Here is a 115,343-nt window from a genome sequence, read left to right as displayed (position 1 = left end):
GACGTCCCGGACCCGGGCTGTCAGACCGGGCAGTGCCACCTCGGCTTCATCGAAGTTCTCGTACGCCAGCATGACCTGGAACAGCGGGTGCTCGAGCTGGCCGGATTCCGTACCCTGCTGCCGCACGACCTGTTCGAAGGGCACGTCGGCGTGCGCGAAGGCCCCGAGGTCGGCTGTGCGCACCGTCTCGAGGAGGTCCGCGAGGCTCGCGGCGGGGTCGATCGGGGTGCGCAGCGCCAGGGTGCCGACGAACATGCCGACCAGGTCGTCGAGTGCCGGGTCCGCGCGACCACCCGTGGACGTGCCGACGGCGATGTCGTCGGTGCCGGTCAGGGCACTCAGCAGAACGGCGAGGGCTGCGTGCAGCACCATGAACGGGGTCACGTCGTGCTCGCGCGCCAACCGGATCAGTGCATGGTGCTGTTCGGCGCCGACGGCGAACGTTGTGTGTCCCAGCGTCAGCGCGCCGGCGGGCCGCGGCCGGTCCAGCGGCAACGGCAACACCGCCGGAAGTCCATCCAATGCCTCTGCCCAATACGCCAGTTGGCGGGCGGCGAGGCTGTCGGGGTCTTCCGCGTCTCCGAGTACTTCTCGCTGCCACAGCACGTAGCTCGAGTACTCCACGGGCAGCGGCGCCCAGTCGGGAACGCGGCCGGCGGTGCGCTCGGAGTAGGCGACGGCGAGGTCGCGCAGCAGCGGCCGCAGGGACAGTCCGTCGACGGCGATGTGGTGCAGCAGGATGGCAACGGTGTGCCGGTCGGGGGCACGCTGCGACAGCGTTACCCGAATCGGAACCTCACGTGTGAGGTCGATACCGCCGATGGCGGCGTCGTCCAGCACGCAGTCCTCCTCGTCGAGCACCATTTGCTCGTCCAGCGAGGGGAACACCGTGCGCAGCATCCGATGTCGGTGCAGCACATCCCGGACAGCGGCCCGCAGTGCCTCCACATCGAGGGTGCCGTCGAGGTCCACCTCGAAGCCCATGGCGTACGGATCGGTGGCGGGGTCGCGCTGGTTGACCAGCCACAGTCCCTGCTGCTGCGCCGACAGCGGCACCGGTCCCGACGTCTCGCGTGAGGCGAGCGCCGGGCGGTCGGCCGCCCCCGTCACGTGGGCGGCCAGTGCGGCCACGGTGGGGTGGTCGAAGATGTCGCGCACCGAGACCCTGCGTCCCAGCACCGACCCCACACGGGCGGCGAGGCGTGTCGCTCCCAGCGAGTTTCCGCCGAGGTCGAAGAAACTGTCGTCGAGACCGACGCCCGCGGTCCCGATTTCGGTCGCGAACGCGGCGGCCACCAGTTCCTGCGTCGCGGTGCGCGCTTCCCCGCCCGATGCCGCAGTTCGGATCGCGGGTTCGGGCAACGCCGCCCGGTCGACCTTCCCGCCGCGCGTCAACGGCAGGTGATCGAGGACGGTCACGGACGTGGGAATCAGGTGCCGGGGCACGTGCTGCGATACGAAGGCCAGTACGGCGTCGGTGTCCACGTCGGTTCCGTGGACGTAGGAGTGCAGGGCGCCGTCGCGCGCGATCGTCACCGCCGTGTCGACGCCGGGAGCCGCCCCCAGGACCGCATCGATCTCGCCGAGTTCCACTCGGAAACCGCGGATCTTCACCTGATCGTCTGCGCGTCCGACGAAGTCGAGGTGGTGCGAGGCGGTCCAGCGGACGAGGTCGCCGGTGCGGTACATGCGACCGTCGCCGTGCGGGTTGGCGACAAAGCGTTCCGCCGTCCACCCGGGTCTGCCGACGTATCCGCGGGCGAGGCCCAGTCCGGCGAGGTACAGCTCCCCCACTGTGCCGACGGGTACCGGGCGCAGTGCCGCGTCGAGCACCAGCGCCGACATGCCGTCGATGGGACTGCCGATGGTCACCGGGTCATCCGCGGACAGTGGTCCGGTGGCGGTGGCCCAGATGGTGGCCTCGGTAGGCCCGTACAGGTTGAGCAGGGTTCGGCCGGGCGCCCACCGCGACACCAGTTCCGGCGGGCACACGTCGCCGGCCACGGCGACGACACGCAGGCGGTCGAGTCCGTCGGGCTTGGTGAGAGCGAGGACGGCCGGTGTGGTGGTCCAGTGGGTGATGCGCTCCCTCTGCAGGAATTCCGTCAGTTCGTCGCCGCCGTAGACGTCGGTGGGCGCGAGGACCAGCGTCGCACCGCACGCCGACAGCAGTTCGTGGACGGAAGCGTCGACGCTCGGCGACGCGAACGCCAATATCCGCGACCCACTGTCGACGGCGAAGGACTTTCGGAGGGCCGCAGCGTGACTCGACAGGCCGCGATGAGTGACGACGACACCCTTGGGAGTTCCGGTCGATCCGGAGGTGTAGATGACGTACGCGGGATCGTCCACCCGCAGCGGGCGGACCCGGTCGTTGTCGGTGACCGGGGACGGGTTGTCGCCGAGGTGCTGCATGTCGCTGGCGGTGAGTACAGCGCGCGCCCCGGAGTCGGCGAGGATGTGCGCCACACGCGATTCGGGGTAGGTGGGATCGATAGGGACGAACGCCGCACCGGTGCGGGCGACCGCCCACAGTGCGGTCACCCACTCGACGGACCGCGGCAGTTGCACGGCCACCACGTCGCCGGGGCCGAGGCCGCGCTCGATCAGGTGGTGTGCCAGCCGGTTGGCCCGATCGTCGAGTTCCGCGGGGGTGAGCTCGACGGAACCGCTCACGACTGCGATGCCCGTATCCAGCAGCGCGGGCAGGGTGACGGCCGGTGCGGCGACGGGTCCGTGTTGCGGAACCAGCGCGGCCCGGTCGGCGGGGTCGAGCAGGTCCACCGTGCGCACCGGGGCGTCGGGGCGCGCCACCATGGCCTTCAGCACCCGTTCGAGCAGTCGAGTCCAGCGGTCCACGGTGGTGTCATCGAACAGTGCGCGGGAGTAAGTGACGGTGCCGAGCAGCCCGCCGGCAGAACCGTCCGGCGAATGCTGCTCGGCCAGTGCCAGTTCCAGATCGAAGCGTGCGACCGGAGCGGGGACGGCATACGGGCGCACGGTGAGACCGGGGAGGTTCAGTTCGGGTTCGGTGGCCGCGTTCTCGAATGCCAGCGCGACCTGGAACAGCGGATGATGCGGCGCCGACACCCCACCCGTCACGGCGTCGGCCACCTGGTCGAACGGTGTCTCGGAATGCGCGAAGGCGTCCAGGTCGGTGCGGCGAACGTCCGACAGCACGTCGGCAAAGGTCTGGTGCGCGGATACCCGGGTGCGGAGCACGACATTGCTCACGAACATGCCGACCAGCGCGTCGAGCGAGGGATGGGTGCGCCCCGATACCGCTGTCCCGATGGCGATGTCGTCGGTGCCCGCCAGCGCGCTCAAGGTGACGGCGAGCGCGGCGTGCACCACCATGAAGGGCGTCGAATCGTGTGTCCGCGCGAGTTCTTCCACCGACCGGTGCAGGTCGGCGTCGAACGCCAGCGGTACCGCCCCTGCCGGGTGCAACCCGGCCGCGGGACGGGGGCGGTCGGTGGGCAGTGGCAGCAACTCGGGCGCACCGTCGAGTTGGGTGGTCCAGTAGGCGATGTCGCCGGGGGCGGCGGCGTCCACGATGCCGCGGTGCCATCGGGTGTAGTCGGTGTACTGCACGTCGAGCTCGGGCCAGCTCGGTGCGGTGCCGGAGCGACGTGCCTCGTAGGCGGTGATCACGTCACGGGTGAGCGGCGCGAACGACAAGCCGTCCATCGCGATGTGATGCGCGATCACGACGAGGGCGTGGTGGGTGGGGGTCACGCGGTAGAGGTGGATGCGCACCGGCGTCTCGGTGGTGACGTCGAAGCCGCGGCTCGCGAGTTCGGCCACGGCGGCGTCGAGTGCGCTGGGTTCGAGCCCGACTGGTGTCAGGTCCACGACGGCTGGGGTGACCACCTGTACGGGACCGTTGTCGGTGTCGGGGTAGACGGTGCGCAGCACCGTGTGCCGGTCGAGGACGTCGTGCACCGCCGCAGCCAAACTTGGTGCATCCAGCTCACCGTCGAGTTCGACGACGAACGGCACGTTGTAGGCGGGCGATTCGGGCGCGGCCTGCGTCAAAAGCCACAGTCGCTGTTGCGCCGGCGCGAGTGGCGTCGCGCACCCGTCCACGCCGGCCGGGCGCAGCGGCGGTGTGGCCACCCGGGAACGCGAAGCGCCCATTCTGGCGGCCAGCAGTGCAACGGTGGGTGCTTCGAAGATGTCGCGCACCCCGACCGCGTGGTCGCGGGCCGAGAGCCGGGCAGCGACCTGCGTGGCGGAGAGCGAGTTTCCGCCGAGCGCGAAGAAGTCGGCGTCGGCTCCGACGGAGTGCAGGCCGAGGACGTCGGCGATCACCGCGGCCACGAGTTCTTCGACCTCGCCGTGCGGCGCGCGGGACGGCGACACGACCGGTTCGGGGAGGTGCGCGCGGTCGATCTTGCCGCTGGGGGTGAGTGGCATCTGCTCGAGCACGGTCACCGAGGCCGGCACCATGTAGTGCGGTAGGCGGGCGGCGGCGAAGTCGAGCACCGTCGTCGGGTCGGTCGCGCCGCTGACGTACGACACCACTGTGTCCGAGGACATTCCGGCACCGCGTACCACGGTGACGGCGTGGTCGACGCCGGGCACGGCGGTGAGGACGGAGTCGATCTCGCCGAGTTCCACCCGGAAGCCGCGGATCTTCACCTGGGTGTCGGTGCGGCCGACGAACTCGAGTTGGTGGTCGGGGGTCCACCGCACCCGGTCACCGGTGCGGTACATCCGCGACCCGGCGCCGTGCGGGTAGGCGACGAATCGCTCGGCTGTCAGTCGGGTTCGCCGGTGGTATCCCCGTGCGAGGCTCTCCCCTGCCAGATACAGCTCCCCGACCACGCCGACGGGGACCGGACGGAGTCGGGTATCGAGCACGATTGCGTCGGTGCCCGGGACGGGACGGCCGATCGTGATCGGCTCCTCCGGTATCAGCGTTGGGCTGAACAGGGTGGTGACGGTGGCCTCGGTGGGCCCGTAGCCGTTGACCATGATGCGGCCGGGTGCCCACGCCTCGACCAGTGCGCCGGTCAGTGCCTCGCCGCCGACGTCGAGGACGCGGAGGTCGGGTAGCTCCGTCGGCACCAGGGTGGCGACGACCGCGGGGGTGAGGATGGCGTGCGTCACGCGCTCGGTGCGCAGCAGCTCCGTCAGCGTCTCGCCGCCGAAGACGTCGGGCGGCACGATCACCAGTGTGGCTCCGGCGGTGAACGCGAGCAGCAGTTCGTCGAGGGAGATGTCGAACGACGGGGAGGCGAAGTGCGCGACGCGGGCGGAGTCGTCGACGTCGTAGAGTCCGTCACGCGCGTGGGCCAGGCCGGCCAAGCCCTGGTGCGTCACCGACACCCCCTTGGGTGTTCCGGTGGAGCCGGACGTGTAGAGCACGTACGCGGGGTGGTCGAGGCGCAGCGGGCGAACCCGATCGGAGTCGGCAACGGGTGACGAGTCGCCGGGCCGGTCGGCCAATGCCACCCAATCGATTCCGGTGGGCACCACCGAGGCGTCAGCGGCCAATGCCACCGTGGCCTCGGAGTCGGCGAGCATGAACGCGATCCGCTCAGCCGGGTAGCTGGGGTCGACGGGCAGGTATGCCGCGCCCGCACGGGCGACGGCCCACAGAGCCACCACCGATTCGGGTGAGCGCGGCAGCATCACGGCCACCACGTCCTCGGGACCGATACCGCGCTCGATCAACCGGCGGGCGAGACGGTTCGACCACGCGTCCAGCTGCCCGTAGGACAGGTCGACGCCCACATGCCGCAGCGCGATTGCGTCGGGTTCACGCAGTCCGGCGTCGAGCAGTTCAGGCAGCGTCGCCGGCGGAACGGCGGGCGGGCCGGAGCAGGGCACCAGTACCGATTGCTCGGTCTCGTCGAGGATCGGCAGTGCCCCGACCGGGGTGGTGTCCTCGGCGCTAACGAACGCCTTGAGGAAGTTCAGGAACCGGCGGTACTGAGTTCGGAGCTCGGACTCGTCGTAGAGGGTGGGGTTGGCTTCGAAGTCGATGCGTGTACCCCGCCCAGTTACCGATGGGTAAAGGTTGAGTGCGAGGTCGTCCACCGGACCGCTGGTGAGTGGATGGAAGACGCCGACGACGTCTCCGAGCACGATCTCCTGGTGGTAGATCATCAGGTTCACGGTGGGGCCGAAGCCGCCGCGCCGCGCACCGCCCTCGGGGAGATCGCGTCGCATGTCTTCGTAGCGGTAGCGCTGGTGCCGCAGCGCCCCGGTGAGCTCGAGCTGCACCCGTCGGACGAGCTCCGCACCGCTTACTTCGGCGTCCACCTGCACGCGCAGCGGGACGATGTTCGACACCATGCCGGCCGAGCGTCGTGTGGCCGCGGTGGTGCGGGCGGAGACGGGCAGGCTCAGCACGATGTCGGTGGTGCCGGTCATTCGTGCGAGGTAGGCGGCGAACGCGGCGACGACGACGGGGACGTCGGACGAATTCCAGCGTCGGGCAACGTCGCCGATGCCCTGGGAAATCCCGTCGGCGACGGTACCTCCGACAAGGAGTGACGGTGATACGGGTGAGGCGTCGCGGTCGGTGAGACGGGCGGGGTCGGGCAGGCCGGCGATGCGCTCGGCCCAATAGTTTCCGTCCGTCTCGAACCGGCTCGTGGATCGGTAGGCGTCTTCGGCGTCGTACAGCTCGCGCAGGCTCAGCGCCTTGGACGGCGGCGGCTCGGTGCCGTTCACGAGGTGGCTGTAGATCTCGGCCACACGGTTGGTGAGCACCATGCCGCCGTGACCGTCGATGACGATGTGGTGGACGCGGGAGAACCAGAAGTAGTGGTCCTCGCCGACATGCAGCAATGTGGCGACGATCAGTCGGTCTTTCAGCACGTCGAGCGGGCGGCTGTACTCGGCGGTCATCCAGCGGTGTGCCTCGGCGATTGCATTTTCGACGCCGCGTAGGTCGCGGTAGGAGATCGCATCGTCGATCTCGACATCCACAACCTGCAGAACCTCGTCGCCCTTGTCTACGAGGCTGACACAGGCCGACTGAAGCTCGCGGCATGCACGGTCGGTGGCGTCCACCAGGAACCCCACGTCGACATTTCCCCGAATTTCCACATACTGGGCGACGTTGAGGGGCACGCTCGGATCGAGCTGCTGGGCGAACCAGATTCCCTGTTGTGCTTTGGACAGAGGGAACTCACTCACAGTGGTTGTCCCCCGTCCATGTTTCCCGATCCGAACAGAAGTCGGGCCTGCACGCCGCTTCGTTACTGTGATTTGGCCCGCCTCTGTCCAGATGGGCCTGAACCTGGAGACTCCCGGTTCGCGAAATTCGCTACTCAGACAATAATGAGCAAGCGCGTAGCTCACCACGCGGGGGTCAAACTGCGACGCACGTCACAGCCCTCCACGCAACCACAATGACAGGAGCCACGATCCGTGAACGATCATTCCCGCGGTGATGCCGAGAAACCAGATGCGTCTGGCACTTCCGCGGGCGAGCCCTCGGTTCGTCGTATCCGCAAGCGCACCAATGTCCGTAGCAAGTCCTACAAGCGCAAGCGTGCCCTGATCACGGGCGGTTTTGGGGCCTTGCTGGTGCTGGTAGCACTGGGTCTGTGGCTCGGCTATTCAGCCAGGGAAGCACGCGCAAATCTGTACGAAGCGCGCAACCACGCGCAGCTCGCGAAAAACGCGTTACTGGACGGTAATACAGAAGACGCGGAGCGGTCATCCGCCGACGCCGACAAGTACGCGAACCAGGCGTACGACTACACCCACAACGTCCCATGGAGCATCGCTTCCGCCATTCCGTGGCTGGGCAGCCCGCTCGAGACATCGCAGCAGATCTCCGAAGTGGTGCGCGGCCTGACGTCGGACGTGCTCACACCGGCCGTGGCAGCCGGAACTTCACTGGCGCCAAACCAACTCATCGCCTCCGGCGGCAAGGTGAATCTGCAACCCCTCGAGGACGCAACACCCGTACTGGATCAGACCGCCGCCGCCGCGCAACGTTGGAATGATCGGGCACAGGCTATCGACGAGCCCACATACCTGGCGTCGGTTTCCGATGCCCGTACCCAGCTACAGGACCAGCTTTCGGAGCTGTCAAAGCTGTTGGGAAATACAGCAATTGCCGCGCAGCTGGCACCCGCAATGTTGGGCGCAGACGGCCCCCGCAACTACTTCATGGCCTTCCAGACCAACGCCGAAGCGCGCGGAACGGGCGGCCTGCTGGGTGGCTACGGGGTCATTCGTGCGAATGATGGTGTGGCACGGGTAGACACGCTAGGGCGAAACTCGGACCTTGTCGGTGCAGCAGCGCCGTTGGACCTGGGACCGGAATTCGCCGCCCAGTACGGGCAGAGCCGACCGACCACAGACATCCGTAACAGTAACTTGAGTTCACACTTTCCCTACGCGGCGCAGATCTGGAAATCGATGTGGGCCCAGGAATCAGGCGAGCAAGTGGACGGTGCGATTGCCACCGACCCGATCGCCCTCAGCTATGTGCTCGGCGCCATCGGCCCAGTCAAAATGCCGGACGGAGAGGTGATCAACGCCGACAACGTGGTGGAACTGACGGAGTCAACCGCCTACGTCCGGTTTGCGGACGATAACAACGCCCGTAAACAGTATCTTCAGACTGTGGCAGCCCGCGTGATCGACAAGATGACCGGAGAGATCAAATCCCCGCAGAAGCTTCTAGACGCCCTCGGCCGGGCGGCCGGTGAGCGCCGTATCGCGGTGTGGAGCTCACATCCTCAGGAACAGGAAATTCTGGCCGGGACCCTCCTTGGTCACACCGTTCCTGATGATGCGGCACCATTCGCCGGGGTAGTCATCAACAATCAGGCCGGCGGCAAGCTCGACTACCACACGACCCGGGAGATCGACTACACGGCTGAGAGTTGCTCCGGCGACACCCGCCGCTCGACCGTGACGGTGAAGCTGACGAACAACACACCGGCAGGCGACTTCCCCGACTACGTCGCGGGAACGTTCATCAACACCCTCGGCGTGCCTAAAGGCACCAACGTGTCGGCTGTGTCACTACTGGCGACACAGGGCGCCCAGCTACGGAACGTGACGGTGGACGGCAAGCCGGCCGTGTTCCTGACGGGCAAGGAAATGGGCCACCCACTGTTCGACGTGCTGGTTCCCGTGAGGCAGGGCCAGTCGACGGAAATTAAATACCAGCTGACAGAGCCCGCCACCCCCGGCGAGGCGCGAGTACCGGTGCAGCCGCTGGTGGATGATCCGATCATCACGGTGAACGTACCGAACTGCGGGTGATTCGACAGTGGTTTCACAACCCGGCCCACCCGCTGCCACAGCCCTGGCTGTGGCAGCGGGTGGCGCTGCCGGTGCAGCGCTTCGGTGTCAACTGTGGCGGTGGTGGCCTGACGACACCGCCGGATTTCCGATTACCACATTCGCGATCAATGTGGTGGGTTGCTTCTTTTTCGGAGTATGCATCGCACCGACACTGGTTGCGCAGAGCCGTTCAGCCGCGATCGCGCATCCATTCTTCGTGTTCGGTGTGCTCGGAGGATTCACAACATTCAGCTATTTTGTCGTACAAGGAGTGAGAGTCACGTCTCCGTGGCTCGGTTTGCTCTACTTGTCGTTCACACCTATTGCAGCAATCCTTGCAGCATTGGCGGGCCGGGCATCCGCCGTCACCGTCCTTCGCCGCACCCCCCTCGTTAAGAGACGTGCGCCGTGACTACACCAGTCGCATTCGAATACATGTGGTGGGTAACCGCCGGAGGTGCGTTCGGCGCCCTGCTCCACTACCTCGCCGCGGCTGAAATCTCCCCAACCTCGCGCAGGGTTTCGGGTTACGCCATGTTATGTGCGTGCGGACTGCTCGGGGTTGTAGCAGCATCTGGAAAAGCAGGGGATGGTTACGCTTTCGTTGGGCTAGGTGTCCTCAGCTCAGTTGCGCCTTTGACAGCACTAGCCGACAGTGCGCTCCGTCCAGCTCAGGGGTTAACCATAGCCCGGTCGCTCTGTCGCGCAGCGTGGATCGTCGGCGCCGGTATCTCTATGGCAATTCTTGGGTACATTCTCGGCGAACTCGGCACCACCGCATGGGCGAGGTTCGGCTGACGCCAGCTCTGCAGACCCATGTCCTAGCAGGGACCTTGAAAGAAGGCTTTTGCGAAGCCAGCAAGCTGGTAGAAATACGTGTACTCCCATTCAGCGAGGCTAAAATCGTAATCTCGTGGAACTGGTCTCATGACTGTGTTGCCACCGAAACACTGCGAGAAGACGTATCGAGCACGCGGCAGGTGGTAACGCCAACTAATCACTAGTACTGTGTCCCAACCGTTTCGCTCCGCAAGTTCTTGGGTGAACATCGCCTCCCCGCGTGTGGTAGGTGGTGATGGGCGAACACAGGTGACAGTGAAATTCTCGTCGACTGTCGCACAGGCCTTCAACATCGACTTACTCGGAGGATAATACGGGTTGGAGAGCACGACACTACTCGACAATCCTTTCCTCGCAAGATCGATCCCATAGGCTTCGCGACCGTCCTGGTCCCCCCCGAGTACAACAATCGCATCCACCTGTTGGAGAGGGTCAATCCGCGAATGGTTAAACAGAGGATAACCACATACACCAATCACGACGCTCAGAACCAACCACGAGATAGCGAGTCCCACCGAGAGTCCTCTAAGCCGCCGCATGGGGTCAGCGTAAGCGAAGACTACCCGTGCAAGTGATTTAGACCGGGCCAGGACATCGTAATGTGACGGGTTCCTAGCGAAATCCACCGCTGTCGGGCCCGCTCGAAGTCTCACCTATCTCACCTCGCAGATGAAGCAGCAGCTCACACCGGCACCCAGCGATGTAGGCGACCCGATACCGCACCAGGCTGCAGCCGGCACTCTCGACGGACGATTCCGACATAATCAACCCGCCAACCTGGCAGCGACACCTCAAGCACGGCCCGAAGCCAATTCCACGACTGACTCTACTCGAAATAAGGTACGTATCAACGTGTCGTAGGTGACGCGATACGTCAACGGACAACTGAATGAGTCACGCGGCCAACAGCAAACGCGTTCTTAGATCAGCAGTAGTCGTTTGCCGGGTGTTGACGAAACTCCGCGCGTTGCCCGACCGGAGTGGTTACTCAGTCAGGTCCTCGGCCTTCCGAATCGACTTCGTCCGATCCCTGAACACTCCACGAAGAAATGGTGGTGAATCATATAGATATGGAACGCGCGTGGCACAGTAAAATCCGATGCAGATCGCAGTAACCAGCGGCGTCAACAGTATCGGCACCACCACACCACCAACACTCGCTGCGCGACCAGAGACTTCTGGCAGGTCGGCGACGAGCAACGTATGAATCAGACGGTGCATCAGGTAGACCGGCAGCGTCGTGTGGCCAGTGTATAGAACGATCGCCGCACCACGCGCATCGTCAACCCATCAATATTCCATAACTATCCCCGATATCGGTTCGGAATACAGCTTGCAGGAGACATGGCGTATCCCCACTAATCAGGCAAGTCAGCCTTCTATGCTCAGGCTGTCCAGCACACGTTGCGCAATGGCTTCGTGTCCCGCGTCGTTTGGGTAAAAGACGTCGCCAATACCACCGCCAAGATACGCGGGGCGACCGGCTGGCCCGCGCGATCCTGCCCGCTCAAAGATGTCCGTCAATTGGACAAACTTATTCTGGTCAGTTGAGCAAGCATCATAAATGATTGCGTCAATGATAAAAGCATCCTGTTGATCCCGCCAGGCACCCAGGCATAGTAGTGGGGCGGCAGGGGCGGAAACTTTTACCCTCGCGATGAGATCACTGTACCGCTGACGAAATTCCTCCTCTTGCTGCTGGGTTTCGATTCGCTCGAGAGACCCGAGCTCGACGATAACGAGACTTGAGCGCTCAGGAATAGGCGCATCGCTGACGATCGCAGACAACGGTGCTTCGGGTGGTGCCGTTACAACTGGATCAATTCGCCCTCCGACTCTCAAGGCATCGACAACCTTCCGTCGAAACCCCTCTTCGAAGCTGCTGGCGCCGCGGCCAGCTGCCAGCGCATCCCCGACGATCGTAACGAACGTGGTGCCATTCTGCCGACGATGGACCGTGAGCGGTGCCGGGCCAAGTTGAACGCCAGCACGGCCACTAGTGGCGATATTTGGCGTCACCTTAGAGTCCTCTGAGGTGAATCCCAGGATGATGGCACCGAAGATCACCGCCCCTATCGTGGATAGGGCCAGTACTTTCCTGCTCACAGTCTGTCTCATACATTCCCGTCTCTCTGCCAAACATAAAGGGCATTTTGCGTGACGCCGAGGCCTCTACGGAGACACATGCATTATTTGCGCTCAGTGTTTGACTCAGGAAACACCCCGTTAGCCGCGGCCCCCCGGGCAACCTCTCAGGTGTGACTTCACCGACACGACCCATTCTCGCCACAACCGACCCGAGCGTTACGGCAGTCTACCCAATGCAGTGGCCTGCCTCGCGCTCAGCCAGATCGAATACCCGAAGAAAATTGACCTTGATAGTCAGTAGACCGACCCTGGACCCCCCCGCTCCATGCGCCCATTGCGGGCGGAACTTCTAAGGCCTTCCTAACCCACGATAGGTCCAACCGCAATTTCTCCACTGTTCGGGATCGAGACAGTTACGCCCATCGATCAACACCTTTGATCGAACTACACCGTCCAAATCTTCCGGCTGCAATTTCCGGAACTCCGGCCATTCGGTCAAAACGAGAACAACGTCCGCGCCAGCGCACGCTGCGAGCGCATTTTCCGCGTAACTCAGTGTAGGGAATATCGCCTGAGAATTTTCCATTGCTTTCGGGTCGTATACCGTGACCGCGGCGCCCTGCAGCTGAATCTGGCCAGCAACATTCAACGCTGGCGAGTCACGCACGTCATCGGAGTCCGGCTTGAAGGCAGCACCGAGGACCGCGACTCTTGCCCCTAACAGCGACCCGCACGCTTCACGCGCCAATTCAACCATACGAGTCCTGCGACGCATGTTTATGTTGTCGACCTCCCGCAAGAAGGTTAGTGCCTGGTCGGCACCGAGTTCGCCTGCCCGCGCCATGAAAGCCCGGATATCCTTCGGAAGACAGCCACCGCCAAAACCAATACCCGCATTGAGAAATCTGCGACCGATCCGAGCGTCGTGGCCGATTGCGTCAGCCAGAACAGTGACATCAGCTCCGGCAGCTTCACACACCTCCGAGATAGCATTTATGAATGAGATCTTGGTCGCCAAGAAAGCATTCGCCGAGGTCTTCACCAGTTCCGCGGTCGCCAAGTCAGTGACAAGGAATGGAATATCCTCCGCCAAGAGGGCCGCATATACTTCCCGTGCGACTACCTCTCCACGCCCCGGTCCGCACCGGTCAACGCCAACCACCAGACGATCAGGATGCAGTGTGTCCTGTACGGCGAACCCCTCCCGGAGGAATTCCGGATTCCATGCGAGTTCGAGTTCTTCACCCGCGGGTGAGATCGACCTGGCTCTCTCGCCCAGGCGCTGAGCAGTTCCTACAGGAACAGTCGACTTCCCGAAGATGACGGCAGGACCCGTAATCAAAGGCGCGAGCTGCTCTATAACCGCATCTACATACCTAAGATCGGCGGCGAACTCACCTTTCTTCTGAGGAGTCCCCACCCCGAGAAAATGAATATCGGCAAACGCCGCCGCCTCCTCATAGGAGGACGTGAACCGCAGCCGTCCTGCGGAGAGGTTTCGCTGCAGCACAGCTTCTAAACCTGGTTCGTAGAACGGGACCACCCCAGCTTCCAACTTTGCAAGCTTGGACGAGTCAACGTCAACTCCCAAGACATCGTGTCCCAGTTCCGCCATACAAGCAGCGTGGGTAGCCCCGAGATACCCGGTACCAAATACAGTCATACGCGCCATTGACTATCCCGTCCTTGTCGAGAAATCACGCTTACAATAAATTTCAGCTGAAGACAACTGCCGGTGGAAAGTTCTTGATGGAAGAATCTCTCAAATGGCCAATGACTGTGTCGTCGACCCTCTGGTCAAACAGACCATGTGAAATCAAATCACCACACCGTTCAACAAGTTCGTCCCCGAAGCCCGGAATTGGCATCACACACAGTTCCGGCTTTCCAAGAATTCGGTACAGACCCTCCACCTTGCCCTGAGTCGCCAAGGTAATCGGATACGTCCCTGCTAATAGAGAGAGTACCGCAAGGTGCATTCGCCCTGTAAGCACTAGATGCGAACAGGATACAAGCTCGTACACCTGATCGGGACTGAGCAGCTCATCTACGAGGTAGAAATCCGAGACGTTTACCGAGGAGGCCAATAACGATAGCGACTGGATATCGTCATTCCCCACCCGGGACACATGCGGGAGAAACACGATCGACCATCCGCTAGCATTCAAATAGGAGACAAACTTGGCATATTCTGGTGTCTGATCAAGTGAACCGGAAATTAACCCACTGACGTTAACTATTGCGATTCGCGCGCCCGCCCTCTGGCTTCGAACCCACTCGAGAACACCGTGCGGTTGCGCAGGCGCACCCTGCCGGGCAAACACTACATCGGCGCAGTCCTTGACGGGTTGCACACCAGACGCTCGAATTCGCTCAGCCGAAAGAGGGTCTCGGAGAAGGAGCTGAACGCTTCTCACCGCGATCTTCGCGCTCTGAATTGAAGATGGAACCGCCTCGCCGTTCCAGCTGAAACCGAGGACACGAGCTTCGGAGCCAGCCCTAGCCGCGGCAATCGCCGCCGAAAACCTGGCGATCGACGCCAGCGGGTTGTACGCCCCGTCCATAGTATCAGCGCCAACTACCCATGTTTGGCGAGATTTTGAAGCCAAACGCAGAAATGCCAGAAGGTCACGCACTCTAGCAAGCGGGTTACCATAGACGAGGTTTGGCAAAGATACGACGTCGGTCCGAGCACGGAACCTCTCAGGAATATGCGTCGAGCCGATTCGACGGACTACTACAACTACCCTTCCTGAACTGTTGTCCAAAGCCGACTCGAGGAGCGCCTGATCGCCAATATTACCCGCGCCTGGGGCCGCTAGAATACAGCTATTAAACACCCGGCTATTCGCACGGTTTGCTCGCTTCAGAAAGTACAACTCCGCTACAATTCGATCAGCAGCGATATAGGTATACGCAAACGCCGGTGTACGCACCGCCAATTTCAGGATATGCTTAAGTGATTTTCTCATCGACCAAAACCTTCCGCTGGTTGGCGTAATCCGTTAATGCGCGAGTCATAAGCATCCGCGAACCGGTAGCTCGCATGAGCGTCCCTGCCGCCAGTCCGGCTTGGGAACCTACGGCCTGGGAGGTCGTCGCGCCGAACCAGACCAAGACCAATGTGAGCGGAGCAGTCACAGCCTTGATCAGCATTGAGGCTCGCACCTTGCCAACCGCGCGCAGAGTAAGACCCGGTCCGACTGCGACTCCCATAATGCACATCGCAAATGCTGCATATGGAAACACCTCGAGACCGCCGTGCATTGATTCGCCCATCAATCCTTTCAGCACCACGTCGGGAAGAAGACTGACAAATACCACACAGAGAATGGATATCAACGCGACTGTCGATCCATACTGGAATGGCAAGCGCCGCAATCGCTTAAGGTCGCCAATAGCGGCAAGCCGAGATACCTGCGGCGCGAGTGCGAACGTCATACTGACGGTAAACATGTTCAATGGTGTCAGCAGCAGCTGGGCGGCACGCAGATCTCCTGCGGCTTGGAATCCTGCAGCAATTGCCACTACGAACGTGACCAACTGCGTTAGGCCTCCGCTAACGATAAAATCGGCGAGATAGTGAAACCCAACGCGATGAACCCTCCCCAACCAACTTACGGTCAGCCGCAGGGAAACTCTCGGCTTCAATACAATTATTCCAAAAACGACGCTGCTACTAGCACCTATCGCCCACGCGACGATAAGCCAGGACAACGAGTGCCGTTCCAGAACCAACAGCATTATGGGCAACTGCACAAGAATCCATATCGACTCCGCGAAGAAGGCGAGCTTTGCCCTAGCATTATCAACGAGGACGAATCTAACGGAGTCCTGCACAACTGCCATGACTGAAGCGGTGCCGAATACCGAACTGAGAACCGGATCTGCAGATACGGCATAACTAATAACGAAGACACCTAGACCAGAAATAACGCCAAGGCCAATCGAGGAACCCAGCACCGCAGCGGTCCGGTCTTTCCCAGTGAAAACCGCAACGGAAGACTCCTTAAAAATTGACGGCTCACTGCTAAACGCACGAACAATCCCAATCGCCAGACTGCTGGCGACCATTAACGTCGCGAACATACCAAGATAATGTGTGTCAACGGTACGGGCAACAAGCACCGTGAACACAAAATTCGAAGCGTTGGAGGCGATCTGAGCCGCCGCCGACCATCCTATAATGCGACTCGCGCTAGCCATCTTTGCAATTACGCGCAACGAAACCACCCGAGTCCCTGCTTAACACCAGCCATTTCAGCGAACCTCGCCCAATAGAGCACTAGTGCCAGAAGCCGGCCCGCGCGAAGCTACATATGATAGACCTACTAGCACGATTAGCAATTGGGACCCGCCAGCGTCGTTCATGTATGGATGGATGAGCATTAGGGGCATAAGTCCAACCGCAAATATGAAGGTTGCCGCCGCCACCGCCTTGATTGGATTCGCATTTATCCCAGCCATCGATTTCCATCTCCTTAGGGCCTGCCATGCGACAGCTCCGATGAGATAAATAAAGGCCATCAAGGCCGGAATGCCGGCTATTAGCAATAGATAAATATACATCGACTCCACGTACGTGAATACTCTTGCGTCAGGCCCGACGGGCCCGTGGCCGAACAACAGGTTTCCCTGAATAAGCGGGAAGTAGTCGCGCTTCCAGACACCGATCCTGAACGCGATCGTTTGCGGTAGGTATGAATACTCGCTCGCGGTTTCCTGCTGATCGATTCGACCCGAAATGTTGTTTGACGCCGGAGTGAATCGAAGAACGACGAAGACTACAACTAATGCGCCAAGAACATATATTTTCTTGCCATTGCGAATAGCAAAGAAAGAAAACCCGGCTGCACCCAAAATAATCATTCCGAAAGTGAGGCTCGATATGAGCCCGGCGCCAATACATGCAGCTATAATTAGCGAAGTCAACTTATGCCTAAAGAGTGGAACTGAGTATACGATACAGGCCGTCGCTAATAGCAGGCTGAGCGCCATAAAACTGGCGTACGCATGCCAGGCATGGAATACGCCGGTGCTTCTGGGAATCTTCCAGTTTATAGGATGAACCAGCCGTTCGTTTCCAGTCATGAACGATCCGAAAGTCCTTGACGATTGAATACCAAGAGTCTGCATCACGCCAAGGATGCCCATCGAGGCAGCCATCGTTAATAGGTACTTGATGGTCAGGGTCAGCACGCCCCGTACCTGGCTTACCGCGTACGAAACGACGTATATCACAGCGAGTGTCGCTGGGCCCAATCCGTAGTTTAGGAAGTCCGAAATGCCCAGATAGCTAGAGTTGCTCCAATGATACGCAGTTACAATCGAAATCAGGGATGCGTATACGAAGAGCGCCCATGTGACGACGCCACCAATCTTCATCTGACGATGAAACAGAAGTACGACGATCACTAGGAGCGCCAAAGAAACGGCCTCGGAAATGCGTAGACCTGGTACTAGTAGTCCTCGGCGGGTTCCCGCAAGCGTCGGAATCAGCGCCAGACAGAAAGCAAGTGCGTGAACAGCACCACCAACTCTCAATTCCTGCATATCCGAACCTGATGAGGTGCCTACTGGCACCCACGCTGGACTGGCGGTCATTCCACCAACTCCGTAGCCACACTCAACGGATCTCCAGCCGAATAGACTTGCCAAATGTCTCGCTTAGGCGATCGCGTGACCTTTGCTCCATCGGCCGCATATCCCACGGCAATCAGCATGATGACAATCTCATCGTCAGGAAGATCAAGATACCTGCGTAGTGCATCGTCCTCATTCTTCACCGTGCTCCAGTTCAGACAGCAGGAGTCGGTTCCGAGGTCGTGCAGCGCATAAACAAGCGTCATGGCGAACATTCCACCATCAATAAAGGCTTGGTTTCGTTCCCCGGGCGTAACAAACGCGTTCAGATCACTTGTTACTACCAGTACATGGCTGGCTGTGTCACCGAATCCGCGGTTACCATTCTGTAGCGCCAGTATTCCGCTTGCGAAACTCCCACGCTTAAATGAACGCACGCGACCGCTTTGACGATTGCACACACTGGGCGCAGTCTGGGCAGTTCTTATCGCGCGTAAGAGGATGTCGTCACCGACGATTTGAGGCCCGAAGTTTCGCACACTGCTACGCGAATTTGCGAGCGCGGAGAATTTCCACTCCTCTGTTAAGCGTAGCTTGGACAGCCGGTCAAAGGATGCTTCCACCCCGCCATAGTTCTCTCGGTCTGAGGACACGAGACGCTGCAGGTCAGCCACATTGTGGGAGATTGCGTTCCACCATTCGCATCGGCCGTCGTCAAACTGCTCTTGATAGGCCGTGAGCGCTCCGATAGCTGCTGCAGCAATCTTCGCGTCTGCTGTGGACCCGGCAATATAGAGCGAGCAGTTCCTCACTAACCGCTCGACGGTATCCCGTCCAAACCAAGGACGGGGCTCCGGAAGAGTTAGGCCCTTCTCGACCCTGTGGTAGTCCATAATTACGTGAGCCTCTAGAACCCTGGGCCGGTCAGCGGAGAAGGTCCCCGAACCATGCCGAAAGCGCTGTATGTCTGACCAATACGACATCACAAGAAGGACACCCGACCGCGCATCACGAAGTAGACGCAGCCGCTTCGCATACGCGCGAATGTGTTTAGTCATCGTTCTCACGATTGCATCCATCCTTTTGCTTATTGTCCACCCCGTAAGGCTGAGTCAGACAATTTCTTGTAATGACGAGAGTGTTCTTCCCTGCTCGCCAATCGCCGCTTCTAAAACCTTGAATGCCGAGTCAGAATAATGAACTGGGTCGGCTTTAATTTCTCGTATTGCGGCGGCAATCTGGGCGGCACTGTCGGGTACCGCATACAGCGCGGCCTCGCCAAGAAATTCCCTAAGAACAGGGAAGTCTGCCGTCACCTGCGGCTTTCCCGCCATTAGCGCCTCATAACCTGCCCGTTGCATCGTGAAATCTCGTGTCGTCATCGCAACAACCGCCAGCGAACTAGCCACGAGGTCGCGATATTCGCCCGCAGAAACATATCCACTAAAGCGCACATTGGCCGGCGCCGACATTTTTATCCGCTCAGAAGCCTTCCCTGTCAATATGAAGGTTAGCTCTGGGCACTCCGCCGCCGCCTGGAGAATACTGCTAACTGGTTCGTCGTTCGCGTAGCTGAGAGGACATAGGACTGGGCCGTCGCGCACCACATCACCGTCAGAACTCGACGTCGCTTCGAGTAGATCGTGCATAATGAGGGCGTCCACCCCAGCCGCTGCACAACGCTCACGTAGCGCCTCGTTCGTGACCAGGACGGTGGAGCCTCGGAGCATCCAAAGCCCTAACCGCGTGAACCACCTCCACTTTCGGTCGCTGAAAAAGCCTGTGTGTAGATCCGCGATAAGACGCGTCCCACGGCCCATGGACATCAAAACTGTCAACAACGCTGGCGCGGGTGGGAGCATAAGAATGATGACATTTGGTTGATTGGACAAAATTGCTGCGCGAGTTTCCTTCATCGCTTGCCAGTATCTTATTGGCAACACCCGATCTTTATGATCCGGAGACAGGAAGAACGTCTCCATTCCAAGTTTTCGGGCCAGCGCCTCGCTGCGGCCGTGGTGGTCTACCCAGCTTATGAACAAACCACATCACTCCTGTTGAAGAATTCGAAATTCGGTTGCGTTATAGATATCCTCGGCCGTCAGCGCGGGTGCTTCAACAGCCGTTGCTAAGCCTTCTCGGCTAACAAGCTCAGATATTTGCGCCTGGTGATCATCAACGTGCTCCCCACGGGACCGGCGACGGGGAATCACGATCGGACTCTTCCCAAGTTCAAGGATCCGCAGAATGGTTCCGACGCCGCTATGCGTTATGACGACGTCAGATTCCCTTATCATTGCCTCGAACTCGCCGTCGGAGACGGACTCCGCCACGTTCCCTGGAAGATCGTCCCGGTGAGTGCAACCAAGTTGCCAGTTCGTCTCGTGTGTGGCCAAACCAGTCTTCAAGACGGCGTCAATCATCGCGTCGAAGCGGTAGGGCCGGATCGTGCCCAACGTCACGAACAAGCGGGGACTTGTCGCCCTCGGTTGGTCTCGTTTGGCCGAGAAGCTATTCATTACACTTTCGCGATACGCCCATCGGCCGCCAGCCCAGCTGGAATGTTGGGTCTGCAGCTCGGTCAGCCGAGATGAATGAAGTAACTTACCGCTCAGCGACGGACCATGTGTCCTGGAGACGCTCTCAATGTAGCGTGCGTCGATCCCCACCACCCTGGCAGCGGGGAGTGCAGCCAACGCCAAAGCTGCTCCAGTGCTAACCGCTTCTTCGTATACTCCCGGACGACGCCGTAACTCTGCTCGGATTTGCGCGAATGCACGGACAATTCCCTTCCAATCGCGCGGAGCAATGTAGGGCACATACATGACATCCCGCCCCTCAAGGAGCGATCGGCTCTGAGCTGTATCGAAGGTGATCCACAGCGAATCATCTGAGGCTCCTAGCTGACTTGCGAGCTTATCGAGCTGCGCAAGATGACCACCAGTCGAAGCAGCAAGTACAAGACGCCGGTTTGAATTCTGCAATGCGTTGTCCCCTGAGAACGATAACGAGTCGAGTTTGCCCATCCGCCGCTGTCTGCCGCGTGCCCCTCTTGGATCAGTACGCTCCGTCACCAGCCACCACCGCCCTAACTGTCTTTCCGATAATGAGGACATCGCCCATCATGGACCAGTTCTCCACATACGAAAGGTCAAGGCGGACCGTCTCTTCCCACGACAGGTCGGACCGCCCACTCACCTGCCACAGACCAGTGATTCCAGGCTTCACGAGCATCCTGCGCGCCACAGTGCCGTCGTATGCCTCAACCTCGCGGCGCAGAGGAGGCCGGGGGCCGACCACACTCATTTCACGGCGTAGAACATTGATGAACTGAGGCAGCTCATCGAGGCTGTACTTGCGAAGGAACTTCCCCACCTTCGTCACTCGGGGATCTTCGCGCATCTTGAATAACACGCCGGCGCCCTCGTTCGCTTTCATCAACGACGTCACTTGCTTGTCCGCGTCCACGACCATGCTGCGGAACTTGAGCATCGGGAACGGCCTACCGTCCAATCCCATTCGCTCCGACTTGTAGAACACTGGGCCCCTGCTGGTCAGCTTGATCGCAAGCGCAGCCGCCATCATCACTGGGCTGACGAGAGTCAGCGCAAGGGCTGCAAACACGTAGTCGAAGGAAAGCTTCGAAAACTTCTGAGCGCCGTGGTACTGCGGCTTCTCCACATGGATCAAGGGCAACCCGGCCACCGGCCGCATCGATAACCTTGGCCCCGAGACATCCATCATGCCCGGCGCAACCACCAGATCCACATGATGTGGCTCGAGGTCCCACGCGAGGGAGCGCATACCCTCGTGCCCGAGGTGCTCTGTTGCTGTCACGGCAACGGTATCAGCGTGGCAGAATCCCAACGCGCGAATTACGTCACTCTCGTCGCCAAACACAGGGATATCACGCTCTCCGACAACGATCTTGTCGTTTCGGGCGCCAGTGTGCCCTGGGATGCACATGCCGACCACCTTGTAACCGTCGGCCGTGCCGCGCTCGAACGATTCGGCCAAACTGCGCACCGCGCGTTCACCTCCTACCACAAGCACAGAGGTCTGGAACTCACCGCGCGAGCGCTTGCGAGCGATCACCCGACGCCAAACCCAGCGGCTGACCAGAAGACCGACCAGCCCTACTGGGAAGGCAAGGGCGAGATACAAACGCGCAAGGTCGAGGCGGAACAGAAGCGACACGATGGCTATCAGGCCGAACAGCCTGACGGTGGAGACGAAGATGCGCCGGTACTCATCCGGGCCGCTACCAATCACGCGACTCGTGCGGGTCCGGAAGATGATGAGCGTGGCGAGCCACGACAACACGAGCAAGGCAGACACCAGCGCGTAGCTGAGTGTTTGAGGGAAGGATGAGGTATGCAGGACGCCGCTGTCGCCGAACCGGACCCACTGCGCGAGCGCTACTGCGGCAATAACGATCACCGTGTCCGAGACCCACAACCGCCGGATGTACGCGGCCTGCCAGGCACGCCTGCCGCTGAGTCTGCCGTCGAGACCCGATGGGGACGTGGTGCCCCCGGGGGTTGCGGAGTCGAGCGAGACACCGAACGACGTCACCATCTGAACCTTCCAACTAGGACCAAAGAGTTAGCGAGCGTCACTGTCTCGCGACCTGCGTGGCGGTAGAGGAAGTCCGCCCCCCGGGAGTTTTTGCTGCCAGCTAATAATCGCACTTGTGGTCGCCTCGTTACACTTGAGACGCCCCGGAGTGATGCGATTCACACTGCCGATTTTTCCTCAGCGAGAGGGACTTTCGACCCTGGTCAACCAGAGGATCTGCGCTTAGAGTGACGCACTCGGAGACTAGTCCGCGGGCAGACCTCAGCCCCGACTGCTGGCACCGTTTCCGATCTTCGAGTATTTTGCGCACACCGTACCGGGCAGTAACAATACGGTAACGTTGCTCTGACCAGGGGAAGGTCCGCCGAAACGGCAAGGGAACGAACGGAACAGCGCTAGCGTTTGACCCTCTGCTCCAGCCATGTCCGCAGGTCCGCCCCATACTCGGGGTGGCTGAGCGCCAAGTCGACCGACGCCCGGAGAAACCCGCCGGGATTGCCGAGGTCGTGCCGAGGACCCCGATGAACCACGACGTGTACGGGATGCCCTTCCGTGATGAGCAGCGCGATCGCGTCGGTCAACTGCAACTCTCCGCCCGCTCCCGGGCGGATTCGTCGGAGCGCATCAAAGATCGCCCTGTCCAAGAGGTAACGGCCGGCGGCCGCGAGAGTCGACGGTGCGTCCTGGAGTTTCGGCTTCTCCACCATGCCCTTCACCCTTAATACATTCGGATTCACGGCATCGGGGACCGTCTCGACGTCGAAGACTCCATATGCGCTCACCTCCTCTTTGGGGACGTCGATGGCACACAACACCGTTCCGCCACGCTTGGCTCGCACTCGCGACATGACATCGAGCACGCCGTTCGGCAGCACCAGGTCATCCGGCAGCAGCACCGCGATCGCGTCCTCGTCGTCGCCCAGCACCGCTTCAGCACAAGCAACCGCGTGGCCGAGCCCCAGCGGTTGTTGCTGGACTACCGACTCCACCGCGAGGAGGCCCGGCGCCTTGCGGACCTTCTCCAGCAGAGTGTGTTTTCCCCGGGCAGCAAGGTTGTTTTCCAACACCAAGTCTTCGACGAAGTGCGCCACCACGCCGTCCTTGCCCGGTGCCGTCACGATGATCAGCCGCTCTGCCCCGGACTCGGCAGCCTCGCCTGCCACCAGCTCGATCCCGGGCGTGTCCACCACAGGAAGTAGCTCCTTGGGGACCGTCTTTGTCGCCGGCAGAAATCGCGTTCCCATTCCCGCGGCGGGCACGACAGCCGTGCGAAATCCCGTCGAATCCGATTCCCCCATGGTTGTGCCTTTCTCGAAGAAGTTGAATGAGCAGCGGTGTCATGACTCCTACGCGTGGGCCGACCGTCACACTGGTCGGTTGTCCAGGTTTATCGATTGCAAGTGAGCGCAGACTCCTTGGCGGCGAGGAGAGTCCGCATCATCCGGAGCCGATCGTGGCGACGAAGACCTGGGCGTGCTGCAGTGCTGGTGCGAGAGTCACCGCCGGGTTCGATGCCGGCAACCACGCTGATTGGCCCGCACTCAGCTCAAGTGAGTCGCAGTGGGACGAGAGGACGGTCGATCCCGCCGTGCAGAGAACGATTCGTGGGCTTCCGGCGCCGAGTGTCGCTGTGGTTGCCGACGTACTACTCGTGCTCGTGTCGAGGTGCAGTCGGGTGAGCTCGAATTCTGTCTCCGGCGTGCGGTACAGACGTCTGTTGTCACGACCATCACCGTCCGCACGCACCACCGGCATGGACGCCGGCCGAAAGTCCAGGACTTTCAGCAGCTCGGGCACGTCAACGTGCTTGGGGGTCAGACCGCCACGCAGCACATTGTCCGAGTTGGCCATGATCTCGACGGCCGCGCCTCGAAGGTATGCATGCAGATTTCCGGCCGCGAGAAACAGGCCCTCCCCCGGTTCGAGCGTGATCCGATTGAGCAGCAGCGAGATCAAGACACCGGGGTCATTCGGATACTTGACCCCCAGGTCGAGCGCGGTCTGCGCCTCGGCCGCGAATTCCCCCTCCGCTCCGTCGCGCTCGGTCGAAAGGTATTGCCGGCAGGCCTCGACTACACCAGTGATCAGAGTCGCCGGGTGTTCGTCGCCCGTGATCCACTGCGTGAAAAGCGCGCGCACACCCGAGGAGCTTGTCTGAGCTTCCAATTGTTGCGCGCACCGGTCCAGCTCTTCAACATCCAGCGCTCGGAGCAACGCGACGGTTCGCCGCACGTCGCGGAACCCGGCGAGCGCCTCGAATTTCGTCAGCGCAACCACAAGTTCCGGTTTGTGGTGGTCGTCCTTGTAGTTGCGGGCTGGCGAGTCGAGCGGGACACCGTTTGCGTTTTCGCGTTCGAACCCTTCACGTGCCTGCGTGGAGTTTGGGTGCGCCTGCAACGACAGTGGGTCCTCCGCGGCGAGCACCTTGAGCAGAAACGGAAGGCGACCTCGGAACCGGGACGCGTTGGCCGCCCCCAGTTGCCCGAATGGGTCGGCCGAAATCACGTCAAGAAGTGAGATGTCGGATCCCGCGTCGTCCACGCGAGCCGGGTCTGCTGGATGCGCGCCGAGCCAGAGTTCGGCTTCAGGCCGATCGGACGGCGAGGGTCGTCCAGTGAGCTCCGCCAGCAGGGTGCGGGAGCCCCACTCATACGAGCGGATTGCTCCGTGAAGGCGTTTCATCGGTCAGACATTCGTGAGAATCGGACGCCACCACCCGGCAACGCCACATCGGGCCAGACACGGGCTCCGCGCAACAATTCGCATCGAGCGCCCACGTCGGCGCCGTCTCCCACCACCGAATCGCGCACAAGTGCATGCCGACCGATGCGGCAGTCGTGCCCGAGAATCGATCGTTCGATCACCGCGCCCGCTTCCACACGGGCACCGTCGAACACCACGGCTCCGTCTAGACGCGCACCGACGGTTACCCGTGCACCGAGCACCGTGCCGCCGATCAACACCGTGCCCGGGGCCACCGTGGCAGTCGGATGGACGATCGACTCGCCGCGCGTACCGCTCAGCGCGGGCGACGGCCCGATTCCGCGAACCAGATCCGCCGACCCGGCGACGAAATCGTCTACCGTCCCCATGTCTCGCCAGTAGGCGGAATCGACATGGCCAAATACCCGCGTCCCGCCGGACACCAATGCGGGAAACACCTCGCGTTCCACCGACACGGGGCGATCGGATGGGATCTTCTCGATCCACTCCCGCTGGAAGACGAAACATCCAGCGTTGATTTGGTCGGTCGGGGGATCCTGCGTCTTCTCAAGGAAAGCGGTGACCCGGCCATTGGAGTCCGTCTGCACGCAGCCGAACGGGCGCGGATCACCCGCCCGAACCAGGTGCAGCGTTACGTCGGCATCGGCCTCCGCGTGCGTCTGTAGAACAGCCCGCACATCGGTGCCGCGGATGTAAGCGGCCTGCGACTCGCGGCGACTGTACGGCCCACTGCCTTTCCTTGCGAGCGCCGCTGCGTTCTCCGGAGCCCGAGACGGGTCAGGTGAAACATCGAATGCAGTCACCGTTCGCCTTCCGAGCTCGATCCATCCTGACTGGCGAGCTCGTGTGTTCTCACGACATTGCGAAGACGACGATCGCCTGGTGTTTGCTGCCGCGTCGATGTTCGCACGCGGACCCCCGAGTTGAGACATCAAGTGATCAGCTTCACATCGTCCGCACAAAGGGGGTGATGAAGCCCCTCTATCGCAGGTCAGCGGATGTGTATATCGAGTGAATGACACTGCAGCGCGGGGCATCTGATACTAGAGGTCACACGAAACGCTGGCGAACCCGTGGGCGAGCATGTACGGTGCCCGCCGCATCTCGCTCATGGACGGGATCCTGGTGATCACCCGCCAGCATTCTCAGCGATCGACCTGGAAATTCTCAGCATTTCCGCAGGTACGAATCCCGGATACATTAGGCCTGATGCCCTCTCAGGTGCGGCATACTGATGTCGTGTGGTGGTGGACAATCTGGATCGTCATGGCGTGGGTGCTGTTGTCGATACCACTCGCAATACTGATCGGGAGAGCAGCCCGGCAGAAAGATCGGCGTGAAAAGTTTCCCCGCCGGCACTAGAGCCGGACTGGCGGGCCGCCCGACCAGACCGCCGCGTAGCCCCGGTCACGCAAGTAACCGCGGCCGCTCCGTCCGCCAATCGGGGCCCGTGCGGTGGATCGACCTTCCACGGATCTGGCGACACGTCGGATGACTGGGCTGGGCCGACACCGAATGTCAACGCATGAAAACTGGGGCACACAGTGTTCCCGTGTGCCCCAGTTTCAGATCGGTGGCGGACCTACACTCCGGTGGACCCACCCTCCGAGCCGAAGGTCAGGAACGAAGCAAAGAAGTTGATCAATTCCGTGATGCTGGCGAAATCTACAGACATATTTCACTCCTGCCGAGGCGATGGTGTCAGAATCTCGATCCGTACCCCTGCCGGGCACTCGTTCTTTCTACACGACTTGAAAGACTTTGCAACAGCGAAGGAGCCGCGGGCACGAAGTTTCTCTCGCGATCCGACCCCCTTCGTGATGCGGGCATGAGGGCTGATCACATTCGACTTGCCGTTTCAGCTATTTACATCAATCCCCAGGCAGGCGAGCACAGTACACGACACCAAAATCCATCCTGAACCCGGAAAGATGACCTCAAACCAGACCAATCGTAGCTTTAAGCATCGCACTTGCGCATGCCTACTCGTTTCGACACCTGTGAACATGTTTCTTAAGCAATTCCGACTTAAGGACTGAGTATTTACGGAAAAGCCAGGCCACGACCGCTCATTCGACGACTGAGAACGGTGCACCTCTGGCACGTACAGAAGGCAACTCGGACGTACCAGCGCGGCGGCGTGGTTCTCGGCCTGCGCCGCGGCGATCCTCGATCCAGGACAGCTTCGGAACCCGTTCCGCCCGCCCCCGCAACTCCGACGCTTCATCTATTCGCACGAGTCGGTGTACGTATGACAGGCGGGCCGAACGGGTGTAAGGATCCGAGTTCACTGCCCCCGCTGCTATATCGACGGCTCTGGTCATACGTCCGGATTCGATCCGGTGGTCCCGCCACGTCATGCCTTCGCTCCTGAACCTCGGGGGCCGGCCAATGGCTGACGCAAACAATCCTTTTATTTCAGGACTATTCTTCGGCCGAGTCCGTATTCCTGGAAGGTACAACGGGAGGCAGGCCTCGCTGGTGGCGGCTGCGACTCAACCTTTCTCACATCGATGTGAGAGTCGTTCCCACCGAAGTTTGACGTCCGATCACTGCACGGTTGCGCGATGACCTGCAACTCGCGGACTCGGCGAGGTTGTACACGACCTGCCACGCCCGGACCACGTCACCCTGGGACGGTTCACCCGTGGGGCGAAGATCCCACCGACAACCTCAACCGCTGGAGCCCTCCTCTCGCAGAACGCAGCTCGATGCATCGAACCTCAGTCAACATCGTTCGAGCCGATAGGCGGATCGACGACTTTGCGCGACAAGTTCAGCGGTTTTCAATGACGCCGTCTGCCAGATTCGGCCGACATCGAAGACTGGGATTGATCGCAGAGTTCCCACTGCACCGAGACCGAGGTCACTCAGCGGCATCCTCATTGAAGTGATGGCCCGGATTGCACAACGAAAGTGAAGACACATGCGAGCCCGGACAGGTTCATGGCAGTTCGATCACGCTTTCGCCGTGCAGTCGTAGAATCGCAACTCCTCAGGCGGGGGCAACCGGGGCCGTCCACCTATGTCATTCAGCCGAATGACCTAACCGAGAATTTTCTGGACCGCCAAGACGCGGACCATGCACGGGTGCGGCATGATGCACCGTGAGACTTCGTGCGTCGACGTTGTCGCCAGGGTGGTAAGCGAGACCTCGCGCCATATCTCTGCCGGAGCAGCGACTCGCATAGACCAGAAGGCACCGGAGACACAAGAGCACGGAGCCAGAACACAGGGGGACCACTGATGACTGACACTGACGTGCAGGACCGGCGAGGCGCTAAGCGCCGCGAGAAGCCTCGAGCCGGTTTTCGACCTGATCTTCAAGGCATGCGCGCAGTCGCCGTGCTCGCGGTCCTCTTCGACCACCTTTTCGGGTGGCCTTCAGGCGGCTTCGTCGGTGTCGACATCTTCTTCGTTCTAAGTGGGTTCTTCATCACCGGACTACTCCTTCGCGAGCGCGGGGAGACTGGCAGGCTCTCGTTCAGACGTTTCTATGTTCGACGGGTTCGCCGAATCATTCCGGCAGCTGTGCTCGTCCTTGCCGTTACTGTACTTTTCAGTTACATCATCTTTCCTGCAATACGTGCGAAAGAAACCCTCGTCGACGGCCTGTGGGCAGCTATCTTCCTGGCGAACTGGCGATTCGAGCAGTCAGGAACTGACTACTTTCAAGAGGGTCAGCCCCCATCTCCTCTTCAGCACTTCTGGTCACTCTCAATTGAGGAGCAGTTCTACTTCGTCTGGCCTGTATTGCTCCTCGGCCTGTTCTGGCTGACAAGAAAAGCGCACCGGCGAGGCCGGTCATCAGTCCGGCATTCGGCCTTAGCCGCTACCATGCTGACGGTCGTTGCCCTGTCATTCGGCTGGGCGATGGTTCAATCTGCGAGCGAACCCACAACCGCCTACTTCTCCACCTTCACCCGAGTTTGGGAACTGGGGGCTGGCGCGCTGGTCGCGATCGCGGGGCCTGCGTTGGCACGAATTCCACACACAATTGTCCGACCGATTCTCGCGTATGTCGGACTCGCGGGTGTGCTCTCTTCGCTCTTCGTCATCTCCGAGAGAACCCAGTTTCCTGGACCAGGCGCCGCACTGCCCGTTCTTTCGACCATGCTCGTAATAGCTGCCTTCCATGGATCCGAAGTTCGCGGAATGCAGCCACTCACTAATCCATTCGCTCTCTATTTTGGCAACGTCAGTTACTCCCTGTACCTGTGGCACTGGCCGGTCATCGTGCTCCTCGCGGCGTTGATGCCAGCGAACGTCACCTACTACATCTTGGCAGCCGTTCTCGCGCTGAGCCTTTCGCACATCTCATTCACGTTCTACGAAAATCCCATCCACAAGTCGAAGTGGCTTGAGGTGGACACAAAAGTACGAAAACGAGGTGGCGCCACCTTCGCAATCAGTCCGCAGTCTTGGTCGATGGCTGGATTCCTGTTGGTGTCGCTCCTCTGCGCGAGCCTCCTGGCGATGCAGATATCTGATAGAAATTCACGATTGAATGAGGCAAGCGAAACTCTCGCGGTAGCACAGGTTGTGGATTCTGCCGGACCCGCAATCGATCCATGTTTCGGCGCTGCCGCTCTCGCGATTCCGGACAATGGATGCGCCACCGACATCGAGGTCGCCTCTCTTGCTCCATCTGTCGACCGGTTCGCGAAGGACACTCAAGGTGCGTACTCATGCTGGCGCGGCGAGGGGCAATCAATGCCGCGGTGCAGCTTCGGGTCGACAAAGGACGATGCCCTCCGCGTCGCACTGATCGGTGACTCCCATGCCGCAATGTTACTGCCCGCCTTGGGCGAATTCATGGTCTCCGAAAACTGGCACGTGACGGCTTACGTGGGGTGGGCTTGCCAGTGGCGGGATGATGTTTCTGATGACTGCGAAGAAGCAATGAAGACGACCCAGAATGCTCTCCTTACCGAAGAACCCTACGACGTGATTTTGACTACGTCCTCGCGCAAATACGGAGGAGACGGGCCAGTTGCGATAGAAGCATATAAGGATGCATGGGCACCTGTGGCTGCACGGGGAACGAAGATCATTGCGGTAGCCGACAACCCGGCCGTTTCCGACGAGATGCTCTCTTGCGTTACGCGATTTGGCGCCTCATCCGGTGACCTCAAGCGTTGCGGCCAAAGTCGACAAGAAGCATTCTTCGATGAAGACCCGCTGATCGCCGCTGCGTCCGCAACTCCAGGGGCCGAAGTGCTTGATATGAATGATTTGTATTGCGCGGGTAATTGGTGCCCCAGCATCGTTGGTGGTGTCATTGCGTATCGGGATACCGGCGGACACCTGACTGCAACCTACGCGAAGACCCTTGCACCGTTCATGAAAGACCGGCTCGTAGCATTAATCGCGTGAGCATCGCTGCGCAGACTGCACGGCCAGGGAGGATGTCGGACATGAGAACGCCTGAGTACGAAGATAAGCCGATGTGGGGCATCCGCGAAGTCGGCAAGGTCCACCCAGCCTGGTATTGGGCCGTCGCGATATCGTGGACAATCGCCGCACTCGTCATCATTCTCGGCATTCGCTGGACCAATGAGCACGGTTCGTGGGACGAGCGCCATCGGCCCACCACCACGACCAGCGTCGTTGAGGGTGTGGGCGAGTGAGCATCCGATCCTGGCTGGCGAACGGGCCCGCTGCCTCCGCCCTCACCCACCCTCGCGTCCGCCGCGCACTCCTGAAGGCCGCCGGAGCCGACATCGGCAACGCCCGAATCATGCACGGCGGAACGTTCGGCGGTGACCTGTCGAAGCTGCGAATCGGCAACAACACGTTCATTAACACCGGGGTCTCGCTGCACCCCACGGGTGGGATTACGATCGGCGACGAGGTCGCCTTCGGGCCGCGTGTCGTGGTAATCACGGGCACCCATGAGGTCGGTCCGGCGTTTCGGCGGGCCACAAATCCAACGAAATTCTCACCGGTGTCAATCGGCAATGGTTGCTGGCTGGGAGCGAACATCACCATCCATCCTGGTGTGACAATCGGTTCCGGTTGCGTCATCGCGTCCGGGTCCGTCGTCACGTCGGACTGCGAGGCGAACGGGCTGTATGCCGGTGCGCCGGCGGTCAGAAAGAAGGACCTCGCACCTTGATCCTGAAGCGGCTGAGCAGGGTCCTCGGGATGGTCTTCGATGAGGATGAGCAGCAATGCCATTACGTTGATCCGGATCGGGGTCGCTGTGAGATCAACGTCCCGCCCAGTCAAGATGCGCGCTACGCGCTCGCTGCGTTCTGCTCCGAAGAGCACGCATGCCTTGACCAGCAACGCTTCTGGCCGTACCTCAGGGCCGACCACAGCTCCCATGCCGCGCCCCTCCAGGCCCGCGGTGTGCGCGGCGACCACTCGGTGCCCGTCCACACGTACACCGACGCCTCTGTGACGGCCTCCGGTGGTGGTTCGCCGGGGCTTACGTTGCCGGTTGCAAGCGCGTGGTCGTAGAACGCCACCACATCGGAGGGACGGTAGTGGTCCGCGGACAAGTGTGCGCCGGTAGCGGTCACCACGCACGACGCGGCGCGGTCGGCGAGCCCGAGCCCCACGAACAGGTCGGCGTGCTGGTCCTTCGGTGTGGTCGCGTCGTCCGGTGAAGCCCACATCTTGAAGTGCATCCCGACATCGTCAACGGCAGCGCCCGAGAACGCGCATACCCCGGAGGACAGCGCCGCGAACGTCGCCCCGTACACCGCCCACTAGCTACCCGAGTTCGATACCTACTGGAAGTTCAACGCTTGTGATACCGCGCGGCGACCGCTCGCACGTTCGGGATCATGTCCCCCATCGTTGCCGAGAAGACCACGCCGCCGCCCTGTGACTATCCGAGGAACATCACGTCGGTGGGTGACCTGCGGGTCCCGGACTGTGCCACCGAGAGCAGGGATTCCTGATCGGCGTCGTCGATCGCGGACACGGGTACGTGCAGGTGGTGCCATTGGTGACCGTGCTGTCGATGTACGGGCTCGCGGTCGGCTCTACGAGCTGCACACCGTCGGGATAGACACGGTATTTTGCGACCGCGCTGTCGTCAGTGGAGGCAGTTCAAGAGATCGTCACGGAGCCGTTGGGCCGGCGTCAGCGTGACGCTGCCGGGGTCTGATGGCTTCGCGTCGCCAGCGGTGAACGCGTCGAACCACACCATGCCGACAGTCGGGTATTCCGGTTCGGTATGGGAAACCACACGCGCACATAAGTGCGCATCCCGGAGTGTTGTTACCCGTTGTGGAACGGGGAGTGTTCTGGCCGATAGACCAAACAGTGAATTGCCGGGGACCACACAGACGTCCCTTCAGGGCAAAGCGCGTGTGGTGGGACCGATAGTTACTGCACCAACATGAACCCGGCACCGTAGCTACCTTTTGCATTGATATCCGCGAGAATCGGGGTAATTGCCCCATAGAACGTCGTCGGCTGGGTTCCGAAGTCCATGCCGATGTTGAGACCGACGAGCTTCTCCCCCACCACGATCGGTCCACCTGAATCGCCTTGCCACATCAAAGCCCAGTTCTGTAGGTGAATACCGTCTACCTTGCCGATGATCCCGCAATTTTTGCCGGTGGTTGCCCCATGGTTGCACCCCATGTCCGACAGCGAGGCATCGCCGGCAGTCGAGACGACGGCGTCAGTGGTGTCGCTGTACTTGCTCGGCACAACAACATCCGGGTTGAGCCGGATCACAGCGTAATCGAGCGCCGTGAATGTGCCGTCCGTGTTGCGCGAGTAGACGTCGGTCTCCCAGCCGATTGGCCCGTCGGCAGCGTCTCCAACCTTATAGACGGCCTTGCCCGCGCCCTGGTGGCAGTGACCGACAGTAAGCGCGACCAAGCGGCCCGCGTTGTCGGTGCCGACCGCGCCGATCGTGCAGTATCCCTCGGCGTCCGGGTACGGGGTGTAGGCGGTACCCGGCCCGACATGGATGGTCGGTCCCGCCTGCGCCGCCGGGGCGACACCGAGCATCACTGCGGGCGCGGCAATAATCGCGACCAAGATGATCTTCACACGTTTCTCCTGCTCCTCTTTGGGAAGCATTCTCCTATCCCGCCTACTACGGCGCGCGCCGCACGACGAAAGCTCACAGTGAGCCGGGCGAGCGGGGATTCTCGGCAATGCCCCATTCTCAAACAACGAGTGGGATACATCTACGGGAGGAACCTTCAGAATATTGGAAACCCAAAACACCTGGCCTGATTTCGCTGCAATCGTCCAGCAACTGTCGAACGCATTCAACACCAGCAACTTCTCCCGAAGACAACAAATACTCCCCTCACAGGGGTGGGCGTTGTCGTGCTCTGTCGGCGGTCAAGAAAAGCTGCCCATAGGCGGTCACGAAAGTGCCGGTAGTGGCCATGAAACTGCGCTGACGCCGCCAATGGCATCCCCGCGCATGGGGGTCTTATGGGAAGTTAGCTCCGGGACAACCGGGGTATGGCATTAGCCGCCGGAGCGGGAAATCGACTCGCCCCGCTTACACTCGGCGCCGCGCTCTGAGGTGAAGGACGGCGCCAAGTGCCCAAATGAGTCTCCAGCCGGGCCGAAAACATTAATCGCTGAACAGCGATCAGCGTCTCGGCTCATACTCACAGTATGGTTTGGTGGATTTCCACTGCGGCGGCCGTATGGATTGCAATGTCGGCCGGAGTAGGCATCGTGCTCGGACGAGTCTCTGACCTCGGCGACCAGGAAGAGCTGGGACCGCACTGAGCCGTTCTGTGGCGGCTCGGTGGTGCAGTTGACCTGCGCCACGTGCAGGGTCGGCACGAAGAGTTCGTGTTTCCTGCATCACAATCTCTAGACCAAGGTGTCACGAACCATAAAATAGCTGCGGCGTCGCCCTCCCCCGCATTCGAGCGGCGCCTGACCCCGCCAGCCCTACCCCCAGCGGCTGGCGGGGTCTTCCATGCCTCGGTGATCTGACCGACCCGACTCGGGCCCCCGATTGGGAACCCGTCGTCCGGCATCACGGATGGCGGGTTTCCCCGAGTCACCACCGGGGGCACAATTAGCAATTTTGGGCGGGGCTGGCATGGGGCATGATTCCAGCCATGTCGAATGAGAATGCGTTCCGTGTCGCGGTCGGCGAGCTGGCTCAGCAGTCCGCCGTCCTCGAGTCCGTCGTCGCAATCATCACCTGGGGAATAGTGGGGGTTACCGATACGGTCGGCCGTATCGCTTTGCCGAACTCGGTGGATAATTCAACGAGAATCATCCGAGATGTTGCCCCGCATCGGATCTCGGATGCGGGGCTCCTAAGCGAGCTGAACGACTGGCTGAGCGCTGTCACGCGTGCCTATCAGGACCGGAATACGATCCTGCACTCGGTCTGGATCGGACCAGCGGACGATTCTCCCCACTTCAAGGCAAGCACCAAGCCGCTGCCGCGAGACCCCGAGTCACGGAAAGCTGACGAGGTCCTGGCTGTCGCTGCGGAGTTGGAACTACTCGCAACAACGAAAGTCGCCGATATCATCCGTCGACTACCAACCGCTGCGCCTGGGCCCTGGGTGGTGTACTGATCGGTGCCGTCTGGCCAAGTGGCATAGAAGGCGATTCCGGGGGCCACGGGATGGATGCTCGGACGGTCCGCCGTCCGTGTCGACCGGAGTCAGGAACGTCTGCCACCCCGCCGCGTCGGTGATAGAAACCAGAACGTTCGCCACGTTGATCACGTTCAATGCTCCGGCGTCGGTTCGCTCACTGAGGTCCCGGCCAGCGACTTCCTCCTCCACTGCGGAGGCAACGGCCGCTCTCACGACGGCTCGGACGTGATCGACGCTTCAACGGCCGGGCGATCTGGTCAGGAGTGAAATACGTGGCTGCCGCTTCCGTCTTGTCGAGCTTCGTCGTAGCCAGTGAGGCCGATGCATAAGTGAGCATCCAGAGCCGACGCCGTTGGGGTGTTACCCGTCGCGGAATGGGGCGCGTTCTGGCCGATAGACCTAACAGTGAGCCGTCGGGGACCACACGGGCGTCCCTTCAACGCAAAGCGCGGCTACACGGGCCCACGCCAGGGTGTGTGGTGGGACCGGTAGTTATTGCACCAACGTAAACCCGGCGCCGTAGCTACCTTTGCATTGATATCCGCGAGAATCGGCGTGATTTTCACGTAGAACGTCGTCGGCTGGGTTCCGAATTCCATACCGATGTTGAGGCCGACGAGCGTCTCCCCCACCACGATCGGTCCACCTGACGGCGCGCGCCGCATGACGAAAGCTCACAGTGGGCAGATCTCGATCTCGCGGACCCTCGGTTCGGCGGCAGCGTGCTGCGGCTGAATGCTCACCTATGTGGCTCGATGATCACGCCTGGTGCGTGGCCGACCGCCATCGACCTCATGACGACGTGCCTCGGGGCGTCAGCGGGACGCGTCGATGCCTTTCTCACCGACCCTGAGCTTGAAGCACTCTCCGCAACCGCCGACCAGATACTCATCTGGGACGTTGAGACACCATAGACCCGTTGCCCGGAAGCCCATCATCAGGATTCTGACCTATAGCGTGGTGGGCAACCGATAAACCCGCATGTGGATTGACGACATCGATCAGTGACCGATCATCGATCCTCGACGCCCGATACAGGCCATGGAGATGGAAGAATCAATTCCATGGGGATGGAAGAATCAGTTCGCGCCCATCAAGTGGGCCAGGTCGGGCATTCCGGTGGACTCTGATAGTCACGCTGCCGTCTCCGGTGGCGACCAAACCGACGATCTCCTCACCAAGGCGGTGACCGAGGCACTCGCGGCGGGTATGTCGTGGGCGCAGATCGCCGCGCAGCTCGGCGTACCACCCCCAGTCGCCCGCGGCGACGCCGCCGTGACCGATCATGACTGGCAGGAAGCGATAGTCGCCCACGAGAATGCCCGGGCAGCACGGCTCAACGACCAGAGTGTGCCCCGGCAATCCGAGAGACCCTGACGACCCGAGAGCCTGCTAACGCCACGCGCTCGCCAGCCGATCCGCACGACGAACGGGTGAAACTTCGTTGTCCGCGGTCGTCGCGACGCGGCCGCCAGAGCTCTGCTGAGAGTTCCCGGCGACGGCCCCCACGACACCGTGAACAAGGGTCGTCAGGTCGTCCCTTTGTTGCGCTCTGCCCCGTTGGGGCGTGCAGGGATCAGCCGTGTCAGAGCTCGGCGAGGGACACCAGCCCGTCCTGCAGTGCCCGGATCAGCAAGCCGGACTTGTCGGCAACGGGGCGCCCGGCGGCGGCGTACTTCGCTCGGATCCGGATCAGGTGGGTGTTGATCGTGCCCAGACTGATTCCCAGGTCGGATGCGGCCACGTTCTTCGATTCACTACGCAGCCACAGGCGGAGGATCTCCAGCTCGCGCGGCGTCAGCGTGGGCCGTCGTTGCGGTCCCCCGACAGCGCCGGGTGTGGGGGCAGGAACAGAAGTCATACCGATCTCACCTTCTCGAGCCGCAGCGCTTGCCGCAGGACGCACACTGTGTGATTCGGTGCGGCACGCCACCCGGATGGGTCAAATACGCGGGCCCGCGACAACGGAGCAATTTCGGTTTTTGTCGGCTGTTCCCGCGGTGAACAAACCGTACCTGACGCCGGTTTTAATGACCTGCAGGTGATGTTCCAGGGGCGCGTCGCCGACGCGCCCTGGTGAAATTGGTTATCGTCGGAGGCCTGTAGAACCAAAGGGGGTGCGGCGACAGTGACATCTTCGACAGTCACCGACGTGTCGACGCTGCTGATGATCGACTCGGCGTTTGCGCGGGACCGGGACGACGCCTTCTCCGTCATCCCCCTCCCCGGTGGCCGCGGGTGGGCGGTGGAGGTTCATATTGCCGGTGTCGCCGACGTCGTGGAACTGGGGTCGGTCGCTGACGAGCAGGCGTTCCTGCGGGCGGAGACCCGGTATCTGCGCAGCCGCACCATTCCGATGCTCGGCGAGACGGCCGAGCAGGCGGCAACCCTGACCGCCGAAGCCGCGCGGACCAGTCTGCGGGTCACCGGCACCGTCACCACCGACGGCCGGCTGGTCGATGTTACCGTCGGCCGCGGGAAGATCCCGACGGGCCGGTGTGCGGCGGTCGATCACGCCGAGGTGCCCGGCGTCCTGACCGATCCGGAGCATCCGCTGCACCCCCAGCTGGCCGCGGCGGATGCGGCCGCACAGACCCTGCTGACCGCTCGCCGGGACGGCGGGGCCCTCGCGTTCTATGACCTCACCCGAGGATGGGCGGCCAATGAGGACGGGGCCATCGTGGCGATCGCCGCGGAACTGCGGACCGTCGCCTACGTCATCGTGCAGGAGTTGATGATCGCCACCAACGAGGCGGTCGCGCTGTGGTGTGTGGAGCGGGGGTTGCCGATCCTGTTCCGCAACCACCGCACCAACCCGGTGGCCGGCAGCACCGACGAGCTGATGCACGAGATCGCCGCCGCGGCCGGGGACCCGGACCTGTTCGCGAAACTTCGCGGACGACTGCTGTCGACGCTGCGGGCCGCGACCTACGATCCGACGGTACACGGCCACTACGGATTACGGCTCAGCGCCTACACCCACGTCACCTCACCGCTGCGCCGGGTGGCCGACCTGATCAACCAGCGGATCATCTTCGCCCACCTCGACCACTCCCCCACCCCCTACACCCCGGATCAGTTGGCCGCCCTCGGCGCCGATTTGAACCGGCGCACCCGCGCCGCCCGGGAGGCGAAGAAGAATCACTTCAAACACGTAGACCAACGCATCGTCGCCCAAGAGGCCGCACGCGATCTCACCATGCTCGATGCCCGCACCTTCCACAAGGTCCTCAAATCTGCAGCCGCCGTGCCGCTTCCGACCGAACTCGCCTCCGAGCTCGCCCGCCGTGTCGACGCCGACCTGCTGACCGCCCCGGACGTCGCGGTCCTGATCGACGCCGCCGACCCCACCTGGCTTCCGATCCAACTCCGCGTCCTGGACACCCTCGCCGACACCCATCCGGAGATGGGGCCCAGCGTGGCGTCGGTGTGGCGGCAATCCCATCCCGACCAACCGTCCACCGATCTCGAGATCCGGCGCAACGGCGCCGACCACAACCCGCTCTTCGCGGCCCGCGCCACCCACCTCGGCATCCGCGGAACCTGGGCCACTGCGGCCGCGAAGAAACCGGCCGAACAAGCCGCCCTCTGGGCGGCAGTGCGTGCGCAGCTGACCGGCACCGACCACCCCGACACGGAACCGGACTGGCCTGCCACCGCGCCATCCCCGCAGTCAACGACTCCCCGGCCGGAGCCCAAGGATTCCGGTCCCGCCCTCTCCGCGGAACCGCACCGGACGATCGCCCCGGCCGCCCTGAACCTGGACGGGGCGAAGAAGTCCAAGGCACTGTCCAACCCCATCGCCTGGCTGATGAGTCTCCCCCAGAACAACAATCAGGCCCCGCCCGAGTGGGAGTTCTGCACCGACGGGCCCGCGCACGCACCCCGATTCACGGCCACCGTGCGCCTCGCCGGCCACACCGCCACTGCCGATGCGACCACGAAGACGGCGGCGAAGACCGCATCGGCCACAGCGTTCGTGGAGGCGCTCTTCGTGCAGCGTTGAGACTTTGATGTCGGTTTGATCCGTCGTTTACCGCAGTTCTTTGCGCGCAGAATTTGGTGCGGCAGTTGCGGCCGATGGCGGTGGCACCATTGGTGGCGACATCACCGGACACACCTCGACATGCGGTGTCCCGCCGCGGGAAGACCGACTGCGGCGTCTCGGCGTCGTTCCCGATCGGTGCACTCGCTGTGCAGACTCGACAACCAGGTGCTGACGCTGCGCGGGCCTGGCGATAATGACGAATCCGGCCGCACTCGTCATTCCACCAGGGTGATGGGCACCCCGGGGCGTGATGTACAGGTGGTGTCGAGCGCCGCCGTGGGTGAGGGACATGGCCACTCCTGTGGTGTGTCCCTCGGCGAACCGGGCGAGCAGCTCGCGGGTGGCCTCGAATCTGGTGTGGCTGATGTCGTAGGTGACACCGCCCAAATATGAGGCTGGCCACCATACCCTCCTTCATCCGACGGTGGATCGTTGCCGAAAGTCTCGCTGACATCCCGTCCTCGGCGAGGACGGACACACCGTCGCGGCTCGGGGAGGTAGCGGCTGTGGGCGGGGCTACCAGTGGTAGACGATGCTCGGGTTCGGCTCGTCACTGCCTCGAATCGCGACCGGCGTCGCCGGCGTAATCAGGAGGCGCACCGTGGAATTCTGGCTGACGAAGCCGACGAATCCGCCGTTGCCGTTGTCTTCGAAGATGCCCCTGATGGCTTCCTCGAGGCCGTGGGCGGCGGCTGCATCGGCGAGCGGATAGCGGACCCCGTCGTAGATCGCTTCGTAACTCATGATCCCTCTCTCGCTGGTGTCGTGGTGTTCACAGCGTAAGAGCGCCGGGCCGACGGTTGTGGTGGTCGCCTCGATGGCCGTCGCGAGATCTGCCGCAATACATTCTGCCGGGTTGACCCGCGTCCGCGTGAGAGTCGGCCCGAGGTCGACGGCGCCACCGGGATACTAGGAATGCCTCGGCAGACCGAGCGCGGCGGGCGACGGGATGAAGGGGTGAAGGGGTTCCTCATGAAGCAGGAAGCAACCAGCACCTTGAGCTTCTTTCAGCGTTTTTAGTCTCTTGTAGCTTCTGTAGGGTTGGGTAGCGTTTCCGATCCCGCTCCGGCCCACCCGCGCGCGGTGAACTCGGCGTCCTCGACCATCGGCCCAGGTCCCCGGCACTATCGCGTGCATCACCTCGAACATGGCGCCATCCCCGACGGGGGGCGCGCAGCCGGCCGGTGGCGGCACTCGGATCCGAGAGCCCACGACGCCGAAGGGCGACCCGTCATCAGCCGGACGGTCAGGTCAAGTCACTCTCGATGCGCCGGCGGCGGGGAGTTTCGCCGCCCCTGCGACCGCGACAACGTCCTCGTTACCGCCGGGCCGGACGAGGCATGTCAGTGAGCGTCGCGGAAGGCTTGCACGATCTCCCCTGGGATGCGGCCGCGGGAGGCGAGCTCGTAGCCCTGCTCGATCGCCCAGGCGCGGATCTTCTTCATTTCACCCGGCTGCCGCTTCGCGCCCCCGGGGTTGACCGCCCGGTCCGAGCGGTGTTTGCGGCCGCCGACGCGAGTGGAGTGGGCGATGTAGTACTCGAGCGTCTCGCGGAACTCCTTGGCGTGCTCGTCTTTCAGATCGATCTGGTACTCGACTCCATCGAATGTGTAGCCGATGCTCTCGCCGTCCGCACCGAACTCGGTCCCGTCGATGTCGTCGACCAGCTCCACCACGACCTTGCGTGCCACAGATTCCACTCCTCGATGTTCTCGGTACAGACAGGGTACTGGTTTGCGCCCGGCACCCACCGCACCCACCGCACGCTCCGCGGCGACGCGGGCGCCCCAGAGCCCAGGTCTCGCCAGCAGGCTTGGCGACGGGGTGGTGCTGACGTCGGCACCGCGGTCCAGCGGGGTCGCCCGGCGCGGCCGGGTTGATGGTGTCCGCCACCCGATCGGATTTCCCGACTCGGCCCCACAGAGGAGCCCTAGTGACCCCTCTGCCACGCCCGGACCCACTCACGGATGGGTACCACCGCGACCGTGCATCCTCTGGTGACCAAACCGTCAACACATTCGGCGTGCATGCTGCCCGCGTCTCCAACCGGGCAAACGTCACTCTACTGAGCTGCTGCACAGCATCGGCCTCCGATCTGGAGCGGGCATCGGCCAGGGGTCAGGGGTCAGGGGTCAGGGACCATTGCCCACCCGGGCCGGGCGGGCGGTTACCGTCTGTCGGTATGGGGACCACCTTCCACGGGCCGAGCCCGTGGCCACACATCACCCGCGCCATCCGCACCCGAGGCGCCCGGTACGCCGCGATCGGCTACCTCGGACCCGGCGCACCCGAGCTGCTGCCGCTGCGCGCCGGGGACCTGTTGGTCGTCAACGCCTCCAAAGCCGCTATCCGGGCGCACGCCACCTCCCCCGTCGCCCTCGCGTACTACGTGAACAAGGGGGTACGGGTGCTGTCGTCGCCTACCCTGCACGCCAAGGTGATCGCCACCAACCGGCGAGCGGTGATCGGGTCGGCGAACGCGTCCGAAAACTCCACCCTCGCCGACGATGCGGTGGTCATCACCGACGACCCCGACATCATCGCCTCGGTGCGGGCATTCATCGACAGCCTCGACGAGATCACCGAGGTCGATGAGGTGTTCCTCGACGACGCACTCCGGAAAGCGCACAGGTTCGTGCGAACGTGTGCACGGTGACGCCTGAAATCTCACAGGTCCGCGAGCAGGGTGGGATCGACGCGGTCGGCGAAGTAGGCCAGGACGCCCTCTGGGCTCATGCCGTAGGTGGTGGCAATCAGATTGGGATCGTGGCTGTTGGCCAAGGCCAGCAGTCGGGAGGCGCGCAGCGTGGAGATCGTGGTGTCGGCGGGGTCGAGGAGGCGGCTGAGGTAGGGCCGGGACGCCGGTGTCGGCCCGGATCGGGTTCGGCTGGTGACGATGACGTGGGGATTATGGGTGCCGGATCTGCGGTGCTCGAGGCATCGGGTCAGTGCGGCCCAGGTCGCCGGGTCCAGCGGGATCGGATGTGGGCGGCGGCCGAGCCGAACCGTGTGGTGCTGGGGATCGATGTCGGCGAGCTGCAGGTGACGCAGTTCGTGCTGTGAGGCACCGTGGATCAACGCCATCAGGCCGACGAGGGCCTCGTTCGGCGCCACCTCGGTGGATGTGGACCAGCGCGTGAACAGTTCGCGCTGTCGCGAGCGCGGCAGGGTCCGTCCATGGAATCCGCGGGGCGTGCGCACGCGCAGCTCGGCGGTGGGATCGATCAGGATGAGCTTGCTGCGGCGGGCGAAGCGGAAGAAGTGGCGAAGTCCGCCCAGGGGGCCGCCGGCCGGCGAGACCTCGGCGAGGTAGTCCTCGATCACGGCCTTGTCGACCTGCGCCCAGTCCTCGATCCCGCGTCCGACGAGATGACATGACAGGTCACGGATCTGGGCCAATCGCTTGTCGATGGTGGAGTCGGCGCGGGGCCGGGTCCCGGCGCGGCGGGCGCGGTCTCGTTCGTCGAGCATTGCGCGTTCGAACGCGGCGACGGCGGGCCGCAACGGTTCGGGCACGGCCTGCACGCGTCGCGTCCGGCGGTCGGCCGCGAGCCGCTGCGACTGGTCGGTGGGCAGGGCGAGGCCTCGGGCGGTGAAGAAGTCCTCGAGCATATTCGCGAGCGACCCGATCGAGTGGCCGGGGATGCGGGCCCGGTCGAGTAAGGTCTGCGGCATTGCCCGTGGCTCGGTGCGCAGCAGTGCCCCGAGCTGACTCACCAGACGTGTCGCGTGCTCCGGAGAATACTGACTTGACACATGGATGGTGAAGTCCCACAGCCAATTCGGTGGATCATCGAGTTCGGCGAGGAGGTTTTCGGCGCGGGTGTAGGGGCGTTGGGGGCGGCGTTTCTGGCAGCGGTTGCACAGCCTCGCCCCGCCGCCGCCGATCACGCGCCCGCATTCGGTGCATGCGGCGGCCGGCTTCGGCGCCGGCCCGGGTTGTGAGCACGGTCCGCACCAACCGGTGTGTTCGCGTAAGTAGCCGTCGCGGCCGCAACGCGGACAGTGTCGGCGGGCGGCGGCGAGGTCGTGACGGCGGCGGCACCGCTTGCACCGGCTCTCGCCCTTGCCGCGCACGGCGGCACCGCAGTCGTGGCAGGTGCGCGAACACCACCGGCATCGCCCGGTGTCCGGACTCAAGACCCGCTCGATCCCGCAGCGGGGACACGGCGACTTCGCCGCAGCGGCGACCGCCTTGCGCCAGCACTGGTAGCACACATCGCGCCCGAGTCGGCCCCGCGGCCGACCGCAGCGGGTGCAGTCCCCGACCTTCTTCGTCACACCGGCGGCATCGACCGGCCGCCGACTCGCCGCGCCGCGGGCTCCAACGCTGTCGGCGCCGAGGGCTGGGCGGGGACCCGATCGGGCGTGGTGTCGAGGTCGAACAGGTCGTTCGGGGTGCAGTCGAGCGCAGTGCACAACGCCAGCAGCGTGCTGAGCTTGATCTGCGAGGGTTCCTTGGTGAACAACGCCGACACCGACGCCGACGACAACTCGAGTCCGCCGCGTTCAGCGAGCAGACGGCGCAGCTGGGTGCCGGTCCATACTTCCCGTTGCGCCGCGGCCATCCGCAGTTTCCATCTAATGTGCATCATCATCTCCCTGCAGAAACGCGACGGTGTCGGACACCGCGCTGCGGTAGGCGTCCTCGATGAACGTCTCCGACGGACGGACGTACCGCATCGTCGATCCCACCGTCCAGTGCCCTAACATCTGTTGTATCGCAACAAGATCGACTCCTCGTTCGTAGTTGTGGGTGGCGCATGCCCGGCGCAACGCGTGCGGGCTGAACCGGTCCGCCGGCGAGCAGTGCTCGAGATCCTGCAGATACCGCAGACGGTTGCGGATCGTGCCCCGGGCCATCGCACCACCACTCTGATCGCAGAACAACACCGCCGATTCCGGCAACTTCGGTCGTACATCCTCGAGATACCACCGCACCACCAGATCGAGGTGGTCGAGCATCGGAACCCACCGCGGCCGGGGCCCGGAGGTGCGGGCACCCTTGCCGAACCGCACATGCAACTTCCCGAACGGGCCCTGCCCGAAGTAGACGTCCGCGATCTCGAGTTTGGACGCCTCATCGGAGCGCAACCCGGCGTGATACAAGGTCCGGAACAGCGCATAATCCCGGGCCGCTGGCGCGTACTTGCGAGCCGAGCCGATCCGTTCCTTGAGGAAGTCGAAGAAGACGGCCACCCGACTCACACTCGGAGGTGGAAGCAGCCTCGGTGAATCGTCACCGACATGACGGCTCGCATTGAACTCGTCGATCGGGTTCGGACAGCGTCCCATGGGGTGGTGTACTTCGGATCGGTGAACCATCTGGTTCGTGATCAACGAGTCATTTTGTAGGTTATGCGGTTTCGAGTTCGGGTGTCAACGATTGCGGCGTCGTGTCGTCTGTCGAGGCGCGTTGTTTGGCGGCGATGATGACTTTGAGCTCGTCCATGCTGACGTCTGAGACGTAGCGGCGGGTGACCTGCCACTCGTCGTGCGCTTCGATCACCACCGCCGTCGCCAACCGGAGGAACGCTGCCGGGTTCGGGAAGATCTCGACGACATCGGCGCGGCGTTTGATCTCCTTGTTCAATCGTTCGATCGGGTTGTTCGACCAGATCTTCTGCCAGTGCGCTTTCGGGAACGCCCGGAACGCGAGCACGTCGTGCTTGGCGTCGCGCATCATCGACGCGACTTTCGGAAAGGACTTCGCCAACGTGTCCGCGACCTGATCCCATTGCGCGGCCACAGCCTCGGGATCGGTGTGAGCGAAGATCGTCTTGATCGCCGCCATCACCGGCGGCACCTGCTTCGACGTCACCGCAGACCCGACGTTGCGCATGAAATGCACCCGGCACCGCTGCCACGACGCTCCGGTGAACTGCTGCACCACAGCAGCTTTCAACCCGGAATGCGCATCGGAGATCACCAGATGCACCCCGACAACCCCCGTGCCTTCAACCCGACGAGGAACTCGCGCCAGAAATCGAACGACTCACTGTCGCCCACCGCGGTCCCCAACACTTCCCGGGTCCCGTCGATCGACACACCGGTCGCCACGACGAGGGCATGAGAGACCACATGAGCGCCGATCCGCACCTTGCAGTAGGTCGCGTCGAGGAAGATGTACGGAAAGGTCGTATGCGTCAATGTGCGGTCCCGGAACCGGGCGATCTCGGTGTCCAGTCCGGCGCAGATCCGTGAGACCTGCGACTTGGAGATTCCCGATTCGACTCCGAGTGCGGTGACGAGATCGTCGACGTTGCGGGTCGAGACGCCGTGGACGTAGGCCTCCATGATCACCGCGTACAACGCCTGATCGATCCGCCGGCGGCGTTCGAGCAGGCTGGGGAAGAACGAGCCGGACCGCAGTTTCGGGATCTGCACTTCGACGTCTCCGCTGGTGGTGGCGACGGTCTTGGATCGGGTGCCGTTGCGATAGTTGGTGCGCTCAGCGGTGCGCTCGTAGCGGCCGGCACCGAGGGCTTCGGTGGCTTCGGCGTCGATCAATGCTTGCAGTCCGGTTCGGATCAGTTCGGCGAACACGCTCGCCGGGTCGGCGCCCCTGAGTGCATCGAGCTGGGTGATCAGGGCAGAATGGTCGTGGGTCATCGCGTGGTCCTTTGGTCGAGTCACTTTGGTCGGTAACTCGTTCATCACTACGCGATGGCCCACCCACACACTCGGAGCGACACGCCCGAGCTGCGGCTACGCTTTCCCACCGAATTCACACCACGCCGTGGGACTTACCCCGGGTTCGTCAACCGCACCCCGAACAACGCCTCGATCTCCCCGGCGCGGCGGGTGATCAGGAACCGGTGAAAACTGCTCAGCGCCTGCACATATCTGCGTCGAGTCGACGCCAACAAGCCGTCCGCGGCCATCGCTCCGACCACTCGATCGACATCGTCGGCGGTGGCCTCCCACACCGGTTTGCCCAACGCCGCCAGCATCCGCTCGAGGTCACCCGTCTCATTCTCGATGGTCACCGCACTGAAGCCTCGGACCACCCGCGAGGTCACGAACGCCTCGACGCATTCGAGTTGAAAGGTCAGCGGATCGGTCGACGCGTGGGCGACCTCGACCGTCCTGCCCTGCACCACACGAAATGTGTGACTCATGCCACATAGGTTAAGGCCACCTTGCTCGTCAAGGTGGTACCGACACGAATGGAATCCCACCTCGAAAACTGTGGACTCCCCAAACCGGGTTGAATGACCAGCTCGCAGGCAATTTCCGAGAGAACGAACGTATGCCACTTCCAATAGAATGGGAGATCGGCCGCGCCGTCCCGCTGCCCGGGGTCACCGGCCGCGTCCGCATCGAGACAGACTTCCTGCCCGCACCGGTCACCCGGATGTTCGTCAAACACGCCGTCGACTACGAACCCACCCACACCGAACAACAGGTCCTCGACCACCAGCGGGGCCGGCACAGCGCTGCCGGTGGGCCGGCGGTGAAGTACCAGCTCGAATCGCTCCGCCTCGACAAACCCAGCACCGTTCGGCGCGGCGACGTGATCGTCTTCGTCTCCGTCGACGACGAGTGGATTTATCCGCCGGCCGTAGTGATCTCCGATCCGATGCGGATCCCGCGGTCGGGCGGAGCGGTGTTGTTCTTCCTGCGAACCCGCACCGACCTGCCACCCCTGCCGCTCACCGACGCCGAGAAGGCGCTCACCGACCTCGGGCACCCTGGTTCACGGCTACGGACCGACCACTACGTCCGCTCCCCCACCCTCCGGACCGCGCTGCTGGGACTATGGGACCTCTGACGGTCAGCGAGCCTGCGTCAGCGTGGGAGTCAGCTGCACAGAACCGACGAACCCGACAGTTCAAACGCTAGACAGCCCTAGATATCGCGACACAGTGCGCGCGACTCGAGTGCGGCCTGATCACCGCCGCCTCTGACACTGCCCGCATGCCCCGCCCGCTGGCGTGTGTGTTCCGGTGGTGGCGGGTGTCCCGTCCTGCGTTCGTCGTGCCTCGGTGAACCCCGAGCAGCCACAGCTCCCCTTCGACGACAGCACACTGCCGATGGGACCGGCACCCTGATCTCGGTTACCGGACTGTAGGTCTCGTACTCGAATCGTTCTCGCGGGGAGGGACTCTCAGGAGATTCACAGACACCGCGGGGCCAGGTGATGCGACGATGAAGCATGCGCCGCCATCGTTGGCCGGCCCTCGCGCCGCCCACCACCGGAGGGATCACCGTGCACGCGGGCATGCCGATCGTGGCCGAGAACGACCTCACCCTCGAACTATCCGCCGCGACCGCGTTCGCGTCCGGGCTTCTGCTGCGGTTCGCGCTGTCCGTCACCGGTGTCCGCGCCGACTTCGCGCGCTACGAAACCCGGCCCCTGACCGACCCCCACGACTGGTCGGCGCAGTGGTCCTATCTGGCGGTGCGCATCCTCGCCGACGACCTGGGCGGCCTCGCCGATCCGTTCCGCCCGATCCCCGACTCCGACCCGGAGGGGTCCGGGCCGTACCGAACCACGCCCCAGTACTGGATCGGCACCTACCCGACCACCGGATCGCTGACCGTCACCACCAGCTGGCCTCAGGTCGGACTCCACCCCACGTCAGTCACTCTCACGCTCGGTCCCAGCCCATTCCCCACCACCTTCGGGACCGATGCCCGTCGGTGACGGTGCCCGACTGCCTTGCCCAGCCGAATGGCCCAAGCCCCGTCGCCGATTCTTAGTGGTCGGAACTTACCGGTTCCCCGAACCGCACACAGGATGTCTGGCGCTCAACCGATTCGGGCAGTCGCGCACATCGGGCATCGGGTGGTCTCGCCGACGACCCACCCATTGATCCGTGCGAAGGCCACCGCCGCTGCCTGTCCGGCGACCGCGGCATCGAATCGGTGCTCACACAGATCGCACCGAACCGCCCACCCGTTGTGTCCACTGGATTGGATTACCTGCACAGTCATGTCACCCTCGCGACGAAAACCGAATCCGAACCTGGCACCAGCATCGCACAGCCCACCGACGAAGCAGAGCCCCCGAGTCCGGTCCTGACAACATTCAGGCACCCGAACAGCGGTCGGCACCGATCACGACAGAGCTCCGTCGGCGCCGCTTCGGTCCGTCACCGATCCCCGGACGTGCAATGCCGAGCAGCGGACGCCGTGGGGTTTGCGCGATCTCGCCGCGGATTCGCCCCACGGGGTGAGCGGCGTTCACGGTCCCGACCCTCCTCGAAGAGGTGGCGAAGGGTTTCGCGGAACTCGCTGCGGGCACTCGTCATTGAGGCCGATACCCGACCCCTCGACCGTGCACACTGTTGCTCGCGCCCGGATCACCGGACACGATCCCGTCGATGGCATCGACCAGTTGCACCACGGCCTCACTCCCACGCAGGCGGCTTTCGAGGTGGTCAGTACAACCGAATCATTGCTAGCTATGCTAGCTGCGCTCGCTAGGGTTGCGTCGCGCCGAGTTCCGACGAGCGGGTTCGCGCACAGCGCCCTGTTGCGGAGCCGCCGCCGGAATCCTTTGGGGAACCTCATCAATGGCGCTAACCGGCTTCTCCACACCCCTCGACACTTTCGTCACTGTGATGTATCTCAAGCGCCGGTCGCCGTACCACCCCTTCGGTCACCACGACCGACGTCCGCCTATGAAGCTGCGGAAGCACTATCGACCTACAAGGTGCGGCAGCAATGGAATCTGTCGAGTCGGATCCACGTAGGGCATGTACCCACCTGCGCCTGTGTCCCACCGCCACTCCCCCGACGCCGAGGCTCCACTGGCGTAGTGCGGTCCGGCCGTCAGGTGCATGCGGGCAAATTCCCGCGGAACGTCGAGACCGACAGCTCGGTACCGGTTTCCTCCTTGATCAGGTCGACGACCTGATCGGTGGTCAGTCGATGTGGGTTGGCCATCTGGTGAGAGTCCTTCCTGTTCATCGCCGTCGGCGAGGTCGGCGTGGTCCGGTAGATGATCGACCACAGGCCCCCGCTTCCGGCACGCAGGAGTTCACGAAGTCCCTCGTTGGCCGCGCATTTCCGCGGTTCCGAGGAGGCGGGTGAACGCCGGGCGCATCGACTCGGCTGTTGGTGAGGACCGGCTTTCCGCCATAATCTCGGTGAGGAGTTCTTCTTTGTTCTTGACGTGGTAGTGCTCCACTGCGAGCGAGACACCCGCGGCCTCGGCCAAGGGGCGGATGGTCAGCGCGGTGACACCCTATTGCGCGGCGAGCACGAGCGCGGCCTCGATGAGCTGTCCACGGCGCACATCCGCGGGAAGCCACTGCATCCGCGGGGTCGTAGGCGCTAGCGACCAGCAGAAGAATCGGACGACCCGGTGCCGTCAGCGGTCGCCGGAGAGGTTGCCGCGTACTCGCAGATTCGACCCATTCCGTCGTTTCACCTGCTGTTTATCGGGGCAATCCTGACATGTTCACAAGAACGGGTGCCCGAATCGGCGTCCAAAGCTGCTGTGGGGCTGTGTTCGCCACCCGTTCGCTGCAGGAGTCGGGGACTCTCAGAATGAGGTGAGCATCATGAAGAAAAAGATCGCGGTCCGCACCGCCATCGCGTCGGCGGTCATCGCGCCCGCGATGGTTTTCGCGGGCGGTACCGCCGCCGCGGTACCGGCGCTGAGCGCCGGGGCGTCCGGTGAAGTGGTGGTGACGGTACCCGCCGGAGAGAACTGGACCTGCTTCGGATTCGACTCGGGCTTCAACTTCAAGACCGGTGCGTTCGGACCGGGCCCTGCGGGAAAGCTCAGCGGTTTCGTGAAAGGAAACGCGACCGTCTTCTGCTTCGGCGGCACGGCTCCGTTCTTCTTCACCGGCAGCGTGGCGGTGAAGTAACCCAGTCCAGTCGGTCCCCGGGGGACCGTCCCCGGCTGGTTCCTCCACGCCAGGGTCGGTCTACCCGGCAGATCCTTGCGTGCTCGGGTCGGCGGTCAGGTCGTCGGTGTCGGCGAAGACCAGGCGCCCGTCGTCGAGGACGACAGCCCACCGGTGCACCGGCGCCCAGGCGTGCCCACGCTCCTCGGTGTCGGTCAGCTCGGCGTAATCCTCGACGATCCGACCGGTCTGCGCCGGTTCGGACGGCCGGCGCACCAGCACCCGCGCGCCCGCGCCGAGTGGACCGGGTTCGGGTCTCGGACTGTGATCCTTTTTCTCGGGCATCGGTCTGCGCCTTCCGCTCGGCACCCGTTTGGATCATAAGCACCTCGCCGACGGAAACCACCCGCTCGACGCTGCCGGGGGCTTAGCGGTCGACAACGATCCGACCGGACTCCGGTGATTGCGGCTCGACCCACGGCGGTTCGCATCGTGCGCTCGGCGGGTCGCCGGAGCATCCCGCGGCCGCGGCATGTTGCCGACGAGCACCAGCTCACCGCCATCCCCGCGGACTCGGCCGCACCGCCCGCGGCACCCGGACCCTGATCCACGACCTGCATCAGCGTGGCATCGGAATCCGATGCCGCCCCATGTTATTCGGGCGAATCTCCTCCCCGGTGCGAGCTGGGGTTGGGGCCGACGCACGTCACCAACGTCAGGTTGACCGACGCAGAACATGCGATGTGCATAGCCGCGGCCGCCAAGGCCGGTCAAACCCTCGACGCCTGGGTGCAAGACCGGATCCTCGACGCGGCAGGTACCGGCGACGCGAGTACCGAATAGGGCCTGCGCCTCGGGCCACTCCCGAGCGCCCGGACGCCATTGCGGGTTCTCGGCACCAGTCCCCTGCGGTGAGGCCGGCCGGTCGGGATCCGGGCCGGTGACGGCGTCACCGCAGCCCGTGCCGGCGTTACGATCGGAGCATGGGACTGGGCGCCGGGGTGCGAGCGCTGATACGGGCCGCCTACCGGCTCGTTCGTGTCCCGTTCCACCTGGTCGACGATGTGGTGCTGCCGGTGATCTTCGACGAACAGGCGCCGGTGCGGCGGGCGTACGGGCAGTTCCTCCTCGACTGCGACAGTGCCGCGGCGTACCTGCTCGCCGACGACACGGCGACGGTCCGTGCCACCCTCCGCCGTCGACGCAGCGCCGCCGTCCAGGACGCGATCGCCCGCCACCCAAGTAGCATCCACACCGAATCCGAAGTCGTGCTGGAACACCACCGGGCGCGCTTCCGCGAACGCCGCCGCGCTACCCACCCACCCGGCAACTCGACGACCCGCCCACCCCGGTAACAGCAGCCCCGGGACCGCGCATGTGACGGAAGTCGATCCTTATCCGACACAGCTCCGAACAGCAGATTTGCCAAGTAAACGAACCATCGGGTCGACGCCCTGCGTTGCGCCGCGGTGGCCGCCGAGAACATCCACGTCGACCACCCGGGCGGGGCCACAGCGTTCGCGCCCCCAACGCGATCTGGTGCTGCGGCGACTGCGCGAGGAGGATGTCCCGGTCATCACTTAGATGAACCGGCTCGGCCGGTCGATGCTGAACATGATCACACTCGGTGCCGATCTGCGTGAGCGTGGGATCGGCCTGAAAGTGCTCGAGCAGGGCATCGACACTGCCACCGCCGAGGGCCACGCCATGTTCGGGATGCTGCCGGTCCTGGCCGAGGTGCAGCGCAAGCTGATCGTGGCCAATACCCGCGACGGACTGGCCGCCGTCCGACCCCGCGACTCTATGACTACACACCGTCGCCCCGATCACCGACATGCCGGAAGTGCTGCGCACCAACGTTTATGGTCATCTGAACAAGCGACGCGTGGACATACCGGTCAAGATCACCCTGGTCGCCGAGCACCTGCACCCACGTCTCGGACGGGCCCCACGTGCGGACACGATCCCACCACTCACGCCGAGGCAGCACACCAACGCATGGACCTCACGGTGACCTGGCTCCATCCCGATCCCGATCACCGCGGAAAGGTCATCAGCCGACACCACTGCCGCCACAGCGAACCTGGCAGCGCCATGTCCGCCGAGTCGAACCGACCGAACGACCGATGCGGACCCAGAACTTACCGAGGCGCTACGTGACGGAGTTACCCGGCGCCGGGTGGGCGGGGTGGGCGGGGTCGATCCAGGGCACATGCTCGGGGTCGGGCACGCCCTCGATATTCAGGTTGACCACCACCGGTTCCTGGCCGCTGCGCGCCACTACACACTCCAACGGCTCGTCGTCGAGGGCGTTGATCTCCTGGTGCGGCACGTATGGGGGCACGAAGATGAACCCGCCGGGTCCGACCTCCGCGGTGTACTCCAGGCGCTCGCCCCACCGCATTGCGGCCCGACCGCGGACGACGTAGATCACGCTCTCCAGCTCGCCGTGGTGGTGGGCGCCAGTGCGGGCGCCGGGACGGATCGTGACCGTGCCCGCCCAGATCTTGTCGGCGCCGGCTCGGTCGTGGGTGATGGCAGCGGCCCGGTGCATGCCCGGAGTCTGCGGTGTGTTGGGGTCGAGCGAATCGGGCGGGATAACTCGTACCCCGTTGCTGCGCCAGTCGGGGGTCTCGCTGTTCATGGCTTTCGGTCCTCCTTCCGATCCTGCCGCGCCCCCGGCCCTGGAACAAGCCTTCACCCCATTCGAGGGCCAGCCGCAGCCCGAAGGGTTCCCCACCGGGTTCTCGCACCGGCGTGGGCGTACGTGGATCGCCGCAGACGAAGTCGGTGGCGGTGGTCCATCCGTGACCGTTCGGGAAGGGTGGGGCGAGCCCGTTGCGGACTATCCCGGTCATGGTGTCTTCGAGTGCGTGGATCTGTGTCTCATCGGCTCGGAGTCGATTCGCGCGCCACCGGAGGGCGAGGAATCCGTTCCATACCGCTCAGAGCGCGGTTGGTCGCCATCGTCGAGTCGATGTCGGCGGGGGCGGTTACCTCGGCGATACCGCGCCCATCGCCGGTGCCGCGTTCGGTGACAACGATCTGATCACCGCGATGCGCGAATAGCTCTATCCCAAGGTCCTCGCCTCCAGCAATCGAACCAGAAGTCGCCGCCGACCGGGCGGCCACCGGATTCGAGGATCGATCGGCGCGTATCATGGTTCCTCGGCGTTGGCAGCCGGTCTCGGCGCTTCGGGGGATCGTCAACCCACTCATCGACCGTCACACGAACGCAATACGCAACTGAAGACATGCTCGGCCGACTCGAAACCCGAGCCCGCGGTGAAACCGCCGCCGGAACACGATGACGCCTAGCGGCCCGACCTCGCCCGCACCCCGGCCACCGGGGCTGAGCGCACGATCTGCGCAGTGACACGCAATTCGTCTCGGGCGACGAGGTCCGGGTTGCGCGGAGGGCGTCGGTCACTCGGCGAGGGCGCTGATCTTGCTCAGGTTGTGCCGAGGGTGCGGTCTAGCTCGTCGATGACCCGTGTGGTGCGCGCCGATCACCGACGTGACCGTACTACCAACGGAAGAGGTCAATCGGTTTCCCCAATCGAGCCAGCCGCGGACTGATCAAGCACGGACCTCGGCCGCCCGCGTGACCACGCATCGACGGTTGCATGTGATGGTTCAGCCGGTTCCGAGGTCCTCTCGCGCCCGCACGATGAAGTCTCCTACGAACTCCCCGGACTCTGCCATCATCCGATCGATCTCGTCGACCAAGCCCGGGCCGTCGCGCAGTAGGCCGTCGGGGTCGGTCACGTCGCCGGAGCCTCCGAAGTTGTGAAGAATGAAGGGATTCAAGTGAACTCGGACGAAGGTGTCGTACGGGTGCATGAACTCGTCGAGTGTCGGCACGAGCTGCATACTCCCTACCAGGAAGACCATGTTGACGGTCTTGATTGCCGCCCCTCCCCTACGGGTGAGGTCATCGATGGCTGCCCGGACAGTCTCCCGATCCGGCGGATTCCTCGTCAGCGTTCCCTCCAGGAACCCGAGTCCTTCGACATACTCGGCCACTCCTGTCATGAGATCGGCGTAGACCCGCTGCCGGTTCTCTCGCACTTCCGCGGCTGCGGCGGCGCTCTCCTTTCGCGCCAGCTCGTTTCTGCTGACATAGACAGCGGATCCGGCCGAGACCACGCTGGACACGATCGCCGCGCACAAGGCGGTGGCCAGTGCGTATCGGCCGGTGCGGGTGGCGACGCGGACGTCGTGTTCCAGGCTCGCGGTCGCTGCCGGCGCCGATCCCGATGTGCCCGGGGTCGGCACCGGAGCGGCCGCTGGCCGAGCGTCCGGCTCGTTCTCGGACTCGGGGGTGCTGTCGGTATCCATCGCAGGCATCGATCCTCGTTCGCTTGAGTTCAGCTGCTGGTGCGTATGTTCAGTGTCTTCGAGCGACCGGCCCCGTTGCAGGGTATTGGGGTACTCGAACCGAGTCGTCCGCGTACATCCCTGGCTGCGTAGTTCGCCTTCTTGGGGGCGGAGCGTCGTGGACCCGTCAGAGGAACGCTTCGTCGCTGCTCACCGTCGAGTGCTGGCCGCGGGGACGGAGGATGACTCCTTCGGCGAGACTGCTGATGTCGACAGTCATGAACCGCGGGACCCGGCCCCGGCACGCGCGGAGGGGCACCCGCGATACGGCCATGCCCGAACTTCTTGTGCGGCCTCGTGGATCATCGTCGTGGCCGCCTGCACCGCGCTCGAGCCCGTGTCGACGACGATGCGGCAGGATCCGTCCAGGGTGGTGTATCCGTTAGTCGGGCCGGGGATCGGCTCGCAGGTCTATCCGAAGGTCCCGGTGCCATGTGTCCGTGGTCGTTAATCGAAATAGTCGAATACTCGCGCGGTCGGCGGTGTGCAACGTCATCATTGACAAAGGACGCTGCCGAGCGGCGCTAGCGAACCTTGCCGAACACCACGTGCATGGAGTAGAGATGCCCGATCCCAGCCCTACCTCGACCCCTCTCGCCCCGCCGAACGACGTCACCAACGCGCAACTCGTCCAGTGGGCTTTCGACCGCATCAACGCCCAGGACGTCGAGAGCCTGCGCAATTTCTTCTGGACCGCTGACTCCACCGTGCACTTCCCGACCGGGACATGTCACGGGAGCGCCGAGATCGCCGCCTACTTCGACCAGGTCTTCGCCGCGGTCACCGACTTCGCCTTCGAGATGGTTTCGATCGCCGAGTCCGGCACCGACGTCTTGGCCCACTGGCACCTGACCGGACGGCACGTCGGCACCTTTGTCGGCATCGCCGCCACCGGGCGGCGAATCGACTTCGAGGGATTCGACCACTTCGTCATCGAGGACGGGAAGGTCGTCACCAACACGGTGCGCTACGACCAGATGGAGTTCGCCCGCCAGATCAAGCTGCTCCCGCCCGACGGATCGATTGCGGATCGCGCGTTGAAGGCCGCCTTCAACACCAAAACGCGTGTAGTGGGCATGGTTCGCCGTCGTTAACCCGCCAATCACAGCGGATTACCCGGGTACAAAATTTCGACGTACGACAGACCACGGTTTCCGTTATCACTCAAACGATTTGCACGAATGAACCCGCAGCCTTTCCGGGTGTCGCGCCCTCCGGCAACCGCCCCTCCGGCAACCGCCCCTTCAGCAGCCAACCCGCTGCCGTCGCTGACCAGTCTCGTGCCGTCGTCGGAGCCGTACCTCATCACCACGGCCCGTGCGGACCAGCTCGAACACCGAGCTGCCGATCCACACTGCCCCCACGGTGTTCGATGTCGCGGCCGAGGAATGGGTGCCGACGGCATCAGGGTTCGCGGTCACCGTCCCCGTGCACAGCGTCGACACCGCAACGGGCCTGCCGCGGTATCTTCCGATCGCCGAATCTGCCGAGTGGGTGCGGGCGATCTTCTCCGACGTCGACGCCGCCCACGGGTATTGCCTCGGTGCCGTCGACCCCGGACACCGGTGAGCACCGGCACGGTCAGCTCGCCTACCGGCTCTATCTCGATACCGACCGGCAGGCGATCCGCGTGCCCCGGCAAGTGGTGGGGTGTCCGCACTACCTCCCGCGCACCGGCGACTCCGGTCCGGAGATCCGGATTGTCACCACCGCTCGACCCCATGTCGCATCTCAGGCGGATTTCCAGGGGTCGTCGCGACGCGCGGACAGAAATGCCGCCTCGCGGTCCTGGTCACTGGACGACTCGGCTGCCGCCGAACGCCCTGCCTCGTTGGGGAGCCGGTGGACTCAGTGCCGACTCGGCGATGCAGTGGCGGCATGCGGCATGGCGACCGCCGTCGCATATCCCGACATGGCCGTAGATGCCCGTGCGAATGAGCTCCGCACGCTCCATGTCGCTCCCGTATGCCAGGCATCTGACAGAAAGGCCAACTGTCGCCGACGCGGACCAGAAGAAAGTCCCCACAGTCCCAACACGCAAACGCGAACGCCACGACCTCCTCATACTCGTCCAGTCGCATCGAAATCGCTGGGCGCAAATGCATTCCACGATTCGAACCGTCGAATACACCACACCACCGGTTGCGCTGACACAGTGACACGGCCATCAACTCAGCGACGGATCGACCCGCTCCACCACCCGTATCAATTCACCTCGACACGGATGACCACGTACCCTGCCCGCTGGAGCAAGCACACAGGAGGAGAAACTGCATGGGGGTCGGATCGGTGCACGACACGCTTGTCGACGACGACGGCATGGACTGCGGCCGGGTGTCGGGCGCGCAGGTCACCATAGACGCGCGACAGGACTTCGGCATGCCGGCGGTGGTCACGCGATGAAGCCCCAGACCGTAGAGATCGCGGACGGCGTGTTCTTTGTGCACTCCGAGATGGTCAACTGGGTGCTGCTCACCGACGGTGACGCGGTGACCGTGATCGACACCGGGTACCCGGGGCAGCGTCGCGACGTCGAGGAATCGATCCGGGCGATCGGGCGGGACCCGCACGGTATCGAGGCCGTGCTCATCACCCACGCCCATGTCGACCACATCGGCAGCGCACAGTATCTCGCCCAAACCTACGGGGCGCCGGTACTGGTACACCCCGACGAGGCCGCGCACGCCCGCCGGGAATGCCACGAGGTCGCAACACCCTGGGACGTGCTCAGCAACATCTGGCGACCCGGGGTCCTGCCCTGGGCGATCAAGCTGATCCGCCTGGGCGGCACGGCCAAATACGGCATCGACTCCCCCATCCCGATGCCCGTACCCGGCGCCCTGACCTGCCCGGGTGCCCCGGTCCCGGTTCTCGCGCCCGGCCACACCTCCGGACACACCATCTACCACCTTCCCGAGCGCGGTGTGGTGATCTCCGGGGACGCCCTGATCACCGGGCACCTGACCTCACCGGTCTCCGGGCCCCAACTGCTGCCGCAGTGGTTCGACCACGACCGCGGCACGGCCGCCGAGTCGCTGCGCATCATCGGAGAGTTGGACGCCGACATTCTCCTGCCCGGGCACGGGCCGATCCATCGCGGCTCCGTCGCCGAAGCGGCCGCCACCGCACGAGAACGCGTCGGCGCGCGGTGAGAATCGGATCGCACTGACGCGAGAACTTTCGTTCCCACAGGGTCTTCGCGCACCACCTGGCCCGACGAACGGCTACACGTCGGGCCTGTCTGCCCTCATTGCACACAATGCAGACAATGCGTGCGATCGGAAGGGTTTGGGTGGGCGAGTTCTGAGCGTGTGGTCCTCATCAACCGAGGCGCATCAAAGCCTTCGGGCGGAAATCTCCACCCCTGCCCCGCGCAGCCTGTCGACGAGCACGTCACCGAGCGCGGTGGCCGGGGTGAGGACACCGGCCTCGTCGGGGAGCCGGTCGCGGTCGAGCACCAGGCTCAGCGCCGACTCCCCCCAGCAGGACCGCGGTGGCCCGGTAGCCGGGATCGCCCTGCGCCGCCACCCGGGACGCGTACCGGGCGCCGGTCGTGGTGGTGGTGTAGATGTCCATCGCGAAGTAGCCGGTGCGCTGAGTCTTCTCACTGGGGCCCTCGCCGGGGGCGGGGAGGATGCGGTCGAGGACGTACCGGGTCGGCGGAACGCTGAGACCGAGGACGAGGCCGCCGAGGATCGCCGCGACACCGGCCGCGTAGACGCGGGACAGGCGCGAGTCACCGACGCTCATCACCTCCCGGTACTTGAATGTCCGCCCGTACGCCCAGTTTTGGAGGGCGTTGCTGCGCCGCACGATGCGGGTGTTGTACGAGCCCATCACGAACGGGGCCTTCCATCCGCGGACCTGCGGGGCGATGTCCGCGCCGTCGACCATGGCGACGTCGGATTGTCGGCCGAGGTCGGGTTCCTTGGTCCGGTCGGGGCTCAGTGAGTACGGGGAGGCGGCGAGCCGGCGCAGTGCCGCATCGCCCCGGGAGAGGTCGATCTGGGTGCGCAGCGAGTCGATCGTCCCGCCGGAGACGCCGCCGCTCAGCGACGCGACCAGGGTGGTGTCGGTCAGTTCCCCGGCACCGTCCGCCCGGACTTTTCGGTGCAGGACGTGCACGCCCAGGTCGGACGGGATGGAGTCGTAGCCGCAGGAGTGCACGATCTTCACGCCGTTGGCGCGGGCCTTCTCGTGGTGGGCGTCGATGCTCCCGCGGACGAACAGCACCTCCCCGGTCAGGTCGACGTAGTCGGTGCCGGCCGCGACGGCGGCGGTGACGAGTTCGGTGCCGTACTTCGCGTACGGGCCCACCGTGGTCGCGACAGCCCGTGTGCGGGAGGCCAGCTCGGCGAGCGCGACAGGGTCGTCGGCATCGGCGATCACGATCGGCCAATCGGCGGCGCGGGGCCCGAGCGCCGCCCGGGTGGCCTCGAGTTTCGCCTGGGATCGTCCGCCGAGTCCGATCCGCACATCGCTGGGGGCGGTGCGGGCGAGATAGTCGGCGAGCAGCCGCCCGACGAACCCGGTGGCACCGTAGATGACGAGATCGAGTTCACGTCCGCTGTCAGTCATGCGCGGAAGCCTACAAGCGACGCCGGTCAGACAGAAGAGGTAGATATAACCCTGGGTAACCACATACCGACGGCGCGGCGGGCAGATCCTCTCGAACCCCAACCGAAGGGGGACGTGTCATATTCCCAGGCCAAGACCATTTTCCGTGTACCTATCGCCGGTGTACCCGAATCCGTGCCCGAATCGGGCGCGGTCCAGTTTCCCGGCGATAGCCCGCGGATCGGCGTTTGCTCCCGGGTCGAAACGCAGCGCGAGAAGATCGACCACCGGGTTCCCCGGTCGCCTCGACTCCGCCATGTCCAGTGGCCACCCGGGCATCGGTAGGTCTTCGCTTCGAACCGCGCCACGAGGGTGGGGTCGTCGAGCCAGGACCGCTGCAGCCGTTCGGGGACCCGGATCGGCTGCGGCTGGCCAATCGGGACGGTTGCTCGATCTCAGAGACCGCCGGGGAGCCGTAACAATGCCCGATCGAGGTGACCCGCACCCGCCGCGCACCGAGTCCGCGGCCCAGAGGGCTAGTCACCAGGAAACTCCGGGGAATAAACTAGTTGGGCGCTTAGCTATGGGGTCCTTGCGCCTCCTCCGCCTCGAGGGGAGGGACGCGCTTCCCTATTCCCCGTCGGTGCCGCTACAGGTATCGGCGTTTCTTGGGGGAATGTTGAGTAGGACCCATACGACCGGGGCGCCGGTCGACACATAGTCTGAGAGCACATCGGTGCGCAAGAACAACAAGAAGCGTCCGCACAAGAAGAGCGGCCGTCAGAGAAAAAGCGGGTCCAACCCGCCAAACCCGACCGTCACCATTCAGGTGATAGCCGCAGTAGTGGGACTTATTGTCTCGCTTCTGAAGTTGTATGAATACCTTCATCAACTGGGATTGATATCATAACGGTCAATCCGCCTGTGGGAGCGGCGTCCGGAGTCTCGGGCGCCGCTCCGTGTAGCCATAGGTCCGAAACCCACGGTCGGGGCCGTTCCGCTGCAGGCGACGGCCGCGCGGAAACTCCGGGATCACCAAGTGTCCCGGTAGGATGTTCGGCCCGCCAGCGGACTCCCTCCGCGGCTAAATGTCGGAGGGACGATCTACTGTGGGTTTCGCGACGAGCACCAGGTCGCCACTCATTGCTCAGACCGGTGATCCGTCACCGTCCTGATCTGCGGGGTTCCGTGGATTGGTGAGTGGCGGCCTGTTTCTCTTTTCTCGAGTCGGTGCCCATGCACGGTCGTACCGGGGTCGGCCGCCTGGTCGCAATGAGCGGGTTCCCGGGGCCGGACTCGATTGGGACACGATTGAGCCACGGGTTCGATGAGACTGGACCTTGTGGCGCACCAGGCAATCAGTCGGTCGTGTCGCCGGCCGGGATCTGGCTCGCTGCGGTTGCGATCTCCTCCGCGTAGCGGGGCTCGAAGGTCGGTGTCAGACCCGCTGCGGCCCAATAGTTCTTATCGGGGTGGGCGGAGCCGATGAGGCCGCCGGCGATGCAGGCGATGGAGTCCGAGTCGCCGTTGCTGGTGGATGCCCAGGCGAGCGCTTCGGGTCCGGTCAGGGCTGCGGTGCCGGCATTGTCGGAGGTGGTGGCGAGGTCGGCGACCAGCATGGCCAGGGCGACCGCGCTGGCCGACTCCCAGCCTTCGCCGATCCCGGCGCAGGGGTCGCCGAATTCGGTCGGCGACAGAGGGCGCAGCTGTTCGAGGCGGCCCGCGGCGGCGGTGAGGATGTCTGCGGTCCCGTCGTTCAGCCCGTCTACCAGGTATGACGGCACGTCCCCGGTGATCGGGGCGAGGACGTCCCGCAGGTACGGATCCGTGGTCCAGGCGCTGGTGCCGTTGTAGATCTGCGCAGCCACTGTCAGGGCGTGCTCGAGGAACCGGCCGCGGTACTCGGGCGCGTGGCGGATGGCGTCGGCGAGCAGCAATGCCGGCACCACGGCCCGCGGGTGCTTGTGGGTGATCACGGCCTGCAGTGCGGTCAAGCCCAACCAATACGGGTCGGGTGCGAATGCGGTGGGGACCAGGCGCATCACGGCCCCGCAGCCGGCGGATTCGACGGCGCCGTCGGTGTCGTACCAGCGGGCACCGGCACGGAGGTTGCGCAGCGACGTCATGCAGGTGCGGCCCGGCGCCCGGGTGTTGTCGGGGTCGACCTGCCACAGCAGGAACTGCCGGGTGACGGCGTCGGTGACGGCTTCGATGTCGTCGAAGTCGGGGACCTCGGCCAGAGCACGGTGAAGAGAGAGGGTCATCTGGGTGTCGTCGGACACGGTCCAGGTGCCGACTGGTGGGGCTACTGGGTAGGCGGGCATCTGGGCGTAGCTGGTGAATTCGACCTGGTATCCCCAGGCGTCGCCGGCGGCCAGTCCGGTCAGGGCGTTTCCGTAGCGGGCGAGCAGTGCGGTGTCGCTGCCGGCGGTGGGTGCGGTCATGGGGTCTCCCCACGGGAGAGGGCGACGGCCGCGGAGCGGATGGTGACGATGTCCATCAGGTCGAGGTCGGCGACGCGGCCGAGGTAGTCGGCGATGGCATCGGGGGTCATGCCTTCGTCGAGGTGCCGGCGGATCTCGTCGAGCTGCTCGTCGTTGAGTGCGGCCATGGTGGTGGTCCTTCCGTCTTCACCCCTGAAGGAGGGGACGTGTCATTTTACCTGGTAGAGAATGGGTTACGCGGCCTTGGTCACGCTACCGCCGGTGCCGCCGTCGGCTTCGGCGACGAGGTCCTCGGCGACCATGTACACCGTCGGCCGGCCGCTGATGCCGTGATGGTCGACCTTCACGCAGCGCAGGTGGGTGCCCATCGGGAGAACGACCTCGTCCTCGGAGGAGTAGCTCGAGATCGACTTGACCGGAAGCCCGTCCCGGGTGCGGACGACCATCATGTACGGCGGGTGGCCGGCGAAGTTGTGCGCCGTGCCGTGGTTCGTGGAGAAGCTGGTGACCTTGCCGATCTCCATCCGCGACCCGACGGTGAAGGCCGAGTCGATGTACTCCTCGGTGGTGCCCTTCCACCCGCTCGGGACCTGGGTGCCGCGAACCAGTGTCATCGGTTGTTTGTTCGGGTTGTGCCCGCGGAACTTGTCGAATGCTGAGTCCAGCTGGGACACCACGGTCTTGATGTGTCCGGACGGGTTCGCGTCGCGGCCGGTGATGGCGGCGTTGATCGAGCGGTAGCTGCCGCCGGTGTAGGTGGTCAGGGCGGTTCGTTCCTGGTAGGTGAGCATCTTCTGCACGAACTGCGCGTTCGAGGTGGTCAGCGCGCCGATGTTCGAGGTCTGCACATGCCCGCCGGGCCCGGTCGTAAATCCCCAGGCCTTCAGATCGCCGGCCCGCTGCGCGATCACCGGGTAGTCGTCAGCGGTTTCCTGGCCGTAGGCGCGGATTCCGCTGCGCCACAAACTGGCGTGCTTGTCGGAGCCGAGACTCTGCGGTGGGATGTCGTGGTCGAAGTGCGGGATGGTGCCCCCGCCGACCGTCTGGGTTCCCAGTACGCGCCGGTGTGCCTTAGCGTATGCCGCGTCCGCCTCGGCCTTGGCTGCGCCGACGGCCAGTGCCTTCGCCCGGGCCTGCTGCCCGGCCTCGACCGCGGCCTACTCCCGCAGTACGCGCCGGTGCCGCTTGATGCCGTCGTGGATGTCCGCACGGACGGGATCGCCGCCGACCGAGTCGGTCAGTGTGTCCCGCGCCTCGGCCATCTCCTCGTCGATCGTCGCCTGGTGAGCCGACGGTGTGGATGCGTAGCCGTCGACTGCTCGGCGGGCCACGACGAGGGCGACGTCACCCTTCATGGCGTGGGCGTGCTTCTGCATCTCTGTGGCGTTCGGGGGCAACGGATCGGGTCCGGTCATGACGGGGATGCGGTGGGCCTTGGTCAGGGCGTCGTTCTTGCCGTGTGCCTGGGCAACCGGGTGGTAGGCGTCGCCCTTGCGTTGCAAGATGACGAAAATCGAGGCTCCGCGCCGGTAGATGGCGGTCCCGCCGTCGAGGATGCGTCCCTCGACGTCGGTGACACCGGATCCGGTTTCCATCGCGAGGGCGCCCGCGGTGTAGACGCTCGTGTCCCGGGGAGTCGACGCCAAGCCGGGCTGTCCGCCCTCGGTGAGCGCCTGCTCCGCCACCAGGGCGGCGCGGCGGTTGAGCGCTCGGGTGATCGTGTCGACCTCGTCATCCGAGAGCGACGCGTAGTACGCGTCGCGTTCGGCGTCGGTGGTCATGTTGTCGTGCAGCCCGAACGTGGCGGCGGCGAGGTCTTCTCGGGCCTCGACCTGCCGGATTTTGGCGTCGAGATGCGCCTGTTTGGCGTCGTCGACGTCCTCTGCTTGCTGCGACGTCCAACTCTGTCCCGGTTCCTTCCGCGGCGGCCTTCTTCGCCTTCCGCAGCCGGGCGCGGAGCCGATTGACGGCCTTCCGGGCCTCGTCTGCCTCCGCATCGGCTGCAGTAACGCGCTGTTTAGCTTCCTCCAGCGCGGTCTGCGCCGGGGTGATCGTCGGGGCGGTGAGTGTTGCGCGTTCGGCTTCGGCGTGGGCGATCAGCAGTTTCGCCGACGGTGGGTGGGAATGGGTACTCGGCATCGGGGTGTCCCCCAGCACCGAGGGGTCGATTCCCAACGCGGCCATCAGCTCCGGTAGGACGCTCGGTGGTGCCGATTGCACCGCGGCCGCGGTCAGGGTCATTCCCTGCTCTTTCAGGTGGTCGACGACCTTTTTCCGGGCTTCACGTCCCAGCCGCCTGTTCGCGTTGGCTTTTGCGGCGGCCTTGTAGCTTCCGCAGCCGGGGCAGCGGCGGCCACTTCCGTGGGCTTTCGAGCGGCACATCGGGGCATCTTTCTGGGCAGACGGCACGTCCCCACACGCGGGTCGGCCGCCGATCACATGGCGGGCGAGGCGGTTACATCGCCGCCCTGCCGGGTGCACGGGCGCGATGAGTACGTTGTGGTGGGGCATGGCGTTCACACCCCCGCCCCGGTCCGTTTCGCGCCAGCCCGCCTCGGGCAGCAGTTGTCCGAGAATCATCTCGCCGCCCGCCAGACCCACACTTTACAAGTTCACGATTGTATGTTGCAAGCGGGATCCACTCGTGGGACTTGACTTCCGTCCAGGCGGCAACCCCACTTTTACCGGCGATGCCAGGGTGATGACCGGTGACCCCGAAGCAACCGAGGGCATCGGGCGCGAGGGCGAGCGGGGGTCGGAGCGTGGTGCTGTGGCGGCTCATTCTCGTCGGTCGCCTGCTGTTCGGACCGCTTGGTGTCGCAACAGGTGCCGATCGATCTGCCCGCTGGTCAGTGCGTCGGGGCGGTGCCCGATGTGGAACACCCCGGTGGTGTGCGGGCAGACGAACACGGCGAGTCCCTTCTCGCCGGGATGCCGTTTGCGGACCGCTTTGGCGTCCGCGCGGCTGTGATAGCCGCGGTGATGACACAGGTGGCAGAAGGTCCAGCGGGCGGCGGGGTTGTGGTGTAGGTTCTCCGAGCTGGTGGCATGTCTCGGCCGTTCTGACCAGGCGCGATCGACTCCTGTCTCACGACATGACCACTTCGCGTGTCTCCGGTCTGCGACACTTCTTACAGCGGCTCGGGTATGGGTACTGCGAGGTCTCGGGCTACGGCGAGTACTTCCGCTCCCAGTGGGGTGAGACTCATCGGATGGTGTCCATGAGCACGAACCAGGAGCTTGCCACCGAGTTCTCGTTCGAGCCTCATTATCTGGATTGTCAACGTGGACGGTGTGATTCCGATGGTGCGCGCTGCGGCGTCGATAGTCCGGTGTTCGGTTGCCGTGATGAAGCGTTGAAGTCGTTGACGTCCGTATGGGCGGACCAGTGCCGGCCGGATCAGGGTAGGAGTCGGCACTACTCCGGCGGCGGAACGGCAGCCGCGGTGGGTGGTAGTTCGGCAGGGGAGGTTGTGGACGGTGAGCCAGCGTTTGATGGTGCCGCGATTGACACCGGTCTCGTGGGAGATCTGGGTGAGCGTGCGTCCGCGGGTGACGTATTGGTCGTGGAGCCAGTCTCTGTCTATGACGATGCATGGTCGTGGTTGCGGTCGCCGTAGTTCGATTCTGTAGTCGCGGGCGAGGGCCGCAATGGTCGCTTTGCTGACGTCGAGGCTGCGTGCGATCTCGCGCAGGCTTCGGTTCTGGCGGTGGTAGAGCTCGATGAATGTGTTTTCGGGAAGTGCGGCGCGTACTCGCGCGGACGCGTGGCCCCTGATGCGGAGCTGGGCCGCCGATTCTGGGGCGGGATGGGTTTCGAGGAGGTGTCGAACGGTGTCGATGCTTGTGCCGAGCTGGTCGGCGGCCGCGGAGTAGGAACGTCGCTCGTATCGGATAAGTCGGTGCAGGGTGGTGATGTCGATTTCCTCCGGATCGATTGCGGGCAAGTCTAATCCAGAAATCAGGTCGAGGGGTGGGTGCCAGGTGATCGGTTCCTCCCCGAGGCCGTGGTGGGTGAGGAATTGCCGGGCCGTGTGATCGAGGTGTGCGGCGAGGTCGGGAGTCAGGTGCCGCGGCAGCGCGGCGAGCTTCGTGTGGAATGCGTAGTTACTGTTGGCACTGGGTGCGCGGTGGGCGGGCAGGCCGCTGAGGCGTTGGAACAGCCAGCGTCGGATGGCATCGGCCTTGGTCGCGTCCCCGGGCGGGGTCAGGGTGCGCCGACAGATGTCGGTCCACTGCTCGTCGGGGAGTAGGTCCTCGTAGTTCAGGGCGCGTCGGCGGGCGTAATCGATCGGCACCTCGGTGATGTCGAGGTAGTCGGCGAGGCGGAGGAGAGCGGCATTGGCGTCGGACCAGTGCTGTTGCGCGGCAAGCTGGCTGAGGATCCGTGAGACCGTCTGCGGTGTTGCCGCCGCGCCGAGCATGTCGGCGGCGGTGGTTCGGCTGAGTCGGGATCCGACGAGCAGGGTCGCGACGGCGAGTGCCACGCTGGTCTCGGTGTGACCGCACCCGGGCAGCGCGAATCGAAGGGACCATTGTGGCCAGAGCAGGGTGGGTAGGCGGCGGAGGATGCGGTCGACGCGACGCTCGTCCGATTCGGGGTGTTGTGGGTAGTCGGCGGTGGTGCGGTACCGCAGTTGGTGGACCGGCTGCAGCAGCGGGGTCAGCGCGCTCAGCTGCACGGCCGCCAGTGTTGCGCTTGTGTCGCGGCCCCACGAGCGGACGGTCTTGGGAGTGATGACCAGGCCGCTGTGGTGACCGCCGCGCATCAGCCACCGTAGCCGATCACCGGCGGAGGCGATGTCGGGTGCATCGAGCACCTGCAGAGCGACGGTGACGCCGGCCGCGGCCAGCGCAGCGTGTGTCGGCGCCCGGGATCCGGGTTTGTCCGGTGGGTTGGGCCAGTCGCGGGAGCCGTTGGTCACCTTCGCTTGTCGGTAGGCCGTGGCGAGTTCGGCGGGTAATCGGGCGGCGAGGTCCTCATGGCGTGCGTGCCACAGCGCACGTGCGGCGAGGGTGCGCACGTCGGCGAGGGTCTCTCGCGTCGACAGCGGCTGTTCGGCGTACACGCCGAACGATCCGGTGCCCGCGGCGATGGTGTCGCACACGATCTGCTGTGCGACCAGGACCGGGTGGCCGGCCGGGAAGCGGGCTACGTCGGTGCGGGTGAGATCAGCGCCGCAGCGCGGAGGCGCCGAGGCGCCGCCGTGCCGACGGGCCGGGCGCCCGCAGCGCCCGGGATCCGGGATGGTGTCGCCGGGGGTCGGCTGCCCGCGCTGGCGCCGGAAGCAGCGGGGACAGCTATCGGCGAGCAGGCATCGGTGAATGGTGCAGGCGAACGCCCAACCCAGCCGCCAGTGCAGCTGCCATCGCCCGCCGGTCTCGGCGAGGCAGTCGGGACAGTACCGCGCTCCGTGCGGCCGGCTCCAGGGGAACGTACAGACCACGCGGCGCCGAGCGCGGTCGATGTCCACCGCGGTGCCGTCGAAGCGGGCCAAGGTCATCGCCTCGACCTTCGTGGGATCGGCGCCGGTGGCGGCCGCGATCCCCGCCGCTTCGCCGCCGCTCAAGAACACGGCCCAATCGCTGTGCCGAAATCCCCCGGGCGTCGGCGGGGTGAGTGCGACCGCGGCGGTCAGGTCCGCCCACGCGGTGCGGGTGCGGTGCGCGATCGCCTCGAGCCACGAGTCGAGCGCCTCGCCCGGCAGCGGCGGGAACCGGATGGGCAGTGTGCGGTTCGCGTTCACACCGCTTCCCGCATCGGGGTTGTGCTGATGCGCCGGGCCGCGACGGCCGCCTGCAGTTCCTGACGCGCTTTCTCGGCGGCCGCGTCGCCCCGGACCCGATTGAACAGCTCGACGTCGAGCCGCTCCGCGCCGGTGCGGACAGCGCGTTGGCAGCCACGGTTGATCAGTGTCATCAGCGAACCGATGTGCCAGGTCGATCGGGCAAACAGGTAGTCCGACAGGTGGTCCGCGAGCATGCCGGGGTGTTTGTCGGCCAGCACGAGACGCTGTTCGAGGGCCAGCAGGATCTGTCGCCATTCGCGACGCCCGACCTCGGTGTCCACGACGAACGGACGCATGCCCAGCGGGGTCGTCCGACGCCCGCTCTGCCCGAGCACCGCCTCGGCGTAGGAGGAGCCTTCGGAGAACAGGCCACGCGCGGCAAGCCCCACGCCGATGAAGATCAAGGTGACCGGGAATTCGTTGGCGATGTACTTGAAGTGGTTGCTGATCTCGACCCCGCTCTGGGCCCGCATCCGCAGGAAGTGCAGGTCATCTACCACCAATAGCGTTGTTTCACAGGACAATACACAGTCAAGTGCGCGGTCGGCGAGTTGGGCGGCGGTGCCGCGCTCGGTGCCCGGGTGGGCGTAGAACTTCAGCATCGCCCGGTTGAATTCCTTCATCCCGGTGTTCCCGGTCAGCCCCACCCGGCACACTGGCCAGCTCGTGACCGGCTGCGGTTCGGGTACCGAAGTCGCCGACCTCGCGGCAGTGGAACTCCCTCGCGAACGCCAACACCGAGGTGGTCTTGCCCAGCCCCGGAAGCGCATCGATCCCGACCGCCCCCTTGGCCTTGTCCCCATCCTGGCAGTTGCTGTCGACGATGTCCCACAGGTCCTCATGCAACTCGGCCAGCTGCGGCGTCTTGAGCGGGCCGAGGTTGGCGTGCCAGATCCGCCGTGCCCTGTCGTACTCCGCCCGCGCGGCCTCACCCAACGCTGTGACCTGCTGTCGGGTCATCACCTCCGGCTGAGTCCGCGTCGGAGCGGTGGCGAACCGCTGCCATCCCTCCTTGCGGGCAAGGGTGAGATTGTCCAACCGCCGTTCGGCGTCGGTGATTTCGTCGGCATCGTCGCTCACACGTCCTCCAGCGCCTCGGCGTAGAAGTCGTCCTCATCGATCGGGCCGGCACCGGGATCGCCACCAGGCAGGTCCAGCTCGTCGTCGCTGTCGTCGTCGCCCACCTCTGCGGAAGGCACCGCGGCCGTCATCTCCAGGTCTGCGGGCTCGCGGGAGAGCCGCAACGCCACCCGCCTCTCCTGCATGCTCGACCCGAGCCCGAGGCTCCAGCGCTCGAGCAGGTCGGCGACCGCGATCCGATCGTCGGGATAGGTGTACTTCTCCTTCGCCAACCGGCGCGCAAACACCAATGCATCCTCGCTGAACGGCATCTGCAGTGACGGAGCGTGTTCCCATTCCAGCGTGTGCCACCGCCGCGAGTCGGGATCGCGGAAGTAGACGCGGGTGATGTCGTCGGAGTCGACCTGAATCGGCCACCGCCCGTGCGCCGCCCCGCCGTAACCGCTCGTGACGTTCCGGTACGGGTCGAGTCCGGGGCCGTTGTAGCGGCGCCCCGCGATCTCGACACCGTAGTGCTGGATGGTGCGCCAGTGCGTCCGAAGAAACTCGTACGCCAGATCCGGATCGCGCGGCACCTCGATGTACCCGGCGCGCGCCATGCCGTGCTCGAACATCATCGCCGGTGACAACTCCAAGGTCGGCAAATACGGATCCAGCAGACCCTCATGCGGGCGATGGTGATAGACCACCGCCACCCATTCCCGGATTATGTCCTCGAGCTCGTCGAGGTAGAAGAAGGCCTCCGACTCGGGCGCCAGACCCCGCGAATGCACATCCGGACCCTTGTACCCGGGCAGCGCCTGCAGCAGGTCCTCCCGGATAGTGCGGAAGAACCGCTCCACCGGCCCCTTATCGCGACCGGTCCGCAGCCGCGCCGGTTGAATCGAGATGCCCATCCGCTGACACACACTGGTCAAATGCTCCGACACGTAGATCTTGCCGTGATCGATCACGACCGTCTCGGGCACGATCGCCGGAGACGCCGCCCCGGCCATCGGCCCGTCGATCGCCTCGACATCGACCAGAAGCGACCGCGGAATGCCGTGCTCGGGCCAGACCGCATGCGCGGGCCAGTCCTTGCCCGCAGGTCGCGGCCGGAAGGCCTGATACAACGTCGCGGCCGCATCCACCGCCTTCGTCGACACCGGCGTGACCCTGATCCCGACGACACAGCGTGTGTACCAATCCATCCCAACCGTAAGTTCAGCCTGTACCCACCGCAATGTCACCGGATCGACCGCGAACACATCGAGCCGGGTCGTGTCCATCAGCAGGTACTCCCCCGGCCGGGTCGGCCGCAGCTTCCCGTACACCCCCGCCGGTCGAGCGGCGATATCACGGTTCCGTTTCGTACTCAGCCGGAACGTCGGTTGCCTCCGCTCCAGTTGCTCGAGAACCCGAAACGCCGTCGCCCGCGACGGCACCCGCACCACACCCTCACCGAACCGCGCCGCCACCCGCGCATTGGTCCGCGCGATCACCATCGTCCGCGACGGACGCGACTGGTCCACATGCTCGACCATCACCTCCAGCGCAATTTCAACCCACCGCTCGTCCGAGTTACCCACCACGCCCCTGCGCATCGACGGCTTGGGCGCGAGCCCAGCCTCGCCGTCTGCCCGGAACAGCGAAACCCACTGCTTGATGGTGCGGACTCCAACACCGAGTTCGGCGGCCTTGGCCTCATACCGTCTGGTCAACGGCAGGCAAGGATCGAATCCGGTCCGGGGTTCACCGGCCGCGGCCAATTCGACACTCCCAGCGCGGTATCCGGTCAACACCTCCCTGATATGCCCCGCACGCTCCAGCACCCTCGCCCGCTGAACTTCCGACAGCTCGGCAAGGATGATGCTCGCGGGTTCTCCGCGCTCATCCGCCGAGGTATCACCACAATCTGCGATGGGCCGGGCCCGGCCGGAGTCCAGCAGCTCACGTAAACCGAGTATCACCAGCCGCCGGCCCGCACCGATCCGGAGACCAACACTGACGCCATGGTCGTTCGCGGCGACTTCGACAACCTCGGCAGCCTCACCGTCGAGGACGAACCGGGTGCCGACACCCACCCGAACGCCAGCCCGCTGCATCACCCCTCCCTTCTCGTCAGGATCCGAGACGGGCGCAGCGGACGAGTCAGGTCGACCAACAACTGACGCCTCCAAAGAAGATGGAAGATGGCCGAACGAACCAGCGGTGCAGGGTGATCGGGAAATGCTCGACATGCATCCGCGATCGTTCGGCCGTGTAGATCGTGTGCCTGAAGCTCACCGATCAGGGTTGGATCGAATAACCAGTCTCGTCGGAAGCCCGACAGAAATCGCACGTTATCGAGCTGTACGGTGGGTGGCTCGCTGCCGACGTCAAACCGCCATCCCCGCCCTTCGACCAACGCGCGGGTCCATCCGAATGTGAATCGAACCTTGGGTTTGGACAGCCGATCTCGTGGCTTGACATCCAAAATTCTTAGGCCCGTATCGGTGATCAGCAGGTAGTCCGGAACATGCTTGCGCACCTGACCGTCCACCGTCATCGTGATCAGGAACGGCTGCGCAACAATATGATTGACCTCATCATCGAAATCCGCGAAAAGAAGATGCGCGAGCTCGAGCCGCGACTCGTAGATGACGTGGCCGCGCTCGGTTGCTGACCAATAGGCGCCCGAATAATGCTGCTGGTTGTCATGCCATCGGAAGGTTCTCCACGGCGCTGCCGACGACAATCGATCCCCGGTGACATCGTCCCAGGCCATCTCCTCGATCTGGCCGTCAAGCGCTCGACGAAACTTCACCACCGCGGACCCGGCCACCGTTGCACCAGCCATGGGCTGCCCTTCGCCGACTACCAACCCTTCGACATGCACGCTGCCACCGTCCCAACCATCGCCGTTGGAACCGAGTCGGCGTGTCTCACTCGAACTGCACAAGTGCATCAGAAGTGCGGTCCGTTTCGAGAATGGGCAGTCGATTTTGAGACCCTACAATTTCGGAAGGCGGGTTACGCGGCCCGGCTGATCTGAAGGTTGAGCCAATCGGTGAGCCATTGGATGGCGGTGCGTCCGGCGTTATCGACGACGAGGTGGTTGTAGTCGGTGTGGGCGCCGGAGGCGAAGAATGATGCGGCGTTCAACCCCTCGGAAACCAGGGCGGCGAGGTCATCGGCACCTTGGGAGGTGGCCATGGTGGTCAGCGATCCGGTCAGCCCGTTCAGGTCGAGGCTCTGTGCTTGATCGGGGACCGAGGGCGGAGCGGTGTGGGCTTGTCTGCCGAGGAGGGCCGGGTCGGTCTTGGTGGCCTTGCCTGAGAGCATGTTCACCGCGACCGAGGCGAGGTCGAGACCGACGGGCAGCAGTCCGGTCATGGCGGCTCCGGCGCCGAGTGGGTCGGGCGCCTGTCCGGGTGGTGGGAGGAGTCTCTCCACCGCGGCCCAGGCGATTTCCTGAATCTGACCGATCAGGTTGGCGAGCCGGATGACATCGACATTGGCAAGGATCGAGGTCACCAGTGCGGCGATCTGGGTGAACCCGGATGGGTCCGGGATGACCGCGAGGATCTGTGAGACCCATCGGAGGTCGACGCCCGCGGCGAGGGTGACCAACGGCGCGAACTGGTTATTCAACTCCCCCGCGATCTGGTGCGCCCCGTGTGCGTCGAGCGCGGCGACCTTCTGCGGGAGGACGGTTAGGTTCTGCAGGATTCCGGGGAGGTCGAGTGCGGTCACGCCTGTCACCACGTTGAGTACTTGGCCGACGACGATGCTCGGTTTGAGGACCGCCAGCACGCTCGATGCGGTCGTGAGTGCGTCGGCGGGTGTGACAGCCAGCGGCGCAACCTGTGCGCTCAGTGTTCCTGCTGGTGTGGACAGTGCGGTCGCCTCCGGCGACGTGGCCGACACGGTGGCGGTGCCGGCCTGGACCAACGTCGAGGCGGTGTCGGCGAGCTTGGTCGCGGTCGTCACCGCATTCGACAGGTCGGCCTGGGACGCGGCGGCCAGGAGCTGTCCGGCGGCGTGTTCAGCGGTTCCCGGTGCCGCGGTGGTCAGGTGGGTGGTCGCGGCGGAGTTCGCTGCGCCGGAGGCGATCAGGTCCGCGATCGGGGTGAGGGTGTGCATCAGCGATGTCGCGGAGTTTGCCACCTGGCCGACGTCGATGGTGTCCGCGGTGCCCTGCTGCGTCAGCGTGGTGGCGTGTGTTCCGAGTGCCGGCAGATCGGCTTGGGAGAAGTCCGAGGTCAATGCGTCAGCGAGACCGGCGCTTCCGTCGGGGGTGGGCGCCCCGGGTTCGGTGCTGGGAGCCTTGCTGAGGATGGAGCCGAGCGACCCGAGGAGCGGGCTCGCTCCCTTCTGGATCGAGCAGTACAGGTCCTTGCCGGTGTAGCAGATGGAGGCGACGCGCCCGGAGAGTTGGCCCATTCCCTGCGGACGGGGGTCGGCGATGCCGGTTCCTGCGGCGCTGGGGCCGACGACGGCTTCACCTTCGGTGCCCGAGCCGGGGTCCGCCAGCAGGCCGACCGCGAGTACCCGGTCGGGTGGGATGGGGCCCTTGCTGTTACCGATGTCGGAGGCGAGATCACCGGCCGCGTCGGCACCCTGGGAATATCCGGTGATCGTGAATTTCGTTCGCGGGCACTTGCTCGCGACGTCGGTCAGCACACTGGCCGCTTTCGTGCGTGCGTCGGACTTGCTGTCGGCGTAAGTCTTTCCGTTGTCGAATGCGCGGGCCATATACGGCAGGGTGTAGACCTCCGCGCGGTCGTCGTGGGTGGCTGTGATGGCGTCGGCGATCGGTTTCAGGATGCCGACCGGAACGGCGGGGTCGGCCTGCTCGGTGGTTTCCCAGGTTCCGGGGATGAAGAGGTTGAACGTCGATGCGCATCTGGCTGGGTCCGCGTGCGCCACCACCGGGACGGTCACCGCTGCGGTTGCGCTGGCGACCGTCGCGGTGACCAGCGCGGCAAGCACGCGGCGGGCGGTCGGACGTGTGGCGGGCATTAGCACCTCATCTACCAGGGCGGACTGGGGTGGATCACCGTTCGGTGAGCACAGCGGCCGCAGCCGGTTGCACTCGCGTCGAGGTGACTGCCCACTGTGGCCGATTCGTCCGGTGAGATCAACGTGATCTGTGGATAACTTCAAGATCTTCGTCGAGGTGATCATCGGTGTGTCGAGTGCGTCCCCGTCGATGTGGCTTCCGGTTCATGAGAATCCATGGGTGGCCCGGGACGATCGACAACGATCGTGTGCGGGCCTCGAGTTGTCGAGGTTGCCCCTCTGTCGGTGAAGTGCGCAATGGGGTTGACATCCGCAGTTGCGGCGAGGGTGGTGCATTCGGCGTGGGTGGGCAAACTCGGGTGTCGGTGTTCACGCGATCACGTCGATCAGCCAGCGTCCGTCGATGTGGGTGGTGGTAATTGTCTGGGTGAATTGCATGGCAGGTTCGCCGGGTCGCATCTCGGTCAGGACCACGGTGTAGTGATCGTTGATGGTTTCGATGGTGCGGAGGCAGTAGTTGGTGCCGATTGGGACGGTGTCGATGCCTGCTTGGATCTTGTCGGCGGTCGGGAGCGGTGAACCTGGTGCGGTGAGGGCGCGCGCGGCGTGGCCGGATCGGAGCACGTAGTAGGCGTGTTCGAACGCGGCGATGACCCCGGTTCCGGTCTTCTGGTCGCCACGGTCGCTGTGGCACTGGTTCGCGTCACCGTCAGGTGCGACTGAGAGGCCCTCTGCGGGATCCGAGTTCGCTGCCGTTGCGATTGTGCCCGTTTCGAGTTGTTGGGTTGCCTCTGGGGCGGCTGGAGTGGTGTTTTCGGGCTCGTGGACCCGCAGTGCGGTCCAGCCGACGGCGCCTACCGCAACGAGGACTGTCACGGCGCCGATGGTGCTCTTCGCGCCGAATCGGCGCTGCCCCGTCTTCTCTGATTTCTGCGGTGGGAGTTGGTCGGTCGGTGCGTTCGTGGCTGCGGGCCCGCCGGGCGACGCGGTGGTGGCGCGTCGGCCCGACGGGGTCGTGGCAGTGGGTGCTGGTCCGAGGGTGTCGATCACTGCCGGATGCCGGGTCGCTTGCCGCGATCGGCTGTTCGGCCTGTACTTCCTCACCTGCGGCCCCTTTCCGTGGTCAGCGTGCTGCGGTTTCGATGGTCGACACGAGTGCGCCGACCTCTGCGGGCATCGCGGCGCGGAGGTCTGCGCCGGCCTGGAGCAGTTGGTGACCACCGGGCTGTTCGGCCACCCATGCCGCAGTCCGTGCGCCGGCGTCGACCGCCTGATCGATCGATGGTTGCCCGACGGCTTCGGCCGCGGTCTGGGCGGTGTCGTCGGCCCAGTCGATCGCGGCGGAGCCGGTGGTTGTCGTGGTGGCAGCGTCGACGGCCTGCGCTGCCGCAGGGGTGACCTGCTCGACGAACTGGGCGGCGGGCTGGAGATCGACGACCGGCGCGGGTTGGAGAGCCGGCACGGGGGCAGGTTCGGGTGCCTCACCGACGTTCTCGCCCGCCCCGTAGGCGGCGCCCGCGAGTGCACCGCCGGCCGCGGAGAGCGCCCCCACGGTGACGGCTGCGGGTGCGCCCAGTGCGACGCCGCCGATGATCGCGCCGGTCCCGGCGCCCGGGCCGGCGAGGACGGGTCCGCCGATCGCGGTACCGGCGGCGAGGCCGATCAGTGCGCCGCCGGCGGCTCCGACGGCACCGGCAGTGACACCGGCTGCGGTCGCGCCGGCCACACCGGCGGTGACGGCACCTGCTGTGGCGGCGGCGGCCATGCGGTCCGAGCGGGTGGTGGGGACGCCGAGGGAGTTGAAGAATGTCGCGCCTTGAGCTTCGAGGATGGCGCTGGTGTTGTTGAGTTTGTCGGCCTCGGTCTTGGGCAGCCAGTCCGGGCGGGGTCCGGTGAGGTAGCCGAAGCGGTAGGTGTCTTTGGGGGCTTGGATCGGTGCGACCGGAACGCTGTGTCCCGGAGCGCTCTCGGGTGTCTGCTTGGGCTCGGGAACCTGCTGCTCCCCTGCCGGCGAGGGGGCGTCGTCGGTGTAGGTAGGTTCGGTGAACGTGGGGACGTGGCGGGTGGGCACGTTCTGGTACTCGGTTGGGATCGGAATGTAGGTGTCCCAGTCGGAGGTGGTGCCAGCGTCTTCGGCGCTCGCTGGCGGGGTCTCGGGTGGCTCCGGGGCGGGGGTGGTGACGCCGGCCTGGCCGCCTTCGCCGGTGATGCCAGCTTGGTTGTTGCTGTCGGTGATGCCGGCCTGTCCCGGTTCTGCTGCCGCGTTCGGGGCGAGGGTGATTCCTGCCGCGATGCACGCGGCCACGAGGGCCGCGGTGGTGCTCTGCCGGACGGCCTGGCGGTGGCGTCCGTGGTTGTGTGCACGGTTCGTGGTGTGGGTGTGTGGGGTGGCCATGGTGCTGCCTTTCGTGTGTGGGTGTGTGCGGTGTCGGTGGGCGAACGGTGGGGACTGCCTGAGGAACTCCCTGGTCATTCGGGTTTGGTGATCAGGTCGACGATGGTCGCTGCGATCACGGTCAAGGAGTCGGTGGTGGTGTGCCGCAGGTGGCTGGGGAGAATGCGTTCTCCTCCGGCGAACAGCGGCTCGTAGGGCATGCGGAGTACCTGCACTCCCAGGGCTATGAATGCGTCAACGGCGTCGGATTCGACCATCGGGGTGTCCCCGGGGCCGTCGGTGATGATGACCACGGTCCGGTCGAGGCGGCCGGGGTGTGTGGTGGCGAGGTCAAGGAGCATGCGGTGAGCTGCGGTGGCGGCATCGCGGCGCAGGGGCACGGGGACGACGAGGGCGTCGGCCTGCGAGACGGCCCACTGCCAGCTGCCGGCGAGGGGGTTGTTCCCGGTGTCGGCGACCAGGATCTCGCGGTGGCGGGCGAGGATCGTGGCCAGTGCCGCGGCATCGTCACCGCCTAGACCCGCGTGCTGTGCTGCAGTGAGGTCCTTGTGGCCGGCGATGATGTCCTCGCCGGAGGGTTGGCGTGTCAGATGCCGGCCGAGCACCGAGGGCCGCAGGTGCCCGGTGTCGGCCTGGGCGGCGGCGAGGAGCCCGAAGATGTTCTGCCCGTCTGTGGGTGGGACACAGACCCGGTCGGCGAGGCTGCCGCCGCTCTCGGCGAGATCTGCGCAGACCACGGTGGCGCCGCCGCGGTGCGTGGCCAGTGTCTGCGCGAGGCCCACGGCGATCGGGGTGTTGCCGACCCCGCCTTTGATGTTGGCCACCGTGATCGTGGAGAAGTCGGGGATGGGGCCGGTGATCGTCGCGGCCGCGGCGCGGAGCCGCATCTCGGCCGAGGATGGTTTCGGGGACAGGCCCAGGCCCAGGACGGCGTTGAGTCGTCCCCGCATGCCGGTGCGTGCCGGTTCCGTTGCTTCCGGGACGATTCCGGGTGCGGCCAGGACCGATACCTTCTGGCGCCGAGAGGGAGGTGCGGGGTGTGGCGCGCTTTCTGGGCCGGCGCCGTCGGCTGCTTGGTGGCGGGTGTAGCCGAGTGGATCGAGCGTGATGCTGACCGGTTCCGCCGCGACAGGGTCGGGGTTGGATGGGTCCTCACCCTGGTCGGCGGTGGTCGGGATGGGCCCGGTGGGGGCGGACCGGGACGCGGTTCCGTCGGGTGAGACGGTGACCTGGGTGCGGCGGCCGGCCCGGTGGACTGCGACCTCGACGGGTGCCCCGGCATCGACGGCACGTTGCTGGCTGTATTCGTAGATGCTGTCCTGGATCGTCTTGCCCGCGGTCGCGACCAGCTCGTCGCCGGTGCCGGTGACCCGCGCAGCGTTGTCGGAGACGATCTCGACGGTGAACTCGTGCATGCGGGTCACCCGCCGAGTGCGCTGACGGACGAGAGTTCCGTGTCCATGTCGGCAACTGTCTTTTCGGCCTTGGTGAGGGAGTCGAGTGCGTCGGTGCGTGCCTTGCCGTCGGGGAGGGCGTCGATGATCTGGCGTCGCATCGCTACGGCGGCCTTGATTTCCTCGAGCCGCCCGGAGGTAAGTTCCTGCTCCTCGGTGAGCTTCGCCAGCCATGTCGGGACGACCGCCTTGAGGACCCGGCGCAGTTCGGCGATGACGGGGTCGTTGGCGCCCTTGGCCGCGAACGGTTCGCGCAGCACCGTGACGTCGTCGGTGGTGGGGGTGATCGACTGGGAGATGCGGCGGCTCATGGGTCGGTGTCCTTTCGATGGGTTGGTGCGGCGATGTAAGGGGTCAAGGGGTGAAGGATGCCCGGGTTCCTTCTGCGGTCAGGGGTCGGGCACTCACGCGGTGGTGTGGACGGTGTCGGGTTCGGGCAGCATCACGACCTCGGTGGCGTCGAAGTGGACGGTGGTTTTCACCCGTCCGCCAGTGTTGATCGACAGGACGGTTTCGAGGACGTCGCCGGTGTCCTTGTCCCGCGCGATCGTGACCGTGTCGACGGTGACGGGTACTTGGTCGCCGTTGTCGTCGTCGAGCAGGATGACCATTCCCTCGGTGACCGCCGCGGCCGGGATGGCGTCGGCGAAATCGTCGACGCCCACCGTGTCGTGGTCGGTGGCGAAGTCGGTGAGGATGGACGGTTCCGGGGCGTCACCGTACTCGCGGGCTCGCCTGGCCAAGGCACGTTCGGATTCGACGAATTCCCGCAGCTCCGTGGAGAAGAACTCGAACGTGGGTGACTCGGTCGGAGTCAGGCCGTGCACGATCGCCTTCTCCTGCTTGGAGAGTTGGTTCCATTTGTTCGGGTGCGGATCGACATTCGGCGTCCACCACATCTGCGCATCCACCGGGGACCCGTCGAGGGCCGTGACCACCCCGCGGCCGGGGATGGAGGTGTCCACTTCGCGGCCGACGTGGGCATCGCCCCACATCATCAACGCGCCGTCCTGGGACAGGTTGCCGAGCGAGATCCGGGTGCCGAAGTTGTCGCGGGCATTGCCCGAGCTCGACCCGAACAAGGAGGCGTCCGGGCGTTGCACCCCGAGCAGCAAGCGGATGCCAGCCGAGCGGGCCAGGACCGCGAGGTCGGCCCACGCTCCCAGCGGGTCGAGTTGCTTGATCTGCGCGCGGATCTCTTCGTCCTCGTCCTTGGCCAGTCGCTGCCATTTGCCGGAGAGGATGAAGAACTCGTCGAGCACGGCGATCAGCAACGGCAGTTGCGAGGGTTCGATCTTCTTCACGTGCACGTAGTGGTTGCGGGCCATCATTTCCGCGTGCAGGGCGCGCACGAGCATCGCGGAACGAACGGCGTCGTAAACGATGGCCGCGCATCCGGGGTAGCCCTCGAGACCGTCGAGTTCGATCATCTTCGGGTCGACCCCGAGGAAGGGGATTCCGCGGCGTGAGGCCTCGGTGAGCAGGGTGCGGATGACTGAGGTCTTGCCGCCGCCGGTGGGGCCGACGATCAGGCAGTGCGGCTTGTTCGATTTGGTCGAGACATCCCAGTACAGGCTCAGGTTCGCTGCGCCGGTGGCGTAAGGCAGGTGGCGGAGGTTCTCGTCGACCAAGGCGAGGGGGTGGTCGACGCGGGTGGGCAACGGCGCCCGCAGGTACATCACCAGGTATCCCTCGGAGGGAGTCCACTCGGTGGCCCAGGTGCGGCCGGATTCGTGGTGGCCGGCGAGCGCGGCGAGGGCTTCGTCGACCTTGGTCTGGAAGCCGCGGGCGCCGCTGTTCAGCGAGGGGGTGAAGGTGATCTTGTAGCCGATCTCGATTCCGTCGTCGTCGCAGGAGTCGACGGTGACGGCGGGTTCTTTGAAGATGGTGCCGGCGGACAACGCGGTTTGTAGGGCCTTGTGGCGGGGTGATCGGGTGTCGGGTTCGATCGGTGTGCGGGTGATGAGGATCAGGTCGCGGTGCGCGTGGTGGCGGACGGTGTAGGTGTGCGTGCCGGTGCGGCCAGCTGCTCCTCGGACGGCGGTGGTGAATTCGTCCATCTCCTTGGGGCGGATGATCGCACCCCGCGGGAGTCGGATCTTTGCGCTGCGCAGTGCACCGATTCCTGGTGGGAACGGAACGGTCACCTTGATTGGCAGGAGCCGGGTCGTCTGCCGTAGCTGCGCTTCGAGCGCCAGGCTCTGTTGGTGGCCGCGCCATCGCAGAATGTCGACCGCGATCCACGCGGCGGCGAGGACGGCGAGCGGCCAGCGATAGCTGTGGAGTGTGGTGATGAGCTGGCCGGCCTGGTCGACCGCGTCCGTGAGCGCGGTGTCGGCGAGCTGGGGTGCGTAGAACGCGAGGGCTGCGGAGGCGACCGCGACCGGGGCGAGGGTTCGGTACGCGCCGACGGTGGGCTCGGGTGCCGACTGACTGCTAGGCCGATTGCGGGCGCCGGGGGCGGGGCCGAACAGTTCGATCAGGATGTCCTTGAGCGGATCCCGCTGCGCCATCGCTTCTCCCCTTTCCTGCGTGTTGATGCCCGCGTCGGATGCGGTCGTGTGTGATGGATGCGCACACTGGCAGATTCGGGTGATCTCACTCAACGTGATCTGTGGATAACTTCGCTCAGAGGCTGCTCACGACCTGTGCGTGCACTGCGCCGATGCGGCGCGGTGTCACGGCCGAATGGTGAATGTGCGCATGCTCATATCACCGGATCGCGTGTGTCAACGGTGCGGCGAGGGACTGCGCTTGGTCGACTTCCGCAACGAATAGCGACGTGGACGAGGCGGGCGCACAGTATCCTTCGTCAGCTTCGGCGATCTCAGTCCACATGCGATTGCGAGAGTCGCGTTCAGACGGCTGCGCGAGTCGGTAGTCGACCAACCTCAGAAAGGCTTCGCGGACGCTTGAGGGACGTACTGAGGCGCGCGTGCACGTGCGCGACAAAGCGACCCGACACCGGGTGATCCGACCGAAATCACACGCGATTTCACCCGCTCCTCGGGAGCGATCGGCGACCGCCCTCGGGCGTGTCACTGCGGCGCTGCACGGAGCGGTCCGGCCGGCGCTCTCCATAGCGCGTGAACAGCATGCTTTGAAATTGGTTGGCGCGGGTCATTTTTCCCAGGTACACTCCCCTAGGCCCGAAGGGCCGGGGAGTGACCCCGAAGGGCACGGCGTTTTCAGCCGCTTTTCGATGCGCGCCGACGCATCGCCGAAATCCGCCCTCTCCGAAGTCGCCCCGATGACGCGGGCGGTGGCACGATGTGAATGCTCTGCCGTCTCGGGCGAATCCTGACCCCTCTCTCGCGCCCGGTTCGCGATGCTCAACTGCGTTTGCTGTGCGACACGGTGAAGGGTCCGATGTTCGATCGGTCGTGGTGCCGTGCCCGAACACGGGCTGCCTGACACTCGTCCGGTCCCAGCCGACTCCCATCTGGATTGCAGGGTGATCCGTTGCTGTTGCGCCAGTTTCGGAGCGCGTGATGCGCGGACGTCATGTGCATGATTCCGAGCGGAGAGCAGCACCGGGCGACACACACGCAGCGGCCCAATCTCTTTCCGGTCACCGCCCTGCTCGTTTCGTGCCCTGCCATCGACTCACCCGGCACCGACCCGACACGCGTCTAATCGAAAAGTTATCCACAGGTCACGTTGATTCTCACGGTGCATCTCTTCTACGTTCCCGCACAACCACGTTCGCCCATGTCAGCTACGCACCTGTTGGAGAGGCACAATGTCCGCACTCGCTTCCACCGTCGTCGACCTCGCGAACGCGGCTTACCCCGCACCCGATGTCACGACCGTTGCCCAGCAAACGGAAGTCAGCACCGGAGGTCTCAGGACGTGGATCGAGGACAACATCGTCTTCACCATCCTGGTCGTCATTGCCTGCGTCATCCTGACCGGTGGCCTGCGCGGAAACCTGTCGAAAGTGTTCACCGTCGGCGGGCTGACCTTGGTAGGTCTTGCATACCTCGGCATCGCCACCTCCGAATCCGCAGCCAACGGCATCGGCAACTGGACTCTCGGTCTCTTCGGCATCTACGTCTGACCCCGTGACCGTCCCTGCGCGACCAAAGAGGAGCGCTACGTGATCAACAACGACGACCTCCTGTACCGGGTGGACCGGCACTATCTCGGCCCGACCGGATACACGTTCCCGGTGCGGATCCGCTACACCACACTGGCGGTCGGCGCCCTGGTCTTCATCGCGGTGTTCCTGATCGCCCGCGCCATCCTGCACCTGCCGCTCGGGTTCCGGCCGCTGATGCTGATGCTCCTGGTGACCGTGTTCATCACCCACCACATCGCCAAGTACGTCACCCCGGACCGACCCCTACGGTCGGTGCTCCGGGCGGCCTTCAACGATCTGAACGCCCCACGGCCTCCGAAGGCAGGGGAGACGGTGTTCGTCACCCTCCCCGACCGGCTGACCGCTGGCACCCGACCCGACACTGACCGCATCGACGGTGAGGACGCATGACCACGCACGACAACGACATCGCATCACTGTTCGACCCTCAGCTCGAAGATCCGGTACCGGTGATCCCACCGGGAGCGCTGCCGCCGTCATGGGCCGCGGGGCGGCAGAGCCTGGCCCCGCAGCCGGGGCCGCGGGCATGGTCGGAAGTGGAACTCCCCCCGCACCCGGTCACCGAGGCGCCCGAGGTCGACACCCGCGCCTCGGACCCCACCGCCCTCGCGGAAGACACCCGCACGCGGGAGCGGCAGCGTAGGACCTCCCAGCGCCGCGGGAAGTCGCTTGCCCCTCGCGAAAACTCGGCGGCGAAGAAACGCGCCGATCGTGCCCGGAAGTCGGTGCGGCTGCAGCTGACCGGAACCTCCGGACACATCACCCGCACCACCCGCACGTCGACGGCATGGTTCGTGCAGAAGCAGGGGCCGTGGAACTTCCGCACCACCGGCAAGCAACGCCGCTTCATCCGGGACGAGGCGATGGTGCTGACCAACCTGCAGCAGGCCGGTGTCCAGCGGCTGCACCGACGGTTGGTGCGCACGCCATTCCCGATCGAGCAGTGGGCCAGGGACCACGATCAGTGGGCCGCCCCGATCGACGACGTCCCCGGTGCCCTGTCGTGGGCAGAGTATCTGCGTGGCCAGCAGCACGCGATGCTGTGGTCGAACGCCACGATCAAGGGCCGCTACTGGGGAATCGAGCTGCCGCAGCGCTCGATGCTCGGGATCGGGCTCGACTACCTTGCCCACACCCTGGGCTACGTGGCGAGCTGGCCGCTCCTCGGCGCGCTCTCGTCGCTGATCACCGGGTGGGCCGACGACGCGTTCGCGCGCGAGGAGAAGGCGCTCGCCGAGCATCTCGCCGAACTCGAACGGATCATGGCCGGCCGCGGAGTCAACGCCGCACCCGCCGCGCCGGCGGCGATCGACTACCTGCTACGGCGATCGGCAACCATCGGTCTGCCGCTCGCAGCGGGGGGTGCAGTGGCCGGCGGCGGCGACTGGGGAGAGGGTGATGTCGCCGCCCTCGAAGACCTCACCGACCTGTCACTGACACCCGGGGATGGCTACACCACCGTCTCCGGCGTGGTCGAGGGCCGCCGCTACACCGGTGCCGTCATCATCCTGACGGTCGGGCGCATGGCTCCGCTGCCGATTCCGGAACGGATGCTGCCCTGGCAGGTCATCGGCGACCCCTCCGGGGAGCCGCTGGAATGGTCGGATCGGATCGAACTGCACGACAAGGCAAAAACCATCCGCACCATGCGCTCGCTGACGGGAAGGATCGAGCATCAGTTCGACCACTACACCGTCGAACACGATCAGTCACCGCCGAAAGAGCTGGCCGAGCAGCATGCCCGCGTCCAGGACGTCATCTCCGACGTCGGGGAAGACCACTCCGGTCTCTCCACGCGCACCTCCGGTTGGTACCGGGTCGCCGTCGTCGGCGCGACCCCGAACGAGGCCCGCAAGAAGGTGGCAGGCCTGCGGGAGATGTACAAGCCGCACATCGCCCTCGAGCAGGAGCACGGACAGTTCCAGCTGCTGCGCGAATTCATCCCCGGCCAGCCGCTCGCCAACATCGCCAACAAGCGGCACATGGACGTCGAAGCCCTCGCCGCTGGCATGGCCACCGCCGGCGACCGGATCGGTGACCGCCGCGGAGTGGTACTCGGGGAGACCTCGTCAATCGCACCGCGCCCCGTGATTTGGGACCTGTTCGCCGCGCATGAGATCAAGCACAAATCCGGTCTGACCCCCATCGTCGCGGTCCCCGGGTCGGGCAAGACATTCCTGGCTGGAATGATCGTCTACCAAGCGGTCCGCGCCGGAGCCTACGGAGTCGTTCTCGACCCCTCCGGACCGTTGAAGGAACTGGCGAATCTGCCCGAATTCCGGGACATCGCCCGGGTCTACGCACTCACCGGCCGCGACTCACGCCCCGGGGCGCTCAACCCGTACCGCGTGATCATCGACCCGCAGCGCGATGACCCTGAGTACGACACCGGCCACGCGGACTTCGCGCGGGCCTCGGACCCGTTCGCGGCGGCGCAGGCGAAGTACGACGCGGACATGCGGGCCGCGGCCGCCGAGCGGGTCGAGGTCGCGGTGTCGGTGCTGAAGATGATGCTCACCGAGCGACACCTGCATCTTGACCACACCGAATCGGTTCTGCACCTGGCTGCCAACCGGGTCGGCGGGGATCGCGATCACAATCTGGGTGAGGTGCTCGCCGCCATCCAGGCGATCGGTGAGACCGATCCCGATCAGGCTGTGCGTACCTGCGCTAGTGGCGTGTATCAGCAGCTGGAGTTGATGTCCCGGCTCGCCGAGGCCCGGGTGCTCTTCCCTGAGGCCGGCACGGTCGGCGGCGGTGTCGACGACTTCGATACTGACATCCGGCTCACCATCCTCACGATGCCCGGCCTCCAGCTGCCGCCCTCGGGGGTTCCCTCCTCACAGTGGACCCCGCAGCAGCGGATGACCGCGCCGCTGATGCACATGGCCGCGTGGCTGGCGAACCGGCTCGTCTACGAAAAGCCGAGGCACGTGCGCAAGGTGCTGTTCCTCGACGAGAACAAGTACCTCGAATCCACCGGTGCCGGCCGCACCCTGAACCTGCGGATCGCCCGCGACTCCCGCAAGTTCAAGGTCCGTGCCCTGGTGTGCTCGCAGCTGCCCGACGACTTCCTCGGTCTGGACGGCACCGACGACAAGACTGCCCTGACCTACGAAGTGTTCGTCGGCGACGTGGGCGGTGACCCGCATTCCATCGACGGAGCCCTCAAGCTGCTCAAACTCCCTTCCGGGCAGGGTTTCGAGCAGTTCCTCGCCGAACTCGGCAGCGGCGGTGAGGACACCCTCGACGAGGACACCGACACCTCCTACCAGGACCAGGCTCGCCGCTGGATGGTCCGGATGGCCGACGACGTCGAGTTGGTTCGGTCGAGCTGGGTCCACTTCGTGCACCTATCTCACGTGTTCGCCGCGTTGAACTCAAGTACCGCGAAGAACGTCCTCGGAGGTGCCGCATGAACTCTCAGCGGTCCCCCAGCCCTCCGATGATCTCGAATCGGCGGTTGGCTGGGCGGCTGGGGCGGCTTCTGGCCGTCTTGGCGCTGGTGCTAGCCCCATTGCTGGTCGGCCCGAACTCCCCCTCGGCGGTGGCCAGCGGTTTCGCGTGCGATGAGGTCCCGGTCCCGGAGTACCCGAAGGGGGCGTTCCCTGCTGTTTTCGACGCGACCAGCACGGACCGCCCCGGCAACGGGGGCACCGGATACACGGACTACGGGTGGGCCGGCCTGCAGTGGTACACCTACGATCTCGGCTGCGGCGCGGACCTGGTCCGCGCCCCGGGAGCGGTGACCGACACCAATTGGGGCAACATCTTCCTGGGAGTCGGGAAGTCCCTGGCCGCAGCCGCATTCTGGCTCGACGATCAAACCAAGACCGGTCAGGCCGCCGAGGACGCCGGCATCGCGCCCGCGATGGAACAGTTCGACCAGGTCGTGTCCTCGATCTCGAACGGCATGCTCGGCGTTTACGGTCTCTGGCTCGGCATCGCGCTGACCGCGGCCGCCGCGATCGTACTCTGGCACGCCCTCACATCGAACGCGGCCGGCGTCACGAAATCCCTCGCCGTCGGTGGAACAGCTCTCGCCCTCGGCGCGCTGCTGATCGGCGCACCCCAGCAGGCGATCCGGCTCGCCGACGACACCTTCGGGGCCGTGATCACCGACACGCAGAACGAGATGCTCTCGGTCTCCGGCGGCGGGAAAGGCCCTCGCGACGTGCTGCTCGACGACATCTTTCTCGATGATTGGCGCAAGGGCTGGTTCGGCCCGAACTATGACGACGAGGAGAACAAGCTCGGTCCCAAGCTGCGGGATGCGCTCGCGTTCTCCTACCAGGAACAGCAGCAGATCGAGAATGCATCGGACGCCGGTGTGGAGAACGCCCTGAAGACCAAGAAGGAGAGGGCTTTTCGCGAGGACATCGTCCAGCCACTCAGTGACGACTACGGGCTGTCCTACTACACCTTCCAGGGCAAGGACTCCGGCCGCCTCGCCATCGGCTTCATGGCGATGGCCAAAGTCGGTATGCCGTCCATCCTGTGGATCGGCGCCTCGGTGCTGAAGCTGATTGCGCTGCTGGCCATTCGCCTGGCCATCTTGTTCGCCCCGATCTGGGTACCGCTGGCCGCCGCACACGCAGGAACGTTGATGCGGGTGTGCCGGATGATCGCCAGCGCCTACATGTGGGGAGTCGCCGGCGCGGTCATCGTCGCGCTCTATCTGATGGCCCTGGTGAAGCTATATGTTGCCGACAACGGGCAGATCGACGGATCGTGGCGGTTGTGGTTCATGGTCATCTTGACCCTGGTGTGCTGGTTCATCATGCGGCCGTTCAAACGGGTGTCGCAGACCTTCACCCAGAACCGCGCCGGCGCCCTCAACCGCAAGGCACGGCACGCGCAGTCCTCGGTGAAGCAGAAGTTCTTCAAGGGCGCCAGCGCGGTCGTCGGCGGCCCGGCCGGCGCGGTGGTCGAGGAAGGTGTCTCGTCGCTGCGCAAGGAGACCAAGGACGGCGGCACCGACGAGAACGACTCGGACAGCACCTCCACCGCCCCGGCCCGTCCAGAGGGGCGCGAGCTCCACCAGCGGCGACGGCACGAGGCCGATCAAGGGCGGATCGATGCCCGCAAGAAGATGGACCGCCCGCAGCAGCTGACGGACTCACGCACGGATTCCCAGAGCCAGAGCCGCGCCGGGACGGGCACCAAGGGTGAGGACGACGGGCAGGACAACAGCCAGAGCCATACCCGCGGTGGCGGCCGCAGCGCAGTCCTGAACGCGCTCGGTGCCGGTGGTGGAGCCAGCCATTCGGATGGCGGAACACGCCGGGGGGACGCTCCGAGGGTCAGTGAGACCTGGGACGGCGGCGCGGATTCGGCGATCGCCCCGACGAAAGTCTTCACTCCGGCGGCCCCCAGCGGTGTCTCGAGCGAGACGGTCCCCTCCATGTTCGTGCCAAGCATTATTGGCACCCCTCCGCGGTCGACTACCCGCCTGTACGAGCCGTCCCTCACTCCCGAGGTACGCACGCACCCGAGCGAGAGTTTCACCTGATGGCCCGCCCCGCGGGTAACCCGGTCCTCGCCCCGATCCGCCGGTGGGTGCTGTACTCACGCACCCACCTCGCGATCAGCGTGATCGCCGTCTTCGGTGTCCTGTTCGTTGCCGGCGCCGTGTTCGGGGAATCCCCCACGACTGCGCACACACCGAACGCCCCGTCGGCGGCCGGTGCCCGGACGGCGGCCGCTGCACCAGCGGACGAGGTCACCTACGACCTCGCCGAGGTGACCGAGTCGGCCATCACGGGCAAGACCGCGGCCGCGGTCGGGAAGAGTGCGCCGGCCACGGCGATGGCCTACGCGCATGCCTATGTCGACGTCTCGCAGTCCAACACCGAGTGGCGAACCAAGCTCGGCCGGTACACCACCGACACGCCCGGTGAGACGATCGTCGCCGCACGTCCACAGGTGCCCGTCGCAATCACCGGGCCCACGACCAGCGAGATCGTCACCGGTACGGGCGGCGAGCGGCGCGCCGAGGTCGCCATCCCCACCCAGGCCGGCGAACTGCGTGTGACCGTGCAGGTCGACTCTCCGAACGGGGCGAAGTGGCTGGTCCAGAATCCCTTTCCCACCCTCGACCGCGACGAGGTCAGCAAACTCGGCACCGCACCGTCCCTGGCAAGTGGCGCCGCGGCGCCTTCGAGACAGCCGGAACCATCGTCGTCGGCCACTGCGGCTGACACCTCGGCGACCGACACCACCGCGACGACGACGTCCGCAACCGTTCCGACGCCGTCCTCCGATCCCGCACCCGCACCTGTTCCCGTGCCGGGACCTATCCCGATCCCCGAACTCGACACCCCGATCCCGGGAGCCCTGTGACCCTGCAGCGCCGTGCCACCGCACTGCTCCTCGCGGCCACGGCCACCACAATCCTCGGCACAACGGCGTGCGCCCCTCAGCCGGTCATCCCCCACGACCGATGCAAGACCACCTCCGCCGACAACGACCAGGGCGCGTCCGCCGGTGGCCAGCTGCGCGCGTCCGGACCGATCACCGCGCCCACGAAAGCCGGGACCACCACCTTCTCGTCCAGTTTCGGGCCACGGTGGGGAACCGAGCACAAGGGCGTCGACTTCGCCGGCTCCGTCGGCACACCGATCTACGCCGCCCTCGACGGGGTCGTGGTTCGCTCCGGTACCGCCACCGGATTTGGGCACTGGATCGTCATCGACTCCCTCGTCGGTGACACACCGGTCTCCACCGTCTACGGGCACATGTTCGCCGACGGTCTGATCGCCAGGGAAGGCCAGCAGGTCAAAGCTGGTGACCACATCGCCGATATCGGCAACGACGGTGAGTCCACCGGCGCGCACCTGCACTTCGAATACTGGGAGGGCGGCCGCTTCCAAGGCGGCACCGCCGTCGACCCGATGACCAAGCTCGGCGGCACCGCACCGACGACGGATCCCGCCGCGGGTTCGGACAACATCGAGCTCGCGGCCGCGGCATCGCCGATCGACTGCGCGGGCTTCGGCACCGCCGGTGGTGGTGAGCTGGCCGCCGGCACGGTGCCGGCCGAATTCGACCCGTGGATCCGCAAGGCCGGCAGCATCTGCCCCGGCATCAGGCCCCCGGTGCTTGCCTCGCAGCTCTACGCCGAGAATCAGTTTCGGCACGGCGCCAACGCCCCCATCTCCCCGTCCGGCGCGCTTGGCCCCGCGCAGTTCATGCCCGGGACCTGGGCGACCTGGGGCAAGGACTACGACGGCGACGGCAAGGTCGACCCCAATTCGGTCGGCGACGCCGTCATGGCTCAGGGGCATTTCATGTGCACGCTCAACGACCAGGTCTACGCCGCGATCGCGGCCGGCACCGTCGCAGGAGACCCGGTCGAGCTGTCGCTGGCCGCCTACAACGCCGGTTTCGGTGCGGTGCAGTCGCACCGCGGCATTCCCCCGTATACCGAGACCCGGAACTACGTCGCGAAGATCGTCCTCGGCCAGGCCAAGTACACATCCCTGAGTTCCACCGGCCGCCTGGTCCCGAACGGGTCGAAGGACGGCCCCAAGTCGTCGCGGCCGCCCGGCAGTACCTCGGCACCCCATACGTCTGGGGTGGAGGTAGCACCGGCGGACCGTCCGGCGGTGGCTTCGACTGCTCCGGACTGACCAGCTACGCGATCTTCACCGGTAGCGGCGGCAAGGTCACCCTGCCGCGGACCTCGGAGCAACAGTGGACCGTCGGCATCGAGATCCCCATTGATCGAGCCCAACCGGGCGACCTCGTATTCGGATCCTGGGCAGATTCCGGACCAGGTCACGTCGGCATCGCGCTCGGTGGTGGGCGCATGATCCACGCCCCCACCACGGGCGACGTCGTGAAAGAAGCGCCGCTGATGAGCGGCATGAAGGCACGAAGGGTGATGTGATGAGCGAACTCCCCACAACTGCAGGAGGACCGAGATGAGCGTGCGCCGATTCCTGGCCGTGGTGGTGATCCTAGGAACTCTGGTCACCATCCTCGTGTATGCGTGCCGACCGACTCAACAGGGTCCGCAGACGAAGCCCATAGAGACTTCGTTACCGGCAGCTACGGCGCCACCGGCAGTCACGACATCAACTCCGACCTTTGCGCCAGTACCTCCGCCAACCGTAGCGTCGCCGGCGCCGGACGCAGCAGTGGCGGAAGACGTCGCCCGCCAGGCTCTGTCGGTCGCATTCACCTGGTACCCGGCCACCGACCAGTCCCCCAACGACGGCTTCGTGCGGGCCCGCGAGTGGCTAACCGACACCCTCGCAGCGCAAGTGGCCATTCCGGTCACGACCGAACGCGGTCCAGGCGTGCAATGGGGACAATGGGCCAACGCGAAAGCGAAGGTCGTCGCCGACGTGATGATCGGCTGCTCCGGTTGCCCGCCAGATACCGATACCCTCATTCACCGAGTCGCCACTATCCACCAGACCGCGATCACCGGTGACAACGCGGTTCCAGTCGCTCCCGACACAACCGTCTGGGTCACCCTCACCAAGGCCGGGGGCAGCTGGCTCATCGACACAATCCGGTACTGAAAGCAAAAGCCACCGCACCAAGTTCGACAAAGCCGCCCTGCGGCAACAGGAAGGGAGACCAGATGTCCAACCGCAGCCGCATGCTCGTCGGCCTCGCACTCACCAGCATGATCGCCGCCACCCTGACCGCGTGCTCCGGCACGTCGAGGAATGACGGTCGGCCCGGTACCGTCACGCCTGCAGAATCGTCCGGCGGATCCGATGGTTGGGACGGAAACATCGCGATTGGCGTCGGCAACCGCAAAGGCGTCGACCTCGTGACCCTTCCCGCCCCGGACCAGGTCGATGTCCAGTGCCACGGCGAGGGCGACAATCTCACCGTCGACATCACCGCACCGAACGGGTGGCACGCTACCCTTACTCACGGATCCCAGACCATCACGGTCGAGAACGAGACACTCAACTACCCCGCCCACGACTTTGCCGAATCCCCGACCGCGATCGAGGCTGTCAACAGAACACGGCCGAAGGGCAGCACGAAGCAATTTCCTCTTGGCGTTACCTGGGACAAGCCATCGGTCGGAGCGGTCGAAATCCAGGTCGACGACGATACCCCGCCGCACTGGATGGTGAACTCCCCGTATGAGGACTTCGACATGTACATGCACATCAAATGCAATCAGTAGGGAATCAAATTCTCGCCCTTGCGTCGACTCTCGACGGTCGCCGCACATGAGTCTTGCGAATCCCTGCGTGTCAGGCTGAGTTGAGTCCACCGGTTCACAGCAACCCCGCCTGCAGGGCGAGATACGGATCAACCCGACAATGACAATTTCCAGCCTGGCCGTAGCCGGGGACAATGGTCACATGGAGTCTTCCCACCCACGTTCCGACGGACCACGCCGACGCTCATTCGCCCCGGCGGACAAGCTCGCGCACCTGGCCGCCTACGAGCAGGCCTGCCAGACGAACGAAGGCGGCGCCTACCTGCGCCGCGAGGGCCTCTACTCCTCCCTCATCACCGAGTGGCGCAAGCAACGCGACGCCGGCGTCCTCGACGGCAAACCCGCCGGCGCGAAGGTCGGCAAACTCACCGCCGAGCAGGCCGAGATCGCTCGCCTCAAGCGGGAGCTCGACCGCACGAACAAGCGACTGGCCACCACCGAAGCCGCCCTGGACATCATGGGAAAAGCGCATGCTCTCTTGGAATCGCTCTCCGAGAGAGCGGATTTGGACGACAAGCCAACCAAGCGCTGACCGCAGCATGGACCGAACTGACCAACGTCGGGATGTCGACGAGAACAGCAAGCGCAGTGACCGGTGTGGTCCGGTCGACCGCGGTCCGGCGTCGCGCCGCGGCCGCCGCACCGACACCTTCCGCTCCAGTCCGACCTACGCATCCGCCGGCGAACAAGCTCACCCCGATCGAACGCCGCCGCATCCTCGACACACTCAACAGTGACCGGTTCGTCGATCAGGCGCCGCTCGAGGTGTACGCGCAACTCCTCGACGAGGGCGTCTACCTGTGTTCGGTGTCGACGATGTACCGCGTCCTGCGGGAGAACGCACAGGTCAGTGAACGCCGCAGGCTCGCCCGGCACCCGGCGAGGACCTGCCCGGAGCTGGTCGCGACCGCCCCGCGGCAGGTGTACTCGTGGGACATCACGAAGCTCGCCGGGCCGGACAAGGGCCGCTACTACGACGCCTACGTGATGATCGACATCTACTCGCGGTACATCGTCGGTGTGCACGTCCACGCACACGAATCGGGTGTGCTGGCACGGGAGTTGATGGAGCAGATCTTCGCGGTGCACGGCATTCCGCAGGTCGTGCACGCCGACCGTGGCACGTCGATGACCAGCAAGTCCGTCGCGTCACTGCTGTCGGATCTCGAGGTCACCCGCTCGCATTCGCGGCCGCGGGTCTCGAACGACAACCCGTATTCGGAGGCGGTGTTCAAGACCCTCAAGTATGGACCGGAGTTCCCCGAACGGTTCGGATCGCTGCGTGAAGCAAGGGAATTCATGATGCAGTTCACCGAGTGGTACAACCACGAGCATCGCCACACCGGCATCGGGCTACACACTGCCGCCGACGTCCACTTCGGTTTGGCGGCGGCGAAGGCCGCCGAACGTCGGCAGGTACTCGAGGCAGCACGGGCCAGGCATCCGTACCGCTTCGGCACTACGACAGCGCCGAAGATCCTCGACCTGCCCGACACCGTCTGGATCAACCGCCCCGCCGACGATTCTGCGGAGGCCGAAACGTCAGCCGCTTAACACCCGGTGGACTCAACTCCCTTGACAAGTTCCGAATCGACGCAGTTACAGTTGGGAAGCGTGAGTGTGCCACCCCGCCGGATCGTCACCGGACTACTGATAGTTGCGAAGTTTAAAAACTGCAGTTCCATTCTCCAGCAGACAAACACGACCTTAGGATGGTTTTTACTCCGCCAGGCAAACCGCGGTTACACGCGCCTAACTGCGCACCGAAGTGCCAGCGACCATCCGGTTGCAGCCATCCGCCATACTGATAACCTTGCGTCCGCGCTCCCACCCGGGAGTTCACTGGAGCCCGTCGGGGCGGCTTCAGATGCAGCACCAAAACGTGGCACACGTGTATTCAACTGCGCCACAGTCGTCCCGGGCGGAGGTTGGTAATGACGAATCGTGTTTCGGAGGCTGTCGATCGCGTGTTTCGCATCGCGACCTCAAGTGAAGCGACGACGCTCTCTGGGTTGATGGAGGCAGTAGCCCGGGACCGTAGTCGCCCTCTTATCGTCGATCCATCCAACAGAAATCTTCCGCTAGGAGTATTCGGCCAATGGGTTCAGTACCCCGATCGCGACGAAGTTTCCTGCGCAGAGTGGGTACACGCCCGCGAGCGCACACTCGCCCATGAACTCGGACACATCCTGCTCGGACATCGGGGTCGACCTGCCCGAGACTTCGCTGAAGAGTTTCTTCCGGCGTCCGCTCAAGGGTTGGCGAAGATCATGCTTCGGCGGGAGTGCAGTGACGGACACAACGCTGAGGAAATCGACGCTGAAGCGTTCGCGAGCCGACTCCTTGGACGACTGAATAGCAACCGAAAATCCACCAATCCCGGAGTTCGCGCTCGCCTCGACGAGGCAATAAGGTGACCGTAGCAGCGGTGGTCGCAATCCTCCTATGGATCGCCGCGGCCAGTCGATTCCGCAGGTGGTGGTGGTCTCGCACGTGGAACCTAGTCGGCGTCCTCACCGTCTTCACTGGTATGGCCGCCCACATGACAGTCAACGTTCCGTTCGTCGAGAACTTGCTGAGGGGTGCACTTGGCCATTCCAATGGCGCAGGTGCGGTGAAGATGATCCTGTTTAGCGGAATCTGCTTTGGCGCAGCCATACTCGTGACAGACCTCATGGCTCCGTCTGACAGACGCCGTGCGCAGCTGCTCTGGCTTCATGCGTCGCTATCGATGCTCACCGCCGGCGGGTCAGTTGCGTTCTTCTTGACTGCGCCGGAAGTGCCGGAACAGCGCGATGGATACACTTTCGACGACCTATACGCCCACACCTCGGGCTACGCCGAGGCCAGCATTATCGCGATGCTCTACCCGTTCCTGCTCTGCATTGCCGTGACCATCGTGACAGCCCGCCATGTTGACATACGGACTGCGACCGGTCGCGGGTTGATGGTGCTGTGCCCCGGGGTTCTCGTGCTAACCGTGTACGCCGGCATGCGAATCATTTACGTACTAGCCGCACACACCGGTGCAATCGATCCGACTCCCCGAGTTTTCGACATCACCCAGGTTCTTGCACTCGTCGGTGTCCTCATGGTCGCCATCGGTGTGCTGTGGCCGACGATCGCGCACTGGGTGGCCGCACGCCGGGCGCTGCGAGATTTCCTCGAACTCCATAGAGCGCTAACTGCGCACTGGACCGGAGTCGTTCGGCCCTCTTGGGAAGGTAGCAGCGCTACGGATCGCGTTGCCGACCGCGCCGCGGAGGTAATGGATGCCCTTAGCGTCGCTTCCCGCGCCGAAGGCCTTCCCGACGGCGACCCGCTCCCAAAAGAGAAAGCTCCAGTTGCAATAGCCGAGTGGATCCTCACCGGTTTCACACGAGAAGAGCTGACCAAGTCGACACTCGGCGCCCCGGAGGGCCTGTCAGACGTCGAGTGGGTGCGCACTCTCGGCGTCGCTTTCAACACCGCACGTCAGGAAGAGTTGGTAGTCCCAGAATGACGATGACCGAGAATCGAACCGGTGACCGCGTTGATCGCCTTGCCAGAGCACTGACTGAGGTGGGAGCTCCTTGGGTCCTCAACATCGCCTCGTCGCTTTTCCTGGGCGTGGTCCTTGGGTCGCCGGAATGGGGGATCTTCGTCGCCATGATTTCCGGTGGCCTACCCATGGCCTTCATTCTGTTCGAAATCTGGCGATCGCGGATCGGCAATCACCACGTGACCGAGCACCGAGAACGTCACCTTCTGATTGTCGTCATTCTGGCAATCGTGCTTGCGGGCCTCGCCATTCAGATCTGCGCCAACGCACCCGGCGAGCTCATCGCGTTCACCGCCGCAGGGTTCGCGACGTTGATGGCTATCGGGGCGATTACCAGCGTCGTCCAGTGGAAGGTCAGTGTCCACACTGCTGTCTCAGCGGGCATCACCGTCATTCTCATGCTCGCCCTGTCTCCGGTTTGGGTACTGGCACTGTCGGGCACGCCTGTTATCGGGTGGTCTAGGGTGCGGCTCGGCGATCACACGACTGGTCAGGTCATTGCGGGCGGGTTGGTGGGTGCCTTCATTGCCGGAGGCACCTACACCCTGTTCAGCTAGTTCTTCTCCGGACGCCTGAAGGGGAAGTACGTTCGCGCTGCAATATTCTGGTTCTCGGCGTCTCGGAGCTCCTGGATATAGGCGATGTAGCCCTTGATCTCCTCGTAGACTTCGTCGTCATTGAAGTAGTCCATTGGGACTGCGAAGACGCGACAAATGTCGCGCAGCGTTGTCCAACTCGGCGACGACCGCTTTCCGGACAGCAACTGCGACATGTATCCCGGCGTCATATTGCCGCCAGCGGCGCGGATGGCCTCGACCACTTCAGCCTGACTGTAGGGGCCTCGCCCCTTCGGATGGACTGTGTCGAATAGATGTCGAAGCCTCTCGGCGAAACTTTCGCTCACCGCACATCCTCCAAACTTCAAGCTTCGCCGGTAGTTGGACATCAGTATAGATGGCTGTGACGTTGCGTTATTGCAGTAGTTACGGAAGTGTTTACTGTTGCAAGTTTGCAGTAGTAAAGTAGGCTCAGATCATTCACATGAACGACAGAAGGCGAGGCAGCGGTGTTACGGAGTTCAGGCGCGCCGCTGTCGCGCATGAAGACGTCAGGCGGGCATGCCGGGCGGTCGGCTCCGTGCCCGCTGGTGCGCGGTCCGCAGCTCTGCAACGGAAATGTTGAGCGCACACGAGAGCGACTTGGGGGTTGAGCTAAGTTCAAGCCTTCTTTCAATGAAACCCCCTGGCCGTTAGCGGCGGCCAGGGGGCTCGAGCCTCAAACGGATTAGCGGTCCGTTCAGGCACCATCAGCAGATTGGAGTCTCTGCAATGAACACGATAGCTGGCACCCAAAAAGAGCGCCGCAAGCGGCATCAAGCTACTGCGCGATTGTTAGCCACTGCCGACCTAGTGCGCATCACAGCACAACATGCGTCTACCGATGGGCGTTGCGAGGAGTGCGGCGCTACGGTCACGGCGGCGAAGCCACTGTGCCCCCGAGCTGCTGAGGCGCTCCGTGAGCTCGCGCGACGCAAGGGAGCAGCGGACACATCGACGAGAACCACTCCCTCTTCGGTCGCGGCATTGCTGCGGTCTGCGGGCGCACACCGGCCAACCTCTGAGGGGCGTTGCTTCCGGTGCGGCTTCGTCTACACCACCGAGTGCAAGGACTGCCCGCCGCTGCGGCGTATCCGCCGCGAGTTGGAAGCACGCGGGATGATCCCGTTGACCACGCCCGAACCGGGTGTAGGCGCGTGCGCGGGCAAGTCCGCTTCCTGGGAACTAACAGGGCAGAACTTGGCGTCGTGGCAGCGTGCGATCGATTCGTGCCGGGAATGCCCGATCCTCAGCCAGTGCCGCGCCACGCTGCGTGATCGGATCAGTGGGGGTGAGCCGCCGCAGGATCAGATCGTGGCGGGCGCCGCGTTCGATTACTACGGCAATCATGTACCTGCCGATCGGCTCCGCGGGTACGCGATCCTCCGAGCGAGGACTCCGAGGAGCTTCGCCTCGCGCGTCGCTGCTGGTGGCGACGCAGCATGACCGCCCGCCAACCTGCCCCGACAGTGCTGCCCTGCTCGATTGACCCGCAGTCATGGGACATCGATGAGGGGTCGTACCGCGCCGGCCTCGACGCGCAACGGGAATGCCTCCAGCGGTGCCCGCGGCTCTCCGCCTGCTGCGCCGAGGTGTCGGCCATGGTCTCCGCGGGGGAACCGCCGCGGTCGATGATCTGGGCCGGCGTCGCGTACCGCCACGACGGAACGGCCGTCGCGACCGATCGTGGGCTCCGGGTGTACTACAACCGAGTCGAAGGGCAACGAGCAGTCGAACGGGGGTCGGCGGCATGATCAGTCTTTCCGACCGCGTCCTGCTCATGGCAACCGGCGAGATCGAGTGCCCCGGCACTGAAGGGCCAGCGTCCCTGCGGTGGAGCTGGCTCGCCGACCTCTACTCCCACCCTGTGTGGGGTCTGGTCACCATTCCTGGCTTCTCAGTGCCCGTGGGATGCAAGATCGCTATGTTGTGCCGCGATATGTCGACCGGCACGGTCCACTCCCTTTCTGCCCGATGGGATGCGGTCGACCGGCTCGCTGCGATCGGCGTCGGCCGCGCTCCGTCAGCGGCACTGTATGCGTGGTCCGCAGTCGCCGACTCGACCGTCGATGCCCATGACTACCTGGGTGGCCATCAATTCAGTGGTGCGGAAGCTGTCGCCGCCGCCTTCTGGGCCCACCTCGCCGCTAAGTCGGCACCGGTCGCCGAGGCGTGCATCGCGGCGGCCATCGAGGCATGGGACTCACGCCTGCATCTCTCCTCGACGAGAGGGGCAGTCGCATGACGGGTCTTGCCGCCACCGACCGTCACGGGCGAATGTGGGAGCTCGTCGCGATTGAGGGCGTCATCTGCGCACTCCTCGTCGCCGGCACGGGCGCGCCGACCGTGATGTCCGCCCCGGACGTCATCGACCTGCACGGCCCCATCCGGCTCTCACCGGACAGGTGTCGTCTCAGCCCGGGATCACATGCTGCCCTGGTCGATGTCGTCGACCTCGTCGCGTCCGATCCCGAGACGGCGACGGTTGAGCAGATCCGTGAGGTCGCCACCACTGCGGCACACCTGTTGCTCGGTGCGAGGCCGGCACCGCCGTCGGCGTAGACCGGTGCGGCTGCGGCCACAACCAACCTTCACCGATCCATTCAGCGGACCCGCGCGGACCTCTCTGTTCGTGCAGGCCGCCCTGACGGATCGGCACCCCATCACGTCCAGAGTTAGGCGATGCCCCTGACCTAGTAGCCACCGTGCGACCCCGATAACTGAATTTCGTGCGCAGACCCTCAGAAACACGAAAACCCCCTTGGGTGGGGGTGGTTTCAGCTTGACGAACCGCTCCGCGGCATTTCGTTGAGGAGGACTTGCCGGTCCTCCTCAACCGAGAGGGTGAAGGCTTTGCCGAGCCGTCACATTCTCTGAGGGTGAGTGTCGGAAGTTGACGCTTCCGACGCTCGTACTGCATTCCCCGAAGGGACTACCTGTGCCAGGTACCACGTCCCAGGATAACGCATATCCTGAATCTGCCTCAACACAACTCGTTTCGCCCATCGACACCAGATCATCGGCCCATGCCGGTACGCACATTCCGCAGTCTGCGGAAGTCGTCACATGGGAAGAGTCCGTCTACGCCGCCACCCAAGCAATCAACGAGCTCCACCAGTACAACCGCGATACCGGGCAACGCGGCAACTCCTTCACCCTCCCCACCACACCAGGATGCGAAGCCACCATCCCCGTCTGGTCCGGACGCATCGAATGGTTACGCCAGGTACGCCACCACATCACCCACAACACCATCGGCCAGGCCGCACTCACCACCCACAGCATCAGCATCGAACGCCTGATGGCCGTCGCCGCAGCCCATGCCCGATTCGCGGATTCCACCACCGGCCGTGGTGTTACCGCCTCCCGGCAACTCATCGCACACCACGCCGGCGTCTCACTCTCAGTCGTCAACCGCGCCCGCCGCGTGCTCAAAACCCTCCACATGGGCATCGAGCTCGAACGCGGACGAACACTCCGCACCCAGGAATACATGGCCGCCGAACTCCACCACGGCGGCCAACAGCACCAAGCAGCCTCCGTGTGGGCACTCAGCTCCCCGAAACACATCGTCGACACCACTCCCCCACCCGCGAGCCGACCCCAGCGGCCCCACCGCACCCGCGCCACCCGACGCCTCGCGCGCCACCGCACACGACCCCAACAACCCACCACCGCAACTCATCCCCAGGCCACCGGCGCTGACACCCTATCCCCCAGTACTTACGTTCCTACACATATTCTTTCGTTACGAAGTACTCACCAACGCGCACATGCGCGGCACACCACATCCACCCGGCAACCTCGACCACTCCACCTCCAACGAGCAGCCGCCACCCTCGCCTCCCGCTCCCCTGTTCTCGCCCACGACCATATCGGCCACATCTGCGACACTCTCCAGGCCGCCGGCATCGACACCACCCACTGGACCGGCCACGACATCGCACACACCCTCGACCGAGACACCCGAGAACGCGGCTGGACCTGGCCCACAACCGACCACATCGAAGCACCCGTCGCCCTGCTCCGCTGGCGACTCACCCACATCAACTGGACCGGGCCATCCCCCACCCAACTCCGCGCCACAGCCGACGCAGAACGGCGCCGCGAGCAGGCAGCCCGCCGCACCGCGATCGCACAACGCAACGCCACACAAGCAACCCCCGAACAGCGGCAAGCCGCGCTTGCTCAGATCCGCCGAACCCTGGATCACACCACACATCAGCGAGTTGACCTCCGATGAGCCATTCGGATGGAGGTGCACTGAGCTCCCGAGGAGTCATCCGCCGGCACCGGGCCGCACACCAGATAATCGACCGGACATTACTTCTGAGGGCAACAAGACCGGATACGAGTCTACCTGGATCGTGTTTTGTCTCAACGGATCTCTCTGCGGCAGTTCGAGGCTCGTTGGCGGTCAGGGATGAACGGAACCGCCCACCGTTGCAGTGGGTCGGCGTGGTGCGGCGCATGATGGATACGGTGTCACCATGACTGACTGGGTACAGCAAGCGCAGCACCTCACCGACGAGGTACTGCGACCAGCCGCGACGGAGGTGGACGGGTCGGGGATGATCCCGCAATCGCACTTCGAAACACTGCGCGACCAGGGGTTCTACGGCCTCGCCTTCGCCTCCACGGATCCCGTCAGCACCCTCGCGGACGTCGGCGAGATCCTCGTCAGTGGGTGCCTGGCGACCGCATTCGTCTGGGCACAGCACCACGGGACCCTGCTCCGGTTGATGATGTCGAGGAACGATGCCCTCAAGGCACAATTTCTCGCCGACCTGCGAAGCGGCGCCGTCACGGCCGGCGTTTCCGGTAGCGGCTACGCCAACCCGGACAACCCCCTGGTCGTCGCCACCGAAACCGACGATGGATACACCATTACCGGGCGGGCGCCGTTTGTCACGGGATGGGGCTACGTCGACGTCATCGGCGTCACCGCATACGACACCCGAGCAGACAAAACCGTCACCTTCCTCATCGACGCCATCGACGGCCCGAACATCCACTCGAAGCGAATCCCGCTGTCCGCGGCCGACGCATCCAACACCGTGCAACTGACCTTTAACGGACACGACATCCCCCACACCGCAGTCATCCACGTCCGAAAGACTCCTCGCGGCGGACTCAGCATCGCGGACCGGGCGATTCTCCGGATCAACGGCTCCCTCGCCCTCGGCGTGGCGAGAGCATGCCTGACCGAAGCCGCCCGCATCGGACACCCCTCCCCACCACTGTGGGAAACACACACCACCATCCGCGAGGCTCTCAACAACGCGGCCACTGGCGACGGAGACATCTACGACGCCCGCGCCCGCGCCAGCCAATTCGCCGTCACCGCCGCCAATTACGTCGCCACCGCCGCAGGAAGCCGATCCGTCCAACGCGGCGAACCCACCGAGAGAATGGTCCGGGAAGCCGCCTTCAGCATGGTCTGCACCACCATCCCGGAAGTCAAGTCACGCATCCTGACCACCTGTCACCCCCAGTGAACCTTCGAGACCGAGGCGCGATGACACCCGAACCGAGTCAGACGTTCACGACAGTAGCGGCAAGCTGCTCACACATCCTCGGTCCCATTGCCGGCGTCCCGCTCCCGGCACGCCGTCCACGAACAGCGGGAATCCGCACTCGCACAGATCCGCCAGGCCTGCACCAAGCCCGGCCAAAGCAACACGATCTTCGATTTATCGCAACAGGGCGTGCACCCACCGACGGGAGCCCACCACGCGAGCACCCAAGTCCTCACAACGATCGTCTGCAACGAGCCCAGCGTGATGCACGGTGCATCACCTGCACCCCGGATCGTGGGTGCGACCAGACCGGATGGCGATCTCTCTGCAATGTCTGGCACGGTCAATGCCCAACACAAGCGAATCAGCGATACACCTCAGGTGTCATGCAGGAACGCTCGAAGTCGCTCAAGCACCAGCTCAGGTCGTTGATCGACAACCCAGTGACCGACGCCGTCGACCGTCTCGAGCCGAAAACCATCTGTGTGCTCGGCATACCCGCGCAGCAGCGTCGGAGTGATCACCGGGTCCCCCACTCCGTGCAGGAACCGCATCGGAACATCAACGGAGGTATTCGCGACTTCACCGGTACGGATCAATTCTCGCGTCAGGAATGTGCGATACCAGCGCGAGCCGGCCACGCAACCAAGATGTCCCCCAACTCGGTGGGTCGGCCACACCTCAGCCACCAATCGTGCCTACTACACGCCCTCCCGAAACGCGGACAGTCGGAGCGTCATACCAGTGGACTAGAACCATTCCGTAGTCGTTGTCGACAAGCCCCGCCGCCGTGGTGAGCGCAATCAGTGTCCGTAGTGGTAACGGCAGGCAGCAATGCGGATCTGATCATCGACAATTTTATAAACCAGCCGGTGCTCATCGGTGATACGCCGGGACCAGTAGCCCTGAAAACCGTGCTTGAGGGGCTCGGGCTTGCCGATTCCGTCATTCCCGTTGCGTTCGACATCCTTGAGTAGTGTGTTGATCCGCTTGACGATCTTCCGATCCTGCGCCTGCCACCAGACGTAGTCCTCCCACGCAGACTCGTCCCAGACAAGCTTCATTCAGCCAGATCCCGGACAGTTCCCCCGCCGGACTCCAACCGATCGATCGACGCCAGCAGCCGGCGGGCGTTCTCCGGACTCCTGAGCAAGTATGCCGTTTCCTTCAACGACTCATAATCGTCGAGCGAAACCATCACCACCGGCTCGTGACCTGCCCGCGTGATGACGATTTCTTCCCGGTCATCGACGACGGCGTTGAGGACCTCGGCGTACCGCGCGCGAGACTCCGAGTAGGTCATGGTTCGCATTGAGCACACCTCCAGTTATCACGTACAAGAAATTGTACGTAACCCGACATGCTTCCGCAAACGAAGGGGACGACCCACCGTGGTGCGAGCTCAAGAACGAAATTCACCCCGTGGTCCGCATCCCCTCACCGCCCGCCGATCCCCCGCCGCTCCGGCGAGCGACTCGTCCGGACCCGGGACCGAGCGCGTCCACCAACCGCTGCGGGGCTGCGCAGCGATCCCTGGCCGACGCCCATCCGGATCGAAAATCCGAGAGTGAGGACCCGCAGCGAGACAAACGGGCGGAGCAGCTGCTGCGCAGCCTGGACGTCGCCTCCGAGGACACTCCCGTCGCGATCTGGCACGGCGAGACGGTGCTGCGCAATCCGACGAATGCAGAACTCGCCCGCATCGTCGGTCTTCCGGTCCCAGACTCGGCCCCGGACGCCGACGCGGCGCCACCGATGCGCGCCGCGGTGGCCGGCGATCCGGATACGCCGCGTGCCGTCGCGGACGATGAAGGCACCGGACGCGGATCCCAGCGCAGCGAGGGGGGTCATTCGATGCGATGCTCACGGTCGCTCTGCGTTACGACCGGGCGATAATCCTCGGATGGTCGTCGAAACTGCAGATCGAGATCGACTCCCAGGCTTCGTGGCTGCATCGCAGATCAATATAGTGTCGACAGCGTTGTAACCGTCGGCCGAACCCGAGGTTGTGGAGACCATCGACGTAGATAATCGACCTGCCGTTGCGTCGGCCCTCGCGCCCGCAGCGACAGCCCGCGATTCCTTGGCTCCAGCCGCTGCGACGGTCGCCGCCACACTGGCCGCAGTCGACGTCGTCGATCCCGTCGATTCGCCTTGGGAATAGCCTGCACTCATGGCCGCACGGAAGACCACCCAGCGACGCTCCAGTCCCAGGCGAGCCAGCGCCGCGCCGCTGATACCCACCCCGAGGCACGGGGAGCAGATCTGGATACTCGACGTCCCGCACCGGGCGCCCGCGCCCGGTGCCAAGTACTACAAAGCGCTCAAAGCATTTGCCTACATCGGCACTCAATTGCCTGACGAACTCGCCGTCTACGCATCGAAACCGTACTCGTACGCTCGCTGGGTCGAAGAGGACCTCAACGGCGTGCGGCAACCGGGCGCCACTGGTTTCCACAAGACACCGCGGCCAGAACAGGTGGACTCCGCGAAGGCGATCGCGACGGCCTTTCGCCACGGCAAGCGCGGATTCTTGTTGGCCGACGAGCCCGGTGTAGGCAAGACCGGCAGCGCAATCCTCGGCGCGAAAGCTGCGCTGAAATTAGGGGGCGGCGACACCGTACTCATCACCGTGGACCGGCCAGCCCAGATCACCATCGCCGCGTGGCGCGACGCCCTCGCTGCGTTCGGCGACGGTGGCTATCGGTGGCTGATCATCTCCCCGGACCAGCTCAAGAAGTTGCTCGGACGCAACGGCCAACCGAAGTACTCCTTCTCCCTCGTCATCAATGACGAGGCACAGCAATTCAGGCATCTCACGGCCCAGCGCACCCAGTACCAGCGGCGCGTCAACCGCCTCGCCGCGACGCCAGAGAAGGCGCCGTTCGTCATCACCGTGACGGCGACGCCGGGTCATCACCCAGGCGAATACACCTACTTGTCCTCGCTTTTCGCGCAACTGCACGATGACCCGCCGGGCGAGTGGGCCGATCTTGGCAAGAAGCTGGTCGAGCACGGACTTCCCCTGGCTCCCGGGTGGGACAAGGGCAAATGGGACTGGAACGACCAAGCAAAAGGCTCTCAGCAGCTGCAGCATCAGGCCGTCACCCGCGTCCGGAAATGGATGACCGACTGCGACCCGCCCGTCATGATGCATCGCGACGCGCCCTGGGGGCCGCCACCTATCGACGGCCTGCCACTCGACTTCACCGCCACCCAATGGGCTGCGTACCACCAGGACTGGAGCGAGTTCCGGAGCGCGATGAAGATCGCCCGCCAAGGGAACGACACCGCCCGCGGCCGTGCCGCCCTGATGCGGTTCCGGCAGAAAGCAGGCATGCTGAGAGCCCCGCAGACCGCCGAGTTGGTAGCCGCACACGTCGAACGCGGCTACCAGGTACTCGTCGCCGTCGAATTGGTCACCACGGCCGCCGACCCGGTAGCCAACCTCGTGGAGGAGCACGGCATTGGCGTCTCACGCATCTTCGGCGGCGGCGATCTCGAGACGGAACGCATCAGATTTCAGCGCGGCCACAACCCGGTCGTGGTGTTCAACACCGCATCTTCGATCAACCTGCAGGCGTCCGAGTTGATGGTCGACGGTTCCCGAGCCTCATCCGCACGCCGCATCGGGTTCTTCCACCAGCCTCGCTACTCCGGAATTGCCGCACGCCAAACGATGGGTCGCGCGCATCGCGACGGGCAGGTTTGCTCATGGTCACTCCTGTTCGCCACCGGAACGGTGGAGGAGCAAGCGGCTCGGATCATGATCAGTCGGCTCATGGTGACATCAGCCAGTGTCGATGGCGATCTCGAGGCATTCGCGAAGCTCGCGCGGCTGTTCGACGCAGACTGGCTTCCCGAAAGCATATTCGAGTAGGAATGATGCCAGGACCACGGACCTCCGCAAACACGAGTGAGCGGATATGCATATCGCCCCGCGAGTGTGCTCACAGTTGGGTGTCCACCTTGGTGGACAGAAGACCGACTCGGCAATGCCGCGGCGGGATACGAACTCCTTCGTCGTCCGGCCGGCGTCTTTGCTACGCCGCTGGTGGTCACCTCGCCATCCTTCTGCGATGCAAGTCAGCAGATTCGCCGTGCCCTGCGGCAAACCAAAGGCCAAACCCTGTCCGATGATCCACGGACATCCCAGCAATCGAGCGGACCGCCGTTGCCAAGGCCCGACCACACCGCGAGGATCCGCGACATGACCGCGGGGTTGCAGCCCCACAACACACGCACTGACCGAGCCATCCCCGCTTCAACTGTCAGTGCGCGCTGCTACTTTCGGCGCATGACGACCCGAGGCCAGCTTTCAGTCGCTGAGAGGGCACCGTATTTGGTTGTTGAATGGCACCCAGACCGGAACGGCGACCTCACCGCGGACCGCGTCAGCTACGGGACCAACAAGCCTATTTGGTGGCGCTGCCAGAAGTGTGGGCATGAATGGTTGAGCGCGCCTCGGACAAGAATCCGGTCGACCGAGACCACGGGTTCACACCGGATCATGGGGTGCCCGTCATGCTGGAAACTCAGCGCTAGCACCACTATGCAAACTCGGGCCAACAAACGGAATGCAATGTCACTCGGCCACCGACCTGACCTTCTCGAAGAGTTTCACAAGTCGAAGAACTCTGACGCGAGCGCAGAGCACGTCACCTCTCGGGACCGAGTCTGGTGGACATGCCGACAGTGCGGATCTGAGTGGAGGACCACGGTCGGTGTTCGGCTTGCAGGGCACGGTTGCCCTCAATGCGGCCGGAGATCCCACAACGCAAAGATGAAGACACCGAAGTCAGGAAACTCCCTCACAAAGCGCCGACCCGACCTCGCCGCGGATTGGAACTGGGCCAGGAACGGACGCGGCCCGGGCCAATACAGCTTCGGAAGCTCGCAAGAGGTCTGGTGGCTGTGCAAAACCTGCGGTCACGAATGGGAAACCACCATCAACCAACGGAGCCACAGCACCAAAGGAAGCGGCTGCCCAGGATGCCGGCTCTGGGGTACCAGCGGGGAAGAGATCAAACTCCGATGTGAACTGATCGCAGCAGGTGTCCCACTCGACCCGGTCAAAAGAAAGGTTCGCCTCGAATCCCCGGCTCGTTCCTACAATTGCGACATGCTCTGCCCCGAGTGGCGGCTGATAATTGAGCTCGACGGGCACCACTACCACAAGTTTCCACACAACGTAAACCAGGACCGCGTCAAAACCACCGCACTGACCGACGCAGGCTGGACAGTCGTACGCGTCCGCGTCGACCTTCCGCAGATCACAGCCAACGAGGTCCACGTGACACGAAAGGACAGAGAGCTCGACCGCGCCAAGCTCGTCCTTACGAAGCTTCTGGAGCTCGACTACCGAATCGAATATGCCGAAGAATACTTGCTATCCGAGATGCCGTGGGCGTCCCGGGCCGCGGCAATTGAGCTGCAGCGAGAACTTGCTCGCTCCCTCGGAGCCGAATACCCAGACCTCGCGGCCGACTGGCATCCGACCAAGAACGACCCACTCACACCGTTCAATGTGGCTCCCCACACCGCCGCCATCGTGTGGTGGAGATGCGTTGTGTGCTCCCACACCTGGAGGTCGCGCGTTCAAGCCCGCACATATGGACGCGGCTGTCGCATCTGTTCGCGCAAGGCTGGCAGTAGTCGCCCGCCGAAGCCAGGTGCGTCACTGGCCGACAAGCGGCCGGACGTCGTCGCAGATTGGAACTGGGATAGAAACTCCAACATCACACCAGATCAGGTCGGCGTGAACAGTGCCAGGATGATTTGGTGGAGGTGCAGCGACTGCGGACACGAGTGGTCGTCGCCGATCAAGAGCAGGGTCCGATCGAGAACTCATCGACGGGGCATCTGCCCAAGGCGATCGAGGAAGACGCCCGGTGCCTTTGCCCGCGAAAGCGATGCGAGCAAAGGGGTCTGAACCTATTCTCAGCGGCTCCACTCGGATCTAGTCGGGTCGGCGAATGGTTTTACGATTGGTGTCACGACGAAATCCATTCGACGTTGGGAGTCGGCGTAGTTGGGCCTCGCCCTCTTGCTGATGAGGTACCTTCCATAGCTATCCGACCGATTAGCCATTCTTGATGTCGCAATCCGACTCGCTCATATTCATTGGAGCGAGCGGTGCGTAATGGACGTAGAGTGGGTGCGGAAGGTGACGAAGGAGTTGAAATGGCGCGCCAAGTAGTTGTCGAGCATGTCGACGATATCGACGGATCCCCCATTGTGGAGGGCAAGGGTGAGACGATCGCATTCTCCGTGAATGGAATCGACTACGAGATTGATTTGTCGGCGAAGAATGCGAAGGACTTCCACAAGAAGCTTGATTACTACATCGATCACGCCACACGGGTAGGTGGCCGCAAGAATCGATCAGCGGGCACACTCGCGTCGGGTGATGAGGTCAAGCGGAAGCCCGCACGGCGGGACCGTGATCATGTGAGGGGAGTGCGGGAATGGGCCCAGGAGCAGGGGTATGACATCGGGGTCCGCGGGCGCATTCCTACCGAGATCGCGGAAGCGTACAACGCTGCTCACTGACGACCATTAGGAGAGCGCAGTTGTTAATTGAGTTCCACGGCGGAGTGGATGGAGTGGAAGCTGAGGGACAAGGCGGGAGTGCGGGTGGCATGTCTGCGACAAGCCCCTGCCCTAAGAGCGCGTCTGAGAACTCTGGTTCGTGTCACGCAGTGCGGGCGAGTCGGCGTGACATGGTCGCGATCATGGCGATGTAGACGACGGCTTCGTGGTGGTCGGGTCTGGTCTCGTAGTCGCGGACGCAGCGGCGGTATTTGCAGATCCAGGCGAAGGTCCGCTCGACCACCCACCGCCGGGGCAGAACCTTGAATCCTTTGACATCGTCGGTGCGTTTGACAACCTGAACCGTGAGGGACAGAACATGTTTCGCCCAATCGACTAGCCTGCCCGCATAGCCGCCGTCGGCCCAGACCAAAGAAATCGTCGAGCAGTGGGCGCGCATCGCAGCCAGCAGCCGGACCGCGCCGTCCCGGTCCTGGATCCCGGCCATCGTCACCACGACCGCCAGCAGCAGCCCGCTCGAGTCCACAGCGATGTGCCGTTTACGCCCATTCGTCTTCTTCCCCGCGTCGTATCCACGACTCGACCGGGCAACGGTGTCGGCGCCCTGCACCGACTGGGAGTCGATGATCGCCGCCGACGGCAGCGGTTTCCGGCCGCCGTGGACCCGCACCCGATCGCGCAGCGCGTCGTGGATCCGCTGCCACACTCCTGCCCGGACCCAGCGGACGAAGATCGCGTACACCGTGGTCGCGGGCGGGAACTCCGTCGGCAACTGCCGCCAGGCGATCCCACCTCGAACGACATAGAAGATCGCATCGAGTACCAGACGGCGGCAGTGCTTTTCGGGACGACCACCGCTGCCGGTGGTGTTGCCGGGTGGAGGCAGCAGTGGTTCAAGAATCGCCCATTGAGCGTCGGTCACCGACGATGACGAGTACACCGCGCACCGATGCCCGATCCCAGAATCCGGGGTAGGGCATGACGGACACAGTGCGATGAGCGATGATGGCAAGTGAACTCCTGGTCGGGTCGTGGCGTAAGCACCTACTGACCTACCAGGAGTTCACCCATTCCTCATTAGTCACACGCCGATCACCCCGAGTTTTCAGATGCGCTCTAAGACTTGCCATTCGACGCGCATGCCAGGTCTCGGAGCAACCCCGACCAGTCCCCGTCCTTCCGGTGAACGATTTGTCAATCGAGTAACCGCCCCAATCTCCTTCGCGGACTCCCGTTAGAATCCGACACATTCTGAACAGCCCGATCGATAAGTAATCGCGACGCCTATTCATCGATTCGGCGGCGTTGTTCTAGCGCACACATGCCCACGCCACCGCCATGATGTACCGAAACCGCGTCCGGCCGAGCGTATTCATCCACATCACATCAGCATCGAACACCTGATGGCCGTCGGCCACGCCCGGTTCGCGGCCCCCACCCGACCGAAACGTGGATCCCGGCTGCCATCTCGGTGAGGCCACTCGGTGACGTGCGGTACTGGCATCGACACTGGCGCGGACGGGCAACTCCGCACGGCGATGGAACCGACCGACACCAACGTCCCGTGGTCGGATGCGCTAACGAAGGTGCCAACTCGCAAGGTCGATGGTCGTACCGCAAATGTCCAGTTCACGAGCGAACACTCTGCCGCCCATTATTGGGCGGCTAGCGCTGCACAAAAAAAGCGATGTGCTGGACGTCGCGCGAACGAACCCCGCCTCTCTGCGCGATCAGTCGCGCTAAACCAGCGCTAGACCGGATCGGCGAGACCACGGGTTTCGGACCTCTTGTTGAGGCACTCCTCGCGCGGGAACCGATCCGGCGATTTGAAGTGGGGACCGCACCCACTGGATGCGGTCCCCACGTGACACTGGTCAGACAGAGCGTACGTTCGTGGCCTGCGGGCCCTTTTGCCCTTGGCCGATCTCGAACTCCACACGCTGGTTCTCATCGAGCGACTTGAAGCCGCTGCCCGAGATCTCCGAGTAGTGCACGAAGACGTCCGGAGTTCCGTCGTCGGGTGCGATGAAACCGAAGCCCTTCTCACCGTTGAACCACTTCACAATGCCCTGCGCCATGCCGATACTCCCTCAATCTCGATCCGGACCCTCACATCGAGGTTCCGATCTCGATAACTCGATACTGCCACTCTTGGTGCAGTCGCGAAGACCGCCCACCGTTTTCACACCGAACTACGACCGGTCGTCGATGCACCGTCAATGACCTGCGGTGGCGGATTGATGGTGCCGGTGTCTCATGTGACCGAGTCGTTCACACCAATCGGGGCCGACTCCAGGTGTGAGTGAGTGGGGATCGCGGCGATGCACTCGTGGGTTCCGCCGACATAGGTGGCCATCGATCGACATTGCTTCGACCGATCCCAGCGGTGGGATTGCACTTCCCTGTTTTAGTCACATAGACTAAAACGATGGAATCGATGATCGAGGCACTCGACGTCGTCGGCGCGGCAATCGTGCCGAGCGACCTGTTCGGCCCAATCACCCACGACGCGGCAGCTCAGCGGGCAGCCCGTCGGCGGTTCCACCGCCTGTCGGTCCTGATTCACCCGGATCGGGTTGATCCGGCGTACACCGCCCGCGCCGCAACGGCATTCACACATGCGTCCGACCTGTACCGCCGCTGGCAGCGCGCCACGACCACCACGGACGCGGCCACAGCCACCGTCGTGGACGGCAGAAACGGCTCCTACCGACTCGAGACCCGGCACGCCCGCGGCTCGATCGCCGACCTGCACCATGCCACCGACAGCGGCGGCGCGGGCGTGGTGATCAAGGTTCCCCGCAATGTCGTCTCGAACGCTCTGATCGATGCGGAGCGGGCCGCGCTCACCGAGATCGCGGCGTCCGCCGAGGACGGGAACGACTGGTTGCGCGCGTACTTCCCGCAACTGATCGACCACCTCACCCACGCCGACCCTGTGACCGGCGCCCGGCGACAGGTGAACGTGCTGGACTTACTGACCACCGGATTCGTCACCCTCGCCGAGGTCCAGGCCGGCTACCCGGATGGGCTCGATCCGCGGGATTGGGTATGGATGCACCGGCGGCTGTTGCGGGCGCTGGCCGCCGCCCATCGCGCCGGGTGGGTGCACACCGCGGTGACCGCGGACAACGTGCTCATTCACCCTGAGCGGCACGGGGTGGTGCTGGCCGGATGGTCGTTCGCCACCCGCCCCGGCACCGTTCCTCTGGCGACGATCCCCTCTCGGCGGGACCACTATCCACCGGAATGTTCCACCGACTCCCCCGCAACCCCGGCCTGGGATGTCTTCATGGCACATCGGTTGATGCTGACCATGCTCTCCGATACGGCCCCGGACCGCCTGCGGGCGTTCGCCCGCGGCTGCCTGCAACCCCAACCTGGTCTGCGACCTGACGCCGTCGATCTGCTCGAGGAGTTCGACGACCTGCTCGACACGCTCTACGGGCGGCGACGCTACCGCCCGTTCACCATGCCCACCACGAAAGGACAGTGATCCACCATGGGATACGGCAAGTGGGATGACGACACCTACACCGCGGCCAAGACGTTCCGCGCCGCCCGCGGCGTCGACGACTTCGGCTACACCAGCGCGATGTACGCACAACCGATGGATCAGTGGAAGGCCGATCCAATCCTGGACCCGCTGGGCGTGACCGTGCGGGAATGCCGGGATTCAGCCGGGCACCCCGAGTCGCTGGCGATCGCCGTGCTCTTCGACGTCACCGGTTCGATGGGCGCGGTACCGCGGATCATGCAGAACAAGCTCGGCAAACTACACGGTCTGCTGCAGCGCAAGGGCTACGCCGACGACCCGCAGATCCTGTTCGGCGGCATCGGGGACGCCGACTCCGACCGAGTGCCCCTGCAGGTCGGTCAGTTCGAGTCCGGCAACGCTATGGACGAGCAACTCCGCACCATCTTCCTCGAAGGTAACGGCGGCGGTCAGAAATCTGAAAGCTACGAACTGGCCGCATATTTCATGGCCCGTCACACCGCTACAGATGCGTGGGACAAATGCGGCCACAAGGGCTACCTGTTCATCATCGGCGACGAACTGAACAAGGCCCGACTGTCGGCCCGGCACGTGCGCACGGTGATCGGCGACGGCCTCGACCGCGATGTCACCGTCGAGTCGGTGTACCGGGAACTCGAACGGCGCTGGAACGTCTACTTCGTACTACCGAATCAGTCCGCGTACTACCACGATCCCGAGATCGCGGAGCACTGGCAGCGCCTGCTCGGGGAACGGTTCCTCAAACTGGACGACCCGGGCGCGGTGTGCGAGCTGATCGCGCTGACGGTCGGCATGGGCGAGGACCGCATCGACCTCGGCGAGGGGCTGGCGGACCTGCGTGACGTCGGCTCCGCCGCCGAAGCGGACACCGTCGGTCACGCGCTCGCCGCCCTCGGTGCGGCGCGGGCCCCCGTCGCGGTGAGCCCATTGCCGATCGATCCGGCCGGCAGCGACGACGTGTCCTTCACCTGACACCCGTTCGAGAGGCGGGGCTTCCGATTCCCGCGCCGGGTGCGAGCCCCGCCTCCCGACTCCCCCTCTACGACAGGAGATCCCATGACCACGGTGTTCGGTGACCGCGACATCATCGTCGTCGACCTGGGCTTCGGCGACGCCGGCAAGGGCGCCACCGTCGACTGGCTCTGCTCACCGGACGCCGGCCTCGATGTCGCAGCTGTCGTCCGGTTCAACGGTGGCGCGCAGGCCGCGCACAACGTCGTTGTCGACGGTCGCCACCACACCTTTTCCCAGTTCGGGTCCGGGACCTTCTCCGGCGTCCCGACGGTGCTGTCGAAGCATGTCCTCGTCGAACCGATCGCCCTCGCCGCCGAGGCCCGCGCCCTGGCCGGGCTGGGTGTGCCGAATCCGCTCCAGTTACTGCACATCGACGCCGCCGCGCTACTGACCACGCCGATCCACGTCGCCGCTAACCGTGCCCGCGAGGATGCCCGCGGTAACGGCAGGCACGGCTCGTGCGGCAAGGGCATCGGTGAGACCGCCGCCTACGCCCTCGATCACCCGGACGCACCCACAGTCGGAGACTGCCACCGCCCAGCCGTTCTGCGCACCAAACTCTCCGCGATGGCCGACCACTATCGGGACCTGGTCGCCCCCAGCGTCCATCGGTGGCCCGACCTCGACGACATGGTCACGATGTACTCCGAATTCGTAGCCGCTGTCCGGATCGCCGAGGATGGCGATCTCGCGGCCCTCGCCAACCAGGGGCGCTTGGTTTTCGAGGGCGCACAAGGAGTGCTGCTAGACGAGTGGCGCGGGTTCCACCCGCACACCACCTGGTCCACCGTGGAACCGAGCAACGCGCGTGCCCTCTCCGCCAAGCACGGTCGCGGCAGCCACGTGCTCGGCGTCACGCGCACCTACACCACCCGACATGGTGCAGGGCCAATGCCCACCGAGAACCCGACGCTCGGCGCGGTCCTTCCCGAACTTCACAACGACACCGGCAGCTACCAGGGCACCTTCCGGATCGGGGACCTCGACGAGGTACTGCTGCGGTACGCCGCAAACGTATGCGGCAGCGTGGACAGTCTGGCCGTCACCCACCTCGACGCGGTGACCCGCGCCGCAGCCGAGGGGAACCCCATCCGCAGCGCACGCCGGTACCCCGACGTAGGCGACCTACTGCCTCTCGGACCGTGGCGGGACCTCGCGCATCAGCAACACCTCACCGACGTCCTGTCCGCGCTCACCCCCGACACATCGGAGTTGCCGACCCATCCGGCAGACGTCGCGACGCACCTCGGATCGCTGGTCGGCGCACCGGTGGCACTCACCTCCAGCGGCCCCAGCCGGGCCGCCCGTCACGTCCGTGAGCCCGCTATCGCATGATCACAGGTGTGGAACAGTCATCCGTCTCCGTCGATGTGGTCGCTCTCCGGTTCGGCAACCCGAAACCCGACGCGCTGCGCTACGGCGTCGCGCCCCGCCGCTGGGAGCCGTACACCGGGCACACGGCCTTGCCCGGTGTCCTTCTTGGCGCCGGTGAACGCCTAGAAACGGCCGCCCGCCGCGCCGTCACCACCAAACTCGGGATCCCGGACGACGCGATCCTGGCAGTGGGACAACTCGCGGTGTTCGACGAGCCCAGCCGCGACCCACGCGGGCCGACCCTCTCCATTGCCATGTGGGCCGTCATCACCGCCGACAACATCACCACCGACCCCGCCGCCGCGACGCAGTGGCGCGGCTTCGACGAACACGGCAACCTCGCCTTCGACCACGACCGCATCGTCGCCGCCGCACGCCGCATCCTCGCCACCAGCCTCCTCTGGCGGGACACAACATTCACCCGGGCCCTCCTCGGCGCCGAATTCCCCGCCACCCACGCCGTCACCGTCACCGCCGCACTCGCCGGCAACCGGCCCGATCAAGGCAACCTCAATCGCACGCTCAAGGCGATACCCGGACTCGAACGCACCGACGAACGCGTCCGAGTACAAGCCACCGGCCGCCCCGCAGTCGTGTGGCGTTGGACCACAACATAAGCGACACCACACCCACCCGCGCCGACACCCGGCGCCAAGCACACCCCTGAGCCGCGACCCACTGGGCTCAACCGTGAGCGTGCAGACAGCGACGGGGTCCGGGGCTCGGCTGTTCGACGGCCCCATCCCAGACTTGAGCACGATCACCGGGGATCGACCAATGCACAGTGCACGCCCACGAACCGCAGACGTGTCGCCACTCATCCGATCAAGTTCAGTGAAGGGTCGAACCATCGCCTGGCCGCACCTGAGCACATCCGCTCGTCAGACACGTGCTCAGACGCCCCCGACCACACCAGCGGCAGAGCCCGCCACACCCCCCGTAACATTCCAGCCTGCCCCCGGCGACCAACCTGCGGGAACGGCGCACCCGAGCGCTCAGAACGGCCCGGATGCCCCACCTGCCCGGACCCTCATCGACTCTCACCTGCGGCGCAGCGCCAGCACGGGAATTGTCCGGATACCCGCAGTCTTCTCCGCGTAGTCGGCAAAGCCGGGATACCGCCGCGCCTGCTCGGCGAAGAGGAGATCCCGCTCCTCGCCCGTCACCTCACCGACGGTTACCGCGTATTGCTCGGTGCCCCCTTCGATCTCTGCCTCACCGGCGGTGACGAGGTTGTAGTACCAGTCGGGATTGGTCGGTGCGCCCGCCTTGGACGCGAAGACGTAAATCGTGTCCGGATCTTCCTCATCTGGCAGATACATCATCGGGCTCACCCGATCTCGCCCGGTCTTCCGGCCCCGGTGGTGAACCAGCACCACCGGCGCACCCTCGAATGGGCCACCAACTCGGCCCTCGTTTGCCCGGAATTCAGCAATGATGTTCGCGTTCCAGTCGTCGGTGCTACTCATTCGGCAGATTCTCCTCTTTCGGCACAGGATCGGTCAGCAATCGGGTCGACGCGGTTGCCTCCGTGTCGCACCCGGTCTCATTCAGGGAGCGGCCCGCTTTTTCAGGCGCACCCGCAACCGTCCATCTTCTCGTATTCGTGAACCGTTCACCGCCACACCGCAGGCCATAGCCGAGCCTCGGCAGATCAGCGAGTCCCTTCTAGATTCGCGGCCGGATTGGACAGCAAATTTCGGGACTGCCGCGGTATCGGTGAAAGCGCCGGAACAATGCCCAGTCGCATGCTCAGACTGATCTCGGGGAAGCATTGACGAGCCCATCCGAACGTTCGCGGACCACACAGTCAGTTTGTGACGCCCCCTTGCCCGGAGTCCTATTTGCCGATATCGACGGTGAGGTCCTCGATGCCGGCGAAAACCAAACGCCCGTCATCGAGGGCCACCGCCCACCGATGCACCGGTGCCCATTCGTGGCCACGTTCGGCGGTATCGGTCAGCTCGGCGTAGTCCTCGACGATGACGCCAGTCGCCGCCTCGGATCGCCTCCGCACCAGCACCCGGGTACCCACGCTCAACACATCGGATGACGCCTGCTTCTTCTCGCTCTCGTCACTCATGAACTGCACCTTCCCTCTGTCCTCGGAGCACAAGCATGGCTCGAGCTCGCCCACCAGCCGAACTCACGCCGCCAGCCGCTGGGCGCCCAGTTCAGCGTGGGATGGCGGGCCTTCCCTGGCCATGGACGTAATGGCCGTGTGTGCGGCCGCACCTGCGGATCACAGTCCGGTCGACTTCTTGCTCCCGGCGTTCGGAGTAACTCCATATCCCACGGGTACTCCCGACCTACGCTGCGCTCCGGGCTCGACGGTCCCGGTAGCAGCCAGGCCCTCCCGCCAGCGCTCCCCTTCGCTGGCCGGAGGGCCGTCCGCCGCCCACGGCTCGCGAGCCCGGCATCAATGGGTCCGCCCCCTACTACTTCTGGCCGCTGGGCCGACGCTTCTCAGGATGACCGAAGCGCACAGCGGGAGCCGAGTGGATCGGCCAGCGGAAATTCGACACTCATAGATTGGTCCCCGACAATCCTCGCGTCGGAACGATGGTGCACTTCACTCGTCGCGGAAGCCACCGAGCTCGCCATCATCGCGCTCCCGCTCGGATCGGCTATCTGGGCGCACCTCCGTGTCAGGCCATTTAGCGAGTTTCACCCGGTGGAGGCAGGGGATCTTCCGCACGTATCCGTCCTTGGTGACACACCGCTCACCAATCCCTACACGGCAGTGCGGACATGGGATATGGGCAACGAACTCGAATGGATCCATCGCTCACCTCCACGGCTGTTACCTCGTAATACGACTATGACCGACCACGACGAATCATGCAGCACCGACGCACACCCCACCACCGATACCATTGCGCAACCCACTTGCAGCGCGAAACTGATAACCGTCGCCGAATCGACTGCGCCAGCACAGATAGCCGGCAGCACGCCGCCCCAAGCTCATACCTCTGAAATTACTGAGTCGGCAGCTTCGCAAATTACTGAGTCGGCAGCTTCGCGACGATGACAACCCACACGACATACTGTTCGAATACACCGTCGGCCACACCCGTAGACGTCACAACCACCACCCGGAGCTCGGTCCCCACTGATCTGTACGCGGACATGTCCGTTCCACCTGGCACGATGGCAGTGACAGCCAGACGAGCTGGCCGAACAACGCAACAAGGAGCACCAACATGGCACTACCTGTCTTGACACCGGAACAACGCGCCGAGGCACTGGCGAAGGCGGCTGAAGCCCGCAAAGCGCGTAGCGAACTCCTCGCAGCAGTGAAAGCTGGAACCCTCAGTGTCGAAGCGGTGCTCACCAAGGCCGAGACCGACGAAATCGTGA

At 64.5% G+C, this 115,343-nt stretch carries 85 protein-coding genes and 12 pseudogenes (2 of these 97 only partly in view); 43 read left to right on the top strand and 54 right to left on the bottom strand.

The window, feature by feature from the left end; all coding sequences use genetic code 11:
* Window positions 1–7,155, bottom strand: partial view of a non-ribosomal peptide synthetase gene (locus I1A62_RS03000; RefSeq protein WP_219453998.1) — the beginning only. The gene continues 17,802 nt to the left of window position 1, outside the view; only the first 7,155 of its 24,957 coding nucleotides appear in the window; its start codon is at window positions 7,153–7,155; the stop codon falls past the left edge of the window.
* 234 nt (window positions 7,156–7,389) lie between these two features.
* Between I1A62_RS03000 and I1A62_RS02995 the strand changes: the two genes are divergently transcribed.
* Both I1A62_RS02995 and I1A62_RS47015 read left to right on the top strand, forming a co-directional pair.
* Window positions 7,390–9,246, top strand: a complete 1,857-nt coding sequence (locus I1A62_RS02995; RefSeq protein WP_219453996.1) for a DUF4012 domain-containing protein — start codon at window positions 7,390–7,392, stop codon at window positions 9,244–9,246.
* Between the two features lie 7 nt (window positions 9,247–9,253).
* Window positions 9,254–9,679, top strand: a complete 426-nt coding sequence (locus tag I1A62_RS47015; protein WP_374710667.1) for a CrcB family protein — start codon at window positions 9,254–9,256, stop codon at window positions 9,677–9,679.
* A 409-nt stretch (window positions 9,680–10,088) separates the two neighbouring features.
* Here the strand turns inward: I1A62_RS47015 and I1A62_RS02985 are convergent, their stop codons facing one another.
* The 13 genes and pseudogenes from I1A62_RS02985 to I1A62_RS02925 all read right to left on the bottom strand — a co-directional run.
* Entirely contained in the window at window positions 10,089–10,646 is a 558-nt protein-coding gene (locus tag I1A62_RS02985; protein ID WP_219453992.1) for a YdcF family protein, read from the bottom strand.
* Between the two features lie 832 nt (window positions 10,647–11,478).
* A complete protein-coding gene (locus I1A62_RS02980; RefSeq protein WP_219453991.1) occupies window positions 11,479–12,174 on the bottom strand; it encodes a hypothetical protein in 696 nt (231 codons plus the stop codon).
* Window positions 12,175–12,544: 370 nt separating this feature from the next.
* Window positions 12,545–13,867, bottom strand: a complete 1,323-nt coding sequence (locus tag I1A62_RS02975) for a UDP-glucose/GDP-mannose dehydrogenase family protein (protein WP_219453989.1) — start codon at window positions 13,865–13,867, stop codon at window positions 12,545–12,547.
* 43 nt (window positions 13,868–13,910) lie between these two features.
* Window positions 13,911–15,167: a polysaccharide pyruvyl transferase family protein gene (locus I1A62_RS02970; RefSeq protein ID WP_219453987.1), complete on the bottom strand. Its 1,257-nt coding sequence runs from the start codon at window positions 15,165–15,167 to the stop codon at window positions 13,911–13,913.
* Entirely contained in the window at window positions 15,151–16,428 is a 1,278-nt protein-coding gene (locus I1A62_RS02965) for a hypothetical protein (RefSeq protein WP_219453985.1), read from the bottom strand. The genes I1A62_RS02970 and I1A62_RS02965 overlap by 17 nt, the downstream gene beginning before the upstream one ends.
* A gap of 27 nt (window positions 16,429–16,455) precedes the next feature.
* Window positions 16,456–17,799, bottom strand: coding sequence for a hypothetical protein (locus I1A62_RS02960; protein WP_219453984.1), 1,344 nt, complete (start codon window positions 17,797–17,799; stop codon window positions 16,456–16,458).
* Window positions 17,796–18,836 (bottom strand): nitroreductase family protein, encoded by a 1,041-nt coding sequence (locus I1A62_RS02955; protein WP_257890390.1) that lies wholly within the window; start codon window positions 18,834–18,836, stop codon window positions 17,796–17,798. The genes I1A62_RS02960 and I1A62_RS02955 overlap by 4 nt, the downstream gene beginning before the upstream one ends.
* A gap of 54 nt (window positions 18,837–18,890) precedes the next feature.
* The gene (locus I1A62_RS02950) at window positions 18,891–19,820 is read right to left on the bottom strand and encodes a glycosyltransferase (RefSeq protein ID WP_219453982.1); all 930 of its coding nucleotides are present in this window, start codon (window positions 19,818–19,820) and stop codon (window positions 18,891–18,893) included.
* Window positions 19,821–19,826: 6 nt separating this feature from the next.
* Window positions 19,827–20,804 carry a glycosyltransferase gene (locus tag I1A62_RS02945; protein ID WP_219453980.1) on the bottom strand — a complete coding sequence of 326 codons (978 nt, stop codon included), beginning with the start codon at window positions 20,802–20,804 and terminating at the stop codon, window positions 19,827–19,829.
* Window positions 20,805–20,835: 31 nt separating this feature from the next.
* A complete protein-coding gene (locus I1A62_RS02940; RefSeq protein WP_219453978.1) occupies window positions 20,836–22,356 on the bottom strand; it encodes a sugar transferase in 1,521 nt (506 codons plus the stop codon).
* A 395-nt stretch (window positions 22,357–22,751) separates the two neighbouring features.
* Complete coding sequence (locus tag I1A62_RS02935) at window positions 22,752–23,654, bottom strand: UTP--glucose-1-phosphate uridylyltransferase (RefSeq protein WP_219453976.1); 903 nt, start codon at window positions 23,652–23,654, stop codon at window positions 22,752–22,754.
* Between the two features lie 139 nt (window positions 23,655–23,793).
* Window positions 23,794–25,038 (bottom strand): mannose-6-phosphate isomerase, class I, encoded by a 1,245-nt coding sequence (gene manA, locus I1A62_RS02930; protein WP_219453975.1) that lies wholly within the window; start codon window positions 25,036–25,038, stop codon window positions 23,794–23,796.
* Window positions 25,035–25,766 (bottom strand): annotated as a pseudogene (locus I1A62_RS02925) (sugar phosphate nucleotidyltransferase); the annotation flags it as partial. The gene manA and the pseudogene I1A62_RS02925, both read right to left, overlap by 4 nt.
* 2,560 nt (window positions 25,767–28,326) lie before the next feature.
* On the opposite strand from I1A62_RS02925, the gene I1A62_RS02920 reads away from it, so the two are divergent.
* The 3 genes from I1A62_RS02920 to I1A62_RS02910 are packed head-to-tail and all read left to right on the top strand — an operon-like array spanning window position 28,327 to window position 31,198.
* The gene (locus tag I1A62_RS02920; protein ID WP_219453973.1) at window positions 28,327–30,456 is read left to right on the top strand and encodes an acyltransferase family protein; all 2,130 of its coding nucleotides are present in this window, start codon (window positions 28,327–28,329) and stop codon (window positions 30,454–30,456) included.
* A 41-nt stretch (window positions 30,457–30,497) separates the two neighbouring features.
* The gene (locus tag I1A62_RS02915; protein WP_219453970.1) at window positions 30,498–30,710 is read left to right on the top strand and encodes a hypothetical protein; all 213 of its coding nucleotides are present in this window, start codon (window positions 30,498–30,500) and stop codon (window positions 30,708–30,710) included.
* Window positions 30,707–31,198 carry an acyltransferase gene (locus I1A62_RS02910; RefSeq protein ID WP_257890389.1) on the top strand — a complete coding sequence of 164 codons (492 nt, stop codon included), beginning with the start codon at window positions 30,707–30,709 and terminating at the stop codon, window positions 31,196–31,198. Before I1A62_RS02915 ends, I1A62_RS02910 begins: the two co-directional genes overlap by 4 nt.
* A 121-nt stretch (window positions 31,199–31,319) precedes the next feature.
* On the opposite strand, the gene I1A62_RS02905 is transcribed toward I1A62_RS02910, so the two are convergent.
* Together I1A62_RS02905 and I1A62_RS02900 are read right to left on the bottom strand one after the other, a co-directional pair.
* A complete protein-coding gene (locus tag I1A62_RS02905; RefSeq protein ID WP_219453968.1) occupies window positions 31,320–31,715 on the bottom strand; it encodes a hypothetical protein in 396 nt (131 codons plus the stop codon).
* A gap of 706 nt (window positions 31,716–32,421) precedes the next feature.
* The gene (locus I1A62_RS02900) at window positions 32,422–33,099 is read right to left on the bottom strand and encodes a S1 family peptidase (protein ID WP_219453966.1); all 678 of its coding nucleotides are present in this window, start codon (window positions 33,097–33,099) and stop codon (window positions 32,422–32,424) included.
* 1,043 nt (window positions 33,100–34,142) lie between these two features.
* Between I1A62_RS02900 and I1A62_RS02895 the strand changes: the two genes are divergently transcribed.
* Together I1A62_RS02895 and I1A62_RS02890 are read left to right on the top strand one after the other, a co-directional pair.
* On the top strand, window positions 34,143–34,613 hold the full coding sequence (locus tag I1A62_RS02895; RefSeq protein WP_219453965.1) for a hypothetical protein: 471 nt from the start codon (window positions 34,143–34,145) through the stop codon (window positions 34,611–34,613).
* Between the two features lie 1,065 nt (window positions 34,614–35,678).
* The gene (locus I1A62_RS02890; protein WP_257890388.1) at window positions 35,679–36,014 is read left to right on the top strand and encodes a hypothetical protein; all 336 of its coding nucleotides are present in this window, start codon (window positions 35,679–35,681) and stop codon (window positions 36,012–36,014) included.
* 208 nt (window positions 36,015–36,222) lie between these two features.
* Here I1A62_RS02890 and I1A62_RS02885 read toward each other — a convergent pair whose 3' ends face one another.
* Window positions 36,223–36,498: a response regulator transcription factor gene (locus I1A62_RS02885; RefSeq protein ID WP_219453963.1), complete on the bottom strand. Its 276-nt coding sequence runs from the start codon at window positions 36,496–36,498 to the stop codon at window positions 36,223–36,225.
* 267 nt (window positions 36,499–36,765) lie between these two features.
* On the opposite strand from I1A62_RS02885, the gene I1A62_RS02880 reads away from it, so the two are divergent.
* A complete protein-coding gene (locus tag I1A62_RS02880; RefSeq protein WP_219453961.1) occupies window positions 36,766–38,643 on the top strand; it encodes an RNB domain-containing ribonuclease in 1,878 nt (625 codons plus the stop codon).
* Between the two features lie 558 nt (window positions 38,644–39,201).
* Here I1A62_RS02880 and I1A62_RS02875 read toward each other — a convergent pair.
* On the bottom strand, window positions 39,202–39,429 hold the full coding sequence (locus tag I1A62_RS02875; protein WP_219453960.1) for a hypothetical protein: 228 nt from the start codon (window positions 39,427–39,429) through the stop codon (window positions 39,202–39,204).
* 599 nt (window positions 39,430–40,028) lie between these two features.
* Window positions 40,029–40,376, bottom strand: a complete 348-nt coding sequence (locus I1A62_RS02870; protein ID WP_016881309.1) for an Lsr2 family protein — start codon at window positions 40,374–40,376, stop codon at window positions 40,029–40,031.
* A gap of 491 nt (window positions 40,377–40,867) precedes the next feature.
* Here I1A62_RS02870 and I1A62_RS02865 point away from each other — a divergent pair.
* Window positions 40,868–41,302, top strand: a pseudogene (locus I1A62_RS02865) (phospholipase D family protein); the annotation flags it as partial.
* A gap of 50 nt (window positions 41,303–41,352) precedes the next feature.
* Here the strand turns inward: I1A62_RS02865 and I1A62_RS02860 are convergent.
* The 5 genes and pseudogenes from I1A62_RS02860 to I1A62_RS02840 form a co-directional block, all read right to left on the bottom strand.
* Complete coding sequence (locus tag I1A62_RS02860) at window positions 41,353–42,360, bottom strand: integrase (protein WP_257890387.1); 1,008 nt, start codon at window positions 42,358–42,360, stop codon at window positions 41,353–41,355.
* A 602-nt stretch (window positions 42,361–42,962) separates the two neighbouring features.
* Window positions 42,963–43,277 carry a helix-turn-helix transcriptional regulator gene (locus I1A62_RS02855; RefSeq protein ID WP_219453954.1) on the bottom strand — a complete coding sequence of 105 codons (315 nt, stop codon included), beginning with the start codon at window positions 43,275–43,277 and terminating at the stop codon, window positions 42,963–42,965.
* A pseudogene (locus tag I1A62_RS02850) lies at window positions 43,267–43,974 on the bottom strand (tyrosine-type recombinase/integrase); the annotation flags it as partial. The gene I1A62_RS02855 and the pseudogene I1A62_RS02850, both read right to left, overlap by 11 nt.
* Before the next feature lie 67 nt (window positions 43,975–44,041).
* A pseudogene (locus tag I1A62_RS02845) lies at window positions 44,042–45,297 on the bottom strand (IS256 family transposase).
* Window positions 45,298–45,437: 140 nt separating this feature from the next.
* A pseudogene (locus I1A62_RS02840) lies at window positions 45,438–45,806 on the bottom strand (site-specific integrase); the annotation flags it as partial.
* A gap of 143 nt (window positions 45,807–45,949) precedes the next feature.
* Between I1A62_RS02840 and I1A62_RS02835 the strand changes: the two are divergent.
* A pseudogene (locus tag I1A62_RS02835) lies at window positions 45,950–46,459 on the top strand (phosphatidylserine/phosphatidylglycerophosphate/cardiolipin synthase family protein); the annotation flags it as partial.
* Between the two features lie 384 nt (window positions 46,460–46,843).
* On the top strand, window positions 46,844–47,335 hold the full coding sequence (locus tag I1A62_RS02830; protein WP_219453952.1) for a hypothetical protein: 492 nt from the start codon (window positions 46,844–46,846) through the stop codon (window positions 47,333–47,335).
* A 1,151-nt stretch (window positions 47,336–48,486) separates the two neighbouring features.
* Here the strand turns inward: I1A62_RS02830 and I1A62_RS02825 are convergent.
* Both I1A62_RS02825 and I1A62_RS02820 read right to left on the bottom strand, forming a co-directional pair.
* Window positions 48,487–48,579 (bottom strand): annotated as a pseudogene (locus I1A62_RS02825) (transcriptional regulator); the annotation flags it as partial.
* Between the two features lie 94 nt (window positions 48,580–48,673).
* A complete protein-coding gene (locus I1A62_RS02820; protein ID WP_219453950.1) occupies window positions 48,674–48,853 on the bottom strand; it encodes a hypothetical protein in 180 nt (59 codons plus the stop codon).
* A 346-nt stretch (window positions 48,854–49,199) separates the two neighbouring features.
* Between I1A62_RS02820 and I1A62_RS02815 the strand changes: the two genes are divergently transcribed.
* Window positions 49,200–49,511, top strand: coding sequence for a hypothetical protein (locus I1A62_RS02815; RefSeq protein ID WP_219453948.1), 312 nt, complete (start codon window positions 49,200–49,202; stop codon window positions 49,509–49,511).
* A 60-nt stretch (window positions 49,512–49,571) separates the two neighbouring features.
* On the opposite strand, the gene I1A62_RS02810 is transcribed toward I1A62_RS02815, so the two are convergent.
* Window positions 49,572–49,835 (bottom strand): hypothetical protein, encoded by a 264-nt coding sequence (locus I1A62_RS02810; protein ID WP_219453946.1) that lies wholly within the window; start codon window positions 49,833–49,835, stop codon window positions 49,572–49,574.
* Between the two features lie 375 nt (window positions 49,836–50,210).
* Here I1A62_RS02810 and I1A62_RS02805 point away from each other — a divergent pair, with 375 nt between their 5' ends.
* From I1A62_RS02805 to I1A62_RS02795, 3 genes are all read left to right on the top strand, one after another.
* Window positions 50,211–50,333: a hypothetical protein gene (locus I1A62_RS02805; RefSeq protein ID WP_257890385.1), complete on the top strand. Its 123-nt coding sequence runs from the start codon at window positions 50,211–50,213 to the stop codon at window positions 50,331–50,333.
* 140 nt (window positions 50,334–50,473) lie between these two features.
* Window positions 50,474–50,845: a hypothetical protein gene (locus tag I1A62_RS02800; protein ID WP_219453945.1), complete on the top strand. Its 372-nt coding sequence runs from the start codon at window positions 50,474–50,476 to the stop codon at window positions 50,843–50,845.
* Window positions 50,846–51,074: 229 nt separating this feature from the next.
* Entirely contained in the window at window positions 51,075–51,650 is a 576-nt protein-coding gene (locus I1A62_RS02795) for a recombinase family protein (protein ID WP_308340735.1), read from the top strand.
* Here the strand turns inward: I1A62_RS02795 and I1A62_RS02790 are convergent.
* The 3 genes from I1A62_RS02790 to I1A62_RS02780 form a co-directional block, all read right to left on the bottom strand.
* Entirely contained in the window at window positions 51,643–52,134 is a 492-nt protein-coding gene (locus tag I1A62_RS02790; RefSeq protein WP_219453943.1) for a cupin domain-containing protein, read from the bottom strand. The two genes, I1A62_RS02795 and I1A62_RS02790, sit on opposite strands and share 8 nt — an antisense overlap.
* Before the next feature lie 992 nt (window positions 52,135–53,126).
* Entirely contained in the window at window positions 53,127–53,639 is a 513-nt protein-coding gene (locus I1A62_RS02785; RefSeq protein WP_219453941.1) for a hypothetical protein, read from the bottom strand.
* A 358-nt stretch (window positions 53,640–53,997) separates the two neighbouring features.
* Window positions 53,998–54,144, bottom strand: a complete 147-nt coding sequence (locus I1A62_RS02780) for a hypothetical protein (protein ID WP_219453939.1) — start codon at window positions 54,142–54,144, stop codon at window positions 53,998–54,000.
* A gap of 289 nt (window positions 54,145–54,433) precedes the next feature.
* On the opposite strand from I1A62_RS02780, the gene I1A62_RS02775 reads away from it, so the two are divergent.
* The 4 genes and pseudogenes from I1A62_RS02775 to I1A62_RS02765 all read left to right on the top strand — a co-directional run bounded on the left by I1A62_RS02775 (window position 54,434) and on the right by I1A62_RS02765 (window position 57,022).
* Window positions 54,434–54,964 (top strand): ester cyclase, encoded by a 531-nt coding sequence (locus tag I1A62_RS02775; protein ID WP_219453937.1) that lies wholly within the window; start codon window positions 54,434–54,436, stop codon window positions 54,962–54,964.
* A gap of 87 nt (window positions 54,965–55,051) precedes the next feature.
* Window positions 55,052–55,584, top strand: a pseudogene (locus tag I1A62_RS02770) (hypothetical protein); the annotation flags it as partial.
* A 560-nt stretch (window positions 55,585–56,144) separates the two neighbouring features.
* Window positions 56,145–56,273 (top strand): hypothetical protein, encoded by a 129-nt coding sequence (locus I1A62_RS45765; RefSeq protein WP_257890536.1) that lies wholly within the window; start codon window positions 56,145–56,147, stop codon window positions 56,271–56,273.
* Entirely contained in the window at window positions 56,270–57,022 is a 753-nt protein-coding gene (locus tag I1A62_RS02765; RefSeq protein ID WP_219453935.1) for an MBL fold metallo-hydrolase, read from the top strand. The genes I1A62_RS45765 and I1A62_RS02765 overlap by 4 nt, the downstream gene beginning before the upstream one ends.
* Before the next feature lie 183 nt (window positions 57,023–57,205).
* Here the strand turns inward: I1A62_RS02765 and I1A62_RS02760 are convergent.
* From I1A62_RS02760 to I1A62_RS02695, 15 genes and pseudogenes are all read right to left on the bottom strand, one after another.
* Window positions 57,206–58,448: pseudogene (locus I1A62_RS02760) on the bottom strand (trans-acting enoyl reductase family protein).
* 1,337 nt (window positions 58,449–59,785) lie between these two features.
* Complete coding sequence (locus I1A62_RS02755; protein ID WP_219453933.1) at window positions 59,786–60,871, bottom strand: ADP-ribosylglycohydrolase family protein; 1,086 nt, start codon at window positions 60,869–60,871, stop codon at window positions 59,786–59,788.
* Window positions 60,868–61,038, bottom strand: coding sequence for a hypothetical protein (locus tag I1A62_RS02750; RefSeq protein WP_005574598.1), 171 nt, complete (start codon window positions 61,036–61,038; stop codon window positions 60,868–60,870). The genes I1A62_RS02755 and I1A62_RS02750 overlap by 4 nt, the downstream gene beginning before the upstream one ends.
* 66 nt (window positions 61,039–61,104) lie before the next feature.
* Window positions 61,105–61,836, bottom strand: coding sequence for an ADP-ribosyltransferase (locus I1A62_RS45760; protein ID WP_257890384.1), 732 nt, complete (start codon window positions 61,834–61,836; stop codon window positions 61,105–61,107).
* 192 nt (window positions 61,837–62,028) lie between these two features.
* The gene (locus I1A62_RS45755; protein ID WP_257890383.1) at window positions 62,029–62,868 is read right to left on the bottom strand and encodes a hypothetical protein; all 840 of its coding nucleotides are present in this window, start codon (window positions 62,866–62,868) and stop codon (window positions 62,029–62,031) included.
* Between the two features lie 1,134 nt (window positions 62,869–64,002).
* Window positions 64,003–66,618, bottom strand: coding sequence for a TniQ family protein (locus I1A62_RS02740; RefSeq protein WP_219453932.1), 2,616 nt, complete (start codon window positions 66,616–66,618; stop codon window positions 64,003–64,005).
* Window positions 66,615–67,740 (bottom strand): annotated as a pseudogene (locus tag I1A62_RS02735) (AAA family ATPase). Before I1A62_RS02735 ends, I1A62_RS02740 begins: the two are co-directional and overlap by 4 nt.
* Window positions 67,737–69,824 (bottom strand): helix-turn-helix domain-containing protein, encoded by a 2,088-nt coding sequence (locus I1A62_RS02730; RefSeq protein WP_219453929.1) that lies wholly within the window; start codon window positions 69,822–69,824, stop codon window positions 67,737–67,739. The pseudogene I1A62_RS02735 and the gene I1A62_RS02730 overlap by 4 nt, the downstream one beginning before the upstream one ends.
* Entirely contained in the window at window positions 69,824–70,597 is a 774-nt protein-coding gene (locus I1A62_RS02725) for a TnsA-like heteromeric transposase endonuclease subunit (protein ID WP_257890382.1), read from the bottom strand. Before I1A62_RS02725 ends, I1A62_RS02730 begins: the two co-directional genes overlap by 1 nt.
* A gap of 134 nt (window positions 70,598–70,731) precedes the next feature.
* On the bottom strand, window positions 70,732–72,723 hold the full coding sequence (locus tag I1A62_RS02720) for a cutinase family protein (protein ID WP_219453926.1): 1,992 nt from the start codon (window positions 72,721–72,723) through the stop codon (window positions 70,732–70,734).
* Between the two features lie 369 nt (window positions 72,724–73,092).
* Entirely contained in the window at window positions 73,093–73,773 is a 681-nt protein-coding gene (locus I1A62_RS02715; RefSeq protein ID WP_219453924.1) for a hypothetical protein, read from the bottom strand.
* A gap of 73 nt (window positions 73,774–73,846) precedes the next feature.
* A complete protein-coding gene (locus I1A62_RS02710) occupies window positions 73,847–75,118 on the bottom strand; it encodes a hypothetical protein (protein ID WP_219453922.1) in 1,272 nt (423 codons plus the stop codon).
* A gap of 74 nt (window positions 75,119–75,192) precedes the next feature.
* A complete protein-coding gene (locus tag I1A62_RS02705; protein ID WP_219453920.1) occupies window positions 75,193–76,533 on the bottom strand; it encodes a ParA family protein in 1,341 nt (446 codons plus the stop codon).
* 5 nt (window positions 76,534–76,538) lie between these two features.
* Complete coding sequence (locus tag I1A62_RS02700) at window positions 76,539–76,883, bottom strand: hypothetical protein (RefSeq protein WP_219453918.1); 345 nt, start codon at window positions 76,881–76,883, stop codon at window positions 76,539–76,541.
* 93 nt (window positions 76,884–76,976) lie between these two features.
* A complete protein-coding gene (locus tag I1A62_RS02695; protein WP_219453916.1) occupies window positions 76,977–79,085 on the bottom strand; it encodes an FtsK/SpoIIIE domain-containing protein in 2,109 nt (702 codons plus the stop codon).
* Between the two features lie 1,229 nt (window positions 79,086–80,314).
* Here I1A62_RS02695 and I1A62_RS02690 point away from each other — a divergent pair.
* From I1A62_RS02690 to I1A62_RS02640, 11 genes and pseudogenes are all read left to right on the top strand, one after another.
* Window positions 80,315–80,632, top strand: a complete 318-nt coding sequence (locus I1A62_RS02690) for a hypothetical protein (protein WP_219453915.1) — start codon at window positions 80,315–80,317, stop codon at window positions 80,630–80,632.
* 39 nt (window positions 80,633–80,671) lie between these two features.
* Window positions 80,672–81,064 carry a hypothetical protein gene (locus I1A62_RS02685; protein WP_219453913.1) on the top strand — a complete coding sequence of 131 codons (393 nt, stop codon included), beginning with the start codon at window positions 80,672–80,674 and terminating at the stop codon, window positions 81,062–81,064.
* Window positions 81,061–84,093: an ATP-binding protein gene (locus I1A62_RS02680; protein ID WP_219453911.1), complete on the top strand. Its 3,033-nt coding sequence runs from the start codon at window positions 81,061–81,063 to the stop codon at window positions 84,091–84,093. Before I1A62_RS02685 ends, I1A62_RS02680 begins: the two co-directional genes overlap by 4 nt.
* Window positions 84,090–86,186, top strand: a complete 2,097-nt coding sequence (locus I1A62_RS02675; protein WP_257890381.1) for a hypothetical protein — start codon at window positions 84,090–84,092, stop codon at window positions 86,184–86,186. Before I1A62_RS02680 ends, I1A62_RS02675 begins: the two co-directional genes overlap by 4 nt.
* Window positions 86,186–87,016, top strand: a complete 831-nt coding sequence (locus tag I1A62_RS02670; protein ID WP_219453909.1) for a hypothetical protein — start codon at window positions 86,186–86,188, stop codon at window positions 87,014–87,016. The genes I1A62_RS02675 and I1A62_RS02670 overlap by 1 nt, the downstream gene beginning before the upstream one ends.
* Window positions 87,013–88,565, top strand: a pseudogene (locus I1A62_RS02665) (peptidoglycan DD-metalloendopeptidase family protein). Before I1A62_RS02670 ends, I1A62_RS02665 begins: the two are co-directional and overlap by 4 nt.
* Before the next feature lie 250 nt (window positions 88,566–88,815).
* The gene (locus I1A62_RS45750) at window positions 88,816–89,205 is read left to right on the top strand and encodes a hypothetical protein (RefSeq protein WP_257890380.1); all 390 of its coding nucleotides are present in this window, start codon (window positions 88,816–88,818) and stop codon (window positions 89,203–89,205) included.
* Window positions 89,206–89,267: 62 nt separating this feature from the next.
* The gene (locus I1A62_RS02655) at window positions 89,268–89,831 is read left to right on the top strand and encodes a hypothetical protein (protein WP_219453906.1); all 564 of its coding nucleotides are present in this window, start codon (window positions 89,268–89,270) and stop codon (window positions 89,829–89,831) included.
* A gap of 139 nt (window positions 89,832–89,970) precedes the next feature.
* Window positions 89,971–91,424 (top strand): IS3 family transposase gene (locus tag I1A62_RS02650; protein ID WP_257890339.1). Its coding sequence is split into 2 segments (ribosomal slippage): window positions 89,971–90,343 and window positions 90,343–91,424, totalling 1,455 coding nucleotides; the frame shifts between segments, so codons are not numbered across the junction.
* 859 nt (window positions 91,425–92,283) lie between these two features.
* Window positions 92,284–93,372: a hypothetical protein gene (locus tag I1A62_RS02645; protein ID WP_219453904.1), complete on the top strand. Its 1,089-nt coding sequence runs from the start codon at window positions 92,284–92,286 to the stop codon at window positions 93,370–93,372.
* On the top strand, window positions 93,369–93,968 hold the full coding sequence (locus I1A62_RS02640) for a phosphatase PAP2 family protein (RefSeq protein ID WP_225858022.1): 600 nt from the start codon (window positions 93,369–93,371) through the stop codon (window positions 93,966–93,968). The genes I1A62_RS02645 and I1A62_RS02640 overlap by 4 nt, the downstream gene beginning before the upstream one ends.
* Here the strand turns inward: I1A62_RS02640 and I1A62_RS02635 are convergent.
* The gene (locus tag I1A62_RS02635; RefSeq protein ID WP_124391003.1) at window positions 93,965–94,315 is read right to left on the bottom strand and encodes a helix-turn-helix domain-containing protein; all 351 of its coding nucleotides are present in this window, start codon (window positions 94,313–94,315) and stop codon (window positions 93,965–93,967) included. The genes I1A62_RS02640 and I1A62_RS02635 overlap by 4 nt on opposite strands.
* Window positions 94,316–95,449: 1,134 nt before the next feature.
* Here I1A62_RS02635 and I1A62_RS02630 point away from each other — a divergent pair.
* From I1A62_RS02630 to I1A62_RS02610, 5 genes are all read left to right on the top strand, one after another.
* Window positions 95,450–95,761 carry a hypothetical protein gene (locus tag I1A62_RS02630; RefSeq protein WP_219453902.1) on the top strand — a complete coding sequence of 104 codons (312 nt, stop codon included), beginning with the start codon at window positions 95,450–95,452 and terminating at the stop codon, window positions 95,759–95,761.
* The gene (locus I1A62_RS02625; RefSeq protein ID WP_219453901.1) at window positions 95,758–96,252 is read left to right on the top strand and encodes a hypothetical protein; all 495 of its coding nucleotides are present in this window, start codon (window positions 95,758–95,760) and stop codon (window positions 96,250–96,252) included. The genes I1A62_RS02630 and I1A62_RS02625 overlap by 4 nt, the downstream gene beginning before the upstream one ends.
* Window positions 96,249–96,569 (top strand): hypothetical protein, encoded by a 321-nt coding sequence (locus tag I1A62_RS02620; RefSeq protein WP_219453899.1) that lies wholly within the window; start codon window positions 96,249–96,251, stop codon window positions 96,567–96,569. Before I1A62_RS02625 ends, I1A62_RS02620 begins: the two co-directional genes overlap by 4 nt.
* A gap of 739 nt (window positions 96,570–97,308) precedes the next feature.
* Window positions 97,309–98,250 (top strand): Rep protein, encoded by a 942-nt coding sequence (locus I1A62_RS02615; RefSeq protein WP_257890379.1) that lies wholly within the window; start codon window positions 97,309–97,311, stop codon window positions 98,248–98,250.
* A gap of 247 nt (window positions 98,251–98,497) precedes the next feature.
* Window positions 98,498–99,505, top strand: a complete 1,008-nt coding sequence (locus I1A62_RS02610; protein WP_219453895.1) for an acyl-CoA dehydrogenase family protein — start codon at window positions 98,498–98,500, stop codon at window positions 99,503–99,505.
* Between the two features lie 398 nt (window positions 99,506–99,903).
* On the opposite strand, the pseudogene I1A62_RS02605 reads toward I1A62_RS02610, so the two are convergent.
* The 4 genes and pseudogenes from I1A62_RS02605 to I1A62_RS02590 all read right to left on the bottom strand — a co-directional run.
* A pseudogene (locus I1A62_RS02605) lies at window positions 99,904–100,164 on the bottom strand (alpha/beta fold hydrolase); the annotation flags it as partial.
* A 165-nt stretch (window positions 100,165–100,329) separates the two neighbouring features.
* Window positions 100,330–100,590 (bottom strand): Txe/YoeB family addiction module toxin, encoded by a 261-nt coding sequence (locus I1A62_RS02600; RefSeq protein WP_072948949.1) that lies wholly within the window; start codon window positions 100,588–100,590, stop codon window positions 100,330–100,332.
* Window positions 100,587–100,838 (bottom strand): type II toxin-antitoxin system Phd/YefM family antitoxin, encoded by a 252-nt coding sequence (locus I1A62_RS02595; protein ID WP_005569061.1) that lies wholly within the window; start codon window positions 100,836–100,838, stop codon window positions 100,587–100,589. Before I1A62_RS02595 ends, I1A62_RS02600 begins: the two co-directional genes overlap by 4 nt.
* Before the next feature lie 125 nt (window positions 100,839–100,963).
* The gene (locus I1A62_RS02590; RefSeq protein WP_174705570.1) at window positions 100,964–101,377 is read right to left on the bottom strand and encodes a hypothetical protein; all 414 of its coding nucleotides are present in this window, start codon (window positions 101,375–101,377) and stop codon (window positions 100,964–100,966) included.
* A 322-nt stretch (window positions 101,378–101,699) separates the two neighbouring features.
* Between I1A62_RS02590 and I1A62_RS02585 the strand changes: the two genes are divergently transcribed.
* The 3 genes from I1A62_RS02585 (at window position 101,700) to I1A62_RS02575 (ending at window position 106,078) form a co-directional block, all read left to right on the top strand.
* Window positions 101,700–103,406, top strand: coding sequence for a DEAD/DEAH box helicase family protein (locus tag I1A62_RS02585; protein WP_219453894.1), 1,707 nt, complete (start codon window positions 101,700–101,702; stop codon window positions 103,404–103,406).
* Between the two features lie 330 nt (window positions 103,407–103,736).
* Window positions 103,737–105,458 carry a zinc-ribbon domain-containing protein gene (locus I1A62_RS02580; protein WP_308340734.1) on the top strand — a complete coding sequence of 574 codons (1,722 nt, stop codon included), beginning with the start codon at window positions 103,737–103,739 and terminating at the stop codon, window positions 105,456–105,458.
* A 251-nt stretch (window positions 105,459–105,709) separates the two neighbouring features.
* Window positions 105,710–106,078 carry an Lsr2 family protein gene (locus I1A62_RS02575; protein ID WP_072951045.1) on the top strand — a complete coding sequence of 123 codons (369 nt, stop codon included), beginning with the start codon at window positions 105,710–105,712 and terminating at the stop codon, window positions 106,076–106,078.
* Between the two features lie 142 nt (window positions 106,079–106,220).
* On the opposite strand, the gene I1A62_RS02570 is transcribed toward I1A62_RS02575, so the two are convergent.
* A complete protein-coding gene (locus tag I1A62_RS02570; RefSeq protein WP_219455046.1) occupies window positions 106,221–107,036 on the bottom strand; it encodes an IS5 family transposase in 816 nt (271 codons plus the stop codon).
* A gap of 916 nt (window positions 107,037–107,952) precedes the next feature.
* A complete protein-coding gene (locus I1A62_RS02565; protein ID WP_124396545.1) occupies window positions 107,953–108,156 on the bottom strand; it encodes a cold-shock protein in 204 nt (67 codons plus the stop codon).
* 359 nt (window positions 108,157–108,515) lie between these two features.
* Between I1A62_RS02565 and I1A62_RS02560 the strand changes: the two genes are divergently transcribed.
* From I1A62_RS02560 to I1A62_RS02545, 4 genes are all read left to right on the top strand, one after another.
* Window positions 108,516–109,574 carry a hypothetical protein gene (locus I1A62_RS02560; RefSeq protein WP_219455044.1) on the top strand — a complete coding sequence of 353 codons (1,059 nt, stop codon included), beginning with the start codon at window positions 108,516–108,518 and terminating at the stop codon, window positions 109,572–109,574.
* 6 nt (window positions 109,575–109,580) lie between these two features.
* Window positions 109,581–110,567 carry a hypothetical protein gene (locus I1A62_RS02555; protein ID WP_219453890.1) on the top strand — a complete coding sequence of 329 codons (987 nt, stop codon included), beginning with the start codon at window positions 109,581–109,583 and terminating at the stop codon, window positions 110,565–110,567.
* A gap of 84 nt (window positions 110,568–110,651) precedes the next feature.
* On the top strand, window positions 110,652–111,944 hold the full coding sequence (locus tag I1A62_RS02550; protein WP_219453889.1) for an adenylosuccinate synthetase: 1,293 nt from the start codon (window positions 110,652–110,654) through the stop codon (window positions 111,942–111,944).
* An 8-nt stretch (window positions 111,945–111,952) separates the two neighbouring features.
* Window positions 111,953–112,600, top strand: coding sequence for an NUDIX hydrolase (locus I1A62_RS02545; protein ID WP_219453887.1), 648 nt, complete (start codon window positions 111,953–111,955; stop codon window positions 112,598–112,600).
* Between the two features lie 423 nt (window positions 112,601–113,023).
* Here the strand turns inward: I1A62_RS02545 and I1A62_RS02540 are convergent, their stop codons facing one another.
* Together I1A62_RS02540 and I1A62_RS02535 are read right to left on the bottom strand one after the other, a co-directional pair.
* Window positions 113,024–113,452 carry a nitroreductase/quinone reductase family protein gene (locus tag I1A62_RS02540; RefSeq protein WP_219453885.1) on the bottom strand — a complete coding sequence of 143 codons (429 nt, stop codon included), beginning with the start codon at window positions 113,450–113,452 and terminating at the stop codon, window positions 113,024–113,026.
* A 371-nt stretch (window positions 113,453–113,823) separates the two neighbouring features.
* Window positions 113,824–114,066 carry a hypothetical protein gene (locus I1A62_RS02535; protein ID WP_219453883.1) on the bottom strand — a complete coding sequence of 81 codons (243 nt, stop codon included), beginning with the start codon at window positions 114,064–114,066 and terminating at the stop codon, window positions 113,824–113,826.
* Between the two features lie 1,120 nt (window positions 114,067–115,186).
* On the opposite strand from I1A62_RS02535, the gene mihF reads away from it, so the two are divergent.
* A protein-coding gene (gene mihF, locus I1A62_RS02530) for an integration host factor, actinobacterial type (RefSeq protein ID WP_072951036.1) crosses the window boundary here: on the top strand, window positions 115,187–115,343 show its 5' end (the start). Its footprint extends 161 nt past the window's final position; the window shows 157 of its 318 coding nt (coding positions 1–157); its start codon is at window positions 115,187–115,189; its stop codon lies beyond the right edge, outside the window.

Source organism: Rhodococcus sp. USK10 (assembly GCF_019378875.1).
GTDB lineage: Bacteria > Actinomycetota > Actinomycetes > Mycobacteriales > Mycobacteriaceae > Rhodococcus_F > Rhodococcus_F pseudokoreensis.
Note: the sequence above shows the minus strand (reverse complement) of the source record. Positions and strands in the feature narration are given on the sequence as shown.

Excerpts from the sequence above, each read along its gene's own strand:
- I1A62_RS02775 (WP_219453937.1), top strand. The coding sequence starts at position 54,434 with ATGCCCGATCCCAGCCCTACCTCGACCCCTCTCGCCCCGCCGAACGAC.
- I1A62_RS02800 (WP_219453945.1), top strand. The coding sequence starts at position 50,474 with ATGGGACTGGGCGCCGGGGTGCGAGCGCTGATACGGGCCGCCTACCGG.
- I1A62_RS02750 (WP_005574598.1), bottom strand. The coding sequence starts at position 61,038 with ATGGCCGCACTCAACGACGAGCAGCTCGACGAGATCCGCCGGCACCTC.
- I1A62_RS02790 (WP_219453943.1), bottom strand. The coding sequence starts at position 52,134 with ATGAACAGCGAGACCCCCGACTGGCGCAGCAACGGGGTACGAGTTATC.
- I1A62_RS02905 (WP_219453968.1), bottom strand. The coding sequence starts at position 31,715 with ATGCACTTCAAGATGTGGGCTTCACCGGACGACGCGACCACACCGAAG.
- I1A62_RS02895 (WP_219453965.1), top strand. The coding sequence starts at position 34,143 with ATGTCGAATGAGAATGCGTTCCGTGTCGCGGTCGGCGAGCTGGCTCAG.
- I1A62_RS02960 (WP_219453984.1), bottom strand. The coding sequence starts at position 17,799 with ATGACCGCCAGTCCAGCGTGGGTGCCAGTAGGCACCTCATCAGGTTCG.
- I1A62_RS02700 (WP_219453918.1), bottom strand. The coding sequence starts at position 76,883 with ATGAGCCGCCGCATCTCCCAGTCGATCACCCCCACCACCGACGACGTC.
- I1A62_RS02640 (WP_225858022.1), top strand. The coding sequence starts at position 93,369 with ATGACGATGACCGAGAATCGAACCGGTGACCGCGTTGATCGCCTTGCC.
- I1A62_RS02985 (WP_219453992.1), bottom strand. The coding sequence starts at position 10,646 with ATGCGGCGGCTTAGAGGACTCTCGGTGGGACTCGCTATCTCGTGGTTG.
- I1A62_RS02975 (WP_219453989.1), bottom strand. The coding sequence starts at position 13,867 with ATGGCGCGTATGACTGTATTTGGTACCGGGTATCTCGGGGCTACCCAC.
- I1A62_RS02655 (WP_219453906.1), top strand. The coding sequence starts at position 89,268 with ATGTCCAACCGCAGCCGCATGCTCGTCGGCCTCGCACTCACCAGCATG.
- I1A62_RS45755 (WP_257890383.1), bottom strand. The coding sequence starts at position 62,868 with ATGCGGAGGCAGACGAGGCCCGGAAGGCCGTCAATCGGCTCCGCGCCC.
- I1A62_RS02855 (WP_219453954.1), bottom strand. The coding sequence starts at position 43,277 with ATGCACATTAGATGGAAACTGCGGATGGCCGCGGCGCAACGGGAAGTA.
- I1A62_RS02615 (WP_257890379.1), top strand. The coding sequence starts at position 97,309 with ATGGCCGTCGCCGCAGCCCATGCCCGATTCGCGGATTCCACCACCGGC.
- I1A62_RS02710 (WP_219453922.1), bottom strand. The coding sequence starts at position 75,118 with ATGGCCACCCCACACACCCACACCACGAACCGTGCACACAACCACGGA.
- I1A62_RS02890 (WP_257890388.1), top strand. The coding sequence starts at position 35,679 with ATGGAGATGGAAGAATCAATTCCATGGGGATGGAAGAATCAGTTCGCG.
- I1A62_RS02535 (WP_219453883.1), bottom strand. The coding sequence starts at position 114,066 with ATGAGTGACGAGAGCGAGAAGAAGCAGGCGTCATCCGATGTGTTGAGC.
- I1A62_RS02915 (WP_219453970.1), top strand. The coding sequence starts at position 30,498 with ATGAGAACGCCTGAGTACGAAGATAAGCCGATGTGGGGCATCCGCGAA.
- I1A62_RS02575 (WP_072951045.1), top strand. The coding sequence starts at position 105,710 with ATGGCGCGCCAAGTAGTTGTCGAGCATGTCGACGATATCGACGGATCC.
- I1A62_RS02970 (WP_219453987.1), bottom strand. The coding sequence starts at position 15,167 with ATGAGAAAATCACTTAAGCATATCCTGAAATTGGCGGTGCGTACACCG.
- I1A62_RS02765 (WP_219453935.1), top strand. The coding sequence starts at position 56,270 with ATGAAGCCCCAGACCGTAGAGATCGCGGACGGCGTGTTCTTTGTGCAC.
- I1A62_RS02670 (WP_219453909.1), top strand. The coding sequence starts at position 86,186 with ATGGCCCGCCCCGCGGGTAACCCGGTCCTCGCCCCGATCCGCCGGTGG.
- I1A62_RS02695 (WP_219453916.1), bottom strand. The coding sequence starts at position 79,085 with ATGGCGCAGCGGGATCCGCTCAAGGACATCCTGATCGAACTGTTCGGC.
- I1A62_RS02585 (WP_219453894.1), top strand. The coding sequence starts at position 101,700 with ATGGCCGCACGGAAGACCACCCAGCGACGCTCCAGTCCCAGGCGAGCC.
- I1A62_RS02630 (WP_219453902.1), top strand. The coding sequence starts at position 95,450 with ATGACCGCCCGCCAACCTGCCCCGACAGTGCTGCCCTGCTCGATTGAC.
- I1A62_RS02610 (WP_219453895.1), top strand. The coding sequence starts at position 98,498 with ATGACTGACTGGGTACAGCAAGCGCAGCACCTCACCGACGAGGTACTG.
- I1A62_RS02920 (WP_219453973.1), top strand. The coding sequence starts at position 28,327 with ATGACTGACACTGACGTGCAGGACCGGCGAGGCGCTAAGCGCCGCGAG.
- I1A62_RS02810 (WP_219453946.1), bottom strand. The coding sequence starts at position 49,835 with ATGCCCGAGAAAAAGGATCACAGTCCGAGACCCGAACCCGGTCCACTC.
- I1A62_RS45765 (WP_257890536.1), top strand. The coding sequence starts at position 56,145 with ATGGGGGTCGGATCGGTGCACGACACGCTTGTCGACGACGACGGCATG.
- I1A62_RS02955 (WP_257890390.1), bottom strand. The coding sequence starts at position 18,836 with ATGACTAAACACATTCGCGCGTATGCGAAGCGGCTGCGTCTACTTCGT.
- I1A62_RS02875 (WP_219453960.1), bottom strand. The coding sequence starts at position 39,429 with ATGAGTTACGAAGCGATCTACGACGGGGTCCGCTATCCGCTCGCCGAT.
- I1A62_RS02830 (WP_219453952.1), top strand. The coding sequence starts at position 46,844 with ATGCGCCGCCATCGTTGGCCGGCCCTCGCGCCGCCCACCACCGGAGGG.
- I1A62_RS02620 (WP_219453899.1), top strand. The coding sequence starts at position 96,249 with ATGACGGGTCTTGCCGCCACCGACCGTCACGGGCGAATGTGGGAGCTC.
- I1A62_RS02560 (WP_219455044.1), top strand. The coding sequence starts at position 108,516 with ATGATCGAGGCACTCGACGTCGTCGGCGCGGCAATCGTGCCGAGCGAC.
- I1A62_RS02580 (WP_308340734.1), top strand. The coding sequence starts at position 103,737 with ATGACCGCGGGGTTGCAGCCCCACAACACACGCACTGACCGAGCCATC.
- I1A62_RS02945 (WP_219453980.1), bottom strand. The coding sequence starts at position 20,804 with ATGGGCAAACTCGACTCGTTATCGTTCTCAGGGGACAACGCATTGCAG.
- I1A62_RS02680 (WP_219453911.1), top strand. The coding sequence starts at position 81,061 with ATGACCACGCACGACAACGACATCGCATCACTGTTCGACCCTCAGCTC.
- I1A62_RS02675 (WP_257890381.1), top strand. The coding sequence starts at position 84,090 with ATGAACTCTCAGCGGTCCCCCAGCCCTCCGATGATCTCGAATCGGCGG.
- I1A62_RS02625 (WP_219453901.1), top strand. The coding sequence starts at position 95,758 with ATGATCAGTCTTTCCGACCGCGTCCTGCTCATGGCAACCGGCGAGATC.
- I1A62_RS02690 (WP_219453915.1), top strand. The coding sequence starts at position 80,315 with ATGTCCGCACTCGCTTCCACCGTCGTCGACCTCGCGAACGCGGCTTAC.
- I1A62_RS02595 (WP_005569061.1), bottom strand. The coding sequence starts at position 100,838 with ATGCGAACCATGACCTACTCGGAGTCTCGCGCGCGGTACGCCGAGGTC.
- I1A62_RS02555 (WP_219453890.1), top strand. The coding sequence starts at position 109,581 with ATGGGATACGGCAAGTGGGATGACGACACCTACACCGCGGCCAAGACG.
- I1A62_RS02815 (WP_219453948.1), top strand. The coding sequence starts at position 49,200 with ATGAAGAAAAAGATCGCGGTCCGCACCGCCATCGCGTCGGCGGTCATC.
- I1A62_RS02795 (WP_308340735.1), top strand. The coding sequence starts at position 51,075 with ATGAACCGGCTCGGCCGGTCGATGCTGAACATGATCACACTCGGTGCC.
- I1A62_RS02860 (WP_257890387.1), bottom strand. The coding sequence starts at position 42,360 with ATGCCGCAGACCTTACTCGACCGGGCCCGCATCCCCGGCCACTCGATC.
- I1A62_RS02720 (WP_219453926.1), bottom strand. The coding sequence starts at position 72,723 with ATGCCCGCCACACGTCCGACCGCCCGCCGCGTGCTTGCCGCGCTGGTC.
- I1A62_RS02935 (WP_219453976.1), bottom strand. The coding sequence starts at position 23,654 with ATGGGGGAATCGGATTCGACGGGATTTCGCACGGCTGTCGTGCCCGCC.
- I1A62_RS02730 (WP_219453929.1), bottom strand. The coding sequence starts at position 69,824 with ATGCAGCGGGCTGGCGTTCGGGTGGGTGTCGGCACCCGGTTCGTCCTC.
- I1A62_RS02705 (WP_219453920.1), bottom strand. The coding sequence starts at position 76,533 with ATGCACGAGTTCACCGTCGAGATCGTCTCCGACAACGCTGCGCGGGTC.
- I1A62_RS02885 (WP_219453963.1), bottom strand. The coding sequence starts at position 36,498 with ATGACTTCTGTTCCTGCCCCCACACCCGGCGCTGTCGGGGGACCGCAA.
- I1A62_RS02590 (WP_174705570.1), bottom strand. The coding sequence starts at position 101,377 with ATGACCCCCCTCGCTGCGCTGGGATCCGCGTCCGGTGCCTTCATCGTC.
- I1A62_RS02565 (WP_124396545.1), bottom strand. The coding sequence starts at position 108,156 with ATGGCGCAGGGCATTGTGAAGTGGTTCAACGGTGAGAAGGGCTTCGGT.
- I1A62_RS02550 (WP_219453889.1), top strand. The coding sequence starts at position 110,652 with ATGACCACGGTGTTCGGTGACCGCGACATCATCGTCGTCGACCTGGGC.
- manA (WP_219453975.1), bottom strand. The coding sequence starts at position 25,038 with ATGAAACGCCTTCACGGAGCAATCCGCTCGTATGAGTGGGGCTCCCGC.
- I1A62_RS02940 (WP_219453978.1), bottom strand. The coding sequence starts at position 22,356 with ATGGTGACGTCGTTCGGTGTCTCGCTCGACTCCGCAACCCCCGGGGGC.
- I1A62_RS02600 (WP_072948949.1), bottom strand. The coding sequence starts at position 100,590 with ATGAAGCTTGTCTGGGACGAGTCTGCGTGGGAGGACTACGTCTGGTGG.
- I1A62_RS02755 (WP_219453933.1), bottom strand. The coding sequence starts at position 60,871 with ATGACCGCACCCACCGCCGGCAGCGACACCGCACTGCTCGCCCGCTAC.
- I1A62_RS02540 (WP_219453885.1), bottom strand. The coding sequence starts at position 113,452 with ATGAGTAGCACCGACGACTGGAACGCGAACATCATTGCTGAATTCCGG.
- I1A62_RS02780 (WP_219453939.1), bottom strand. The coding sequence starts at position 54,144 with ATGGCCGTATCGCGGGTGCCCCTCCGCGCGTGCCGGGGCCGGGTCCCG.